Genomic DNA, 94891 nt, shown 5'->3' on the forward strand with positions numbered 1-94891 from the left:
GAGTTTTTGAATTGGTGAGTATGCTTCTTCGCACAACCAATACAAGAACTCAAGAACTCAGAAACTCACCAACTTAAAAACTTATACAAAAAAACCATCACTCACAAGGAGTGATGGTTGTTCTCTCAATTTTGTTCGTATTGATTACTGAGCCTGAGCTGCAGAGTCAACAGTTGCAGTTGCAGAGTCAACAGTTGCTGCGGCTGTAGAGTCAGCAGCTTCCATTGTAGAGTCTACCAAAGAGTCGGTAGAAGCTTCCAAAGAGTCAACAGCAGCTTCTGTCTGAGATGCTTTGTTACCACAAGATGCGAATGAGATAGCTGCTACAGCTACGAACATTAAAACTAATTTTTTCATTTCTTTGCTTTTTAAATCTGTAAAACAATCATTTGTTTATTAAAACATTGCAAAGGTAAGGTTTTTTTCCATACTCAATACTTTTTTTTATTCTTTTTTTTGGTTTTGAATTGTAACTTTTCTGTAATTACCTGATAATCACTTATTTGTAAATGTTAAAAATATGTTAAATATTTGCATTGTGCCGTCTTGTTTACAAAAATAGGGCATAAAAACGACAAATTGGATGCTCAAGTACAGCCATCTGAACTTTTTTCTTTAATTTTGCATACCATATTAAATAAGGTTAGATGATTGATACAAGTGCTTTTCAAGGTAAAACCGCTTCCTATTATACACTGGGTTGTAAACTGAATTTCTCCGAGACTTCTACTTTTGGCAAGATGCTCCAAGAGATGGGCGTGCGCACTGTTGACAGGGGTGAGCGTGCTGACATCTGCCTGATCAACACATGTTCGGTCACCGAAGTTGCTGACCATAAATGCAGGCAAGCCATTCGTCGGATGGTGCGAGAGAACCCTGGTGCGTTTATCATTGTCACCGGATGTTATGCCCAACTTGAGTCAGAAGCTGTGAGCAAGATACCAGGTGTTGACCTTGTTTTGGGTTCAAATGAGAAAGCCCACTTGGTACAATATCTCAATGATGCCTGGTTGCGCAAGAATGCACTGGCCGAGCAGGGGGATGAAGTGGCTGGTGGATTGCATGTATTCCAGTCGGTCAAGACAAAAGACATCAAGACCTTCCAACCCTCTTGTTCGAAAGGTAACCGCACGAGGTATTTCCTCAAAGTGCAAGATGGGTGCAACTATTTTTGCACCTATTGCACCATACCCTTTGCACGCGGCTTCTCCCGCAATCCATCCATTGCTTCTTTGGTCCAGCAGGCCGAGCAGGCTGCGGCAGAAGGAGGGAAGGAAATCGTGCTCACGGGTGTCAACATCGGCGAATATGGCGAAAGAACCGCTGAGACTTTTTTGGACCTTGTCAAAGCACTTGATCAGGTGGAAGGCATCCGCCGATTTCGTATTTCCAGCTTGGAGCCCGATTTGATGACCGATGAGTTGATTGATTATTGCGCGCAGTCCAGAGCCTTCATGCCTCATTTCCATATCCCCTTGCAGAGTGGCTCTGACGAAGTGCTCAGATTGATGCACCGCCATTACGACACCGCACTGTTTGCCGACAAGATACACCATATTAAAGAGGTGATGCCGCATGCCTTTATCGGTGTGGATGTTATGGTGGGTTGCCGAGGTGAAAAGCCCGAATACTTTGAAGAAAGCTACGGGTTCATCCGTTCTCTGGACATCACTCAGCTACACGTCTTCCCTTATTCCGAGCGTCCCGGCACCCGTGCGCTGTCCATTCCGTACGTCGTTTCAGATCGAGATAAAAAGTTACGTTCGAAGCGTCTTCTTCAGCTGTCAGATGAAAAGACGCATGCTTTTTATGCCAAGCATGTGGGGCAGGAGGCGGAGGTGTTGTTTGAAAAGACCAACCGCGGCCGGGCCATGCACGGTTTCACTCGTAACTATATTCGTGTGGAACTGCCCGCAGCATTGGCCAAAGAAGAATTTGATAACCAATTGATAACGGTCAAGTTGGGTGAATTCAATCATGACCGCTCTGCCTTAAAAGCAATGATATGAAAGTAGCAATTGTCATTTTGAATTGGAATGGAGCCAAGATGTTGTCAACCTACCTCCCTTCCGTCATCAATTATTCTCGCGATGAAGCCGAAATCTTTGTTGCAGACAATGCGTCGACCGATGGTTCCATGTCATGGTTGTCACAGCATTACCCCATGGTGAAGCAAATTGTCCTGGATCGTAATTGGGGTTTTGCCGATGGCTACAACAAGGCTTTGGGCCATATCGATGCCGAGTACTACATATTGCTCAATTCCGACATTGAAGTAACCCATCACTGGTTAACACCACTCATTGAGTTTATGGACGCTCATCCGCAGGTGGCAGCGTGTCAGCCCAAGCTGTTGTCGGTTTCCAATCATGACCAGTTTGAGTATGCGGGCGCGAGCGGAGGATTTATTGACAGATATGGCTATCCATTTTGCCGTGGCCGTATCTTTCAGACGGTAGAAAATGATGATGGCCAGTATGATGCTCCCTGCAAAATAGCATGGGCTACGGGTGCGTGTCTGATGATTCGTTCTCACGATTATTGGGAGGTCGGAGGGTTGGATGGCCGTTTCTTCGCCCATAGTGAGGAGATAGATTTGTGCTGGCGCTTGCGCTCACGCGGCCGTGATATCTATTGTATTCCCGACAGTAAGGTGTACCATGTGGGAGGAGGAACGCTGCCCAAGAATAATCCTATGAAGACGTTCTTGAATTTCAGGAACAATTTGACCATGCTTTATAAAAACCTGAATGACAAAGATTTGAAGCATGTTATGCGCATTCGGTGGTGGCTCGACTATCTTGCAGCCTTGCAAATGCTGTTGTTGGGACACCATTGGGGCGACTTCTGCGCCGTGTTCAAGGCCAGAAAAGCCTTCAAACATTGGCGCAATGAATTTGAATTTGACCGCCAAAAAATTCAAAACAGCAGGTTGGTGCAAGACGAAAAAATACTGAACTCTTATTCTATTCTTTGGAAATATTATGTCAAAGGAAAGAAAAAATACAGTAAAATCTAAGCGGAATTAAAGCAATTTTGTCTTAAATTTATCTTTTTTAGTATAAAATTTGCTACTTATTATATTTTTGCTTAATTTTGCTCGTAATAAGGATAATGTGTATTCATTTTGAAGCAATATTATAGTCTATTATTTTTAGCCCTCCTGTTGTGTAGCGCTTGTCAGCTAAAACTCAAGCCTTACAATCAAGAAGATCAGAAGATGCTGGTAGAAGTACAGCGCTATGATCGTCTGGAGAGCCGTTATCTCACGACGGGTGATTTCTCGGCGCTTCAACAAATGAATACCACCTATCCCATGGAAACTCGCACGTTGATAGAAGACGTGTTGGATTTAGGCGAAGTGAACGAACCGTACATCAATTCGAAATTCCTTAATTTCTACCAAGACTCTCTGTTGCAGGTCCTCATTTCTGACGCAGAAGCTGAATATGCTGACATGGATGACATCAACAAAGAGCTGAGCCGAGTATTCATGAAGTTGCAAAAGTTGCTGCCGGGGCTTGAAATCCCCACTGTCTATGCGCAAATTGGTGCGCTCAATCAGAGTGTGGTGGTGGGCGACAAGCTGATTGGTATTTCGTTGGATAAGTATTTGGGAGAAAACTATTCGGTATATAAGAAATATTATTCCGAGCAGCAACGACAGTCCATGACACGTGAATACATCGTGCCCGACTGTATTGTTTTCTATTTATTGAGCGTCTATCCCATGGAAGATCACGGCGTGAACACACAGGTGGAAAAAGATTTGCACATGGCTAAGATTATGTGGACGGCCAACAAAGTGCTGGGTAAGCGATTTTTCAAGAGCGACTATGTGAATGTTGTCGACAGATTCATGCGGAAACATAAGAGCATCTCGGTAGCTGCACTGCTAAAACTGGATGACTATTCCAAATTTGAGGTATAGGGTGATGTCTTGAATTTAAACTTATACCTAATTTTTCCTTATTAATTCATACATATTATCATACTTCTATGCCGTTTCAATAGCAATGAGTTTGGCGGTCAAAGTCATTGCTATTGAGGGGTAAACTCATTGAGTTTGGTGGTCAAAGTCATTGCTATTGAAAATCAATGTGTGCTTTCTTGGATTTCTTCCTTGTTTGGCATTCCGAAAAAAAAGATTTTTTTATTTTGCGCATTCTCACATTTAGTGTACCTTTGCATAAGACAGGCATCGCCTCGGCAACTCCAAACAAGCTTGGTTGCGCTCGGCTCGCGCTGTCTTTGCATAAAACAGGCATCGCCTCGGCAACTTCAAACCAGCTTGGTTGCGCTCGGCTCGCACTGTCTTTGTTAGAAATAAATAATACATGAAATGAACTTAAAAGTACGTTTGGCGGCAATGAATTTTCTTGAATTTGCCGTATGGGGTTCCTATCTTACTTGCATGGGAATCTATTTAACCAACATCGGAATGGCTTCCAACATCGGTGCATTTTTTGCCATGCAAGGTGTTGTATCAATCTTCATGCCTGCATTGATGGGCATCGTGGCAGACCGTTTGGTGCCTGCTCAACGCCTTTTAGGCTACTGTCACCTGCTGGCCGGCTTGTTTATGTTTGCGGCAGCCTACTATGGGATGAGCCAAGGAAGCAATGCTGAGTTTGGTATACTCTTCACTCTTTATTCATTCAGCGTGGCTTTTTACATGCCTACCTTGGCATTGAGCAATTCGGTAGCCTACAATGCCTTGACACAAGCGGGGATGGATACCATCAAGGACTTTCCACCCATTCGTACATTTGGAACCATTGGCTTTATCTGTTCCATGTGGTTTGTAGATATCTTTGGCTTTAAGAGCGACCAAAATCAGTTTGTGGTCAGCGGTGTTTTGAGCATTCTCTTGTTTCTTTACACCTTCACGTTGCCACATTGTCCTACGTCCAAGGGGCAGCATGCAACTGGTTTGGTTGAAGCCTTTGGTCTGAAGGCCTTCTCCTTGTTCAAACAAAAGCGCATGGCCATCTTCTTTATCTTCTCCATGCTGTTGGGTGTGAGTTTGCAGATAACCAATGGTTTTGCAACCCCTTTTATTGAAAGTTTCAAGACTTTGCCTGAATATGCGGGCACGTTTGGAGTGAAATATCCAGTGATACTTTATTCTTTGTCACAGGTCAGTGAAACCCTTTGCATTTTGATGATACCCTTCTTCATGAAGCGTTACGGCATCAAGAACGTGATGTTGATTGCCATGTTTGCATGGGTGCTGCGGTTTGCCTTGCTTGGATTGGGCAATCCGGGTGACCGCGTATGGATGTTTGTGCTGTCCATGATTATCTATGGCGTTGCCTTCGACTTCTTCAACATCAGCGGCTCGTTGTATGTGGACAAGGCTACCGAGCCGGCTCTTCGCTCCAGTGCGCAAGGTTTGTTCATGCTTATGACCAACGGTATCGGCGCAACGGTCGGCTCACTGGCTGCACAGGCTGTGGTTACTTCGAATACCATCAATGGCGTTACCAATTGGTCGGCCTGCTGGTATGCATTCGCCGGATATGCTTTGTTGGTGGGAGTGAGCTTTGCTCTGTTGTTTAAACCCAAGAAAAATATGGTGAAGGCATGAATAAGGTACGGCTGATTTTCAAGAGCGTAACAGAGATTGTGGGCACTACCGATGTGGGATTGCTCATCTTAGTGGATGAACAGCAACAGCGTCAGCTTACCATCCCATGTGACCGCAATATGCTGTATCAGTTTAGTCTTCGTGTGCAAAAGGTCCCAATCACGGACATGATGCTGCCAGAAGTGTTGTGGCAGGTCATCCGTTCGCAAACCACGCTGCACTTTGAGATTCTCATCAACGACTTAATTGAGGGGCAGTACAGGGCTGTGTTGTATAATATAGAAACGCTTGAACCAATCTTGATACGCATCAGTGACGCCATGTTGTTGGCCTATGTCAGCGACATTCCCGTATATATTGATGAGAAATTGATGAAAAAGCAGAGTGTGAAGTATGTTCACAATGCGCAGGGGATGTCCATTCCTGTAAACACTTTGACGGATGATATGTTGAATAAAGCATTGAACAAGGCCATTGAAGAGGAGCGTTATGAACTGGCATCCTTGTTAAGAGATGAGATGAAACGACGCAATTTGCTTGATGCTTGATGTTTGAATATGAAAGAAGCCAGATATTTTTACGTTCCTGATGCTGCCCATGTGACTGAATTGCCTCCGGAAGAGGCGCGGCATGCTGTCAGCGTTCTGCGACTGAAAGCCGGTGATGAAATATTCTTAATGGATGGAATGGGTACGTTCTACCAGGCAAACGTCACGCTCGCAGCTACCAAACATTGTATGTATGACATCGTGAAAACGCTGCCGCAGCAGAAAACATGGAAGGGGCATGTGCATTTGGCTATCGCACCAACCAAGATGATGGATAGGATGGAATGGATGTTAGAGAAGATGACTGAGGTTGGCTTTGATGAAATCACGTTCCTGAACTGCCGCTATTCAGAGCGCAAACAACTACGAATTGACCGCTTGGAAAAGATTGTTATCGCTGCAATGAAGCAGAGTAGAAAGGCTTGGAAGCCCGTAGTTAATCCCGTTATGCCCTTTCAAGACTTTGTCAATCAACAGCGAGAGGGTGGTCTGTACATTGCCCATTGTTACACGGAGATAGCCAGAAAGGATTTCCTTAACGAGATACAGCAAGCTGGTAATCAACAAGATATTACCATACTTGTAGGTCCTGAAGGTGATTTCTCGATCGACGAAGTGAATCAAGCCCTTGAAAAGGTGTTCTCGTCTGTGTCATTAGGGCAAAACAGATTGAGGACTGAAACCGCAGGTTTGGTATCAATCGTGATGTCACAAATGGTAAAACGCATCTTATAATCCATAGAGGAAAAGGTTGGAAACATGCGACCGACCAAGGTAAGGCATCTTCTTGACGGTCTGATGTTTCATTAATAGAAAGGTAAGATTCAACATGAAAGTATTCAAACTATATTGCATTTCCGCATGCTTGCTCATCATTGCTTTTTTGTCATCTTGTTCAGATGCTGAATATCGTCAAGCTATTCCAAAGTCAAGCACTGCTTTAGTCTCGTTTGACGTCAGCAAGATAAGTGGGGTAAACAGCGCCACATTACTGAAAGTACTGCTCCGAATGAAGAATTTGGATGAGAGTGGTATCGATTTGACGCACAAGATTTATCTTTTTGAATCGCCTGACGGGAATTTAGGAATCTGTGCGAAAGTGCAGGACAAAGGGAAGTTGGAGCAAATGTTCGTGAAGATGAACAGCAGGCCCGTGAAGTATCGTGAGGCCTATTTTGCACAAGTTAATGACTCTTGGATTGCTGGTTACAATGATCAGTCGCTCTTAATCATGGGTCCTTTGCCTGTTACTGCGCAGGAAGTCATGAAAGGCACGATGGCCAAATATCTGCAACAAGACGAGGAAAACAGCGTGATAGCTTCTCCTATGTTTGAAAAGTTGGAGGGTATTGACAGTCCTATGGCGATGGTGGCACAGGCGAAAGCCTTGCCTGAACAGCTTGTTGCACCGATGACGTTAGGCACTCCGAAGGGTATAGATGGGTCACAAGTGCTGATAGCAGCTGAAATGAGTATCGAAAAACGATGCCTGACCATCGAAGGCAGACCATTTTCTTTTAACCAACGTATCAATCAAGAGATTGAAGAGTCGTTCAAAGTATATCGTCCCATCACCGATGCTTACCTGCAATCCATGTCAAACGAGGCCTTGTTGGGCATGTTCGTGAACGTAGATGGGCAGAAGTTTTTGCCCATTTTGCAGCAGAACAAGGGCCTTCAAGTGTTGCTGACGGGTATCAATCAGGCGATAGACATGGACAACATCATCCGCAGTGTCAATGGTGACATGTGCATCATTGTTCCAAACTATTCCGATGGAGCCATTCAATTGTCGATGGCCGCGCATCTTGCGCATACAAAATGGCTGGCTGATGTTCCCTATTGGAAGCAGTCAGTGCCGCAAGGTGCTAAATTGACGGATGCCGGTAAGAATATCTACTCCTATTCAGATGGCAAAACCAACTTTTGTTTCGGGGTGAGTGAGGACAAGCAGTTCTTCAGCGGTAGCAGCAAACAAGAAGCGTTGGCTTCAATCGGTAGGGCGAAAACACCACTGCCCATTCAGCTGCAAACTCAAATCAAAGGGCAGAAAATGGTCATGGTGATTCATTTTAACGACGTGCGCAATGAAACGATGAAAGTGTTTGTTGATTTACTGAAACCCGTGTTTGGACCTGTCAACACCATGGTATATAAATTGAAATAAAAGGTGGAGAGTATCACATTGAACAAGGTTCTGCCGCATGTCTTTTCACATGTGCAAGGATTAGTGTCGGATGTTTGGAATGAAGAAATCACCTTCCACAAGGGACATTATTATCTGTTGGAAGCCAATTCTGGCAAAGGAAAGAGTACGTTTTGTAGTTATTTGATAGGGTATCGGCGTGATTTCGATGGAAAAATCTTGTTTGACGAGCAGAATATCAACGCACTCACAATCAAAGACTGGGCAGAAATACGCACCCGGCAGGTCAGTTATCTCTTTCAAGAGTTGCGCTTGTTTCCCGAATTAACCGCTCTTGAGAACGTTATGATTAAGAACAACATGACGCATTTCAAGACCAAAGCGCAAATTCTTGATTGGTTTGATGAATTGGACATCGCTGACAAGGTGAATGTCAGGATAGGACAGATGTCCTTTGGACAGCAACAACGAGTGGCACTAATACGCTCGCTCGTCCAACCTTTTGATTTCTTGTTGGCAGACGAACCCATCAGTCACCTCGATGAAGACAACTCCAACACCATGGCACAAGTTCTCTTGCGTGAGGCTACCCACCAAGGAGCAGGCGTCATTGTTACGAGTATCGGCAAACATCTGGCTTTAAAATATGATAAGGTTGTAAGATTATGACGCTTGTTTGGAAACTTCTTCGGCAACATGTGAGCATTCCTCAGTTTGTAGGTTTTTTCTTTGCAAACCTGTTTGGAATGATTGTCATTCTTTTAGGATATCAGTTTTATCGTGACGTCATGCCTGTGTTTAACAGCGATGACAGCTTCATGAAGGCCGATTATCTCACCATCAGTAAGAAAACAGGAACGACTTCCACCATCAGTGGTGAAGACAACACGTTCAATGGGGCAGAGATTGAAGAATTAAAGCAGCAGCCTTTTGTCAAAAAGTTGGGCGCATTCACCTCGGCCGAGTATAAGGTGAACGTAACGCTGTACGTGAAGGAAACTAAATTGCTTGATTCCGAATTCTTTTTCGAGAGCATTCCCGATTCGTTTGTCGATGTTCCGCTTGCCCAATGGCATTATCAGGAAGGCAGCAAGACGGTACCCATCATCCTACCCAGGTCATACATCACCATGTATAACTTCGGCTATGCGCGCAATCACTCATTACCGAGCATCTCTGAAGGCGTGGTGGGAATGCTGAATGTACGGATGGCCATTCATGGCAATGGTAAGGATGAAGTGTTTGAAGGAAAAGTCATTGGTTTCTCAAGTAAATTGAACTCCATCCTTGTTCCCATGTCATTCATGTCGTGGAGTAACCATCACTTTGCGCCAAATGCTACGAGTGCCCCCAACAGACTGATTGCTGACGTGTCGAGCACGCGCGATGATGCCATCGCAAAATACTTGGATAGCCATGCGTATGAGATAGAAGACAGTAATCTTGCCAACGAGAAGGCCATCTCGTTCTTATCGTTAGTCGTGTCAATCGTGATGGTTGTGGGCCTGTTTATATGCCTCTTGAGCTTTTATATCCTACTTTTAAGTATTTATCTTCTCGTGCAAAAAAATGCGTATAAACTTGAAAATCTCTTACTGATAGGCTATCGTCCGCTGCAGGTGTCGAAGCCATACATCTTTCTAACACTCATGCTGAATGTCGCAGTTTTGCTGATAGCCGTTCTGGCTGTGTATTGTATACGGGATTACTACATTGAAATACTGTATACCATGCTTCCAAGCATTGACAAAACCAGTATGCTTCCTACTTGTTTATTGGGGTTTGTTATCCTGGCGATTGTATCTTTCATCAATAGTTTGATTATCCATCGCAGAATCTCTGCTTTGTACAAAAAATAAAAAAAGGCAATGGTCTTCACAGATAATCGCCTTCAAATCTTCAATAGGTATTAGTCCTTTAAGGTAAAAAGATTGTTTTCAGGATAACACTTGCAAAGTTAATGTTTTTTTTGAATCCTCCAAACCTTTTTAGTTATTTTTTTTATAATAATAAAAATGTATCCTTAAAGGTGCAGATGTTTGCTGTTTTTCAAATCTGAATGTGGCATCGGTCAATCTCTGTGTTACATGCATTCTCCATCAAAAGCAATGAGTTTAGCCAACAATAGCATTGAGTTTGTCATCCAATAGCATTGAGTTTGCTCTCCAATAGCAATGACTTTGGCAACCAATAGCAATGAGTTTCCACTCCAACATGCATGCTCTTACGGTGCAAGTTTCATGTTGTCTTGGAAACGGCACAGGTTTGGTGTGTCACGATTGGATGAATGTTCGGGGATAACCTATTCTTTAATCTTGATAAATGCATTTGTCAGGATGGCTGTGAGTCCACCTGTTGTAATGCCGGAAGAAAAAATGTTTTTGATGGTTTCCGGCATGTGATCCAGTATACCAGGAACCATTTCTACGCTAAGTCCCAGGGCAAAACTGATGGCCATCACCAATACTGCCTTTCGGTTGATTTGGGTTGATGCGATGATTTTGATGCCTGCAGCTGCCACGGTTCCAAACATCAGCAGCGTTGCGCCACCAAGTACCGGAGCCGGAATTAAGGAAAACACCAATCCAACAACTGGGAACAGTCCTAAGACGACCAGCGCTCCGGCAATGTAGTAGCCCACATAGCGGCTGGCAATGCCTGTTAATTGAATCATTCCGTTGTTCTGTGCGAAGATTGAATTGGGGAAAGAGTTGAACACAGCGGCTAACATTGAGTTGAAACCATCGGCCAGAATGCCGCCCGATGCTCTTTTTTCAAATACTTCACCTTCGATGGGTTCTCCAGAAATCAGCGAGTTGGCCGTGATGTCTCCGTATGCTTCAATGGCCGTTATGAGGTAAACCAGTCCCAAAGCTATAAGGGCCGATATGTCAAAGCGGAATCCGTATTTGAATGGAACGGGAATGATAAAGCCTCCATAGCTTTGAATGGAATCCAAGTGAATCATGCCCATGAGATAGGCAGCGATGCACCCAATGAGGAGCCCTAACACGATTGAACTCATTCGAAGAAAGCGGTTGCTCGAACGATTGAAGATGATGATGCTAAACAGCACAAGCGCCGCCAACCCAAGGTTTACCATAGAACCAAACGATCCGTCAGCTTCGGCTGCAGCACCACCACCACATGAGTTGATTCCGGCTTTAACCAGCGACATGCCTATCAGCGTGACGACGACTCCGGAGACCAGTGGCGTGATGATTTTGCGTGTGTACTTCAATAGGCGGCTCACAAGCATTTCGACAACAGAGGCGAACATGCAGGCGGTAAATATATAGGATAAAGCCATTTCGGTGTTCATCTTGCCACCCACCATGCCAAGCATACCGGCTCCGATAATGGGGCCTATGAAGGAGAAGCTGGTGCCTTGGATGCACAAGAGTCCTGTACCAATGGGACCAATGCGGTGACATTGTATGAATGTGGCGACGCCAGAAACGAACAATGACATGGAAACCAAGAATCCTGTTGTTTCCAAATTAAAATTAAGCGCATTCGAAATAATCAGCGGTGGGGTGATGATGGCTACGAAGATGGCCAGCAAGTGCTGAAGTGCAGCAAAAATACTTTCTCGGAGAGCTGGGCGGTCGTGAAGGCCATAAATCAAGTCAGTCGACTTTGACCTTACTTGTTCTTGTTCTGTTGCGTTCATTTCTTTTGGTGCAATTAATAGGAATATGGTTACTTTTCTGTGGTTTTTAATTTGATTTGGCAATCGTCCAGCGATTCAATCATGGCCAACGATTCGCATCTCACGCCTTCTGCTTCTATCCCGTCACGTCCATGTTGGAAGGTTTTTTCAATGATAAAGCCCATCCCAACCAGTTCTGCACCGGCCTGCCGGCATAGGTCGATGATGCCTTTGGCGGCATTTCCATAGGCCAGGAAGTCGTCAATGAAAACCACTTTGTCGTTAGGTGTCAGATAATCCTTGCTGATAACGACGTTGTATTCACGCTGTTTGGTGAATGAGAAGACCGTGGTGGATAAGATGTTGTCCATCGTTGACGGTTTTTTCTTCTTGGCGAATACCACCGGAAGGTCCAGAAGTAACCCCATAACGATGGCAGGAGCAATGCCCGAGGCTTCGATGGTTAAGATTTTGTTGATTTCCGTTGAGGCGTAACGTTTGATGAATTCGATGGCGATGGCTTTCATAAGGTTGGGATCCATCTGGTGGTTGATAAATTTATCTACTTTCAATATGCCACCGGGATAGCATTTGCCGTCTTTCAGAATGCGGTCTATTAATGTTTTCATCTTTTGCATTATAAAAATAATGCATGCAAAGTTACTAAAAAAATGTAAAGCACAGAAAGATGACAAACTATTTTTTCTTGCCGCTTGTGTCGTGCTTCACTTGATGCTATCGCTTGGTAGTTCGGTGGCTGTTGATTGGTCTATTTGTTGTTTGCAGCCGTTGATCATGTTTTCAATTTGTGTCATACGGTATTTCAACCCAGGTTTGTATCCGTAATGTCGATAGTAGGAGCGTGCGCTTTCAAAATACTCAAGTGCATTTTCCCAATCCTTCTTGAACAGATAACAGAACCCAAGACAGTAGAAGGCATCGGCTTTTTCGTTGTCATGGCATACGTTCAGCATCTTTTCATAGCATGGGATGGCTGCTCCGTATTGTTTTAATTGAAAGTGACTTTCAGCGTTGGTATAATAATAGACTGATTGTTCGTGAGGTGCGAAGACGGTGATACTCGGCATAACTGAGTCCAGATACAGGCATGCCTGCTCGTATTTCCACTGATGATAGTAGCAAACGCCGATGTAAGCCTTATACCTTTGGTTGAGAAGGTATTCCTGGTCAAGTTTATGGAACAGTAAAAGAGCCTCATGATACTTCTCACTTTGAAAGTATTCTAGAGCCATGTTCAGTCGATCTTTGTCACTGATGGGGCGGTTGTGAATGGCATCTGCCGGGCTGTTTTGGCTTAACAGTAACGCGAGGGTGGCCAACCCTATCATCAGATAGTGCTTCGGCTTCATGCTATGTTCCTCATTTTGTGTAGAAATCAATAACGCGTTGGATGGATCGTTGGCACACAGGACAAAACTCTGGTGTATCGTTTGTGCGCATTCTACAGTCGTGTGACGCGCGGTAAATGCCTTTCAGCGAGTAGCCTGCGCCTTCTATCAGTCCCACAGAAGGTACATTTCCCATCATGTCTTGCCATTTGTCAGAAAACTTAACCTTGGTTGTTATGTTTTGTTCCCATGGTTCGATGTCAGGCGGATACATGGGGATTTCCTCGAAATCGTAGGCATATTCGTCGGCAAGTCCAGCAAAGCTGTGGCCAAACTCATGAACGACCACAGGTTTGAACGATGGATGATGGGTCATTGACAGGTTGTATGAATTGAGAATACCGCCGCCTCCGTACTGATGAGTGTTCACCAAGATGATGATATGTTCGTATGGAAGTCCTGCCAGCCAGTCGTGAACGGTCTTCAACCGCAATGTAGTAAGATAACGGTTGCTATAAAACGTGTCAAAATGCGAGTGCAGAGCAGTATTCTTCCACAAACCTTTAGAAGGCTCGCTTGTGCCGCTGTCAGCCGAAGGAGCTTTGACTGCTATGATGTTGAACCTGTTTCTCATAGTCTTAAAAGGCTCATGCGCAAACAACGCCTCGGTGGCTTCGGTGGCATCTTTCAGGAAGATGTCCATCTCGTCAGTGCGATATCCCTCTGCCAGAAAGGCGATGTGGATGCAGCGGGAGGTGTCTTTGGCTGTCTGTAATGTTTCAAATGGAGTACGGTTTCGTTCTCCGATGTGCTTGATCAAGATGTCATTTGGTGCGACTGTGTGTGTTAGTTGGGTCATCGTCTCACGCCTGTTGTCATTCAAGGTCACCGTAATGTCAACGGTGTCCTTGGGCATTGGAACGAGAAATACGTTCTCGAAGGCTCTGCTTGTGTGCTTGGCTTCATCGTAAGTGAGCCATTCTTGAAACAACGTAGAAAACGAATTGCGGTAGAGAGTGCGCTTCGTGCGGTGGTCGCGGACGGTTATTTGGCCGTTTCCTTCCATGGGTAATTCGGCCAACCGCTGTCTTTTTCCATACCATCGGGGCATGACATTCAATTGATCAACGGCGATGTGTTGCTGGTTCGCATTGCCCGAAAAAATATAATCAATGCGCAACGTGCTGTCCGAAAATACTTTGTTGAAGTCCTGCGCGTTCACGTTTGCTGACATGAATAGGCACAGAATACATGGGAGCGTATAGGTTAGGTAAGTCTTTATGTTCATCATTCAATGCTTAATAAATTCAATTTCTTTCATTAACTCTTGTATATAGTCGCGTTGCCAGTCGTTTATGTGCAGCTTATTGTCACCATACAGCAAGATGTCGATGTCCATTTGGATGCGATTGAGCGATCTTTCAGCCCTCGTATCACCACATATTTGTTCCATACTTTTCACCTTTTCGGTGAGATCTTCAAGGGATTCTTCCACCTTTGTGTATGCCAAACAGTTGTAAAATAGGTCTGATGCCATGCCAATGGCCTGAGTCCTCTTCGTTGTAGTGAACTTCATGTCAGGCCAAGTGTCAACCAACAGTCGCCTAACTTGTTTCATGTTGCGCTCTTGCTTGATGTTCGTTCCCAATGCTAAGATGACTCGTTTGCTGTCCATTTGTACAAAATTACTAATAATTATTAAACGTCTACCTCTCTATTCTGCTTTTTTTATGATTTTATGTAACTTTGTCAATAATTTCAATGTTCATGCATAAGATTGCGATTATATTTCTTTTTTCTATTTCGTCTATGGCATCATGGGCCCAGATGAGATGGAACCAGACCTATCAACTCTACATCAATCAATACAAAGATTTGGCTATTCGTGAGATGCTTCAATACCGAATTCCTGCGAGTATTACCCTGGCTCAAGCTGTTTTTGAAAGTGGAGCGGGACGAAGTAGGTTGGCTATGTTGGGCAATAACCATTTCGGAATCAAGTGTCACGATTGGACTGGTCGTACTATTGCTGAGGATGATGACGCTTTGGGTGAATGTTTTCGCGCATACGACCATCCCCTTCAAAGTTTTGAAGACCATAGTAAATTCCTTGTGAACAGCAGTCGTTACCGCAGGTTGTTTAGCCTTTCCATGGAAGATTACCGTGGTTGGGCGCATGGTTTGAAAGCTTGTGGCTATGCAACCAATCCTCGATACGCCCACAAACTCATCGAATTGATAGAGCTTTACAAACTTTATGTCTACGACAGTGCCACGTCATACGATCACGCCATGGTTAAATATTCCGGCAATCAAACTGTAGTTAACCAGGAAAAGCCTTTGCATCCCATTGCAATCTTCAACAAGAATTATTATATCCGGGCTCGTCGCGGTGACACTTTCAAGCTGATAGGCGAGGAGATAGGCGTGTCATACAAAAAAATTGCCAAGTACAACGAGCGTGATAAAGATGATACTTTGACCGAAGGCGAAATCATTTTCCTGAAGAAAAAGCGGAAAAGAGCACCAAAGGCTTTCAAGAATCGTCCACATGTTGTCAAGGATGGGGAGAGTCTGTATATCATTGCGCAGATTTATGGCATGCGACTGTCCAGTCTGTATAAGTTGAATGATTTTACTCCCGACCATACCATCCACGTCGGTGACGTAGTGAGAGTATATTAGGACAAGCCAGTTCGCACGGCTCTCAATAGAAAAACAAAAACCATTGAGCAAGTAGGTTGAACTTAGCTCAATGGTTTTATTTTTCTGGTTGCCTCGCTACAGTGGTTCAGGGAACTACTGAATGATGCGAGTCATGTTGAACTCTGCGATTTTTCCGTCAGGATTTACCTTGGCTTTAATGCGATAATGCATGGTTTGCTGCGTGTCATTCACTTTGTTGACTGCCTGGTCTGCCGAGAAATTCACGGTGTATTCGTATTGTTCGTCACCAATTTCTTTTTTATCAATCTTGTAATCATTGAGCAGATGCCATGACATGCTGGTTACCTCCTGGTTGTATAGTTTATGTAAGAAGGTAATGACATCATTTTTGTTAGCATCCACTTTGCCAAGGAAAGAACTGATGATAGGACTGACTGTGCTGGTCAAACCATTCTCGTCCTTTGCATCAATACTCTGGAAGAACTGTTTAAACAGCGAGCTTAACATAGCTCTTTCCTCTGGTTGAACCGTCTGTGCGTTAATTTTTTTGATGCCATCATTGGCGTCGTCTACATACGCACCGTTGGGATGGTCTTCCAAGTAAAACTGGTATGCGTCCACGCTGTTGGCCGATCTGGCAGCCACCCAGTCCAACGAGTCAATCTTGCGCATGGCTTCCGCACGGTGTTCAGAGTCGGGATGTTTGTCGAGATAATCCTCCAGAGCCGTCTTCGAATTGCTCACCCAGGCATCAGTCCATTCGCTATCCATTTGCTGGATGGCTGTCAAGCGAACGTGTATAGAGTCTCTGTGTGCCATGGGAGCGTCTTTAAAGCGATCAAGATAGTCTTGAAGCACGATGGGATCTTCGCTCTTGGCGGCAAACTCGTATGCCTCCAGCTCTTCTTTCATTTGTGCATTGTGATAGAAATAATAGCCTAATCCGCATGCAATGATGGCTATGATGAAAGCTACTATTATGGTGGTGTGTTTCTTCTTGGGACGTTGCATATCTCCGTTGGATGCGGGAGGCGTTGTGTCCACCGTGGCCGTGGGCTCTGCTTTCGGCTCTGTAGCCTGTTCATGAACCGGAGATGTATCATCTCGATAGTTCATATTGGCATGGTGGCAGTTTGGACATTCATGCAAATCATTAAAATAAACTTCGCCACATTGCGTGCAACGGGTCACTCTATCAGCAATTTCTACCCCGCAAGAGGGACAAACAGGTGCTCGGTCACTGATTTGGTGGCCGCACTCCGGACATCTTATTATCGCCATATCGTCAAAGTGTATTGTATGTTTGTTAATGTTTTGATGTAGACTTTCTTGTGTTCATGGCATTTCGTCGGAATCTGATTTCCCTGAGTCCGTGCCTTCCCATCATTCTGCTTTTATCAACGAAGGTGTTGATTCCGTTGATTCTACCTTTACCCGTGTATTGCCACATGGTAATGTCGCGCCCGTCTGCCAATACCGGTTCTCGGTCGGTATACTGCGCTATCATGATTTGATAACTGTCCAGTTGTCCCTGCAGGTTGTGGTCATAGAAGTTGGCACCCGTGTAGATGAGCGGTTTTTGTTGATAGGCATCTTCTACCATGCCCAGGAATTTGTGCAAAGAGTCACAGAAGGCTTCTGTCGACAAGCCGCTGCGAGTTTCTACGTCAATCATGGGAATGAGGTCTTGGTCGCCGGGTCGGCACTGTGTCATGAAGTTCTGCAATTGGAGCGTCAAGTTGGTTTTAGGTCTGAAGAAGTGGTAGGAACCTACTTTCAGGCCATAGCGATGCGCTAACTCGATGTTGGTTTGATAGGTAGGGTCAATCCTGTCACCGCCTTCAGTGGCCTTGAGGTAGACGTATGTGTTTTTGGTGTTTTCACCTACTGTTTCCCAGAACACTTCACCTTGGTAGTGGCTCAGGTCGATGCCATGTACATGCGAGCAAGTATCCTCGCATTGTACATCGAAAAATTGGGCATGGATGGCCAACATGCAGAATAGAGTAATCACACATGAAATGATTCTTTTCATGTCTGCAAATATACATAAAAACCAGAATTTATACGCCCTGTTGTCTGAAAAAAAACTTGACGGAACGTATCTTTGTGGGAAAATTGATCCTTTCGTTTTAAATAGGTGTTAAAAAACGTGGAAGAATCGGGCAGTACATGGTAGAATCGTGATGAGGAGAATTTGATTTCTGCCCGCTCATCCTTTTCATTCTATTTGCTTTCTTCTTTAAGAAGGTCTGCCAAAAAAGAATCCAGGTCCTTATCTAAGTCGTGCATCAAGTCGCCTCCTATAATCACGGTGTCATCGTCTGCAACATATAGTTCGGCTATATTCTCCAGGTCATCATTTTCTAAAACAAAGCTAAATGGCTTGAGAATATTCATCTGATCAACCGTTTCATGGAGATCTTTCAAGGTTTTGCGAAGAATGGCAGCGGCATGTTCGTAGAACTTCTCTTCCGTATTGCCTATCCATTCTTCAACGACGCAACGGGTAATCTCGTTTTCATCGTCATCGAAGGCTCGTAATTCACCACTGTCTTGATAGATTCGGATGTGAATATCCGTAACCAGTGATGGGTTTTCATCTGACGTGAACTTTTGTGCTATCTTGCGAATGGCATTCTCAGTCTGTTTGTACACTTGTTCGGTTGCGTTCATTAGTAGGTCCTTTCAATTATACCTTGCAAATATAATTCTTTTTGCGAACACGGCAAGCAAATTTAGAAATAATTTATCTTAATGTCCACGGCTCTCTCATTTATGATAGATTGTTGGTTTTGAAAGACAGAACATCACATATTTGCATAAACAACGATTTTAACGAATGAAACAACTTTTGATGACTATGTGTGGGATGATGGCTGAGTATTCGCCATCGTTATTCTAATGTGTTAATAAACCTTTTATTTGTTAAGTCAATTCATTTTATTTGACAAAACAAAATCGCAAAATAGAGAAAATAGGAGAATGCTTTAGATATTCAAAGCCTTGAAATCATCATCTTTTGCTCCATCCACACAGATTAAACTGGCAATCTGCATGCTTTTGTCGTCCAATATGTATGCTCTTGATTCTCAATCTGCATGCTTTTACACCCCAATTTACATCATATTATCGTCATTTTTGTACAAAAAGAATGTGTTTTCTCTCAAAACACTTCGCTTTTTCATGGTGTTTTAGGTTTGTAAATCGTATAACTACCTAACAATCAGTAAAATAACAAAATACTTCTATATTTCGCATATTTTCAGTACATGAGCTGGTTGGTGGATAAAACGCCAAGCATTTGTGTTAAAAAGTTGTTGTGGCGGAAGTCATTTCACCGAAGAACGTTACGTTTGGTATGAAACAAATGTAGAGCAACATGCTTAAATGAATGAGCCGAGTTGAGATGACATGCTGATTAATTTGTCATCACTTCACCTACTTTTTGTATGCAGGCTTTGCTTGTTTCGGCTTTTTTGTATAATTTTGCGTTTGATAAGATATAAAATTCAAACTATGTATAGAACGAATACATGTGGGGAGTTGAGACTTTCCGATGAAGGCAAGGAGGTAACCCTGTCTGGATGGGTGCAGCGTACGCGTAAGATGGGTGGAATGACATTTGTTGACGTGCGCGACCGATATGGTATTACCCAACTTGTTTTTAATGAGGCAACCGACGCTTCTTTGTGTGAGCAGGCCAATAAACTGGGGCGTGAATTCTGTGTTCAAGCAACGGGTAAGGTGAGTGAGCGACAGAGTAAAAACGACAAGATGCCGACCGGAGATATCGAAATTTTGGTCAGTCAGCTAAACGTACTGAGTGAAAGTTTGACGCCTCCATTCAAAATAGAAGACGAGACCGATGGGGGTGACGATTTACGAATGAAATATAGATACCTCGATTTGCGCCGACCTGCGGTAAGAAAGAATTTGGAATTGCGCCATCGGATGACGATTCTGATTCGCAATTTCCTCGACAACGAGCAATTCATTGAGGTAGAAACACCTATATTGATTGGTTCTACTCCGGAAGGTGCGCGCGACTTTGTGGTGCCTTCGCGTATGAATCCCGGACAGTTTTATGCATTGCCACAGAGCCCACAAACGCTCAAGCAGTTGTTGATGGTGAGTGGGTTTGACCGCTATTTTCAAATCGCTAAATGTTTCCGTGACGAAGACTTGCGTGCCGATCGTCAACCCGAGTTCACGCAAATTGACTGCGAGATGAGTTTCGTAGATCAGGATGATGTAATCGACTTGTTTGAAAATCTGTGCCGTCATCTTTTCAAAGAGATTCGTGGAGTGGAGTTGCCAGAGAAGTTGCAGCAAATGACTTGGCATGAAGCGATGAGACGTTTCGGTAGTGATAAGCCTGATTTGCGTTTCGGCATGGAGTTTGTTGAACTTTTGGATGCATTCAAAGGCAAGGCTGATTTTAGTGTGTTTAATGAAGCAAGCTACATTGGTGGCATTTGTGTGCCTGGATGTGCCAGCTATAGCCGTAAGCAATTGGACGAACTGAGCGACTTTGTTAAACGTCCGCAGATAGGTGCTAAGGGATTGGTATACATTAAGTATAATGCCGATGGAACGATTAAGAGTTCTGTTGATAAGTTCTACTCGAATCAACAGTTGTTGGAGGTAAAAGAACAAATGGGAGCCAAGGATGGCGATTTGGTTTTAATTTTAAGTGGAAACAATGCCAACAAGACGCGCGTGCAGTTGTGTACCCTTCGTTTGGAGATGGGCGAGCGACTGGGACTTCGTGACAAGAACAAGTTTGAGTGTTTGTGGATTGTTGATTTCCCCCTGTTCGAGTGGAGTGATGAGGAGCAGCGCCTCATGGCAACGCACCATCCGTTCACCATGCCAAATCCAGACGATATCCCCTTGCTTGATGAGTATCCTGAACGAGTTCGTGCCAAGGCATACGATTTTGTGTGCAACGGTATAGAAGTAGGAGGGGGGAGCCTGCGTATTCATGATGGCCAGTTGCAGCAAAAGATGTTTGAGATATTGGGCTTCACACCTGAAAAGGCAATGGCACAGTTTGGTTTCTTAATCAATGCGTTTAAATATGGAGCGCCCCCTCATGCTGGTTTAGCGTTCGGGCTTGATCGGTTTGTGAGTATCATGGCTGGCTTGGATAGCATTCGCGACTGCATTGCCTTCCCTAAGAACAACAACGGACGCGATGTGATGCTTGATGCTCCATCTGCAATTGACCAGAAGCAACTGGATGAACTAGCTATCAAGCTTGACATACATCAATAAAACGTCTTATGTGAATCAACCCACCCATAAATATGTTACTTTTTGGTGTTTAATAATTGTGTTTTTTAAATAAAATGGCTACCTTTGCTACGTTAATGAGATATTTTACCTCATTTGAGGTGCAAAGTATATTAAAATTTTATTGATTATGACAGAAAAGAAAGTAACGGCAGCAGTAGCTTCAAAGAAGGTTGCGGCTCCCAAGAAGACCACTACTACAAAGAGAGCTTCAGCAAAGAAAACAGCTCTTGTGGTAAATGCTGAAAGCGTTGGCTTCCGTGCTGGTGATGTTTATCAAGCATTGGCCGCAGCAGACAAAGCGTTGAGCGTTGCTGAAATAGCTAAGGCTGCAAAAATTGGAACAGAAGAAGTCTATCTGGGAATTGGATGGCTGTTCAAAGAAGGTAAAATTAAGGATTCAGAGAATCTGTTTACTTTGGCTTAATTGCAGCTCCTTGGTATCGGCTTTTGCCGATTATGAGGCTGCAATATCATACTTTCTTGTTAGACAAACAGGAAAAGTTAAATGGGCTCGAAAATAATTTGGGCTCATTTATTTTTTTTATCTTTCTATCGTTTTTTCTCTATTGGTTCATGATGAGATCCAATCCCTGTGTTTATTGATTTGCTTTTTTCTCTATTTTTTTAATTCTTCTGATGGCTTCTGGATGCTCTGGACATAGCTCTAATGCCTTTTGATAGTTGCGCAAAGCTGCTTCTTTCATTCCTTCTCTTTCACATTCTTTGCCCATCATGACATATTCAACGGCGAGCCGTTTCAGCAAATCTTCTTTTTCTTTTTGCTTGTCTCGTAAGCGTTGGTTTTCCTCCTTTAGCGTGTTGATGACGTTGAGCTTTCGCCTGATTAGGCGTTTTGCCGAAGGCTTTTCTATTTCATACCTGCTGTGAATGGCCTGAAAGAAATTGTCCAAGGCCGATTGCATGTCCCCCTGATCGAATGCAGACACGGCATCATGATATTGTTTTTCAGCCTTACTTTGTTGCAAGGCTTTATCGAGAGATTGCTGGTCATTGTATGTTTTTGCAAAACTTGTGATTGCCGGACTGATGAAAATGTTTTCTTTCTTGATGGGTGCTTCAAGGTTAATGCCTTCCAACGAACGGCAACGTGACAAGGCGACGTATGTTTGGCCACCTGCAAACACGCCTCCTGATAAGTCGATGTTGACTTGATTGAAGGTAAGTCCTTGACTTTTATGAATGGTGATGGCCCATGCCAACCGAATGGGGAACTGGCGGAAATTGCCAATTTCTTCCTCTTCAATCTTTTGCTCTTTCTCGTTATAGGTGTATCGAACGTTTGACCATATTTCTTGTTCTACATCCACATCTTCACCTTGTTCTGTCCTCACGTAAATTAAGCCGTCGTTCTCATCTCCAATGCCAATGATGGTTCCCAACGTACCATTTACCCATCGTTTCTCCCTATCATTCTTGACAAACAAAACTTGCGCACCTGTTTTGATTTCGAGTTTCATGGGTGTGGGCAGATTGTTTTCGGGGAACTCGCCTTCGATGATGCCATAGAAGACAGAGGGTTCGCCTGGTAATTGTTGAAGGTGTTGCTGGTTGATGTAGTCCACCGTGTCTCTGTGGGTAGATAGGGTAATTGCCAATGCATCACCAGCTTCATTGGTGTTGTTTCCTACTCTTTGGTTGAGAACGGACAAGTCGGCTTGCGTAGCATTGGACGTTCTGATATGGTCTAATATACTGATGAAGAGTGGGTCGCTTTGTCGGTAAACTTTCTGAAGTTCGATGCAAACAAGCTGCATCTCTCTGAAGACATGAGCATCAAAAAAGAATTTTGAAGGATAGAAAGGTTGCAGCAACGAACGTTCGTCCTCCTTCAATACCGGCTCTAATTGATACATGTCGCCAACGAGTAATAATTGTTTTCCTCCGAAAGGGACGCGCATGTTCTGGGCATAAACGCGCAATATCTTGTCGATGAAGTCGATGATGTCGGCTCTCACCATCGAGATTTCGTCGATGATGATGAGCTCTACTTCCTTGATAAGTTTGATTTTCTCGTTGTTATACTTGAGCGTCTTTCGAAGGTTACGCACGCTATACCTGTTGTCATTTGGTAATAGAGGATGGAATGGGAGCTTGAAAAAACTGTGCAAGGTGCTTCCTCCCACATTGATGGCAGCAATGCCTGTAGGGGCAAGAATGACATGTTTTTTCTTGGTTGTCTGTGAGATGTATCGAAGAAATGTTGACTTACCCGTTCCAGCTTTCCCCGTTAAAAATAATGAGCGATGAGTAAACTGAATAATCTGCAGTGCGTTTTGCAACTCCAGATTATTCAGATCAATGTGTTCGATGTCAGTTTCCTTTACCATACCCATTATAGATTATCCAAATGGATTACCTCTTCTGTAGGCGTATGGTTTTCATGAGATTTTACCGAGTTGTCTTTTTGTTTCTCTTTCTCGTCTTTGATGGGTTTGGAAACAGGGTTGCCAAATTCGTCAAGAATGATTTCTTCAGAGATGGAGTTCAGGCTATCTGTTGCAGTTGTGTCAACTCGCGCTTGTTGATAATAACTCGGACAGTTGTACATATCGCTGGTGATATCTTTGTCTTTAGGCTTACCAAACTTGCCATGATATTGTTTGAAGTTTGGATCATCCAGTACAGCTTGCAAGAAGTAGCCACATATAGGTAGGGCAGTCCTTGATCCTTGCCCCAAAGCACCAGTGCGGAAATGGATGCTGCGGTATTCTCCACCTACCCATGCGCCTACCACCAGTTTTGGACTTATGCACATAAACCATGCATCTGAGTGGTTGTTGGAAGTTCCTGTCTTTCCTCCCCATTCCGTATCACTGTGTTTTCCCACGTATCCCCATAGGCTTTGTGAAGTTCCGCCTGGCTCTTTTAGACCACCCAGCAATAGCTGTTGGACGAGGAACGCACTCTTGTATGGAATTACTTGTTCGGTCTTGTTGGGCGCGATGTAGACTTGCCTCCCATCACGGTCTACGATGCGGGTAACCAAGACGGGCTCGTGATGTTTGCCATCGTTGGCGACAGTGCAATAGGCATTTGCCATTTCCAAGAGGTTGACGTCGCATGATCCTAACGCTAGGGATGGTTCGTCTTGCAGTGGACTCTTGATTCCCATCTTCTCAGCCGTATCAATGATTCGTTTGATGCCCATCTCTTGTCCGAGTCTCACGGCGATAGAGTTGATGCTTCTCGCAAAGGCACTCTTCAAGGGGATGGAGTCTCCGGAAAAACGTCCATTGGCATTTCCTGGTGTCCACAAAACTTCTTCTTTCTTTTTCCTATCATATACTTTCATGGAGATGTATTCATCCCGGCGTTTGTCACAAGGTGTCAGGCCTTGGTTCATCGCCTCAGTATAAACAAAGAGCTTGAAGGTTGACCCCGGTTGGCGCATGGCTGTTACTTTATCATATTTCCATGAGTTGAAGTTGATGTCGCCTACCCAAGCCTTCACGGCTCCTGTTTGTGGCTCCATCGCAACCATGGAGCAGTGCATGAAGCGCACCATGTATCGTATGGAGTCCATGGTAGACATTTCTTTCTCTATAGTTCCTTCGTCATAATCGAACAATTTTACTTTGTGGGGCTTGTTCAAATAATAGGTGATGGAGTCTGGATTATTCTGATATTTGGCGGCAAGGTATTTATATACAGGCTGTCTTTGTGCAATTTGTTCGATGAATCCTGGGATAACCTTTCCGTTTTCATCAATCCATGGGTCATTTTTACCCCAGTGATTGTTGAAGTTGCGTTGAATTTGCTTCATTTGTTTACGTGCAGCCTCTTCAGCGTACTTCTGCATGCGGGTATCAATCGTGGTGTATATTTTCAGACCACTGCTGTACAGGTCATACCCATTCTCCTCGCACCAATCCTTCAAATAGTTGGCAACAGCTTCCCTAAAGTATAAAGCCTGACCGTCATAATTAGATTCTACGCTATAGCTAAGCTTGATGGGAATGACACTCAGACTGTCATATTGCTTTTTAGACAGGTCGCCCTTGGTCACCATGTTCTGCAAAACGACATTTCTACGTCTGAAACTATTCTTGGGATTGGCAATCGGGTTATAATGAGTTGTAGCTTTGAGCATGCCTACCAGCACAGCTCCTTGCTCAGTTGTGAGATTGGCAGGTGATGTGTTGAAATAGGTTTTACTGGCCGTTTTGACTCCATACGAGTTAGATCCGAAGTCGACCGTGTTGGCGTACATGGTAAGAATTTCATTTTTATCATACAGCATTTCAAGCTTCAAGGCAATGATCCATTCCTTGCTTTTCATGATAAGTATCTTGATACCTGGTATCTTACCAAGCAATCCAGTGGAATATTGCGTGCGTACACGGAACATATTCTTAGCCAACTGTTGCGTGATAGTTGATGCTCCACGGGCTTCATTGCCAACAATGGCATCTTTGGCCGCCCCAAAGAGTCCTTGAAAGTCAATGCCTATGTGTCTATAGAATCGCTCGTCTTCGGTGTCAATCAGTGCTTTCCAGAATTGTGGATTCACTTCTTCATACTTAACGGGTGTTCTGTTTTCATTAAAATATTTTCCTATGAGCTTCCCATCAGCACTGTAAATCTCCGAAGCCGAAGAGGTGTTAGGATTCTTAATTTGAGCGAAGCCTGGTGATTTGCCAAACAACCAAAGGAAATTAAGATCAACAGCTCCAAGATAGATAATGAGTGCAATCAACCCTGAGAGTAAAGCTATGCCGGTCTTGGCGTACCAAGGTTTTCCTTGGAACAGTTTTTTATACCATGGCCAAAAGCCACGTAGTTTGATCCACAACCAGCTGAAAAATCTTTTTATCTTGTGAAGCATAATAGAGATAATTAATTTGCAAAGATAGTTAATTACTTGATGTCTATCGTTGATCGTCTATATAATTTATGATTTCTTCAATGTTCGTAGGCGAGAACCATTTGATTTCATTGTCACGTTTGAACCAAGTGACTTGTTTTCTCATGTATTGTCTTGTGTTGGACTGTATCTTTAGGATAGCATCATCCAGCGAGATGTCACCGTCGAAATAGGCAAAAAGCTCTTTATAACCAACCGTGTTCAAGGAATTTAGACCTTTCTGTGGATATACCGCTTTGGCCTCTTCAATCATTCCTTGCTCCATCATTTTCAAGACACGATTGTTGATTCGCTCATACATTTTTTCTCTGGGGCGGTTGAGTCCAATCTTTACGATGTTGAAAGATCGTATCTTCTTTGTGTTTTTACGATAGGAAGTATAGGTATTCCCAGTCATGTGGCATATTTCAAGCGCATGAATCACGCGTCTGGGATTGTGTAAATCCACAATTTTGTAATGTTCTGGATCCAGAACTTTTAACTCTTCAACAAGAGCGTCCAATCCTTCTGTTTCCAATCTTCTTTTCATCAGTTTCCTTGTCGCCTCGTCAACCGTTGGTATGTCATCGATACCTTGGCATACAGCATCAATATACATCATGCTGCCGCCCGACAGTAAAGCCACTTGTTGATGCTTGAAATGCTGGTTTAAGAGTTGCAAAACATCTTCTTCATATTTGGCTGCACTATAATAATCTGTTAGATGCAACGTGCCAACGAAATAATGTTTTACTCGTTCTTGCTGCTCTTTGGTTGGGGCGGCTGTGCCAATAGGAATCTCGGCATATATCTGTCGAGAGTCGGCATTGATGATAGGCGATTGCAAATGTTCTGCTATTTGCAACGCTACCTCTGTTTTTCCCACTCCAGTAGGGCCTAAAAGCACAACAAGTGTGTTCATTTATCTGATGATACCTCGTTGAGAACTTTCTACAAAGTCGATGATGTATTGAATTTCTGGGGTAACTGTCAGATTCTTTCTGATTTCTTCTATTCCTTCTTTCAAAACACCTTTGCTATAAAGCAATCGGTAAGCTTGGTGTATCAGTTGGATTAATTCGTTGCTAAAACCTCTTCGTCTCAGGCCGATAATGTTGATGCCAGCATACTTAATGGGCTCTTTGCCCGCCATAACGTAGGGCGGAATGTCCTGTGAAGACCTACTGCCACCTTGAATCATCACATATCCACCGATGTGACAGAATTGATGACATAAAACCGTAGCACTGATGATGGCGTAGTCGTCCACCGTCACTTCACCGGCAAACTTGGTGGAATTGCCGATGATCACATTGCTGCCAATGATGCAATCGTGTGCAACGTGCATGTTTTCCATCAACAAGTTGTTGTTTCCTACCTTGGTCGTTCCTTTTGATGCCGTGCCCCTTGAAATGGTAACATTCTCACGAATGCTGTTTTTGTCGCCAATTTCGCAGATTGTCTCTTCGCCGGCGAATTTTAAATCCTGCGGCTTCGTGCTGATGCTGGCACCGGGAAAAAACTCGTTGTCATCACCTATGCGTGCTCCATAATTGATGGTGACGCTATTTTGTAGGATGTTATGGTTGCCCAGTACTGTATTTTTATCAAGATAGCAAAAAGGGCCAATGACATTATTGTCACCGAGTTGCGCTTCTGGATGTACAAAAGCTAATGGGCTTATTTGATTCATAGGGTAATGATAACTTTATGATGATGAAAAACATCGAATGATACTTCTGTTTATTTGTTTTTGATGATCTGTGCAGTAAACATTGCCTCAGATACCACTTGGTCGCCAACAAAGGAATAACTTTTCATGGTACTGATGCCATGTCGTACAGGTTGAATCATTTCCACGCGGAAGATAAGCGTGTCGCCCGGAACCACTTTCTGTCTGAATTTAACGTTGTCGATTTTCAGAAAGTACGTAGACCATCTTTCAGGTTCTTCTACTTGGTTTAATACCAACAATCCTCCACACTGTGCCATGGCTTCTACCTGCAATACTCCGGGCATGACTGGCTCTTGTGGAAAATGCCCTGTAAAGAAAGGTTCGTTGCTTGTAATGTTCTTTACTCCGACAATCGTGTTGGAGCCGATGGCTATAATCTTGTCTACCAGCTGCATGGGATAACGATGGGGGAGCAGTTCCCTGATTCTGATGTTATCCATGATGGGTGGTTCATTGGGGTCATAAATCGGTGCCTGTATTTCATGTTTGCGAATCTCTCTGCGCATCAGGCGAGCAAACTTGTTGTTGATGGTATGTCCTGGCCGTGTTGCAACAATTCGTCCTTTGATGGGTTTGCCTATCAAGGCCATGTCACCGATAATGTCCAGCAATTTGTGACGTGTGCACTCGTTTTCCCACATCAAGGGCTTATGCTGAATGTACCCAATCTTCGTTGCATCCATGCGTGGCACTTTCAGGATGTCTGCCAGTTGGTCCAGTTGGTCTTGTGACACTTCTCTTTCGTAGATTACGATGGCATTGTCCATGTCACCACCTTTGATGAGGTTTGCTTCGAGCAGAGGAAGGATGTCCCTGACGAAGACAAAAGTACGGGCTGGTGCGATTTCTTTCGCAAAATCATCGATGTTGTCCAGTGTCGCAAATTGGCTGTTGATGAATTTTGACTCGAATGAGCACATGGCCGTGATGCTGAACTGATCATCGGGAAGTATCGTGATACACGAACCTGTCTCGTCATCTTTGACTTCTATTTTCTTACGAATGATGTAAAAATCTTTTGGTGCATTTTGCTCTACGATACCAATTTCCTGGATTCTATTCACGTAGATGCCGGCAGAACCATCCAAAATAGGAAACTCTGGTCCATTTACTTGAATCATACAGTTGTCTATCCCCATTGCATACAGGGCAGAAAGTCCGTGCTCAACAGTAGACACGCGCACGTCGCCACGTGCCAGAACCGTGCCACGCTGCGTATCAACCACGTTTTCGGCAATGGCCTCAATGATGGGCTGACCTTCCAAGTCAATCCGTTGAATTTTATATCCAGTATTTTCAGGAGCAGGATTAAAGGTAACTGTCAAGTTCAAACCCGTGTGCAATCCTTTGCCACACAGGGAAAAACTACCTTTTAGTGTTCTCTGTTTGATTGTATCCATTCTATGATTTATTTATCGAGTGCAATAGTCTTATTTGATGTTCTTTTTCAATCGCTCCACCTCTTCTTTCAGGTTGTTGATTTCTTTATATAGTTCAGGAAGTTTCCGGAAGATGGCATGGGAGCGAAAATAGGGCCTCTCCTTCATGGGTGGCGTGCCAATGAGTTGCTGGTTGTCCTTGATACTACCCGGTACACCCGACTGTGCGCCAAGAAATACCTTGTCGCCAATGGTGATATGTCCGGCAATTCCTACTTGTCCACCAAACATGCACCATTGTCCAACCTTTGTCGATCCGGCCACTCCTACCTGTGCGCTCATTACGGTATGCTCACCAATGTCGGTATTGTGGGCAATTTGAACCAAATTATCAAGTTTCACACCTTTCCTTACATAGGTGCTGCCCATGGTCGAACGATCAACGCAAGTGTTGGCACCCACCTCTACATCATCTTCAATGGTCACAATACCAATTTGCGGTATCTTGTCGTAGCCTTCTTCAGATGGAGCGAATCCGAAACCATCGGCTCCAATGACGCAGCCCGCATGCAGGATGACACGGTTTCCTATCTTGCAATTGTGATAGACTGTTGCGTGTGGATAAATGATACATTCTGAACCTACTGAGGCGTTCTCCAAAACCACTGCATGTGGGAATATCTGCGTGTTGTTGCCTATCACGACATTCTCTCCGATGTAAGCAAATGGGCCAACGTATACATTCTCGCCTATCTTGGCCGTTTCGGAGATGGTGGCCATGGGGTGGATGCCAGTCTTTCGGGGCTTAGTCGACTCATATAATTGAAGTAGTTTGGCGACACTATCGTATGCGTTCTTCACGCGTATCAAGGTCGTCTGGACGGGGTTGTCCAATTCCAAATCCTCATCAATAAGAACAATCGATGATTGTGTATCGTATATATAATGTGTGTATTTTGGATTAGAAAGGAATGAAATCGCTCCACTGGTACCTTCTTCAATTTTTGCGAAAGTGTGAACAGTTGCTTCTTCATTGCCTTCAATCTTGCCTCCTATATATTGTGCTATTTGCTTGGCAGTAAATTCCATACTTTAGGTATCTCAATTGATTATTTTGCAAATATACCTATTTTTACTCAGACTTTTGACTGACAAATGTAATATTTGCGTTTTTTCACTGAAACATTTATTTCTTTCACGGTTCGTCTATCACAGTTGAAACCCCAATGGGGCAGGTGTAACCTCACTGTTTATCGATATCGGTGTTCAACGAGAGTCGGGTTAAAAAGGAGTTATTTATGATATGAAAGTTTATAACCTTTCTAATTCTTTTTCCATTTCTTGCTGAAGTTTCATGGCACTCTTTGCAGCGGCCGTGGCAAAGTCTTCTCCTTGGCCGGCATAGATAATGCCGCGTGAACTATTGACGAGCAACCCACAATCCTTCGTCATTCCATATTGGCAGACATCTTGCAGGCTTCCTCCCTGCGCACCCACGCCAGGCACCAGCAAAAAGTGATGAGGAGCCACCTTTCTGATTGCCTCAAACATGTTGCCTTGCGTTGCACCAACCACATACATCATGTTTTGATCGGTCCCCCACGATTGAGAAGTCTTGATGACTTTCTCAAAAAGTTTCTCACCGTTCTTGTCTTCCGTCAACTGAAAATCATGCGATCCTTTGTTGCTTGTCAGTGCCAATACAACGACCCACTTGTCTTCATATTCGAGAAAAGGTGTCACGCTGTCTTCTCCCATGTACGGAGCCACGGTCAATGCATCAACATCGTATTCTTCAAAGAAGGTCTTGGCATACATGGCTGATGTGTTCCCGATGTCACCTCGTTTGGCATCAGCAATGATGAAATGGTCGGGATAATGCGCTTTCAGGTAGCTGACGGTTTTCTCGAACGAGGTCAAGCCTTCAACACCTCTACACTCATAGAACGCTAAATTTGGCTTGTAGGCCACACAATAGGGTGCCGTAGCATCGATAATGGCCTTGTTGAATGCATAAATCGGGTCTTCTTCATGCAGCAAGTGTGGCGGTATCTTCTTGATGTCGGGGTCAAGTCCTACACATAGAAAAGACTTTTTGTCGAAAATCTGTTTTATAAGTTGTTGTCTGTTCATATACAATCTGTGAATATATAGGTGGTAAGTTTATTTTAACGTTTTTCCTTTTAGCGTTGCTGATTACAGCCATGCTTCACCCGGCGCATGGGGGATGAATTTCAATCACCATGCTTTTGCCATCCAATCTCCATGACTTTGATGTCCAATCTCCATGCTTTTGGTAACCAAACTCCATGCATTTGGAAACCATCCTTAGAACGTTTATTAATATTCTGTATGTCAATTAGTTACGAAAGCACATCATCTTGCGCATGGGAACGACCTTTTTGGGTGATTAGCTGTTTAAAAGTTGTTGTTGTATCTGTGAACTATCCTTGAACAAAAATGATGACTTTTTGTTTAAAGTTCCGACTCTTTGAGCTTTTCAGCATTCTCTGCTACGGTCAATGCGTCTATCATGTCTTGTATGTCACCATTCATGAAGCCTTGCAAATCGTGTGTGGTGTAGCCAATTCTGTGATCTGTCACGCGACCCTGAGGATAGTTGTAGGTCCTGATTTTGGCACTACGGTCGCCTGTAGAGACCAATGTCTTGCGTTTGCTGGCAATGTCATCGATATACTTCTGATGCTCTCTGTCGTAGATGAAGGTACGCAAGCGTGACAGCGCGCGTTCCTTGTTCTTAGGCTGATCTCGCGTCTCGGTACACTCTATGAGTATTTCCTCCACTTCGCCAGTGTTGGGATTCTTCCAGGGATAACGCAGACGAACGCCCGATTCTACCTTGTTGACGTTCTGACCACCGGCACCCGAGCTTCTGAACGTGTCCCATTTGATATCGCCTTCGTTGATGTTCACCTCAAATTGGTCGGCCTCTGGCAGCACGGCTACGGTAGCAGCCGAAGTGTGCATGCGCCCCTGTGTCTCTGTGGCAGGTACACGTTGAACGCGATGAACCCCGCTCTCGTATTTCAAAACTCCGTAAACACGGTCACCGGTTACGGCAAAGTCTATTTCTTTGAAACCGCCAACTGTCCCTTCATTTACAGCGGTGACACTCAGCGACCAGCCTTTTGAGTCGCAAAACTTCTTGTACATATTGAAGATATCACCCGCAAACAGTGCGGCTTCGTCGCCACCTGTCCCTGCACGAATCTCCATCTGCACGTTCTTTTCGTCTTCGGGGTCTTTGGGTACCAACGCCAATTTTATTTCTTCTTCCAACTGGGGTTGCAACGCTTCGTTTTCCTGCAATTCTTCACGAGCCATCTCTTTCATGTCGGCATCCGTTTCATTGGCAAGAATGTCCTTGGACTCTTTGATGACGTTGAGACAAGCAATGTAGCGCTTGCGCACATCCATGATGTCACCCAAGTCTTTATATTCTTTCGTCAGCTTGACGTACCGAGGCTGATCAGCAATGACGCTGGGGTCGGTAATCAGTGTTGCCACTTCCTCAAACCTTGCTTCTAATCCATCAAGTTTGTGGAGGATATTGTTATTCTCTGTCATATATGATTTTTAATATTCGAACTTTCCAAATTCTGATTGAATGGTCAATGCGCGTGTTCCCTCTTCAATATGGCCAATGATTTGTGCGTCAACATTGAAGTTTTTGCTGATACCGATAATTTCTTCTGCATGCTCGGGAGCCACATAGATTTCCATGCGATGCCCCATGTTGAACACTTTGTACATTTCTTTCCAGTCGGTGCCACTGCACTTTTGTATCACTTTGAACAAAGGAGGAACGGGGAACAAGTTGTCTTTTACCACTTTGCAATTGTCGCCAACAAAGTGAAGCACCTTGGTTTGTGCGCCTCCCGTGCAATGAACCATGCCATGAATGTGACTTCGGTGTGCATCCAACACCTTTTTAATAATAGGTGCATAGGTGCGAGTAGGAGAGAGAACCAAATGACCGGCATCAATTTCCACGCCTTCTATGTTGTCGGTAAGTTGATATTTACCGCTATACACCAACTCGTTGGGTACGGCATTATCGTAACTTTCTGGGAATTTTTCTGCCAAATATTTGGTAAAAACATCGTGGCGGGCACTGGTCAGACCGTTGCTTCCCATGCCACCATTGTATGTTTTCTCGTATGTAGCCTGTCCTGTACTACTCAATCCGACGATGACATCGCCCGGGCGGATGTTCGCATTGTTGATGACATCGCTGCGTTTCATGCGGCAGGTCACGGTTGAGTCGACGATGATGGTGCGCACCAGGTCACCTACATCAGCCGTTTCGCCTCCAGTGGGGTAGATGCCAATACCCATGTCGCGCATCTCTTGCAGCAATTCATCAGTGCCATTGATGATGGCGGAGATGACTTCACCGGGTATCAAGAGTTTATTACGCCCAATGGTACTCGATACTAAGATGTTATCTACCGCACCCACACACAGCAAGTCGTCGGTATTCATCACAATGGCATCCTGTGCAATGCCCTTCCATACACTGTGATCGCCCGTCTCTTTCCAGTACATATAGGCCAAAGACGATTTGGTTCCGGCACCGTCGGCGTGCATGATGTTGCAATAATCAGGGTCGCCTCCCAGTATGTCGGGAATGATTTTGCAGAAGGCTTGGGGGTAAATGCCCTTGTCGATGTTCTTGATGGCGTTGTGAACATCTTCCTTTGCGGCAGAAACACCGCGCATCATATATCTATCCATGTGTATCAATGTTTTTTAAGTTTGGTGAGTAAACCGTTGATGTGATGACGAACAGTTGCATGAACCACTTTGTTCTTCCTTTGGCTAATTATCTAAGCCAATCATTGCTTGAGAGAGTTTAGAAAAGAGCATCTAAGCTTCGTGCCAAAACTCCCATGAGACAAAAGCCTGCAACAGCAGCATTTCCAATCCATTTTTGACCGTTGCTCCCTGCTTGGCTCCCTGTTTCATGAAAAGCGTTTCATCTGGATTGTATATCAAGTCGTACAGCAAATGATGGCTGCCCATCGCTTCGTATGGCAACTGCGGACATACGTCAGCATGTGGATACATCCCAACGGGGGTACAATTGACGATGACATTGTATTCTTGGATGATTTCGGGAGTGATGTCATCATATCGCAATACATTTGGAAGGTTCTGCCGAGAAACATATTTTGTTTCAATTCCCAATGACCTTAGCCCCACGTCTATAGCCTTGGCGGCACCTCCGGTACCTAAGATTAGTGCTTTTTTGTGAAACGTCTCGAGCAGCGGTTCGATGCTTCGTGTAAACCCAATGACATCACTGTTGAAGCCCTTCAATATGGTTTTCTTACCCTTGTGCGTGACCTTGATAACGTTAACGGCACCAATAGATTTGGCTTCCGGACTGAGTTCGTCGAGATAGGGGATGACCTTTTCTTTGTAAGGCCTCGTGACATTTAATCCTTTAAGATCGGGGTTGGATGCCAACACTTCTTGAAGATTCTCTATATTGGGAATCTCAAAATTCACATAGCTGGCATTGATTCCTTCGTTTTGGAATTTCTCATTAAAATAACCTATCGAGAATGAATGCCCAAGAGGGTAGCCTATCAGTCCGTATTTGTCCATATTCATGTTGTTATTGCACGCAAATCCATTGGCGTAGTTCTTCTAAATCATTCTTTTTCTGCAAAATACATAGTGCAGACACCTAATGTCAATCTCTTGAACGTTGCGTTGGAAAAGCCCGCTTTCTGTAAAATCTCAACCATCTGTTCACCTTGTGGAAAGGCTTCGATGGTTGACGTAAGGTATTTGTAGGCGCTTTTATCCTTAGAAAGGAGTTTGCCATAAAAGGGTAGAAGCGTGTGCGAATATACCTTGAACAATTGTTTCATCGGGAACGACACAGGTTGTGTCAGCTCAACAATGCTCAGGTGTCCACCTGTTTTTAGTACCCTATAGATTTCTTTCATTCCGCTGTCCAAATCTTGAAAATTACGAATGCCAAAAGCAGCTGTTACGGCATCAAACGAATGGTCTGCAAAAGATAGGGCCAGACAGTCTTCTTTTTGAAAGGAAACGATATGGTCCAAATGCGCTGCAGCAACTTTTCGTTTGCCTATTTCCATCATGCCAACCGAGATATCAGCACCAATCAGTTGTTTGGGTTGCAGCATCTTGGCCGACAGAATGGCGAAATCACCGGTACCGGTGGCTATGTCCAGTATGTTTTGGGGGGCGAAAGGTTCCAGCTGCTTGATGGCTTTTTTGCGCCATCCCTTGTCTATGTTCCATGACAAGCGATGGTTCAACTCATCGTACGTGGGCGCAATGTGATCAAACATTCGCTCTACTTGCTGTTTCTTCTCGCCCTCCTGACTATACGGTTTTATCTTTTCTTGTCCGTACACGCTGTTGTATGAATTGACTTTTTTTATTTAAGCGATGCGAGATATTCACTGACATTCTTTTCAATGCGGGCAGCCAAATCATTATGGTCGGCCGCTTTCTTGAACTTTTCGCCAGTGATGTGTTCGTACAATTCAATGTATCGCTCGCTTACACTTTCAGCATATTCGTCCGTAATCTCTGGCATGGTCTGCCCAGGCTCATTCATGAAGTTGTGCTCGATGAGCCATTGACGTACGAACTCTTTTGACAGTTGTCTCTGCGGCTCACCTTTCGCCAGTTTCTCCTCATAGCCGTCGGCGTAGAAGTAACGACTGGAGTCTGGGGTATGAATTTCGTCAATGAGATAAATCTTGCCGTCTTTTTTACCAAACTCATACTTGGTGTCCACAAGAATCAGCCCTTGTTTGGCTGCAATTTCCTGTCCGCGAGCGAACAATTTGCGCGTGTAATCCTCGATGATGGCGTAATCTTCTGCCGGAACAATCCCCTGACTGATGATTTCTTCTTTTGAGATGTTGAGGTCATGTCCTTCGTCAGCCTTGGTTGTTGGTGTGACGATTGGCTCTGGGAAACGTTCGTTTTCCTTCATGCCATCGGGCAATTTAACGCCGCAAAGCTCTCTGGCTCCGGCCTTATATTCGCGCCAAGCGCTGCCTGTCAGAATGCTTCGGATGATCATTTCAACACGAAAGCCTTCACATTTTACACCTACCGTCACCATTGGGTCTGGTGTGGCAATCTTCCAGTTGGGGCAGATGTCTTTGGTAGAGTCAAGAAATTTGGCAGCTATCTGATTGAGAACCTGTCCTTTGAAAGGAATTCCCTTGGGTAGAATCACGTCGAATGCAGAGATTCTGTCAGTTGCAACCATCACGATTAAGTCATCATTGATGTTGTAAACATCACGTACTTTGCCATGGTAAACACTCTTTTGTCCATCGAAATGGAAATCAGTTTTTGTTAATGCTTTCATTGTTGTATGTTTAATCTTTAAACTCGAGTTTCTTTTCTTGGTTCCTGACATTGTCGTAAGCTTCATAGGCGTTCACGATTCTCGTGACCAATTTGTGGCGAACGATGTCCTTCTTTCCCAATTCAACCACAGAGATGCCTTCAACATCGCCTAATATTCTCAGTGCTTCTTTTAAACCACTCTTTTGTTCGTGCGGTAAATCTATCTGGGTCATATCGCCTGTGATAATCATTTTGGTGTTCCATCCCATGCGGGTAAGGAACATTCTGATTTGGGCTGGGGTGGTGTTTTGCGCTTCATCAAGGATGACGACAGCGTCACTTAAGGTTCTGCCGCGCATGAAAGCCAGGGGAGCAATCTGAATGATGTGTTTCTCCATCATGTCTTGCAGTTTCACGGCTGGAATCATGTCTTCAAGAGAATCGTATAAAGGTTGTAGGTATGGATCTATCTTGTCCTTCATATCTCCAGGCAAAAATCCAAGTTTCTCTCCGGCTTCCACGGCTGGGCGGGAGAGGATAATCTTCTTGGCAGCCTTTTCTTTCAGGGCTTTTACGGCTAAAGCAATGCTGAGATAGGTTTTTCCAGTGCCTGCCGGACCAACGGCAAACACCATGTCCGAAGTATTATATGCTTCGATGAGTTTTTGCTGATTCTCGCTTCGGCTCTTGATAGGGCGTCCTGATATACTATACACCACAACATCCTTGATGGCGTCGGCCTTTGTCTTGTGGTCATGAACGATGTCCAATATGTCTTCTTCCGTAATGGAGTTGTACTTTAAGACGTGCTTCTGCATCAGTTCGATATCCTCTTCAATCTTGGCCATCTCTTCCTCGTCGCCCAAGATGCGGATGACGTTTCCACGGGCAACTATTCGCAATTTGGGAAACAGCGACTTGAGCATCTGCAAATGATCATTGTTGACCCCATAGAATGTAACAGGGTCTATGTCTTCCAGAACGATATGCTTCTCAATCAATGTGATGTATAAGTTTAAATAATTGTTGCAAATGTACGAAAAAGATTAGACATTGAAGATGTGGTATTGGAGTTTTTTCATAAAAGTGAAAAAAAAGATTGGTACAGGGATTAACTGTTTTCTTTTTATTAACTTTGTCGCTCAGAAGCTGTATTGATGAAGATTTCAAAGAAGAGATACTTACAAGGTTTTGCCCTCTGCGTTGTGTTTTTGGGCATGGTGCGTTGCGTCTTTCCTGATGTTGCGGGCAATAGGACTGCAAAAGATATCTCTTCTCCGAATAATCATTTAGATTCGCTGACGCTGACAGACAAGACAAATAAGAATCATGCTGTTAAATCCGTTGCTGCGAACAACCCTGAAGCTCGTCCGAGTATGCGCTCAAAATTTTTCAATGCAGATGGGTCACTCGTTAAAAACCGAATTTATAGCGTTCAGAATTTTTCCAAATCGTTTCCTGATCAGAATGACGTTCAGCTCGTCGCCGCCAACAAGTTGGGGGTAAAGCCGGTGCTTGATCGTGCCGAAGCTGAAAGTAGGAAGGCGGAGTTGGTATACATTGGTGCGAATCCTTATTTCTATGTTGATCGCTTAAAAAGCAGTATTCCTTATTTGGTGCCACAGGCTGCCGTCTTACTTCAAGATATTGGGCGCAACTTCTTCGACAGTTTGCAAGTGAAAGGAATTCCCCTTCACAAAATTATTGTCACCAGTGTGATGCGTAGCCGAGAGGATATTGAGAGATTGAGAGGCCATAATGGTAATGCCAAGCCAAACAGTTGCCATCTTTATGGAACAACTTTCGACATTGGTTATAATCGTTATATTACCGTACAAGACCCAGATGGACCTGCCCGCCGACAGGTTCGTAACGATAGTTTGAAGTGGGTATTAAGTGAAGTGCTGAACGATTTGCGCAATCTTAACCGCTGCTATGTAAAATACGAAATACACCAAGGATGCTTTCACGTTACGACACGATAGGTCAGAAGCGGTACTCGTATTCAGGTAAGGTAACGGTAGCTTGGCCCATCAAGTCGAAATGATGATCCCTGACCATCCATCTTTGTTGTGATTTTGGTGCTCTTGGATTTAAGCACCTGGAGGTTTTGCGAAGAAGAAAACCTTCTTTTGTTCTATCAATGGTAAACCCAGAGGCTATTCGTGTGGACTTTCTGTTATATGAGTTGATTCGCCATAGTTCGAATCTATCTTCCAGTACCCATCCGGATTTATTCCCCTTGTCCAGGCAGATGAACATGTATTCACCGTCAGGACTGAGGTAGGAAGATAAAATTTTATCATATTTGTGTGGCGTAAAGTTGAGTTCTTCATTGATGTTGAGCACCACATCCAGACAAAAAAGCTTGTTTTTGCGAACGTAATACAGACTATGACGCTTGTTATCCGTATACTTCGCCACCACAGAGGCATCTTTCGATACATGTCTGGCTGCCTCGTTAACACGGTTAGCGATGGGCGTTTGAGCAGACAAAATCGTTGAGACGAATATGGATAAGAGTAATATTTTGAGGCTTCTTAATAGTATCATAATCAATTGCAAAGGTAAATTAAGAATCTTATACTCCCAAATAATTGATTTATTTTTACGTTGCTGTATATTACAGCCTCCTGGTAGTAAGTCTTACTATTTACGAGTAGTAACACTCAGAATAAATCCTTGCGTACTTTAATTGAACAACCGCCAGCTTTGCATCTTCAAAACTGGCGGTTAACTCATAACCATGAGAGGCTATTGCAGTCTGTTATTTTGTGCAAGAAGGCGTCCAAGGTTTCAGTTGTTTGAAGAAATCATTTCCCTTGTCGTCTACTAAGATGAAAGCAGGGAAGTCGACAACGTCAATTTTCCAAATGGCTTCCATGCCGAGTTCGGGATATTCCACGCACTCAATGCTCTTAATAGAATTCATCGACAGCACAGCAGCAGGGCCGCCAATGCTACCCAAATAGAAACCTCCGTGCTTTTGACACGCATCGGTCACCACTTGTGTGCGGTTGCCTTTGGCAATCATCACCATCGAACCGCCATGATCTTGGAACTCGTCTACATAAGGATCCATGCGGTTTGCGGTAGTAGGACCCATACTGCCACAAGGCATTCCCTCCGGAGTCTTCGCCGGACCAGCGTAGAGAATAGGGTGGTTCTTGAAGTATTCGGGCAACTCTTCGCCTGCATCAAGACGTGCTTTGAGCTTGGCATGTGCGATGTCGCGTGCCACGATGATAGTACCGTTGAGACTCACACGTGTAGATACGGGATATTGCGACAGCTCTTTGCAGATGTCTGCCATGGGTTGATCGAGGTTGATTTTCACCACATCGCCTTCACCAGCTTGACGTAATTCCTCTGGAATGAGCGAACCGGGATTTTCATCTAACTTCTCTATCCACAAACCCTCTTTGTTAATCTTGGCTTTGATGTTGCGGTCTGCCGAACAACTGACGCCCATTCCGATGGGACACGATGCTCCATGGCGTGGTAAGCGTACCACCCGAATATCGTGAGCCATGTATTTACCACCAAACTGAGCACCCAGTCCAATCTTGTGTGCTTCGTCTAAAAGTTCCTTCTCCAGTGCTACATCGCGGAAAGCACGTCCTGTTTCGTCTCCCGAGGTGGGCAGGTTGTCATAATAATGAGTAGACGCTAACTTCACGGTGAGCAGGTTTTTCTCTGCCGAGGTGCCTCCAATGACGAATGCAATGTGGTAAGGAGGACAAGCAGCTGTACCCAATGATTTCATTTTCTCTACCAAGAAAGGAACCAAGGTGCCAGGGTTTTGAATAATGGCTTTGGTCATTTGGTACAGATAGGTCTTGTTGGCAGAGCCGCCTCCCTTAGTAACAAACAAGAATTTGTATTCCATTCCCTCAGTTGCCTCTAAGTCTATCTGTGCAGGAAGGTTGCATCTGGTGTTCACCTCGTCGTACATATTGAGGGGTGCATTCTGTGAGTAGCGCAGGTTGTCTTGTGTGTAGGTGTTGTAAACGCCACGAGAGATGGCTTCTTCATCGCAAAAGCCCGTCCATACCTGTTGTCCCTTTTCACCGTGTACAATAGCGGTACCCGTGTCTTGGCAAAGTGGTAGTTTGCCTTTTGATGCAACTTCGGCATTGCGCAAGAAGGAGAGAGCCACATACTTGTCATTGTCTGACGCCTCAGGGTCGGTTAAAATCTTCGCTACTTGTTCGTTGTGTGCGCGACGCAACATGAAACTCACGTTGTGAAAGGCGTGTTGGGTGAGCATGGTGAGTGCTTCCGGAGTCACTTTCAGGACAGGTTTTCCCTCGAATTGACTAACCGATACGCCGTCTTTTGTTAATAAATAATACTCAGTTTCGTCATTGCCCATTTGAAACATGGGCGCATACTTAAATTCAGGAGTTTGTGCCATAATGTTTTTATTGTTGTTATAGTCTTGTTATTCTAAACGTATTTTATTGTTATTTGCGCCATCAATATCCAAATATCTCTTCGGTGGAAAGACGTTTGATGTTGCCGATTTTCTGTAGAGCCTCCATGTTCAAATTCTTCTCATCGCCCAGAATGACGTAACGATAGGGCTTGCGTGCCATGTTTTTTTGCTCGAAGTTAACAATATCTTGCATGGTGATGTTGGGCAAGGCTTGGTAGATTCTTTCGTTTTCATCATAATCAAGGCCTCTTTCTTTGGCATTTAAATAAGCTTGAAGAACACCACTGCGTGTGACGCGAAGGCTGGCCAGCTGCTTCGTCAAACCCTGTTTGGCAATGTCGAAGGCTGCTTTACTTTGTGGAATGGTGTCTAAGATGTTGTTGAACACCTTGATGCAATCCATCATTTTGTCATTTTGAGTGATGATGTAGGTTTGCGCGTACTCAGGATGTCCCTTCAGCGGACTGTTGTTGTAATATGCTGATGCGCTGTAAGCCAATCCTCTTGCTTCACGCAACTCTTGGAAGACAACGGTGTTCATGCCACCGCCAAAGTATTCGTTGAATAGAGTTCCTACCGCTGCCTGCTTGGCGTCAAAAGGTTTGTTCTCGTTGTGATACATCACCATGTAAATGTTTTTAGCATTGTAGGGAGCGATGTACACTTCGTTTTGCGGTGTGGTTTGTTCTTGATACTCTTTGTTTTTCAATGCAGGTTTTCTGCTTTTGGCAGGCTCATACAACTTGTCAAGGTAGGCAGACAGCTGTTGTGTGCTCGTTGGTCCGTAGTATAGCACGGTTTGCTCGTATTGTTTGAGCGACTGAAACAAATCAACCAAATGTTGTGGCTGTAAGGCTTTCAGTTCTTGTTCGCTTACGATATTGCGCACTTGGTTATAGGGTCCGAACATCGCATACCTTCTTAAGGCGTTGAAATTGCTTCGTTGATTGTTTTTGTCGTCTTGCCTTGCTTTCAACGTCAATGCGACATATTGTTCGTACGACTTTGCATCTGGCTTCGCATCGGTCATCAGTTCGTTGAGCAGTTTCACCGCTTTGGGCATGTTCTCATCCAATCCTGTCAACAAAATGGTGATGTTGCGCGAATCGGCTGTTATGTTGAAGCTGCACGCCAGCTTGTAAAACTCTCGTTTGATGTCCTCTGCCGACTTCTTAGAGGTACCCAGATAGTTGATGTAATCACACGCCACCGCATACTCTTTGTTAGCAGTTGTGCCGAAATCCCAATTGAACACCAAGTTAAAAAGTCCGTCATCGCTGTTGTGTTTGTACACAATAGGTAGCTTCATTTTAGTCTTAGTGAAGGTTAAGTCGCGCTTGAAATCAAGGAATTGCGGTTGTATGGGCGTAGTGTGTGCATTTTGTATGTCACGCAAAAATGCACTGCTCTCGTTACGGTTGCTGGGGATGGGGGTGATTTGTGGTTTATCTATCTTTTTTTGCGTCGTGTCTTCGCCTTGCTTCTTGTACACACAAACAAAGTTGTCTTTGAAGTGTTTGTTGGCAAATGCCATGATGTCTTGTTTCGAAATCTTTGCCAGTCTGTCCAAACGGTTGACCACATCTTCCCATTTCTGATTGTTAATGAAGGCGTCGGTCAGCATGGAAACCCTTGACCGGTTAGACTGTAGCGACTTGTAATAATCGCGTTTGGCGTTATTGATGATTGACGAGAGCAGGTCATCGGCGAACGCTCCCCGCTTTAGTTTGTCAACCTCAGCCAACAATAGTTGTTTGACGTCTTGCAAAGACTGTCCCTCCTTGGGCAATCCTTCCATGCAGAATGATGAATAATCGGCCAAGGCATTGACGAACGAACCGCTCCCTAAGAGCTTCATGCTTTGATTGAGGTCCAGGTCTAACAATCCCGCATGCCCGTTGCTCAATATTTTATCCACCAAGGTAAGTGTGTCATTTTGCAGTGATGCAGCACCGTCGAACTTCCAGGCCAACAATACATTCTCGGCTTCCTGGCCTACTACCGTGGTGTCTACACTCGCTTTGAGGTCGGGTTGTGGTGCAAAGGTAGGGTAGGATAGTGTTGGGTTCTTCTTCCATGAGCCGAAATACTTGTCTAAAGTAGCAATCACTTCATCTGGATTCATGTCGCCTGCCATGCAGATAGCCACATTGTTGGGCACATAGTAGCGTTTGAAATAGTTTTGGATGTTTACAATCGATGGATTTTTGAGGTGAGCCTGTGTGCCGATGGTGGTCTGTGTGCCATAGGGATGTGTAGGAAACAATTTGGCATTGAGTGCGTCCCACTGCTTTCTTCCGTCGTTCGAAAGCCCGATATTGAATTCTTCGTACACAGCTTCCAATTCGGTATGAAAGCCTCTTACCACCATGTTTTGAAACCTGTCGGCTTGTATTTTGGCCCAATTCTCTACTTCGTTGGCCGGAATATTCTCTACATAACAGGTGATGTCGTTGCTTGTAAAGGCGTTAGATCCTTCAGAACCGATGGCTGCCATCAGCTTGTCATATTCATTGGGAATGTTGTATTTGGCAGCCAACTGTGATATACTGTCAATTTCATGGTATGCCTGTTTGCGTTCGGCAGCATCGGTCAGCAAGCGATATTTCTCATATCGCTGCGTGATTTCTTGCAGATAAGCAGCTTCTTTCTCCGCATTGGTGGTGCCAAACCGTTTGGTTCCCTTAAACATCAAATGCTCCAAATAGTGCGCCAACCCCGTGGTTTCAGCAGGATCATTCCTACTTCCGGTCTTAACCGCAATGTAAGTTTGAATACGCGGCTTCTCTTTGTTCACACTCAGGTAAACTTTCAATCCGTTATCCAATGTGTAGATACGGGCTTTCATGGGGTCGCCCGTCACTGTTTGGTAATCGTATACTTTCGCATAAAGACTACTTTGAAACAGTATGAGCAGTAAGCTTGACAATATTAATCTTGTTCTCATTTTTATGATAGTTAATGACCTGTTAGTAATATCCAATTTTGTTAGGCTTTGGTTCAAACGGTTGAACCTGATTTTAGTTCTCGTATTCAACCTCTCTATCCAGTTTTTCAATGAAGTTATCAAATAAATTTTGTTCTACATCACCCATGGCAAACTCTTTCTCAGCATCTTTTCTGATTTCTGCTATCCATGCCCGACGTGCCTTGACGTAATCCGCACGAATGCGATCGGCATCCGCCAAGGTGATGGTGTCGAGTTGATAATAATTCTTAATGAGTTCGTATGTCCAAGCCCATTGATATTCTCGATAGTGTTCGTTGATGTCGGTGAATCTTTGTAGCACATCGTCTACTGTTTCCAGTTCGCCATTTTTGATGTCGTCTATCAATCGTTCTTCTTCCGAAACAGGTAGAAGCAGTCCAGCCAAGTCAGTCCATTTGCCCGTTCCAATCGTAGTATTGGGCGGTGTGAGTTCAGGGTCTTGCTTTAGAACACGTTTCAAAACCGCACCCATATAAATGTGCAGTGCGATGTCATAATATTTGATACCTTTTTTCAAAGAACTGGCATTGATGACATATTCATGATAATTGTAGGTTGAAACGTCATCACCAGAGGCCTCGCGCAGCTTTTCAAGAATCTTTTTTCCTTCCACAATTTCGCCAACAGAGAAGGGAGAAAGCCAATCGAAGTTTACGATACTCTTTTGTGAATGTTGCGGACGCATATCTCTTTTCGGCCACTTGTTGATGTCTCTGTACAGACCTACGGTCGTAATGTTCCTGCCTGGTGACAAGTACATGATGTCACCGTAGGCTACCAAGTAAGAGAACGGAAGGCTGCGCGTGTCGGGGTGATACATCAATTTGCCAAAACATACAGAGAATGTACCAATGTGTGCCGGCATCAGCAGATAGGCGCCACTGGCTGTTTTGCATCCACGTTGCAACACGCCATAGTGCATTGGTCCCATCTTATACGCATGGTTGCTGAAGTTGGTGGCAGAACCTGCATTGTAGAATGAGAACATTCCGCCAATTAACAGGCTGCTCTTGTGATGACTAGATGAGAAAGGACCGCAGAAAGCGGCACAAGCCTCACCGTTGGCCATATAGCTGTTGGCGAAGAATATACTGGAAGATGCCGTGAATCCATTTGTTATCTGGCAGGTCTCACCCACAAAGCAATCTTGCATCTTTACGCTATTGATGATGGAAGAGCCGTGCGAGATGATGGAGTTTTCGCAAATCACTCCCGTTCCTATGTATACGCTGGCGGCCTCTGAACTAAAAATCGTGCAGTCGCTCAGGCGTGACGCACCGTTTATTTCGCATTCATCAAAGACGATGGTGTTGGTGATTTCTTTCGTGTTGACGATTTTTACCCGATTGCCTATCCATCCTTGGTCTGACTCGTTTAGCGCAATGCATTCCTTGATGAGACGGAGAACGGCATCTTTCAGAGCCTTGTCTTGAAAGTGTTGAACCATGAAGGCGGCGAATTGACTGTTTAATTCCCTGAACAACACGATGTTGCCATCGCCCACTTCATTTAATACTGAAATGGTGTTGCCCTCACCATAAGTGGCTCCTTCAGTTGTTTCGAGCGTGCAAATGTTTGAAATAAAACAACTGTCGCCAATCGTATAATTATTAATGTAGTTGCCGACATTCTCTATCAAACTGTTGTCGCCAACGGTTACGTTTCTCAATGTGGCGTTGAAAATGCCAGAATGCTTGAAAAATCCCTTACTCACTTCCAACGTTTCTTCAAATGCACCTAAACGATTCTCGCCATAGAAAAGAACTCGACTCAAGTAGTTAGGCATGAATTCCTCGGAAACCAAGATGGAAGACCAGTCTTCTGCCCAGCAACCACGACTTTCTAAAGTTCGTATCTCTTCGCTTGTTAATTGCCTGAACTCTTTCATCTCTTCAATTAATCAGTTGCGTACAAAAAGTCGTTATACGGATATTTCTGCACATGCAACTGCCGCACGGCCTTGTACAACGTTTCCCTGAATTCGTCAATGTTTTGCTTTTGTTTTGCCGAAATGAAGACACAGTTTTCATTCAACTTAGCCATCCAGGTTCGTTTCAGTTCGTCCAGAGAAATGTTTTCCTGTGTAGAAGGAGTCAGGTCATCAGGTGCTTTCTCAACCCATTTGTATTGGTCTATCTTGTTGAAAACAATCATGGTCGGCTTATCTGCCGCATCCAATTCCTTCAGTGTGTTGTCAACCACCCTGATTTGTTCTTCAAAATCGGGATGCGAAATGTCTACGACATGCAACAGCAAATCGGCCTCGCGCACTTCGTCAAGGGTTGATTTGAACGAATCGACAAGGTCGGTGGGCAATTTCCGAATGAATCCCACCGTATCGGCCAGCAAAAAGGGAAGATTTTCAATCACTACCTTGCGTACCGTGGTGTCTAACGTGGCAAAAAGTTTGTTCTCAGCGAACACCTCACTCTTGGACAAAAGGTTCATCAAGGTAGACTTACCCACGTTGGTATAACCCACCAGGGCCACCCGAATCAGCCTTCCGCGGTTCTTGCGTTGTGTGGTTTTCTGCTTGTCAATCTCAATGAGCCGCTGCTTAAGTAGCGTGATGCGCTGTAAAATGATACGTCGGTCCATCTCAAGCTGCGTTTCTCCAGGACCACGCAGGCCAACAGAACCCTTTCCACCACCAGAACCAGAGCCGCCACCTTGCCGTTCCAAGTGGGTCCACAAGCGTTGCAGGCGAGGTAGCATGTATCTGTATTGCGCCAATTCAACCTGTGTCTTTGCATTGGCTGTCTGAGCCCGCATGGCAAAAATGTCGAGAATCAGGGAGGTTCGGTCTAAGATTTTGACCTGAAGCTCTTTCTCTATGTTTCTGATTTGTTTGGCAGAAAGCTCGTCATCGAAAATCACCATCCCCACAGGGCGGTCATTTTCTTTCTCGTTTTCTATATACTGCTTGATTTCTTCCAATTTGCCCTTACCTACATAACTCACCATGTTGGGGCCTCCCAGCTTCTGCGTGAATCTTTTGACAGTAACCGCGCCTGCGGTGTCTGCCAGAAATTCCAACTCGTCAAGGTATTCATTGGTCTTCTCCTCGTTTTGTTCCTGCGTGATGAGACCTACAAGTATGGCTGTTTCTGCTTTTGCTTCTGATATGACAAATTCTTTCATTCGGTATATAAATATGGTGATTGCAAAGTTACAATAAAGCGATAAAACGACAAAATAAAAACATCTTTTTTGTTGCAGAGGACAACCACTGGTATGTCAGCGCTTCAATCGTGTCCTGGTTTCTCCTATTTTTCGATGATAGTACGAATAACAAGGAGGGTGGCTGATTGAGAATTTTCTTGACAACGACCTCTCTTATCCTTGGCGTATTTACAAACTCCGTCTCTGATGTTTGTAAATACGCCAAGGAAATTGCAATGTCTGCAAGTACCAATAGTACAAGGTGTTAGTGATATTTCGTTGTGCTATGCGAATATTTTTCAGACTATTTTTCATCAAAAGCATTGCTTTTAGGCCATTATATGTATGCTTTTGCTGTTCAATAACATGCTTATTGACCGATAAAGTGATGCTTCTTGTCGAGTCAACTCAATGCTATTGCGTATAAAGGGTCGATTATTTTTCATCTATAACCGTATGTTTGCATCCAGCATGCCTATCGATTTTTTCTAGATTGAAAGTTTATAAGGGTCGTTTTTTGCCCACTTTTTTAATAAAAAATCTTACAAATTTGACGAGATGCGAGATGCTTTTTTTTTATTTGAACAAAATTATGAAAACTCAAAAAAGTGCGGATTTTGCGTTTTTAAATAGGAGGCCATTTGTTAACAAAACTATAAAAATGAATTGAAAACCTTTTTTTAAAGAAATGATGGCAGTCATTTCAATAAATTATGATAACTTTGTGTCATAAATAACCATTTTCATCATGAAAGCAAAAAAAATAGTATTAGCTTTATTTTTAAGTGCGCTGTCCTTTCAATCTGCGACAGCAAGTTCAGTAGCCGATTACAAGGTAGTTCCCATGCCGAGGGAGATTACCGCAACGGCTAAAAAGGATTTTACGTTGACCGCTGCCACTCCCATCGTTTATCCAGAGGGAAATGCAGACCTGAAGCGTAATGCCGAATTCCTGGCTCAGTATATTCGAGAGGTCACCGGCATTCAGGTGTTAACTACCACGAGTAAATCTAAAAATGCCATCACCCTGTCATTAAACAAGAAAATGAAGGAGGACGAAGGGTATGTCATCACTGTGACAAACAAAGGAATTTCGGTCGCAGGTAAGACACCCAATGGTATTTTCTATGGCATACAGACCCTGCGCAAGTCGTTGCCCACGGAGAAAACCGACAGCCAAATCACTTTTCCGGGCGTTGTGATTAAAGATGCGCCTCGCTTTGGTTATCGGGGAGGCATGTTAGATTGTGGCCGTCATTTCTTTACACTGGATTTCGTAAAAAAATACATAGATCTGTTGGCGCTTCATAACATGAATGTCTTCCACTGGCATCTGAGCGAAGACCAGGGTTGGCGTATTGAAATTAAAAAATACCCTAAGCTGACAGAAGTTGGATCAGTGCGTTCTGAGACTGTCATTGGGCATAATTCTGCTGTCTATGATGGCGTGCCTTATGGTGGTTTCTATACACAAGACCAAGCTCGTGAAATCGTTAAATATGCTGCGGACAGATATATTACGGTGATTCCCGAAATCGATATGCCTGGCCACATGCTTGCTGCGCTGGCATCTTATCCTGAACTGGGATGTACAGGTGGTCCTTATAAGGTGTCAACGTCATGGGGCATCTTCAATGATGTGCTGTGCTTGGGTAACGAAAAGACCTATCAGTTCTGTCAGGATGTGCTGGGTGAGCTTATCGATATCTTTCCCTCTAAGTTGATTAATATTGGTGGTGACGAATCTCCACGTGTGCGTTGGGAGAAATGTCCCAAGTGTCAGAAGGTTATGAAAGACCACAATTTGCCGGTGAATAAGCTGCAAGGATATTTCACCAACCGCATAGAAAAGTTTGTCAACAGCAAAGGTAGAAGCATCATCGGATGGGATGAAATCCTGGACGGTGACATCAATCAGAGCGCTACCGTCATGAGTTGGCGTGGAGTAGCTCCTGGTATCAAGGCTGCCAAGAGAGGTCATGATGTTGTGATGTCACCAACCACCTATGCTTATTTTGACTATTATCAGACAGATAAACGGGCTTCGGAACCGCTATTGATTGGAGGGAATCTCCCCATCGAAAAGACTTACAGCTTTGACCCCTTGCCAGACACCCTGTCGGTTGACGTGCGTAACCACATTATTGGCGTTCAAGCCAACCTGTGGACAGAGTACATCGCCTATCCTAATTTAGCAGAATATCAGTTGCTTCCACGCCTTGCTGCCATTTCGGAGATTCAATGGTCAGATAAGAAGAAAGATTTTCCGGAGTTTAAAGAGCGTCTTACAAGGTTCGTTAGATTCTATGACCTCTATGACTATGTATATGCAAAGCACCTTTGGAAGAAATAATCATTAATAAATTAATTGAAGATGAGAGTCATAATAGAAGAAAATTACGAGTCGCTGTCACGTTGGGCAGCCGAACATGTCATTGAGCGTATTAACAAGTTTAACCCAACACCTGATCATCCTTTCGTGTTAGGTTTGCCTACAGGTTCGTCTCCGGAGGGCATGTATGCTCGCTTGGTTAAGGCTTGTCAAGAGGGTAGGGTGTCATTTAAAAACGTGTTGACCTTCAATATGGATGAGTATGTGGGTTTGCCTGAATCGCATCCCCAAAGCTATCATTCGTTCATGGCGCGCAATTTGTTTGACCATATCGACTGTCCCAAAGAAAACATCCATATTCTTAACGGCAACGCAGAGGATTTGGAGGCTGAATGCAAGGCATACGAAGAGAAGATTAAAGCTGTGGGGGGCATTGACTTGTTTATTGGTGGCATTGGCCCAGATGGTCATATTGCTTTCAATGAGCCATGCTCGTCTTTGACTTCCCGCACGCGAATCAAAACACTGACCAGCGACACTATTATCGCCAACAGTCGATTCTTCGAAAATGATGTTAACAAAGTTCCGAAACATGCATTGACGGTTGGTGTAGGAACCGTGATGGATGCTAAAGAGGTAATGATACTCTGCAATGGGCATCACAAGGCTCGAGCTTTACAAGCTGTGGTAGAAGGACCGGTTACCCACTATTGGACAATCAGTGTGCTTCAGCAACATCCGCATGGAATCATCGTTTGTGATGAACCTGCGACCGACGATCTGAAAGTTGGAACGTATCGTTATTTTAAAGATATTGAAAAAGATAATATTTAATAACCCAAGGGGCGAGTAGTGTTTAAAAACTATTAGCCCTTTTTAATATATGTAAAAATATGAATCTAAATCTAAGTTCAGAAATTGTATTAACTAAAATTCCGGTTGAAATATACCGACCTAAAACGGCTATAGACCGTTCGGAGTTAACACGTTACGAAAAGATACCCACGAACATCTTTGCAAAAGAAGAGGAAGGTGTGAAGCATGTGGCAGAAAACATAGCTGCTATTATTAAGAATAAGCAAAAAGAAGGCAAGTTCTGTGTACTTGGTTTGGGTACAGGTTTGTCGCTCACGCCTATTTTCAAAGAGCTGATTAGGATGTACGAAGCTAAACAGTTGAGCTTTCACAATGTCGTTGTCTTCAATGCATACGAATATTTCCCGCTCACATCCAAATCGCAAAATAGTAGTATCAGTCAGTTGTGTACACGCTTCTTAGACCACGTAGACATTGACAAGAAAAACATATTCACCTTAGATGGTAGCATTTCGCAAGACGATGTGCAGAATCATTGTCGTTTATATGAGGAGCGTATCAACACATTTGGAGGTATTGACGTGATGCTGATTGGTATTGGCCGTAGTGGAAACATCGCTTGCAACGTGCCAGGCTCTACTGTTACCAGCAATTCGCGCATTATCTTAGTAGACAATGTACTACGACAAGAAATGACTTTGAGCTTTGGAACGAACGAACAAGTACCTCCTTGCTCTATCACCATGGGTGTAGCAACCCTGTTGAAAGCAAAGAAAATATTTCTTGCAGCTTGGAGTGAAGAGAAGGCTGAGGTTATTCAAAAGACCGTTGAGGGCGTAATTACCGATGCTCTTCCTGCCTCATTCTTGCAAACTCACAACAACGTAGAGGTGGTTATCGACCTGCCTGCCGCATCTCGTCTGACACGTATCGTGCACCCTTGGCTTGTAAAATCGTGCCAGTGGACCGATAAATTGGTGCGCTCAGCATTGGTATGGTTATGCCAGCTCACCGGAAAACCTATCTTAAAGTTGACGAATAAAGATTACAACGACCACGGTTTGAGCGAGTTGTTGGCACTTTATGGTTCGGCATACAATGCCAACATTAAGATTTTTAACGACTTACAGCATACCATTACGGGCTGGCCAGGTGGCAAACCGAATGCTGATGACACATACCGTCCGGAGCGTGCGAAACCATTTCCTAAGCGAGTAATTGTTTTTTCCCCACATCCCGACGATGATGTAATCTCCATGGGTGGTACCTTACGCCGACTTGTCCAGCAGGGACACGACCTTCATGTGGCTTACGAAACCAGTGGAAACATTGCTGTAGGCGATGAAGAGGTAACGCGCTTCATGCACTTCATCAATGGATTTAATCAGATATTCGATGGCGAAAAGGATAAGGTGATTAAACAAAAGTATAGTGAAATCAAGAAATTCTTGGCAAATAAGAAGGATGGCGACATCGACACATTAGATGTACGAACTATTAAAGGGTTGATTCGGCGAGGCGAAGCACGCACGGCTTGTACATACAATGGCGTGCCATTAGACCATGTTCACTTCCTTGACTTGCCTTTCTACGAGTCGGGTAAGATTGAAAAACTGCCGATGACAGAAAAGGATGTCAAGATTGTACGCCAACTCTTGCAAGAGGTTAAGCCGCATCAAATATATGTAGCTGGCGACTTGGCTGACCCACATGGTACTCATAAGAAATGTACTGATGCAGTGTTGGCTGCTCTTGAACTTGAAAAAGAAGATGGAGCAGAATGGTTGAAAGATTGTAGAGTGTGGATGTATCGTGGTGCTTGGGCTGAATGGGAAATTGAAAACATTGAGATGTGTGTACCCATGAGTCCAGAAGAGCTGCGTGCTAAGCGCAACAGTATCTTGAAACACCAGAGTCAGATGGAGAGTGCACCATTCCTTGGCAACGACGAACGTTTGTTCTGGCAGCGCTCTGAAGACCGCAATCATGCCACCGCAGCGCTTTACGACAGTCTCGGATTGGCATGCTACGAAGCCATGGAGGCATTCGTAGAGTACAAAGTATAGGTATGATTTTTCGTCTGTTTGGATGCAAGCAAATATCTTTTCCGGTAGAAAAGGTATTTGCGAAGCATGAAAGACAGGTGTTCAGAATGAATGATTTACCCCAGTTAGAGGTAGGCTTTAAAAACAATTGAGCTGTTTCAACTCGTTTGTTGCCATCCCTTTAACTGGGGTAACGCATGCTTATACTGGCAGAACGAATGGTCAGATCATGGTGTCGTTTGGAGGAAGGGTAATCTCACCTGCTATCGATTGTTTCATCATTTGGCAGATAGTGGCATAGTCATCATATTGAGCTTGCAAAAACATCAGCTTGGCAATGGCTGCTTCAACAGTACTGTCGTAACCGCTGACGACACCAGCATTTTGTAATTGATACCCATTGTCATAACGCGACATCTCCACATTGCCAAATACGCACTGGCTAACATTGACGACAACGACGCCCCTTTCCGCAGCTTGACTAAGCAGTTGCGTGAGCCATGGCGACTGAGGCGCATTTCCGCTTCCGTAACTACGCATTACAATACCCCTCAAGTTGGGTACTTCAAGAATTTGTTGCACAATATCTTCCTGTAAACCGGGAAACAGTGACAAAGCCATTACATGAGGATCCAAATGTGTATGGGGAACCATAGGTTTGTTGAAGTTGGGCTTCAAAATAAGATGTTCATGATAGGTGAAGTTCACGCCCGCATCACAGAGGTGTGGAAAGTTGAAAGAATCGAAGGCATTGAATCCATCTGCATTCTGTTTCGTACTGCGATTGCCCCGCAACAGACGGCCATTGAAATAAATACACACCTCTGGAACAATGGCCGTTCCGTCTTCGTGATGAGCCGAAGCCAGTTCGATACTTGATATGAGATTTTCCTTTCCGTCTGTTCGCAACACCCCAATCGGCAACTGACTACCTGTCAGCACAACGGGCTTTGTGAGGTTTTCCAACATGAACGATAGGGCAGAGGCGGTATAGGCCATGGTATCGGTTCCGTGCAGGATGACGAATCCATCATACTGTTCATAGCGTTCGCTGATGATGGTCACCAACTTTGCCCACATGGTGGGTGTCATGTCACTCGAATCAATGGGGGGAGTGAACTGATAGACGTCAATATCTGTCTGAATCAATTCAAACTCCGGCACATTCTCAACCAAATGATGAAAGTCGAGAGGCTCCAAAGCGCCAGTCTTGATGTTCTGCCCCATGCCGATGGTGCCACCGGTGTAGATTAGTAAAACCTTGTTTGTTCTTTTCATAGTAGATTTGTTTTAGACTCTGTCTTAGCGTTGCTCAAGCAGTACCACGTTCTCAACATGCGGCGTGTGAGGGAACATATCGACTGGCTGAACGGCCACTACCCTGTACTGCACGTCCAACATTTGCAGGTCGCGCGCCTGGGTCGCAGGATTACAGCTAACGTATACAATACGTTGAGGAGCTGCTCCGAGAATGGTTCGAACCACATCTGGGTGCATGCCGGCGCGTGGAGGGTCGGTGATGATGACATCAGGACGGCCATGTTCGACAATGAATTCCTCGGTAAGAATGTCCTTCATATCGCCTGCGTAGAACAGGGTGTTGTGTATGTTGTTGGCTACCGAATTGACTTTCGCATCCTTGATGGCATCTTCTACGTATTCGATACCGATGACTTCCCGGGCATCTCTTGCCACGAAGTTGGCAATGGTGCCCGTTCCCGTGTATAGGTCGTAAACCAACTCTTTACCGGTAAGCTGGGCAAACTCGCGCGCCACGCTGTATAGATGGTAAGCTTGGTTGGTATTAGTTTGGTAGAAACTCTTGGCTGCCACTTTGAACTTTAGGTCGCCCATGGTCTCCGTGATATGATCTTTTCCCTTGAACACCACAACAGTTTGGTCACCAAAGGTATCGTTACACTTTTGGTTATCCACGTATAGTAGGGAAGTTATCTGTGGAAACGAGTCGGCCACATGCTGCAAAAGTCCATGGGCGCGCTGCTCGTCACCTTCTTCCTGGAACTTAAACTGAACCAGTACCATCCACTCACCCGTGTTCGCACTGCGTATCATGATGTCGCGCAGGAGTCCCGTTTGTGCTCTCAGGTCAAAGAAGCTGATGTCGTGGTCGATGGCATAGTCGCGAATGCAGTTTCTGATTTGATTGCAGAGGTCATCCATGAGCCAGCATTTCTCAATGGGATAGATTTTATCAAAGGCTCCTGTGATGTGAAAACCAATGGCATTCATGTGGGCATATTTCACCCCACTGGTCACCTCTTCCCAGGTTAGCCATCGTTTGTTAGAGCAACCAAACTCCAGTTTGTTGCGGTATTCATACGTCTTTTCCGACCCCATGATAGGTCTGAATTCAGGTAATTCTATCTTACCGATTCGCTCCAGTTGGTCGTGTACTTGCTTTTGTTTAGCCTTAAGTTGTTCTTCATAGGGCAGCATTTGCCACTTACATCCACCACAAATTCCAAAATGCTGGCACTTTGGTGTTTGTCGCACACCACTGTATTTGATGAAACGTACCACCTCTGCTTCACAATAGTGGTGCTTCTTTTTGCGCACCTGCAAGTCAACCACGTCTCCAGGAACAGTAAAAGGCACAAATACGACCATGTCGTCTATGCGTGCCAACGACTTTCCTTCGGCGGCAACGTCCGTTATCAGGATGTTTTCTAATAAGGGTAAAGGCTTCTTTTTTCTTGACATCTTGCTTGTTTTGGTTGGTAAAATTAAGCTAAAATCTGTAATTGTCCAAACAATTCGACAATATTTTCTTCAAGAACAATTGAACTGTCTAACCATCTCATAATACATGTTCTTATCAAGCCTGTCATCCACATCTTTTCAATAGCATGTAGATTGGCGTGTAAAGTCAATGAGTTTGACCTTGAAAAGCATTGACTTTGGAAGTCAAACTCAATGCTATTGGCAGGCATGAAAAATATAAAAACGGCAAGATGTCATGCATCTTGCTGCTTGGTGTTAATAACTCTCTGTGGTTAAGTTATATATAAAAAATTGAAAAAGTTAAAGTGCAACGTTATTCTTTTGTACTTATTTCTATACTGAAAGCTTTTAATTGTCGTCTTTTGGAAATATTCTGATAAAAAAAGTGAACAAACTTTTGCGCATATTCTCCTCAACAATGTTGGCTTTGATTGAGTGAAGGCTAGTTTAAAATGTATTGAAAGTTACCTGACGGTTAGGCTAATCTTAGTTGATACATGCGAGCTATATGATAGCTTGATAGTTCCCATCATGATAACTTAAGCAAAACGAGTGAAATTAATTTAGCATATAAATCATTCTGTACAAAGATTTGTTGGTGATGAAGTTTACATCTTACAGACTGACTTATATGCTAAATTAATTTGATAAACGGTAATATCCTAATTTACATCATCCGCAGCAGAATAGAACAATGAGCTGAGCTGTGAAGATTCGGAGGAACATGCTTAACGGATAAACAGTGGAATAACCCGTTGATGGTGCGTCATGCGAACAAACTTGATTGGCGTATGCCAGCGCAGGTGGATCAGTATAAGTACCTGCTATCATGCCCATAATGGTGAAATAGTTGAATTTATACTTCAAACGGGCAATGGTACCGACAATGAGAATGGGTATGACGGTGATCAGAATGCCTGTATAAACGTACTTCAATCCGTCACCTTGAATAACTGTGTTAACAAATCCATCTCCGGCTTTAATACCCACGCTGGCTAAAAAAAGAACCAAACCAATCTCACGCAGCATCATATTGGCGGATGTTGTGGTGTAGGTCACCAACTTCATTCTATAGCCATAGCGTCCAATCAGGATGGCAATGATCAATGGACCGCCGGCAAGTCCCAATTTCAAGGGGACAGGCATGCCAGGAATGGCAATTGGGAAACTACCAAAGAGGATTCCTATGAAAATACCAATGAAGATGGTTGCGATGTTAGGTGCATTGAGACGCCGCATGGAGTTGCCCATCATGCGTTCTACGCGATTGACGTTTTCTTCATGACCTACCATCATGATGCGGTCGCCTATGTGTAAGTGTAGGTCGTGAGTAGCGAATAAGTCGATGCCCTGACGTGTGATTCTTGTGATGTTAACACCGTAAATGCTGGAGAAATGCATCTTGCCAAGTACCTTTCCGTTCATCGACGGACTTGTGATGACTACTCGTTTAGAAATCATAGGTTGTCTCTTTTCTTCTTCAACCCAAGGCAACTCTGCAGCATGTCCAAAGCTCTTGATGACTTCAGCGTCTGACTCAGCACAAACGATGAGCATCTCATCGCCTTTTTGTACCACGGTTTCACCATTAGGTATCTGTATGATGTCATTGCGTTTCAGCCTTGAACAGACGAATTCTCGATTCAGAAATTCAGATATCTCTTGTAATGATCGTCCTTCAATGTATGAGTTGTCTACGCTAAGACGAATTTGGCATGGCTTGGCATGTGGATTGTCATCTTCTGCTTGTATCAGTTTGTCCTCTTCTTCATTCAAGTTTATTTTGCAAATGAAGCGTATGGCGATGGTAGCAGCGATGATACCCAACACGCCAAGGGGGTAAGCGCAGGCATACCCACTGGCTATTTGTGGCACGTCACCATTTGTAAAAACGGAGGTGAGTGCCTCGTTAGCAGCTCCCAAGCCTGGAGTATTGGTTACAGCACCATAAAGTGTTCCTACCATCATGGGCAGATTGGTTACTTCCGAGGTGTCGAAAAAGATGAAATAACAGGCAAACATCACGGCGATGTTGAGCAAGACAGCCGTTGTAGTAAGCATATTGAGGGTGATACCACCCCGCTTGAAACTTTCAAAAAAGCCAGGCCCAACTTGTAATCCGATACAGAAAACGAATAGAATCAGACCAAAATCCTGAATGAATGTCAGCAGACTGACAGGTGCGGTGAATCCAATGTGACCCGCAACAATACCAGCAAAGAGCACGAAGGTAACGCCCAAAGAGATGCCACCTATCTTAACTTTTCCCAATAATACGCCAACAGCAATGACACTTGCGTATAGTAAAACAATGTGCGCAACTGACTCGTTATTGGTAAACAATGCAATTATCCAGTCCATTTTTGTTGTTTAATAATTAATAACTGCGAGCGATAATGACACGATGTTTAGCGGGTTTACCTGAAACCATGTCTACACCGGGTGTCTGTTCAAAGTCAAATGGGACACAGCGAATGGTTGCTTGTGTTTCTTCTTTAATCTTGGCTTCTGTTTCTTCGGTGCCATCCCAGTGACAAAGGAAGAATCCGCCATCTTTTATCTTCTCTTTAAACTCTTCATAGTTATCGCATTCATAAATATGAGCGTCACGATAGTCTTTGGCTTTCTTAAGAATGTTTGCTTGAATGTCGTCAAGCAGCTTGTGGATGTAATCGGTCAACCCTTCAACAGGAATGGTTTCTTTCTCCAAAGTGTCGCGACGCATCACTTCAATCGTGTTGTTTTCAAGATCTCTGCCACCCATAACCAGGCGCACAGGAACACCTTTTAACTCGTAATCTGCAAACTTGAATCCAGGACGTTTGTTGTTGCTGTCATCGTATTTCACGGTGATGCCGAGCTTTTTCAAGTCATCCATAAACGGATTCAGCTTATCTGCAATGGCCTTGAGCTGCTCCTCATTTTTAGCAATAGGAATGATGACAACCTGAATAGGTGCGAGCTTTGGAGGCAACACCAAGCCATTGTCATCTGAGTGGGTCATGATCAAGGCGCCAATCAGTCGTGTAGATACGCCCCAACTTGTCGCCCATACATACTCTGGTTTGTTCTCCTTATTCAAATAGGTGACATCAAATGATTTGGCAAAGTTCTGCCCCAGGAAATGACTGGTTCCGCTCTGTAATGCCTTTCCGTCTTGCATCATGGCCTCAATGGTATATGTATCCAGAGCACCTGCAAAGCGTTCGGTCTCGCTTTTTACGCCTTGCACCACAGGAACGGCCATCCATTGTTCTGCAAATTCGGCATATACCTTGAGCATTTTCTGTGCTTCTTCTTCAGCTTCCTCACGCGTTGCGTGGGCAGTGTGGCCCTCCTGCCATAAAAATTCTGATGTTCTTAGGAATGGACGTGTACGCATTTCCCAGCGCATGACGTTGCACCATTGGTTGCACATCAATGGCAGGTCGCGCCAAGACTGTATCCAGTTCTTGTACGTATTCCATATAATGGTTTCTGAAGTGGGGCGGATGATCAGCTCTTCTTCCAGTTTTGCAGCGGGATCTACTTCCACACTGTCGCCTGTTTCTGATGATTTAAGTCGATAGTGTGTAACAACCGCGCATTCTTTCGCAAACCCTTTCACGTGTTCAGCCTCGCGACTCAGGAATGATTTGGGTATTAAAAGAGGGAAATACGCATTTTGTGCACCTGTTTCCTTAAACATCTTGTCCAACTGTTGCTGCATTTTTTCCCAGATGGCGTAACCGTATGGCTTGATGACCATACAACCACGCACTGCCGATTGTTCAGCCAAATCGGCCTTAACAACCAAATCATTATACCACTGACTATAGTTTTCAGACCTTTTGGTCAAATCTTTTAATTCTTTTGCCATGTTATCTTGATGAATAGTTATTTACTTCTACAATAGGGAAATTCATATTACATTTTAGTGATATCCCTTTTGACCATAAGTTTGTATTGCTTAAATTTGTCGCAAAATTACAAAAAATTGTTGACTTGGGCATGATAATGCAATAAAAAGAATTATCTTTGCAATTATAAATATAAACACAAAACTGAGTGATTATGAAGAAAATGAAATTTATGACATTGGCTCTTTGCCTTCTAACCGTCTTTAGTTGTTCCACAAAACAGGGAACTGGAGCCTTGGCAGGTGCAGGCGGTGGTGCTGTTTTGGGAGCCATTATTGGCAAGATAGCAGGTAACGCTGGTGTTGGAGCTGCCATCGGTGGCGCAGTAGGTGCAGGTGCAGGCGCCATGATTGGCCGTCACATGGATAAAGTAGCGCAAGAAACAGCAGCACAAGTAGAGAATGCTAAGGTAGAAGAAGTGAAAGACAAAAACGGCCTTGATGCCGTAAAGGTAACCTTTGATAGTGGTATCTTGTTCGCCAGCAGTAAGGCTAATTTGAGTCAAACCAGCAAGAATGAGTTGGCAAAGTTCTCTACCGTTTTGAAGAAAAACAAAGATTGTCATATTGATGTCTATGGACATACCGACTCGACAGGCAACGACGGCATCAACATTCCATTGAGCAACGACCGTGCACAGAGCGTAGTGAACTACCTCAAGAGTTGTGGCGTTCCGTCCAGCCAGTTCCAGAATGTGGTTGGACAGGGCAGTACACAGCCCGTGGCTGACAATCGTACCAAGGCAGGACGTCAGCAAAACCGCCGCGTTGAGGTGTTCCTCTATGCCAGTCCGGCTATGGTTGAAGCTGCAAACGCTGGAACTCTAAACTAATAGAACATTAGGTAAATATCATAAGGGGTGCTACAAGGTACCCCTTTTTCGTTGAAACATGAAGAAAATCGTATCATTTTTCCGTTGGGCTATTGTCCTCTTTTTGGCAACATCAATCCTCACTGTTGTCGCCTACCGGTTCATACCCGTCTACATAACCCCTTTGATGGTGATTCGATGCTTCGAGAAAGGAGAGCTCAAGATGCATCACCATTGGGTGCCAATGGACAATATTTCACGACACATGCCTGTTGCCGTGATGGCCAGTGAGGACCAACGGTTCTTGTTGCACCATGGTTTTGATTACAGTGCCATTGAAAAAGCTGCGGTTCATAATATCAAAAACAAAACGGGAAAGAAGCGCGGAGCAAGCACGATTACACAACAAACGGCGAAAAACGTTTTTCTTTGGCCTGGTCGTTCGTGGGTCAGAAAAGGCTTTGAAGTTTACTTCACCGCACTCATCGAGTTGATATGGAGCAAACAACGCATCATGGAGGTGTACTTAAATTCCATCGAAATGGGGGACATGATTTATGGAGTGGATGCCGTAGCACGCTATCATTTCGATAAAACAGCCAGTGATCTGTCGCGATCAGAATGTGCACTCATCGCCGCGACACTGCCAAATCCCATTCGATTTAGCAGCAAAGCCCCCAGTGGGTATGTCCGGTTAAGACAAAGAAAGATAGAGCATGAGATGAAATTCATTCCATCATTCCCAAAAGAAGGAGAGGATATTGATCCAAACACCACTAAAGGAGGCATCTACCACAAGAAAAGATGAAAGATTTATTGTCGCAATTAAACCAAGAACAGCGCTCGGCTGTTACTTATAACGACGGTCCACAACTGGTCATCGCAGGTGCTGGATCGGGCAAAACGCGTGTGTTGACTTACAAAATAGCTTATTTGGTTCAACAAGGTATGCAGCCCTGGTCTATCTTGGCTTTGACGTTTACCAACAAAGCGGCTAACGAGATGAAGCAGCGCATCGCACAGTTGATTGGGCAAGAGACAGCCAGATACATCCAAATGGGGACTTTTCACTCCATTTTTTCTCGCATTTTACGCATCGAGGCCGATGCTATTGGCTACACTTCGGGCTTTACCATCTATGACGAAAGTGATTCCCGGTCGCTGCTCAAGACCATCATCAAGGAAATGGGGCTCGACGACAAGGTGTACAGGCCAGCCGGCGTACATGCCATTATCAGCAAAGCCAAAAACCAACTCATCATGCCTCGTGATTATTCCAGTAGGTCAGAATTCATGAATCGCGACCGAAACAGTCGCATGCCCGAGCTTCATTCTGTTTACGAGGCTTATGTGCAGCGATGCCGTAAGGCTAATGCCATGGACTTTGACGACTTGCTTGTTCTGACCCACCAGTTGCTGAAAGAGCATGAAGACATTCGACAAAAATATTGCGAGCGCTTTCAGTATGTGCTGGTTGATGAATATCAGGACACCAATTACGCACAGCAATGCATCGTGTGGCTGCTGACTAAAGAACATCGTCACATCTGCGTGGTGGGCGATGATGCGCAAAGTATCTACGGATTTCGTGGAGCCAACATCGATAACATCTTGGATTTCCAACAGATATACGAAGGTTCACGCCTCTTCAAGCTTCAGCAAAACTACCGATCTACACAGAGAATCGTGCAGGCAGCCAACAGTTTGATTAAGCACAACGAACGGCAAATACCCAAAGACGTGTTCAGTGAGAACGATGAAGGTGAGAAGATTATCTTTAAACCCGTTTATTCAGATAAGGAAGAGGCATTTGTGGTTTGCAAGGATATCAAACGAATTGTCAGGCAAGAGAATGCACCCTACAGCGACTTTGCCATCTTGTACCGAACCAACGCACAAAGCCGAAGTTTCGAGGAGGAGATGCGAAAACAAAACATTCCATACCGAATCTATGGCGGTTTGAGCTTTTATCAGCGCAAGGAGATTAAAGACATCATCGCTTATTTTCGTTTGGTCGTCAATCCTGATGATGAAGAGGCTTTCAAGCGCATCATCAATTACCCAACCAGGGGCATCGGGAATGTGACAATCCAAAAGATAGCCGACTCGGCTCGCAGCCATGCAGTGAGTTTCTGGCAGGTCATATCCAATCCTGCACAATATCTCCAGGGGGTGAATCAAGGAACACTTGGCAAGATCAATCGATTTAAAGAACTCATAGAGGGATATATCTTAAAAGCCTCTAACACAGACGTATATCAGTTGGGCAATGAGATTATGAAGACAAGTGGATTCATTGCCGACATCTATTCCAACAGCGATCCAGAAGGACTGGCCCGACAAGAGAATGTAGAAGAGTTGTTGGCGGGTATGCAAGATTTCTGTGAAAGCAAGAAAGAAGAGGGTAGAGAAAACGAAATTTATCTCACCGACTATCTTCAAGAGGTTGCATTGCTCACTGATTTAGACAGCGATGATGGCGAGGGAAGTCGGGTGTCACTGATGACTGTGCATGCCGCCAAGGGACTGGAGTTTCCCACCGTCTTTATTGTTGGACTGGAGGAAAACATTTTTCCAAGTCCACTGTCGATGGGCTCGATGCGTGAGATGGAGGAAGAACGCCGTTTGCTCTATGTGGCCATCACCCGAGCAGAGAAGCATTGTATCATGACGAGTGCCAAAAACAGGTGGCGATTTGGAAAGATGGAGTTTGATACGCCAAGTAGATTTATCAAAGATATTGACTCACGTTTTATACACATCGAGTCCGAATCCGAAGTGGAAGCGTCCGATGATTCATTCCAAACACCTTACAGTGCGAACTCCTTCTCGGGCGATGTTTATCGTCGATATAGCGAGCGCATGCAGAACTCCCGGCCTGTGGCCAGCCAATTCCAGGCCGACCCTAAGCCGAAAATCACCGCTCCGCAGCGTCCCGAGCAAACGGTTGACCCGTTCTCATCCTCCTTTAAGCGCCAACTCCAGCAGGCAGGTGGAAACTTTAAGCGGGTAACTGATGCCATGACCAGCGGAGGACGGGCAGCGGCAGCCTCTTCCTCCAGTCCTGATGCCTCAGGCTTGCAAGAGGGCTGCACCATTGAGCACCAGCGTTTCGGAATTGGCACCGTACTCCGATTGGAGGGCAAGGGCGAGAATCGAAAGGCCACCGTGGCCTTCAGAAATGCGGGAACCAAGCAGTTGTTATTGAAGTTCGCCCGATTCAAGGTGCTGTCATAGCAAGGGAAGGATAGCGTATGCAGATTGCATTTTGTTGAGTTATTTCAGTATTTTAAATTCTCATTCTAGAAAAATATTCGCCATCACGCGGCTGTTTTTGAGTCGTTTTTAGCGCCTGTCAACCTAAAAGCATTGCTTTTGGTCTTCTAGAAGGTACAGTTTGGCATGTTAAAGCAATCTCTTTTCTATTGAAAGTCATTGCTTTTCGAGTGTAAAAGCATTGATGTTCACAACCTTCATCAGGCATAGGAATGCCTAAGTCGCTGATACATAGTATACTGCAAAATTCGCGTATATGCGTGCCATCATGCGTCTGATTGCAAATACGCGAGTATTTGAGAGGGTAGTCAATCTTTTTCAATATTTTCATCCTACCTGTCGAGAATAAGATAAACAGCTTGTGGGGAAATCATCATTACGTCCTTAACATTCAACTCTGTGAGGTCCATGGGTGGGGTGTTTTCTACAAAGACGTTTCTTTCTTTATATAATTTTGATAAGTTGCGATTACTGATTGTAGAAATTTAATTTATTAAGAGGATGAAAGTCCTCTACACCTTACCAAATAAAAGAATAACTTCCATGTTCACTTTTCATCTGTGTAGGATAACCAGTAGAGTTTAATTTCCACGAGTAGTTTTCTACATTTCCTTCGTCATCCACACACTTGACAGGTAGATTTTTAATAGCTTTACCAAGCAGACCTGCATAGTACGCATACTTCATTTCATCCATATCAATACCCAACGTTGTATCAAAAAGCATAATACAACCTTTGTTCACAATAGGAGTGGTTACTTTGTTAGATGTATAGAATATGGTACTTAGGTTTTTATGACTATTATCTTCATTCGAAACTACTAATGTTTCAACGATATTGCCTTCGTGATATTTCATGGTAGTCGTCTCAAATCCTTCGGATCGTACCATCTTAATTAATTGCCCGTCATTGTTATACGTAAAACTCCATGTGTCTTCATCTGGTTGATCACCTCTATGGTGTTGTGTTTCTGTACAATACTGCACAAAGCCTTTCTTATTGAGGAACAAATTGCAGACCAGTTTTTCATCACTTCTTATTATAGTCATAATTACATCAGGACCTTTTTCTATTGAACGCGTAGATTCTTCTCTATTCAAAAGTAACATTTTCGTCTGAAGATTTCATAGCATAAACACGTCCTTTTGCATCTGTCAGAATTTGTATACCATCAAGTCCTTTAGGTAGTCCACCTGTAAACACGCTTAAAGGATTGATACTTGATGCTGGGACTCCTCCTTGTGATTCATTACCATCTTTACTACATGATGAAAACGTCATCGCTGCACTCAAGGCTATTGTAGCAAAGAACATCGTTATTAAATTCTTTTCCATTATTTTTAATTTTAGATTTATATGAAATATGATAGGCTCAGTCCGCAGAAAGATGTTGGAGAAAGACAAATAAAAAGCGTGGACTGATAACTTCGCCTATGTTCTTGAGGTATCGCCAAACACCATTGCCACTTAAACGAGTAAAAGCCCACGCCGTTTGACGTGAGCATTAACTTTTACTCTCGTAGCTCTTTTAATTTTGGCGAATTCCAAGAACAAGAATGCAAGCTAATGCTTTTTATTTATATGTCTGCTATCAGTTTTATTCGTTCATAGGCACAATACTTTTTGTTAATCGATTGCAATTATACAATTTTTTATTGAAATGCAATGCTTTTGTTTTTATCTATAGTTCAAAACTAATACATATTCTTGATACAAAGCTGTGATAGTATAACCTCTTGAGGCACGCCCTGCACAATACCATTTCCGACATCAACAAGAGTAAGGAGGTGACGGACAAGGTTACGGGAGAGACCAAGACCATCAAAGTAAGGGACGGACATGCTATCCAGATGGCAAATGCCAAGATTGAGGAAATCAGGCAGGGCTTTGTTGATTGGCTCGGGCGCACACCCGATATCTTCAAACAGCAACTCTCCGACAGGTACAACCACCTTTTCAACTGTTTTGTGCGACCCAACTTTGACGGTACGCACCAGACGTTTCCCGACCTTGACCTCAGACGATTGGGCATTGCCGACCTTTACAAGAGTCAGAAGGATGCCGTGTGGATGCTCTAAACCAACGGTGGCGGCATCTGCGATCACGAGGTGGGAGCGGGCAAGACGCTTATCATGTGTACTTCCCATCGTTCAAAAAAAAGAAGGTCATGTTTATCATCCTTTAGATGTATTTTTCTTGTAGGTTTATGCCTTTTTTTATACCTTTACCACATTAAACGAAAAACAACTTAAACCTAATCATATTAAAAATGACAGAAAAACAACAAATCGTAGAGTGCGTCCCTAATTTTAGCGAGGGTCGCAACATGCATGTAATCAAGCAAATTACAGATGAGATTGAGCGCGTGAAGGGTGTTAAACTTTTAGATGTAGACCCGGGTGAGGCTACCAATAGAACGGTGGTGACGTTTGTCGGTTCGCCCGATAATGTATTAGAAGCTGCATTCCAAGCCGTGAAAAAGGCAGCCCAGCTCATTGATATGCGCAATCACCATGGAGCGCATCCACGAATGGGTGCCACAGATGTTTGTCCACTCATCCCAGTGGCTGGCATTACATTGGAAGAATGTGCAAAACTCGCACAGCAGTTGGCAGAGCGAATCGCCAACGAACTCAACGTACCTTGTTATTGTTACGAGGCTGCAGCACGGACGCCAGAGCGTAAGAACTTGGCTGTTTGTCGTGCAGGAGAATACGAGGCACTGCCAGAGAAGATGAATGACCCTGCCAAGGCACCCGACTTTGGGGCTCGCCCCTTTGACGAAGGTGTGGCACGCACAGGATGTACTGCCGTAGGCGCACGTGACTTTCTGATTGCTACCAACTTCAACCTCAATACAACCTCTACACGTCGCGCCAATGCCATTGCCTTTGACGTGCGTGAGAAGGGACGTCCACGCCGTGAGGGCAACTCTCCTGTGGGTAAGCCCATGAAGGATGAGCAGGGCAAAACCATCATGATACCGGGTACCTTGAAAGGAACAAAGGCGATAGGGTGGTATATTGACGAATACGCCATTGCGCAAGTGTCTATGAATATCACGGATATCAACGCCACTCCATTGCACGTTGCCTTTGATGAGGTTTGCCGTTGTGCGCAGAACCGAGGCATCCGTGTCACGGGAACAGAGATAGTAGGACTGGTTCCAAAGCGAACATTGATAGATGCAGGCAAGTACTTCTTGCGGAAACAGAACCGCTCTACTGGTATTCCAGAAGAGGATATCTTGACCATCGCTATTAAGTCGTTGGGATTAGACGACCTCAAACCATTCAATCCTCGTGAGAAGGTCATTGAATACCTGTTGGAGGACGATAACAAGAAAGCCAAACTGATAGACCTTACCGTGAAGGAGTTTGCCGACGAGACTTCGCGCGAGTCTCCCGCTCCCGGTGGTGGAACCATCTCCGCTTATATGGGTGCATTAGGTGCTACCTTAGGAACGATGGTTGCCAACCTGTCAAGTCACAAGGCAGGATGGGATGATCGCTGGGAAGAGTTCAGCAACTGGGCAGACAAAGGACAGGAAATCAAGGTAGAGCTGATGCACCTTGTCGACGAGGATACTGAGGCTTTCAACCGCATCATGGCTGCCTTTGGCTTGCCCAAGAAGACGGACGAAGACAAAGCAGCCCGTTCTGCAGCAATTCAGGAAGCTACTCTTTATGCCACACAGGTACCTCTGCACACTATGAAGGCTGCCTATAAAGTGTTTGAACTCTGTAAGGCGATGGCACAAGAAGGCAACCCCAACAGCGTTTCGGATGCTGGTGTGGGCGTGTTGGCTGCCCGTGCTGCCGTTTTAGGAGCAGGACTCAATGTCAAGATTAACGCCTCTGGACTGAAAAATCGCGAGGTAGCCGACCAGTTGGTGGGCGAGGCTAACCAACTCATTGACAAGGCAAACCAAGCCGAAGTAGAGATTATGAAAATAGTAGAAAGTAAATTATAAGACCTTAAAGATAAAGAAAATGACGCACGAAGAATTCATGGCGGACATTCGGGCAGGTATTCCTAACACCTTACCCGATCCACAACCGTATGACCATACGGTGCACCATGCACCTAAGAGAAAAGACATTCTTACACCAGAAGAAAAGAAGTTGGCATTGCGCAACGCACTGCGTTACTTCCCAAAGAAGTTTCATGCCACATTGGCACCTGAGTTTTTGGACGAGTTGAAGACTTATGGACGTATCTATATGTATCGCTTCCGTCCTACGTATGATATGCACGCTCGTCACATTGACGAATATCCACACAAATGCAAGCAGGCTGCCGCTATCATGATGATGATACAAAACAACTTGGATAGGGCAGTAGCGCAACATCCACACGAACTGATTACCTACGGAGGCAACGGTGCCGTGTTCCAAAACTGGGCGCAGTATCGACTTGTGATGAAGTATCTCAGCGAGATGACAGACGAGCAGACATTGGTGATGTACTCTGGTCATCCGCTTGGTTTGTTCCCTTCGCATAAGGATGCACCACGGGTGGTGGTGACGAACGGTATGGTGATTCCCAATTACTCTAAGCAGGACGATTGGGAGAGAGACAATGCACTCGGTGTGAGTCAGTACGGACAGATGACCGCAGGCTCGTATATGTATATTGGTCCACAGGGAATTGTGCATGGCACTACCATTACTGTGCTCAATGCAGCACGCAAGGTAGGTGGCGACAACATGAAACTGTTTGTCACGGCAGGTCTTGGTGGCATGTCGGGCGCACAGCCAAAGGCTGGTAACATCGCTGGCGTGGTGAGTGTGACTGCTGAAATCAACCCCTTGGCTGCTAACAAACGTTACGAACAAGGATGGGTAGATGAGCTACACGACAATCTTGACGAACTGATACCTGCTATCCGAAAAGCTGTCGAAGAGAAGCGTGTGGTGTCCATGGCTTATGTGGGTAACATCGTTGACCTGTGGGAACGCCTTGCCGAAGAGAACATCCGTGTAGACTTGGGTAGCGACCAAACATCTTTGCACAACCCTTGGGCAGGTGGTTATTATCCAGTAGGCATGAGCTTGGAGGAGTCTAATCGCATGATGGCGGAAGCTCCTGAGCAGTTCAAGGAAAAGGTTCGGGCGTCATTGCGCCGACAGGTAGACGCTATCAACAAGCTCACCGCAAAGGGAATGTACTTCTTCGATTACGGCAATGCCTTCCTCTTGGAGGCAAGTCGTGCAGGTGCTGACATCCTTCGTGAGGACGGTAAGTTCCGCTACCCTTCGTATGTGCAGGATATCATGGGACCGATGTTCTTCGATTATGGTTTCGGTCCATTCCGTTGGGTATGCTCATCGTGCGACCCGAAGGATTTGGAGGTAACCGACCGCTTGGCAACTGAGGTGCTGGAAGAAATGAGGAAAACTGCCACCAAAGATATTATCGGTCAGTTGGATGACAACATCCACTGGATTAAGGAAGCTGGCAAGAATCATTTGGTTGTAGGCTCTCAGGCGCGCATCCTCTATGCTGACAGTGTGGGCAGAACCAAGATAGCGTTGGCATTCAACGAAGCAGTGCGCAAAGGCGAAATCAGTCAGCCCGTTGTCCTTGGTCGTGATCATCACGATGTCTCTGGTACGGACTCTCCTTTCCGTGAAACCAGTAATATCTACGACGGTTCGCAATTCTGTGCCGACATGGCAATACAAAATGTCATCGGCGATGCTTTCCGTGGTGCCACATGGGTGTCTATTCACAACGGTGGCGGCGTAGGCTGGGGCGAAGTCATCAATGGAGGCTTTGGTATGGTGGTCGATGGCAGCGATGATGCAAATCGCCACATCCGTGAGATGCTTCTGTGGGATGTCAACAACGGTATCGCACGCCGTAGCTGGGCTCGCAACAAGGGTTCTATCGATGCCATTAAGCGTGAAATGGAACGCACTCCCGGCTTGAAGGTAACCTTACCCAACTTCGTGGATGATAGCGAAATAGAGAAACTTAACTTCTAAATCAACGTCAAGTCGCAATGCTTCACGCTAAACACTTCTTTGAGCGAGAGGCGTTGCGACTTGGCACATTAACAATCACACTATGATACACAAAATTAGCGCAGCACACCTCACGATTGAGGAGGTGGGAGCGATTTTAGAAAACCATGCTACTTTAGAATTATCTGATGACGCACGTCAACGAATTGTGCGCTGTCGCAAATATTTAGACAAGAAAATTGCCGAGTCGGACGTTCCTATCTATGGCGTTACCACAGGCTTCGGTTCATTGTGCAACGTGTCGGTAGACAAAGACAGGCTGGCTCAGTTGCAAGTAAACCTCATCATGTCGCACGCTTGCGGCGTGGGCAGCAGGGTGCCAAATGACATTGTAAAGATTATGCTCTTCCTCAAAGCGCAGTCTTTGAGTTATGGCTATTCTGGCTGTCAGGTAGAGACGGTTGAGCGATTGATCGACTTCTTCAACAATGATATTTATCCCGTGGTCTATACGCAAGGTTCACTGGGCGCATCGGGCGATCTTGTTCCGTTGGCTCACCTTTGCTTGCCACTGTTAGGAATGGGCGAGGTAGAGTATAAAGGTGAACGAATGAGCGGCAAGGCGCTATTGCAAAAGATGAACTGGGAACCCATACAGTTGGCTTCCAAAGAAGGACTTGCCATGCTCAACGGTACGCAGAACATGAATGCTTATGCCGTTTGGGCAGTGTTGCAGAGCGAGCGTCTCTGTGATTGGGCAGACAAGATTGGCGTAATGTCATTGGAAGCCTACGACGGACGTATCGAACCGTTCACGCATGCCGTGCATGCTGTACGTCCACACAAGGGACAGATAGACACCGCTACACATATTCGGGAGCTGTTAGAGGGCAGCGAACTCATCAAGCAACCTAAGGTGAACGTGCAAGATCCCTATTCGTTCCGTTGCATGCCACAGGTGCATGGCGCATCGAAAGACACGTTGGCTTATGTGCGATCGGTCATTGAAATAGAGTTGAATGCGGCAACCGACAACCCAACTGTTTGTCCTGACGACGATTTGGTGATCTCTGCAGGCAACTTCCATGGCGAACCTATCGCCCAACCTATGGACTTTTTGGCAATTGCACTGTGTGAATTGAGCAACATCTCCGAGCGACGAATCTATAAGTTGATTTCGGGTACGCGCAATCTGCCCAGCTTCTTGGTGGCAAAGCCCGGTCTTAACAGTGGGTTCATGATACCCCAATATGCCGCTGCTTCTATTGTCAGTCAAAGCAAGATGTACTGCACGCCAGCCTCGGTCGACAGCATTCCGTCGTCGCAGGGGCAGGAAGACCATGTAAGTATGGGTGCCAATGCAGCCACAAAGTTGTATCAGGTAGTGCTCAACACTGAGCGAGTGTTAGCTATCGAGCTGTTCAATGCCGCCCAAGCCCTCGAGTTCCGTCGCCCATTGAAGTCGTCGCCAGCCATTGAGGCTATCTATGCGGCTTATCGCAAGGTGGTACCATTCATCGCAAACGATGAGTTTATGTCGCCACACATTGCGCAATCGGTAGAATTTTTAAGGAAATAAATCATCAATCCCACTCTCTTCGGACAGGAGGAGTGGGATTTTCATTTTGTTACATGATATGAAACTTTTAGTAACCAACATTGCTTTTCTGGCAGGCATCCAACCCACAGACAAGCTACGACTGGAGGGTAAGGAGATGGCGCGGCTCGAAACGATAGCAAATGCCTTTCTCTATGTCGTGGACGGGCGCATCCATTCGTATGGTGCCATGAGCGATTTAGCGAAATGCAGCCTTCCTTCTGATGTACAGCAGATAGATGCCAAAGGCGGAAGTGTGCTGCCCTCGTGGTGCGATTCGCACACCCACATTGTCTTTGCAGGGAGTCGTGAGCAGGAGTTTGTGGACAAGATACGTGGCTTGAGCTATGCCGAAATCGCCAAAAGGGGCGGTGGCATCCTCAATTCTGCCGACAAGTTGCACGATATGTCCGAAGACGAACTGTACCAACATGCGATGCGTCGTGTAGACGAAGTCATCCGAAAAGGAACGGGGTGCATAGAAATCAAGAGTGGATACGGTTTGAACACCGCTGACGAACTAAAGATGTTACGCGTCATCAAGCGCATCAAAGAGACGACATCGCTTAAAGTCGTTGCCACTTTCTTGGGTGCACATGCCGTTTCGCGCGAATATGCAGGCAGACAAAGTGAATATGTCAACTTGGTGATCCGTGAGATGATTCCTGCTGTAGCCAAAGAAAACTTGGCAGAATATATTGATGTGTTCTGCGATACGGGGTTCTTTACGCCCGAAGAGACCGCACGTATTCTTGAAGCAGGAGCAAAATATGGCATGCGAGGCAAGATACATGCCGACGAGTTGGCGTCCTCTGGTGGGGTAGAGGTAGGAGTTAGACACAATGCCCTATCGGTAGACCATCTCGAGAGTATGACCGCAGAAACGATAGAGACACTACGTGGCAGCGAAACCATGCCAACCGCCCTTCCCGGTACATCGTTCTTCCTGAATATGCCGTTTGCGTTGGGGCGCAAAGTCATTGATGAGGGGTTGCCTCTGGCGGTGGCAAGCGACTACAATCCGGGGTCAACACCATCTGGAGACATGAAGTTTGTCATTTCCTTGGCGTGCATCAAGATGCGTCTCTTACCAGCAGAAGCCATCAATGCAGGTACCATGAACAGTGCGTATGCCATGGGATTGAGCAAGGATTACGGTTCTATCACGAAGGGAAAGGTTGCGAATTTTTACATCACGAAGCCCATCCCGTCGGTTGACTTTATTCCTTATGCTTACACCACGCCAATTGTGGACAGAATATTTTTGCGGGGCGAGGAGTATATTCCACAAACAGAGTTGTAGAAAACAGGCAGATGTTCTGGATTCAAACCAGTTCGTTTGTTTTCTTCTCCGTTCCCCTTTCTTTAATCGAGTAGGTTGGGAAACGAAAGTTTTCTAACCAACTTTCGGCATGACATGCCCGTCATACCGAAAAAACGCTCAACCTTATTGTTGTTGAGCGTTTTTGTGTAGGGTCGTGTTATTTTCGCATCTGAGGATCTCTCTCTTTTAAGAACCCATGTCGGTAGGCATACAATAGCGCTTCAAGATCTTTGACTTGCTGCTTAATCTCTTTTCCTTTGTCCGTGTCAGAAACCAGCATACGGTGGCTGCTCATTTCCACAATCTGTGTGGTGCTTACGATGTCGGTACCCTGTAAGATAGCATCGTTGGTGCTGGTGAAAGGTTCGTGCTGAACAAGCTGCAGGCCACGGCTGTGATAAACCAGCGTATAGCCAGCGATACCCGTTTCCTTGTGATAGGCTTGTGAGAATCCTCCGTCGATGACAATCAACTTACCATTCGCCTTGATGGGGTTTTCTCCCTTCGTAACATGCACTGGGACATGCCCGTTGATGATGTGTCTGTTCTCGCCCGTCACGCCAAAAGCATCTAAAATGCGGTCGGCTGTTGTTTCTTGGTCACGCAATTTAAAGTAGTTGCCCTTCTCTTCATGGTGCGTCTCTTTGTCGGCGATGAAGTATCGTTCGAAGGTAGACATCTTTGATTTGTTAAACAAAGGACTGTCCGGTCCGCACCACAGGTAAGTAAAGTAGTCGATGGCGTATTCCCGTTCTTCTTTACATGTGTCATTCTGGAATGCCGCACGAATCATCATACCCGTGTTGTGCATCAGTTCTTTACCAGCGTATTTCTTACCTGGATATATTTCTACCTCCTTCAAAGAACCATCTTCGTTCAATGGAATGGAAGCATGGAAGAGCAGGTTGCCATTGTAGACACCATACATACAGCCATGTTGCAGCAAGAGTTTGATGTGCTTGTGCAGCTTTTCACTCACCATGAAAGAATGGTTCAGTCGGTTCATTAAGTCTTGTTCCTCGGGAGTCAACTCATTAGGATGCTTCGGATCGACGGTAGGAAAGTTGTTTCCATGCAGCGGATATTCTTTTCCATCCAGCAGAATGGTTCCTTTTTCATAATCAATATTGTTGAACAGTGCACGGTTTTGCATCTTCCATTCCGGATGTTTCTCAAACAGTTTGCCCTCTTCCTTGAATTGAATGATGGCAATGGCCTTGTGCATCAGCGCTGTGAGGCGGAGCGTCTTCTCGTCCATCTCTTTCGATCCGCTCATGACGCGCGGGTAAAACTCCTCACAAGGATCGTCCCCATACGTCTCAAGGGCAAAGGTTGCCAAGGGCACCAGGTTGATACCGTAGCCTTCTTCCAGTGTAACGAGGTTGGCATACCGTAGTGAAAGACGGATGACGCTGCAGATACAAGCATTGTTTCCGGCGCTGGCTCCCATCCAGATAATGTCGTGGTTTCCCCATTGAATGTCCCAATTGTGATACTTTTCCATGAAGTCCAGGATGATGTGTGCACCAGGTCCTCGGTCGTAGATGTCGCCAAGGATGTGCAGTTGGTCGATGACCAGTCGCTGGATGACATTGGCCAAGGCGATAATGAAATCGTCAGCCCTGCCAGTAGAGATGATGGTTTCGATAATGACTTTATAATAAGCAATCTTGTCATCCTCCTGTGAATCTTCGTGCAGCAGCTCTTGTATGATGTAACTAAACTCCTTTGGCAGCGCCTTACGAACCTTGGAGCGCGTATATTTGCTCGAAACATCCCTGCATACCTTCACCAATTGATAGAGCGTAATGTGGTACCAGTCGTGGATATCCTTTTCTGTAGCTTTCACCAGTTCGAGTTTTTGCTCGGGATAATAGATAAGTGTGCACAGCTCGCATTTCTCGCTTTCACGAAGTGAGTTGCCGAAAAGCTCGTTCACCTTGCGCTTGATGTTGCCTGACGCGTTCTTCAATACATGTTGAAAAGCTTCGTCTTCTCCATGAATGTCTGCCATGAAATGCTCAGTTCCCTTTGGCAGATGGAGAATGGCTTGCAGGTTGATAATCTCTGTACTTGCATCAGCTATGGTTGGAAACGATAATGATAACAAATCTAAGTATCGCAAATCTTGTTCAATTTCCTCATGTTTCATATTCATCATCTGTTTTTATCTTTCGTTCATTATATATTGCTTGTTGTGTTGATGGCCTCTCTTATTCTTTGAGTTTGTTTGTCATTCAGTAGGTCTAACGGCATGAAGCCTTCTGTAAGCTGGTAATCTTCACTCAAAACCTGCATGATACGAGCCGCAAATTGTTCTTCGTTCAGTTGCTCCAGCATGTCGTTGAGTACGTCTTCATCGTATTCCAAATTGTTCAGCGTATCGTTCAGTTCCTTCAACGTCTGCTTCTTGATGTTGCGACGGTGATATTGATAACGCAGATAAAGAAGGGCATGGCAAACCTTTTTTTCAGGACTGTCGTCATTGGGAAAGATGTTTAATTTCTCTTGGATGCGTTGGTGTGTCAGCCGGTCGTGTGCATCGAGGGTTTCTTGATACAGCTTCATCGTTTCATGAGCCATCGCTTCTGGCGAAATCATGGAAGTAGTCACGGCATTGGGTATGACGTGAATTTGCTCATTCCATTTCCTCTTTTCCATTTCCTGCTTTTCAATTCCTCCCCAAACGATGAGAGCAGAAGCCCGTTGGGTTGCTTGTTTCTGAGCAGATGTCTGCAATGTTTGGGTGGGAGTCGGGTGCTTGGGGAAATGCCACGGAGCCAGTTGCCCTAAGGGCGACAAGACTGTTGGAATTAATAATCTGTGGCATTGTTCCAATTTCTTATGAGCCGTAGCATCCCAAGCCCCAAAAACATGCACGATATCGGGGAACTCATGGGACAGCTCTATCTCGTCGTATCTTTGAAGATACTGTTGAAGCATCGACAGATGAGCTTGATAGTCGGGACTGCCCGCTGTCTTCCTGGCCATGTATAGTTCTACTCTCATCACTATAGTTTATGGCTGGTGAAATCGTTTTTGTCTGCTCTGACGTATCTCAAATGATAAGATAGATTTCTCCACATCATGCTGATTTCAAAAGGTATGACTTTCCAAAGTGCGATGTCGCCCAAGAAATATGTAAGCGTTCTCTTGGCGAATCGTACACGCAGGATGACTGTAAGGAGCAAAGAAACCCCGGCTGTCACGAGTAGCGTATAATTCATGAGTACACCACCATATACCATCATGGCCAAGATGAATAGGTAGGAAGTATGCAAGAGTATCGTATCCAGATTGAACAGCATGCGCATGGGCGTTGACCGGTTGAGGTATTTGCGTGTTTCTTGATAGAAAAGATGCTTGTTGAGCCATTTCTTTTGCAGTGGTTCGTCTTCTATGATCCAGGCATCTCGCTCCATCATGAGTGCGGATGAGCCTTTTTCCGCATATTTGTTGATGATGAAATCGTATTCACCGCGTAGCAGGTGAAGGTTGCCCCGATAGCCTTCTCCTTGTAGAAACATACTTTTTCGAAACGCCAAATTGGCAGAGTTGGTGCGATAGGCAGTAGCGTTCTCCGCGTTCCTCATAAGGTATAGTTCTGTATACAGCTGCTCAAGTCGGCGGAAGTCAGCCGTTTCAGCCGTATAGTTGCTATACCCCAGCACCAGTTTGTTGTTCTCATTGCAAGCCTTCGACATGCATTGCAACCAGTAAGGAGATGCGGGTGTACAACCGGCATCGGTCATGATGATCCATTCATACTTTGCCGCCTTTACTCCAAGGGTGACAGCCAACTTCTTTTTACTCATGTAGCGTGAGGATGAAGGGATGAACGTTGCGTAAAGATGCGAATCGTTTTCATACCGCTTCAATACGTCTTCCGTCTCGCTGTCACCTTGCTCGGCTACGACAACGACCTGAAAATCGTTGTCAAACTCTTGTGAAAGAAATGAAGATAGGTGCATCTCCAGCTCCTTGGCTTGGTCGTGTACGGTAAGCAGTATGGTGATGGGAACTGATGTTTTCGCAGGGATTGAGCAAGCTTTTGATGGTTCTCTGGCAGAGTTCTCTTCTTGAAAGCTGTTCAAAGCAGCAGATTCTTTCTCCTCGAAGTCAGAGGATTGAAGCCTCTTCACGATTTTCCTGAACCGGTAGAAGGGAGAACAAAAAGGAGCAATCACTGCAAGCAGCAGGGTGATAGAGCTGAGTATGATGGTCAACTGGTCAAAAAACATAGACACGAATGATTCTACAATATTATAAATCCTCTGTTAAATAACCTTCGGGTAGTTTCCTACAATTGTATTGGCTGGCCATCACTTCGCCGTAAGCGCCGGCAGACCGGATGGCCAACAGGTCGCCGCGATGACATTGGTTCAATTCAATGGCTTTGGCAAACACGTCACTCGACTCGCATATTGGCCCCACCACGTCATAGATTTCATAAGCGTCATTGCTGGAAAGATTCTCTATCTGGTGCCGCGATTGATACAGAGCGGGTCTGATGAGGTCAGTCATACCAGCGTCAACGATACAAAACTTCTTGCGTACGCCTTGTTTGACATACAGCACTTTGGTGATTAAACTTCCACATTGTGCGACGACAGAGCGTCCAAGTTCGAAGTGTAAAGTTTGATGTGGGTACAACTTCAAGTGCTGGGCGTATGTCTGAAAATATGCTTTGAAATCAGGAACGGGTTGCTGGTCAGGATGTTCGTAGTTCACACCCAATCCTCCGCCAACGTTAATGCTTTCAACATGAACATGATGTTGATGCAGTTTTTCCTGCAATTCATTGATTCGATCGCACAAAGAAACGAAGTCACGCATGTCAAGAATTTGTGAACCGATATGAAAATGTAGGCCGGTAAACATCACATTCTTCATCCGCAAACACGCCTCAAGGGCCGTTTCCATCTCACACAGGGCAATACCAAACTTGTTTTCGGCCAGTCCTGTCGTGATGTTCGCATGGGTATGAGCTTCCACGTCAGGGTTGATTCGCAAGGCAATGCGTGCAATTTTACCTTTCTTCTCAGCAATCTCGTTGATAACTTCAAGCTCGGCAATGCTCTCAACGTTGAAGCAAAGAATCTCTTGGTCAATGCCCAAAGCGATTTCCCAGTCACTTTTGCCAACACCAGCATAAACTATCTTGTTGGGTGAGAAGCCTGCATCAATGGCAGCCTGAATCTCTCCACCACTCACGCAGTCGGCCTCTAATCCAGCCTGACTGATGATGTTGAGTAGCTTTGCGTTGGCATTTGCCTTGATGGCATAGTGAACTTGGAAACGTTCATACTGCTCAATTTCAGTCTTGATGGCCTGAATCGTTTCTTTCAGCAAAGCCGTGTCATAGTAATAGAACGGCGTTTGCTTGGTGCTAAGTTTGTCTAATGAAACCAACTGATGCATACCTTCCCGTTAATTACCGTTCGTACAGGTTGTTTCAAACAGCAGGTCACTCAAACTTTGCAATGCTCGCTTCTTGTCAGCATCCCTTACCAAGAAAGAAATGTTATAATTGCTGCCACCATAGGAAATCATGCGAACCGGAATATCCTTCATGGCATCCAAGGCAAGTGTTTCGAATCCAACATTGCTCCAGTCTAAATCACCAACGACGCAGATGATGCACATGTCGGTATCAACGGTCACAGTACCGTATTTTTTCAATTCATCAACGATTTCATCCAGATGCGTCGCGTTGTCAATGCTCATGGACAAGCCCACCTCGCTGGTAGCAATCATATCAATGGGTGTTTGATAGCTTTCAAAAATCTCAAACACTTTTCTCAGGAATCCAGTCGCAAGCAACATCCTGGACGATTTGATTTTGATGGCAACGATGTTGTCTTTGGCCGCAACTGCTTTGATTTTTCCACGAACTATCACGTTGTCAATGAGGGTGCCGTATGCATCGGGCTCCATCGTATTCTTCAACCGGACGGGAATGCCTGCGTATTTGGCAGGCTGGATACAAGTAGGGTGGAGGATTTTGGCTCCAAAGTAGGCCAGCTCGGCAGCTTCTTCAAAGTTGAGTTGATGCACGGCATCGGTCTTGTCAACAATGCGTGGGTCGTTGTTGTGCATGCCGTCGATATCGGTCCAGATGACAATTTCTTCAGCGTTGAGTGCAGCTCCAATCAAAGAAGCCGTGTAGTCGGAACCGCCACGCAGTAGGTTGTCTACCTCTCCATAAGCATTTCGGCAGATAAAACCTTGGGTGATATAAATCTGATAGCCCTCATTGTCAGCCATGATGGCGGAGAGTTTTTCCTTGATGTAGGGTGGGTCTGGTTCTGCATTCTTGTCTGTTCTCATAAAATCCAAAGCCGAGAGAAGAACTGCATGAACACCCTGTTCCTGCAAATAGTTTACCACCATGTTGGTGCTCATGATTTCGCCTTGTGCTACAATGCACTTCTCTTCGAACGATGTAAAAAGATCTTTGGTAAACGAGCGAAGATATTCGAATTCGCTTGCCAGGAACTGGCGGGTTTTTGCCTTGTATTCATCCGTCGCATACAACTCTTCTACGTGCTGCATGTATTTCTCTTCCAATGTGTTGATTACCTCATTGGCACCTTCCGGATTCTTCTTGTAGAGATAATCGGCTATCTCTATCAGCGTATTGGTAGTGCCGGCCATGGCCGACAGGACAACAAATGTCTGCTCGCCTGACCGTGTTACGAGTGAAGCTACATTCTTCATTCGTTCTGGAGAACCTACAGAGGTTCCCCCAAATTTCATCACCTTCATCATGATTATATTTACTTTGCTTCGTATAAGAATTGTCTATCACTCAACCGATGGACATGATTGCGAGTCGCTCTCGGCTTCTTCTTGCAAGTCTATTTTGTTGTATTCGTTCGTAATGTCTTTGATGCGCCCATCTTTGCAACGATACACAATACCAGGGAATTTGTCTAACATGGGGATGTTGTGTGTGGACATCACCACAGCAGTTCCCGTTTGGGTAATGTCTTTCAGTAGCTTCACGATGTGACTTGCCGTTTCGGGATCCAAATTACCGGTAGGCTCGTCGGCGATGATAATCTTCGGCTTGTTCAACAAAGCTCTCGCAATGGCTATACGTTGCTGCTCACCGCCAGAGAGTTCGTAAGGCATCTTGTGCTTCTTCTCAATCATACCCACATCATTGAGTACTTCATCAATTCGCTGGTTGATCTCGTTCTTGTCTTTCCATCCAGTGGCTTTCAAGACGAAATACAAGTTTTTGTAAACATCCCGGTCATGAAGAAGCTGGAAATCTTGAAAGATAATCCCCATTTCTTTTCTCAACGCAGGCACTTCGTTGCGTTTTACCTTTGTGATATCTCTATCAAGGATTTCGGCTTTTGTATCTGAATCGCCTTCGATATCCAATTCGCAATACATGGTTTTAAGCAGCGAACTCTTGCCAGAACCTACCTTCCCGATGATATAGATAAACTCTCCTTCGTCTACTTTGAAGTCAACGTCCTGTAAGATGTGATTGTCTGCTTGAAATATTTGAACTTTTTGATAATCTACTAACATATCTGATTTTTCCTTTTGATGATTTTGTTTAATGCCTGTTGGGGTATGCCACAGCCAAGAATGGTTGTCCTACAATTGAGGTCGTTGTTGGTCTTCTTACTTTTAAACGAAACATTTTATACGCTTGAAGTATGATGCAAATTTAGGCAATTTTTCCGAATTATGCACCTCTCGGGGTGGAAAAGAGTTGGTTGGCGTACATGGCTCTATTATTTAACCATGTTGCTTTTCGTTTTTTGTTATTTAATCGAACGGGTGGTTCACCTGTGAAATGTCTTCTGTCGCAACGTCTTTTTAACACAAATGCTGGACGTTTTTTCAACCAACTTGTTCGAGTGTTGTAAATAAGCGCATTATGGTAGAGTTTTGTTATCTGTTTGACTGTTAGTATCTTATGCGATTTTTAGTCCCAAAGTGAAATCAAAAAGCAATGTGTTTGGGGCATAAAACGCTCTATTTTGTGTAAAAAAGACCTTTTATAGGATTGAGATTGGGCGGCTAAAGCATGCAAATTGGACGGTAAAAGCATGCTAATTGCTGATTAATTCCATGTGAATAGGGTACAACATGATGCGTTTAAGGGTTTGAATACCTAAAATAACTCCCAATTTTGTCTATTTTTCAATTTTATTTTGTCAAAGAAAACGAATCGGTTTAACAAATGAAAGGTTTGTTAACGAACAAAGTGGGTGTCGTTGATTGTCCTCCAGCATTATTTTCAAATCGTGTCGAAAATGGCAGTTCCATTCGTGTTCATTCAAAAGAGCATGCTGTTTTTTTTACACCGAACAACCTTGTTTAAATGAAAGAGCCGTGAGTTGACGTATCATCTTACGGAGTTTAAAACCTGTTAAGGTGTTGGATATTTCATAAAACAATCTGTAGAGTATTACTGATTTTCCGAGATTTATTGTAATTTAGCAGCAATGATGACATATATTCAAATATGTGTTGGTTGAATAAATTCGACCAACAGGGGTATAAAGTATCGTCTCATTCAAAAATTGAGCCTTCGACATCTTTAAATTGTCCCATGAGTCAACCAAAATTACATGAGTAACAACTATAAAAAACATAGAATATGAAAAAAATTGTTTTATTGACAGCTGCTGTCTGTTTAACATCTGTAGCATTCGGGCAGAATGCAAGTTCTTTTCCCATAGATGAATACGAGTGCATCTACGAGTATCAAGTAAAAAACACCAAAGGTTCTATTGATGCGACCTCTACCATGCTTCAAATCGGCAGAAACACAGCAAAGTTTTCTGATTATACTACCTTTCAAGCAGACTCAGCCATAGCTTGCAAAGCTCCCGAAGCGGACATCCAGAAGTTCAAGGCACAAGAAATGAGAAACGACATGCTCTTCGACCAGTCTGTTTCCCAAAATGAACCTAAAGGTAAGTTGACTGTTTATAGCGTCATCACACCAAATTACTACAGTTATACCGAGAGCGCCACACCCATCAATTGGAACCTTTCAGAGGAAACTAACACTGTCTGTGGATACACTTGTCAAAAGGCAGTGGGAGAATATGGTGGCAGAACATGGACGGTTTGGTATTCTTCTGAGATACCTCTGTCCTTTGGACCTTGGAAACTTTGCGGTCTGCCTGGATTGGTATTGGCGGCTAACGATGCAGACAACATACATCAGTTCAAGGCAATCACGTTCCGTAAATCCAACACTCCGATGAGTTTGAAGCCATACGCCAATCCCATCATTATTTCAAGAGAGCAATTTATTAAAGCGAAGAACAAGTTTGAGATAAATCCGATGGGCAACATCCCTGCGGAAGCCATCAGCGAGATGATTGTTCTGAAATCTGAGGAAGGCGGACATCGTACCTTGATCAATGGTATGTTGCTGAGAGTTCGACCAAATGGATATGTTCCGCTCGAATTGAAGTAAACAGTGCACATTGATGAATAGGAGAATTTTCTCGATTTTAATGCTGTTAACTTGCCTCTGTAGCTCCTCTTTTTCCCAAAGTGTAGTTACAGGAATAGTGCGTGATACCACTGGTTTGGCTTTGGAAGGAGTCATCGTAAAGGCTACTGCTGACAAAGCAACTTTAGCCTTTGCACGAACATCAGAAAAGGGAACTTATCAGTTAACGCTGAAGACAGATGCCAAACAGCTCATCATTACAGCCGAAACCATTGGATATGAGAAGGCCAAGAGAGAAATCAAGAATATCTCACAGAAGTGCGACTTCATCCTGAAAGAGAAAACAACTGCATTGAAAGAAGTCGTGGTAAAAGCTCCTGCCATCTACCAACGAGGTGACACCCTGTCTTACAACTTAGCCTCGTATATAGGAAAGAATGACTACACTTTGAAAGATGCCTTGAAGAAGCTCCCAGGCATTGAAGTAGAGGACAAAGGTTCCATCAAATATCTGGGCAAGGAGATTTCTAATTTTTACATTGATAACATGGATTTGTTGGGTGGACGATATAACATAGCAACCACTAATATTCCTGCTTCGTTTGTAAACTCCGTGCAAGTGTTGAGCAACCATCAAGCTGTGAAAGCCAAAAAGGATGTCTTTTCCGACAACGTGGCGATTAATGTAAAAATGAGCAACAAGGCAAAGTTCAAACCAGTTGGCTCTTATGGTGCGTCGCTTGGTGTAGGTAAGCATACTTTGTATGAAGTGAATGGTGCAGGAATGCTCTTCATGTCAAACTTCCAAATGTTGGCTTCACTAAAGGCTGGCAACATCAATCAGTTTGCTTTGACAGACGGAACGAATCACTTTGCCAAGCAAGAGACATCATCTACCGTATCTAATTTATTGGGGAATCTTTCTGCTTCCACACCTCCTATTGACGTTGACAGATATGCTTCGCCAACAGACAGGTTGGTGTCGTTCAACCTATTGAAAAAGATTCATAAGGATGTTACCTTAAAAGGGAATATAGGATATAGTTATGCCAAAAGCAAGTATGACTATAGTTTGACGAGAAATTATGCGGATGCAGATCATCATATCATGATCGCCCAAGCGTATTCACCTCTATTAACCGTACATCGTCCGAGCATTCTGTTGGAATATAAAGACAATTCGGATAAGACTTATCGCAGCAACACGTTGTCTGGCACCGGTTCTTTTCTAACATCTGAGTTGCCAACTAAAGAGAATGAATCTTTCTTTAACCAGAAACAGAAGATGCGAACGTTTGATTTGAACAACAAGTTCTCTACCTTGTGGAATCACAAGGACTTGCGTTGGTCGGTTACATCTGTATTGTCATATCAAGGTTCGCCTATGGGAAAGATAACGCTTGACAAGGAAACTGCTGGTGGTGTGGTGCAAACTGCCAATGGACAAACGTTCAGAACAGAGAACACCATCTCTGTATCGAAGAAGCATCTCAATTCTCGCATCTATTTACCATTGTTGTTGAACTACTATATTAATAAGGTGCAGACGAACTTGCAGCCGACAGATGAAGGCAACGACGTGAGTATGCAACACTTTAGAATGGCATTGGCACCACAATATGAATATTCGCATCCGCAATACAGATATGTCTTTCGATTGGAAATGCCGATGCGCTTAGACTATATAGCGCATAGAGACCACAAGTCGGCATCATCGTCTGGCTCTTGGTATTATTCCATTTGCCCAAGCGTGTATGGCAACTATAAGGTAAGCTCCCTTTCTGTGCTGCGTACCAATCTGTTCTATGCCCGTAACTTTGGCGACATTTTGGACTTCTTAATAGCACCTGTCAGAATCAATGACACCTCGCTGAAAATTGGTTCTGGTATATTGGCAGACAACAAAAGTTTGAATGCCTCGTTACATTACGACTATAAGATACCACTGAAAATGTGGTTCCTCAATGTAGACCTTCTTTATAATCAGGAAAAGAACAACTTGCTTTTGAGCCAAAATGCAAGCTCAACGCTCGTCACCATGTCGAAAATATATGCCTCAAATACAGGAAGAAGTTTGATGGAGCAAATCGGTATCACCAAATTTATAGAGCCTATCAAGAGCAAAATTTCATTAAATGGTGTTTATCAATGGAAGCGACAAACGACTTTGCAGAATGATGTTCAGCAGAAATACACCTGGAAGAGTTGGATTTTAGCTCCAAAACTAACTTCACAACCATTTAAGTATGTAGAGTTAAATTATCATGGCATGTTTGCCAAGACTTATCTTTCTACAGAGTATCAGAGCAACAGCTATCTGAGCCAACAGCACAAGGTGTCTTTGAAAATCATGCCTCTCGATGGCTTCACATTCGACACCTCTGCTGACATTGTCAAGAATGAATTGACGAAAGATGTAACAAAGGTAATGAGCTTGTTGGATATGGGATTATCCTATCGAAAGAAAGCTGTCAAGGTTTCCCTTGACATCAGAAACATTCTGAACCAACAACAATATGGATATACCATCTACAACTCTGTCAATACATTTACCTATAACTATCAATTGAGAGGAAGAGAGTGTGTTTGTTCCGTGAAATTAACCATGTAAATCTTACTCTATCGGCACATACTCCTAGCTAAAATCGCCTAACTAGGTTGAGAGATATGGCATGGATCTCGCTTTTTTATTCGTCATCCTGGTCAGATGTTCGCAAAATAATGCTGGTTGCCCCGATGGTAAACAGCGATCCTTCATGGATGATTCTGCGTTCGCGGTTGCCAAGTAGTTGGTTGTCTACAAACGTACCGGTATAACTTGGGCCGTCGCTGAGCTCGTATTTCAGCTTACCATGCTTGTCTTTGGACACCGTGATGTTGCAATGCGTTAAGTCAACGCTTGGGTCGGTCGTTTCAATAGGGCACTCTATGTCGTTGCCTTTGACGTAGCGTCCAATGTGATTGACACCGAGCTGAAGGGGAAGAACTTGTTTGTAGTGGAAAACGTTCTCAATGACAACAATAGCTCCATAGGCTTGTTGATGAGCGTTTTCATCGATTTTCATGTCCTTTTGTCTTTCTTTCAGTTTGGATAAACCTATCTTTATCCTGAATTGCTTGTTGCATTCAGGACATTGGAAAACTAAAGATTGACCGTTAGAATATTTTGTTTCGTCAAACGTGATGTAATTATCACATTTGGGACAGCGAACTCTTTTCAATGTAACAGCTTATTAATGAGAGGAAATGGAGGATAGTTTCAAAACCCAACCATCTGCAAATTCCTTTTGGTTTTGAAGGTTGTTCAAGGCATTGTATGCAGCCCGTTCGGTTTCGTACTGTCCGTAGATTACTCTTGTGCTTTTATTCTTCGTGTAAACTTTTGCCTGAGCATAGCCTGCTTGATGTAACTTTGCTACAAATGCGTTTGCATTTCTGACCGTAACCCTACTGGCCAAAACAATAACGTAGGCGGTTGTTTTCTCTTCTACCTCTTTCTTAATAGGTTCAGCCGCTTTCGTTTCTTTTAAAATGGGCTTTGCTTCTGTTCTCTCGGGCGCATCGTTTGGTACGTCTACAGAGCCCGTGATGATGTCTTTGGGCATGATATGATACAACAAACTGGTATCAATGTTGCCAAACAATTTGGCATTATTTCCCTGATGGTTTAGTGTTGCCGGAAACAAGAAGAACGCCACAGCCACCAAACAAGCTGCAACCAGGTTTCTGATGAAGCTGACTTTAACTCGGATAGTTTTGCCCGAATCATCATCAGTGTCAGGTAGCTTCACTTCTGCGGGCATGAGCTGCTCTTCTGATGGCTTTGAAGTGTCTGCATGATCAGCCTTATTGAGCTGTGATTCAGCTTGTTCAATAAAGCTTGTTTGAGTAGCTTGTTGAGTAGAAGTGACGCTTGAAATAGGGGCTATATCCAATGAACTCAGTCCATATAGGGTGGGTGTTAAGATACCAGCCTCACATGGTACAAATGTAAATATCCCTTCACTATTATTATAATGTAGTGTGCCAATGTCTGACAAGTTGAATTGTCCCTCGTTTGAGAGGTGTTCTTTAATCTCAATGACCTCACGCTCTATTCTCCGAAGAGCCTCGGGATAACTGATGTCGTATACGTCTACATACGACTGTGCCAATAATGAATCGTTGATAGTAAGTTGTGGATTGAACCCAATGGTGCGGAGTGGGGGATAGTACAGCTGATCCTGCTCTTCATAGTGAGCATGAACGGGATGAGCCATAAACCCACCAAAATTTGGAATGATGACACAGTCATTGTCCAAAAGCAGCGTTTCGATATGTTTTTCCAATTCAATCACGTTTGCAAATTTATTGTTTTTTTACGAATAGAGCAACTAAAAACGTGAAAATTGCAACGGTAACAAATAAAAGCAACAAAAACTTTGCAGTTCTGTTGAATTGTGGTACCTTTGCTTTATAGAATACGTTCAGAAGAGTCAATAATGAAGTACACAGAATCAAAAATAAAAGGAGTATGGATCATCGAACCAAAAGTGTTTGAGGATGAGCGAGGCTATTTTTTTGAAGCATGGAAGCAGGCTGATTTTCAGAAACAGATTGGACGGGTTGATTTTATTCAAGACAATGAATCTAAATCCTGCTTTGGTGTCTTGCGTGGCTTGCATTATCAGAAAGGTGAGTACTCTCAAGCTAAATTGGTAAGGGTTATCAAAGGCCGTGTGCTTGATGTGGCTGTTGATCTTCGTAAGTCGTCACCAACTTTCAGCCAGTACGTCAGCGTAGAGTTGAGCGAGGATAACAAGCGTCAATTGTTTATTCCCCGCGGTTTTGCTCATGGTTTTTTGGTTTTGAGTGACGAGGCCATCTTTACTTATAAAGTGGATAATCCCTATGCGCCAGCACAAGAGGCTGGAATACGCTGGGATGATGAAACGATAAATATTAACTGGCCCATAGACAAAAATAAGATAGTGACCAGTGAAAAAGATTTAAGAGCCTGCTCATTGGCTGATGCCGAACTTTTTGATTGATTCAGCATTAGGATTTGATACAAAAACATCTTGATTTAACGATGAAAACATCTATCTCCACAACTGTTATTCTACTTGTCCTCATGTTCTTTGCTGCCGGTTGTGCAAATAAGAGTAAGCAGGACGAGAGAGCATTAGCGCAAGAGGATGTGAAGGCCAAACAACTCCTGCAAGGCATCTGGTTGAATGAAGACGAAGAAGATGTTGTTTTCAAAGTTCAAAATGATACGATTTATTATCCTGACTCAACCAGCATCCCTGTCTACTTCAAGATAGTTCAAGACTCACTGATTTTACAAAGCTCGTCGGCCGTCAAATATTCTATCGTACGCCAGACGGAGCATCTTTTTGAATTCAAAAACCAGTATGGTGACGTGGTTCGTTTGGTCAAGAGTGACAATCCGGAGAATGAATTTGCCTTTATGCGCAAACAACCTGTGGCGTTAAACCAAAATAGTTTAATCAAACGCGATACCGTCATCAATGTCGATAAACAGCGTTACCACCTTTATGTTCAGGTAAATCCTACGACGTATAAAATCATCAAGAATACTTATACCGACGAAGGTGTTGAGGTGGGCAACGTTTATTACGATAACATTGTACACATCAGCGTTTACAATGGTGCCAGCAAATTATTCTCACGGGATTTCAAAAAATCAGACTTTCAAAAATTCATCCCACAACAATTTTATGCACAATGTATTCTTTCTGACATTGTGTTTGATCATCTCTCCTCAGAAAGGGTTACTTTCAAGGCATATCTGCCAATACCCGACTCTACAACAAGTTATGTAATCAAAGTGAATATCACGTACGAGGGAAAACATGAATTGAGCGTTTAGATGCCTGGTGCTCTCATTTGCTCTTCATTAAACCTGGTTTAATTCTTTCAAATCATTATTCATCATGTGAAGATTGATTTGAACCTATGCCTCAATTATAACTACTAACCGTAATTCTGCTCAACTACTTGAAAGGTACCTGTAAATCAAGGTGGGGCAACAATAGATTTGGGCAAGAAAAACAAGCGGCCTTGGGTTTAGTATTTGTCTTGATGCCGCTGTATGAGAACGAAACCAATGACACCCAAAACGATGAACAATAAAGCCGTTAGCAATATACCGTTCATCCTGTTCCAGCCAGTAATGTGACTAAGTACGAGGAGGAATACGCCTATGTATACGCAGTAGAGTGCCATCGAGGTAGATAACTTCTTTCTCATCAGTGATCTGTATTTGACGACAAAAGTACGAAAATTATTTGGCAGACTTGCAGAAAATCAGTACCTTTGCATCGCAATTTGCAAAATTATAATTAATCATCAATTTTTAAAGTAGTATGAATCAATACGAAACCGTTTTCATTTTGACTCCCGTTTTGTCTGATGAACAGATGAAGGAAACGGTCGCTAAATTCAAGAAGCTGCTCACCGACAATGGTGCTGAGATTCTGAATGAAGAGGCCTGGGGCATGAAGAAACTGGCTTACCAAATTCAGAAGAAGAACTCCGGCTTCTATTGCCTGTTTGAGTTCAAGGGTGAGCCCACATTGGTAGAAACGCTCGAAACCGGCTTCCGCCGCGACGAGAAAGTAATTCGTTATATGACTGTTAAGCTCGACAAGTATGCTGCAGAGTATGCTTTGAAGAGAAAGCAGAAGTATGCAAACAAGAAGGAGGCATAATCATGGCAGAGCAGAATAAATCAGAAATTCGTTATTTGACTCCACCTTCAGTGGACATCAAGAAGAAGAAGTATTGCCGTTTCAAGAAGAGCGGTATCAAATACATTGACTACAAGGATCCTGAGTTCCTCAAGAAATTCTTGAATGAGCAAGGTAAGATTCTTCCACGTCGTATTACCGGAACATCTTTGAAGTATCAGCGTCGTGTGGCACAGGCTGTAAAGCGCGCCCGCCAGATTGCACTGCTTCCTTACGTAACCGATTTGATGAAATAAATAAGGAGGAGGAAACAGAATGGAGATTATACTGAAAGAAGATATCATCGGTCTTGGATACAAGAACGATATCGTGAACGTGAAGAAAGGTTACGGACGTAACTATTTGATTCCGACCGGCAAGGCCGTCATCGCATCAGAATCGGCAAAGAAGGTTCTTGCAGAGGATATGAGACAGCAGGCTCACAAGCTGGCTGCTTTGAAGGCTGAGGCTGAGAAGAAGGCTGCCGCATTGGAAAATGTAGCTTTGGAAATAATGGCTAAGGTTTCTGCTTCTGGCGTTACCTACGGTTCGGTTACCGCTGCTACCGTGGCTGAAGAGTTGGCAAAGAAAGGCTTCGACATCGACCGCAAGATAGTCACCATGCGTGATATCAAGAAGGTAGGTGACTATGAGGCTATCATTCACTTCCACAAGGAAGTAGAAGTGAAGGTTCCTGTGAAAGTGGTAGCTGAAAACGCGCCAAAGGAAGAGCCAGCCGCTGAAACGAAGAAGGTTGCAAAACCTGCTGAAGAGGCAACAAATGGAGAAACTCTTGTTGCAGAAACTGAAGTAACAGAAGAGTCAGAAGCCCCAGCAGCTGAAAACGCTGAAGAGGCTGCTGAATAGCATGGTGTGAGGTGCGCTTTTGCGCATTTCGCGTCAAGGTTCAGAAAATTTTTTAGATATATAATTACACTGTAAAGCAAATCTATATGTATTCCCGATTGGTCGCATAGCTGACCAATCGGGATTTTTGTTTTGACTATCATGTGTGTTGTCTGTAACTATCAAGAAGCAGATGACTTCTCTTTGACATCGAATATAGAGAAACTTTTCAAGATTTGTCCATTTTTGAATTTCAAAACCAGGAAGAAAAGAGATAGTTCTATATTGTCAAGGAAGAGAGTGTGCAGGTAGGCCTATTTATACGAATGAACCAATTGTGCAATTTCTTTATTTTCTTTTGGCATCCATCAGAAAAAGATTACCTTTGTATTGATAAACATTGACTTTTATGACTTATAGTATCGAAAAGGTTACCACACTCATAGGTGCGCGGCGTTATGGAACGAAAAATGCACAGATAGGCTTCATCTTGACAGACAGCCGATCGCTTTGTTTTCCCGAAGAAACTTTATTTTTTGCTTTGGTGACCGATCGTAACAATGGTCATCATTATATTCCGGAACTCTATCAGCGTGGTGTTCGCAACTTTGTGGTTTCGGCTGTGCCAGTTGGTTACGACAAACTTTATCCCGAAGCCAACTTTCTCAAAGTGGTTGACACGCGCAAGGCTCTGCAAAGGCTTGCGGAACGGCATCGTGATGAGTTTGACATTCCCATCGTCGGCATCACGGGTTCTAATGGAAAAACAATGGTGAAAGAGTGGTTGTATCAGCTTCTTTCACCGCAATTTTATGTCACTCGTTCGCCTCGCAGCTACAATTCACAGATTGGTGTACCTCTGTCGGTTTGGTTGATGAACGAACAAACACAGGTTGGCGTGTTTGAAGCGGGAATCAGTAAGCCAGGGGAGATGAGTGCTTTGCGTGACATCATACAACCCACCATTGCCGTGTTGACCAACCTTGGCGACGCGCATCAAGAGAATTTCGGACTCATCGAGGATAAATGTCGTGAAAAACTAATCCTCTTCCACGATGCTGAAACCCTAATTTATCCTGCTGACGATGAAATTATCAGCAAGGTCATCACTGAATACGACTATCCTGGTGAACGACTTTATTGGTCGATGAAGGACAAAGAGGCACCGTTCTTTGTGAAATTTGTCGAGAAGAAAGAAACCATGACGACCGTCACCTATGTATATAAAGGTAAGGAAGACTGGTATTCGCTACCGTTCATCGATGAGGCTTCTGTGGTCAATTCTATTGTCTGTGCCATCGTGTCATTACACTTGGGGGTAACACCAGACGTGCTGGATCAACGCATGCAGCAACTGGAACCTGTTGCCATGCGCCTTGAGGTGAAAGAGGGACAGCATGGGTGTACGCTCATCAACGACTCGTACAACTCGGACATCAATTCATTGGACATCGCGCTTGATTTCATGAACCGTCGTCCTGACCATCAAGGACGTAGCCGAACGTTGGTTCTTAGCGACATCGATCAGAGCGGACGAGAGGCTTCTGAACTGTACAGAGAGGTTTCCAACTTAGCCGTTAAGCGTGGCGTGACCAAGTTGATTGGCATCGGACAGCAGCTGACCGAGCAGCAAGATGCCATCAAGGTGAAACAGAAGTATTTCTTTCCAACGGTAGAAGCCTTCATCAAGAGTGTCGTGTTCCACGCGCTGCGCGATGAGGTAATCCTGCTGAAGGGTGCCCGCAGGTTTGGATTTGACAGGCTTAGCGAGTTGCTTGTGCGTAAAGTGCACGAGACAATCCTTGAGGTTAACCTCAATGCGGTGGTCGACAACCTGAATCATTATCGCTCGTTCTTGAAGCAGTCTACGAAGTTGGTCTGCATGATCAAAGCAGATGCTTACGGTGCGGGTGCCGTAGAGATTGCCAAGACGCTGCAAGACCATTGTGTGGATTATCTGGCTGTGGCGGTTGCCGATGAGGGTGTGACACTCAGAAAGAATGGCATCACGGCCAATATCATGGTGATGAACCCCGAAATGAGCTCGTTTAAAACGCTTTTCGATTACGACTTGGAACCCGAAGTGTACTCTTTCCGCTTACTGGAAGCACTCGTCAAGGCTGCCGAGAAAGAGGGTATCACCGACTATCCTGTACATATCAAGCTTGATACGGGCATGCATCGGCTTGGATTTGATCCCAGTAATGACATGCAGCGGTTGATAGAACGTTTGAAACATCAAGACGCCATCATTCCTCGTTCGGTGTTTTCACATTTCGTAGGGTCGGATAGCGATGACTTTGACAACTTCTCCGCACGACAGTTTACATTGTTTGATAAGGCAAGTAAACAGTTGCAAGCCGCCTTTCAACACAAGATTTTGCGTCACATGGACAACTCTGCCGGTATTGAACATTTCCCCGAGCGGCAGCTGGACATGTGCAGGCTGGGCTTAGGACTGTATGGCATCGACCCTCGAAACAACCAAGTAATCAATCACGTCAGTACCTTAAAAACCACAATCCTGCAAATGCGCATGGTCAAAGCTGGCGATACGGTAGGTTATAGCCGAAAGGGAAAGATAGAACACGACAGCATGATTGCTGCCATTCCCATCGGTTATGCCGACGGATTGAACCGACGTTTGGGTAATCGGCATGGCTATTGTTTGGTCAATGGGCAACGTGCTTACTATGTGGGTAACATTTGTATGGACGTGGCCATGATTGACGTGACGGGAATCGATTGCAAGGAGGGCGACCAAGTGGAGATTTTTGGCAATCGTCTGCCTGTGACCGTGCTCTCAGACACGCTCGAAACCATCCCTTACGAGGTGCTTACGGGGGTGAGCAACAGGGTAAAGCGGGTGTATTATCAAGATTGATGAATAAGTTGTGAATGAGTTGAAGTCAAGGATGGCTTCAACTTTTTTGCTATAAGATAAGAGAAATGAAGCCATGAACACGCTGTGTTTAAAGTTCTTCGTTTCTCTTGTCTTGTTTGTTAAGTCGATTGTCGTGGCTGTGTCAACGGCACCCGTCATGTATGGATGGCCACACGTTCTCAATTCTTCGGCGATGGTTTCTCCGTGGCCGAATAGTTGATACGCAGGGCGTTAGCCTTTCTTAGTGCCAGCTTCACCTCGTTTAATGTGCTCATTCGCACATGTCTGTCGGCTTTAATGGATACCGTCATCTGCTGCAAGTCTTCGGGTGACATGTTATGACGCTCCTCGGTGATGTAGTCCACAAGGTCATCCGGTGTTACAAACTTGTCATTCAATTGTATGCGTACATTTTTTTCATTGGCTGTTCCGCCGTTAGAGAGGGGAACGCCGATGTAGACATACGACACGGCCGACTTCTTGGTAAGCCGCGTCAATTCTGTTCCTTGCGGCACGCGATACTTCACCTTGAGTGCCACCTTACGCATGTGTGTCACGATCATGAAAAAAAACAGCACCGTGAAAATCAAGTCGGGTAGGGATGCCGTGTTCAGGTTCGGCACGAAATGTTGTCGTTTTCTGAAGTTGATCATCGGGTGGCTCCTTCCTCGCTCGTCTGGTATGTCTCTGCAATCCGTTGCGGACACTGTTGCGTGATGACGTTCCGTTGGGTCTCGTTGCATGCTTCGAGTGCTCGTCCGTATCGTTGTCGGGCCAGGCGGTCGCGCACGTTTTTATACGCAGCCATCAGCTCGTTTTGCAGGTTGAAGTAGGTTTCGTATGCCGACTCGGGCGATGCGCTTACCGATATGAGATGCTCTTTGCCCACTCTTGTTATGAATTCCTCCGTCCTGATGCGCAATTCGTTCATGTTGACGGGCTGTCCGTTGAGCAGTAACGCATTGTCTTCCGTTATTTTCAGCTCCATCAGTTTGCCCTTGTCCACCAGGCTCTCTTGCTCAACCTTTTCCTGCTGTGCTGGTGGCAACTGCCTGCGCAGTCCTTTATCCACGTCCATGGAGGTGGTTACCAGAAAGAATATCAGCAGCATGAACGAGATGTCGGCCGTTGAGGTGGTGTTCAGTTCCGGGATGTGATGTCTTTTTTTCCTAATCAGCATGTTCTCTTTTTTGTTTGCGATAATATCTCGTCATGCCGAAGGCCACGGCCACGGCAGCCGCTGCCAACAGGAGGATGGAGGTGTTGATGAACTGGTCGGCCATGCGAAGTAGCATGCCGTCCGTGAAACTCTTTCCGTTGGTCGTCAGCGGTTGTGTTGAACCTAATGCGAATGTCAGCGCGAAGACCGTCAGCGTTGCACCCGCCACGCAGCGGCTGATTAACGACGTGGGTATGCCATTGCTTACCTTTGACTCGCTGCGCCGGCGTTTCATTTCACGCGCGATAGACCATATACCGGTGCCTATGGCAGCGGCCAACAGCACATACATGAAGAGGAGTAGGACGGTAGTGAACAAAGGTTCGTTGAAGTCGGGATTTTCATCGTACGGCTGATTATAGCCAACCAGATAGTAGAGGGCGAACAGGCTAGCCGTCAGAGCCGACAAAGCGTACAGCACCCACCTGGAGAGCTGTTCCGTTGAACGATGCCGTATGTCGAAGTGCTTCATTTCGATAGTTTATGCTTCATCAGCGCGTCAAGCAGAGTGATGGCCGACTCCTCCATCTGCGCCGTGATATGGTCTGTCTTTGACAGGATGTAATTGTAGAACACTTGCAGGATGAGGGCCACGATGATACCGAAAATCGTGGTGATGAGCGCCACCTTCATTCCCGCGGCCACGATGGTGGGACTGATGTCGCCGGCCGTCTGTATCTGGTCGAACGTCATGATCATGCCAATGACCGTTCCTAAGAAACCCAACGAGGGAGCCATGGCGATGAACAGAGTGATCCACGAGCAGCCTTTCTCCAGGTTGTTGGCCTGTACAGATCCGTAGGACGCCACCGAATGTTCTATGTTCTCAATCGGTTCGTCCACCCGGCTCAAGCCCTCGTAGCACAGCGAGGCCACGGGGCCGCGTGTCGCCTGGCACTGTTGCTTGGCTCCTTCCAAATCCTTGCTCTCAATCTTTGAAGTCACGTCGGCCATGAATCGCTTGGCGTCTATCTCCGACAAGCTGAGGTAAATGATGCGCTCGATGCAGAACGCCAAGCCCAAGATGAGCACTAAGGCCACCAACGACATGAAGCCGGCGTTGCCTTCAATGAACTTGGTTTTCAAAAACTGGTGCACGCCACTGTTCTCTGTAGCCATGCCCATGCTGTCGGCTGCGGCTTCAAGGTCTTCGTTCATCGCAGTCTGAATGTCACTGTCGTTCTGCGCAACCGAAACGGAATCGGCATTGCTAGGTTGTTGAGCTGAAAGAGCCACAGTATGAGCAAAGATGAAAATTGAGGCTATGAAGAGCTTGGTAAACAATATTTTCATTTTCAAGTGATTATTCTTAGGTGCAGACGGTAAGGTCTGTTTACCTTAATTATATAATGAGGTCAAAGGTAAGTATTTTGACTAATAACGCCAAGTGATGCTCTCATAAATATCTTTAAACGCCTTCAATTCGAGCAAAAGTACAAGAACGGAATAGCGCAATTTTAGTAGAATCTGATAAAAAGACAGGCTGAAGGGGCGCGTGTATCTCCGCATTCAAAAGTAGGAATGTTTTATTTTGAGAGTGAAGAGTTGTCAGTACGGGATAAATTAGATTTTAAAATCTGTTGATTAGAGGTTGACATTTGTAAGCGTCTTATTATTAGTCTCTTACAAAGAAATTTAATCTGATGGTTGATGAACGTTTGCTTTAGCCTTCAATGTCTATGACTTTGGCCGTCAAACCCAATGACTTTAGCCGTCAAACCCAATGACTTTGGTCTTCAAACTCAATGACTTTGCGTTTTTCC

Annotated in this window: 77 protein-coding genes and 1 pseudogene; 32 read left to right on the forward strand and 46 right to left on the reverse strand. The window is 44.5% G+C overall.

The genetic code is table 11. The annotated features are described in order from the left end of the window. Window positions 1-144: 144 nt before the first annotated feature. Complete coding sequence (locus HMPREF1254_RS08420; protein ID WP_023058245.1) at window positions 145-357, reverse strand: PG1828 family lipoprotein; 213 nt, start codon at window positions 355-357, stop codon at window positions 145-147. 290 nt (window positions 358-647) lie between these two features. Here HMPREF1254_RS08420 and mtaB point away from each other — a divergent pair, with 290 nt between their 5' ends. The 9 genes from mtaB (at window position 648) to HMPREF1254_RS08470 (ending at window position 10143) form a co-directional block, all read left to right on the forward strand. Beyond that, on the forward strand, window positions 648-2009 hold the full coding sequence (gene mtaB / locus HMPREF1254_RS08425; RefSeq protein WP_023058289.1) for a tRNA (N(6)-L-threonylcarbamoyladenosine(37)-C(2))-methylthiotransferase MtaB: 1362 nt from the start codon (window positions 648-650) through the stop codon (window positions 2007-2009). Next, window positions 2006-3019 (forward strand): glycosyltransferase family 2 protein, encoded by a 1014-nt coding sequence (locus HMPREF1254_RS08430; RefSeq protein ID WP_023058285.1) that lies wholly within the window; start codon window positions 2006-2008, stop codon window positions 3017-3019. The genes mtaB and HMPREF1254_RS08430 overlap by 4 nt, the downstream gene beginning before the upstream one ends. A 108-nt stretch (window positions 3020-3127) precedes the next feature. Next, the gene (locus tag HMPREF1254_RS08435) at window positions 3128-3931 is read left to right on the forward strand and encodes a gliding motility protein GldB-related protein (RefSeq protein WP_023058316.1); all 804 of its coding nucleotides are present in this window, start codon (window positions 3128-3130) and stop codon (window positions 3929-3931) included. A gap of 411 nt (window positions 3932-4342) precedes the next feature. Continuing rightward, window positions 4343-5590 carry an MFS transporter gene (locus HMPREF1254_RS08445; RefSeq protein ID WP_023058298.1) on the forward strand — a complete coding sequence of 416 codons (1248 nt, stop codon included), beginning with the start codon at window positions 4343-4345 and terminating at the stop codon, window positions 5588-5590. Beyond that, window positions 5587-6138: a bifunctional nuclease domain-containing protein gene (locus HMPREF1254_RS08450; RefSeq protein WP_023058279.1), complete on the forward strand. Its 552-nt coding sequence runs from the start codon at window positions 5587-5589 to the stop codon at window positions 6136-6138. Before HMPREF1254_RS08445 ends, HMPREF1254_RS08450 begins: the two co-directional genes overlap by 4 nt. 9 nt (window positions 6139-6147) lie before the next feature. Beyond that, entirely contained in the window at window positions 6148-6873 is a 726-nt protein-coding gene (locus HMPREF1254_RS08455) for a 16S rRNA (uracil(1498)-N(3))-methyltransferase (protein ID WP_023058313.1), read from the forward strand. A 94-nt stretch (window positions 6874-6967) separates the two neighbouring features. Further along, the gene (locus tag HMPREF1254_RS08460; protein WP_036879617.1) at window positions 6968-8305 is read left to right on the forward strand and encodes a DUF4836 family protein; all 1338 of its coding nucleotides are present in this window, start codon (window positions 6968-6970) and stop codon (window positions 8303-8305) included. A gap of 3 nt (window positions 8306-8308) precedes the next feature. Beyond that, window positions 8309-8953, forward strand: a complete 645-nt coding sequence (locus tag HMPREF1254_RS08465) for an ATP-binding cassette domain-containing protein (protein ID WP_023058266.1) — start codon at window positions 8309-8311, stop codon at window positions 8951-8953. Continuing rightward, window positions 8950-10143: a hypothetical protein gene (locus tag HMPREF1254_RS08470; protein ID WP_023058264.1), complete on the forward strand. Its 1194-nt coding sequence runs from the start codon at window positions 8950-8952 to the stop codon at window positions 10141-10143. Before HMPREF1254_RS08465 ends, HMPREF1254_RS08470 begins: the two co-directional genes overlap by 4 nt. Before the next feature lie 443 nt (window positions 10144-10586). Here HMPREF1254_RS08470 and HMPREF1254_RS08475 read toward each other — a convergent pair whose 3' ends face one another. The 5 genes from HMPREF1254_RS08475 to HMPREF1254_RS08495 all read right to left on the reverse strand — a co-directional run bounded on the left by HMPREF1254_RS08475 (window position 10587) and on the right by HMPREF1254_RS08495 (window position 14960). Further along, window positions 10587-11957: a nucleobase:cation symporter-2 family protein gene (locus tag HMPREF1254_RS08475; RefSeq protein WP_036879615.1), complete on the reverse strand. Its 1371-nt coding sequence runs from the start codon at window positions 11955-11957 to the stop codon at window positions 10587-10589. A gap of 29 nt (window positions 11958-11986) precedes the next feature. Then, on the reverse strand, window positions 11987-12565 hold the full coding sequence (gene xpt / locus HMPREF1254_RS08480; protein WP_036873840.1) for a xanthine phosphoribosyltransferase: 579 nt from the start codon (window positions 12563-12565) through the stop codon (window positions 11987-11989). Window positions 12566-12661: 96 nt separating this feature from the next. Continuing rightward, a complete protein-coding gene (locus HMPREF1254_RS08485) occupies window positions 12662-13306 on the reverse strand; it encodes a tetratricopeptide repeat protein (protein ID WP_051331311.1) in 645 nt (214 codons plus the stop codon). A gap of 10 nt (window positions 13307-13316) precedes the next feature. After that, complete coding sequence (locus HMPREF1254_RS08490) at window positions 13317-14519, reverse strand: M64 family metallopeptidase (RefSeq protein WP_036879612.1); 1203 nt, start codon at window positions 14517-14519, stop codon at window positions 13317-13319. Window positions 14520-14576: 57 nt separating this feature from the next. Continuing rightward, window positions 14577-14960, reverse strand: coding sequence for a 2-amino-4-hydroxy-6-hydroxymethyldihydropteridine diphosphokinase (locus HMPREF1254_RS08495; protein WP_023058312.1), 384 nt, complete (start codon window positions 14958-14960; stop codon window positions 14577-14579). 92 nt (window positions 14961-15052) lie between these two features. Between HMPREF1254_RS08495 and HMPREF1254_RS08500 the strand changes: the two genes are divergently transcribed. Then, the gene (locus tag HMPREF1254_RS08500) at window positions 15053-15970 is read left to right on the forward strand and encodes a glucosaminidase domain-containing protein (RefSeq protein ID WP_036879621.1); all 918 of its coding nucleotides are present in this window, start codon (window positions 15053-15055) and stop codon (window positions 15968-15970) included. Window positions 15971-16084: 114 nt separating this feature from the next. Here the strand turns inward: HMPREF1254_RS08500 and HMPREF1254_RS08505 are convergent, their stop codons facing one another. The 3 genes from HMPREF1254_RS08505 to HMPREF1254_RS08515 all read right to left on the reverse strand — a co-directional run bounded on the left by HMPREF1254_RS08505 (window position 16085) and on the right by HMPREF1254_RS08515 (window position 18628). Further along, on the reverse strand, window positions 16085-17233 hold the full coding sequence (locus tag HMPREF1254_RS08505) for a zinc ribbon domain-containing protein (RefSeq protein WP_036879609.1): 1149 nt from the start codon (window positions 17231-17233) through the stop codon (window positions 16085-16087). A gap of 25 nt (window positions 17234-17258) precedes the next feature. After that, window positions 17259-17987, reverse strand: a complete 729-nt coding sequence (locus HMPREF1254_RS08510) for a glycoside hydrolase family 25 protein (protein WP_036879607.1) — start codon at window positions 17985-17987, stop codon at window positions 17259-17261. 191 nt (window positions 17988-18178) lie between these two features. Beyond that, window positions 18179-18628, reverse strand: coding sequence for a hypothetical protein (locus HMPREF1254_RS08515; protein WP_023058253.1), 450 nt, complete (start codon window positions 18626-18628; stop codon window positions 18179-18181). A gap of 843 nt (window positions 18629-19471) precedes the next feature. Here HMPREF1254_RS08515 and aspS point away from each other — a divergent pair. Together aspS and HMPREF1254_RS08525 are read left to right on the forward strand one after the other, a co-directional pair. Then, a complete protein-coding gene (gene aspS / locus HMPREF1254_RS08520; RefSeq protein ID WP_036879604.1) occupies window positions 19472-21232 on the forward strand; it encodes an aspartate--tRNA ligase in 1761 nt (586 codons plus the stop codon). Between the two features lie 148 nt (window positions 21233-21380). Beyond that, a complete protein-coding gene (locus HMPREF1254_RS08525) occupies window positions 21381-21677 on the forward strand; it encodes a winged helix-turn-helix domain-containing protein (protein WP_023058307.1) in 297 nt (98 codons plus the stop codon). A 172-nt stretch (window positions 21678-21849) separates the two neighbouring features. On the opposite strand, the gene HMPREF1254_RS08530 is transcribed toward HMPREF1254_RS08525, so the two are convergent. The 13 genes from HMPREF1254_RS08530 to HMPREF1254_RS08590 form a co-directional block, all read right to left on the reverse strand. Further along, a complete protein-coding gene (locus tag HMPREF1254_RS08530; protein WP_155945451.1) occupies window positions 21850-23607 on the reverse strand; it encodes a DEAD/DEAH box helicase in 1758 nt (585 codons plus the stop codon). After that, window positions 23607-26099, reverse strand: a complete 2493-nt coding sequence (locus tag HMPREF1254_RS08535; RefSeq protein ID WP_023058243.1) for a transglycosylase domain-containing protein — start codon at window positions 26097-26099, stop codon at window positions 23607-23609. The genes HMPREF1254_RS08530 and HMPREF1254_RS08535 overlap by 1 nt, the downstream gene beginning before the upstream one ends. Window positions 26100-26142: 43 nt before the next feature. Then, window positions 26143-27039 (reverse strand): tRNA (adenosine(37)-N6)-dimethylallyltransferase MiaA, encoded by an 897-nt coding sequence (miaA, locus tag HMPREF1254_RS08540; RefSeq protein WP_023058300.1) that lies wholly within the window; start codon window positions 27037-27039, stop codon window positions 26143-26145. After that, window positions 27040-27810, reverse strand: a complete 771-nt coding sequence (gene lpxA, locus HMPREF1254_RS08545) for an acyl-ACP--UDP-N-acetylglucosamine O-acyltransferase (protein WP_023058294.1) — start codon at window positions 27808-27810, stop codon at window positions 27040-27042. Window positions 27811-27860: 50 nt separating this feature from the next. Continuing rightward, window positions 27861-29252, reverse strand: coding sequence for a bifunctional UDP-3-O-[3-hydroxymyristoyl] N-acetylglucosamine deacetylase/3-hydroxyacyl-ACP dehydratase (locus HMPREF1254_RS08550; RefSeq protein WP_023058283.1), 1392 nt, complete (start codon window positions 29250-29252; stop codon window positions 27861-27863). Window positions 29253-29282: 30 nt separating this feature from the next. Next, window positions 29283-30320, reverse strand: a complete 1038-nt coding sequence (lpxD, locus tag HMPREF1254_RS08555) for a UDP-3-O-(3-hydroxymyristoyl)glucosamine N-acyltransferase (protein WP_023058287.1) — start codon at window positions 30318-30320, stop codon at window positions 29283-29285. Between the two features lie 222 nt (window positions 30321-30542). Next, window positions 30543-31364: an orotidine-5'-phosphate decarboxylase gene (gene pyrF, locus HMPREF1254_RS08560; RefSeq protein ID WP_023058269.1), complete on the reverse strand. Its 822-nt coding sequence runs from the start codon at window positions 31362-31364 to the stop codon at window positions 30543-30545. Between the two features lie 342 nt (window positions 31365-31706). Continuing rightward, window positions 31707-32819: a peptide chain release factor 1 gene (gene prfA / locus HMPREF1254_RS08565; protein WP_023058263.1), complete on the reverse strand. Its 1113-nt coding sequence runs from the start codon at window positions 32817-32819 to the stop codon at window positions 31707-31709. Window positions 32820-32828: 9 nt separating this feature from the next. Beyond that, window positions 32829-33989, reverse strand: coding sequence for an AIR synthase-related protein (locus HMPREF1254_RS08570; protein ID WP_023058268.1), 1161 nt, complete (start codon window positions 33987-33989; stop codon window positions 32829-32831). A 132-nt stretch (window positions 33990-34121) separates the two neighbouring features. After that, complete coding sequence (locus HMPREF1254_RS08575) at window positions 34122-34865, reverse strand: shikimate dehydrogenase family protein (RefSeq protein WP_023058291.1); 744 nt, start codon at window positions 34863-34865, stop codon at window positions 34122-34124. A gap of 47 nt (window positions 34866-34912) precedes the next feature. Then, window positions 34913-35650 carry a bifunctional demethylmenaquinone methyltransferase/2-methoxy-6-polyprenyl-1,4-benzoquinol methylase UbiE gene (ubiE, locus tag HMPREF1254_RS08580; RefSeq protein ID WP_023058275.1) on the reverse strand — a complete coding sequence of 246 codons (738 nt, stop codon included), beginning with the start codon at window positions 35648-35650 and terminating at the stop codon, window positions 34913-34915. Between the two features lie 23 nt (window positions 35651-35673). Then, window positions 35674-36624 (reverse strand): phosphoribosylaminoimidazolesuccinocarboxamide synthase, encoded by a 951-nt coding sequence (locus HMPREF1254_RS08585; protein WP_023058260.1) that lies wholly within the window; start codon window positions 36622-36624, stop codon window positions 35674-35676. A 10-nt stretch (window positions 36625-36634) separates the two neighbouring features. After that, window positions 36635-37606 (reverse strand): PhoH family protein, encoded by a 972-nt coding sequence (locus tag HMPREF1254_RS08590; protein ID WP_004348893.1) that lies wholly within the window; start codon window positions 37604-37606, stop codon window positions 36635-36637. A 156-nt stretch (window positions 37607-37762) separates the two neighbouring features. Between HMPREF1254_RS08590 and HMPREF1254_RS08595 the strand changes: the two genes are divergently transcribed. Continuing rightward, complete coding sequence (locus HMPREF1254_RS08595; RefSeq protein WP_023058274.1) at window positions 37763-38590, forward strand: DUF5715 family protein; 828 nt, start codon at window positions 37763-37765, stop codon at window positions 38588-38590. A gap of 1 nt (window position 38591) precedes the next feature. On the opposite strand, the gene HMPREF1254_RS08600 is transcribed toward HMPREF1254_RS08595, so the two are convergent. From HMPREF1254_RS08600 to hflX, 5 genes are all read right to left on the reverse strand, one after another. Then, complete coding sequence (locus tag HMPREF1254_RS08600) at window positions 38592-39158, reverse strand: hypothetical protein (RefSeq protein WP_023058281.1); 567 nt, start codon at window positions 39156-39158, stop codon at window positions 38592-38594. A gap of 214 nt (window positions 39159-39372) precedes the next feature. Next, a complete protein-coding gene (locus HMPREF1254_RS08605) occupies window positions 39373-41022 on the reverse strand; it encodes a fumarate hydratase (protein ID WP_023058314.1) in 1650 nt (549 codons plus the stop codon). A gap of 61 nt (window positions 41023-41083) precedes the next feature. Continuing rightward, complete coding sequence (locus tag HMPREF1254_RS08610; protein ID WP_036879600.1) at window positions 41084-43990, reverse strand: insulinase family protein; 2907 nt, start codon at window positions 43988-43990, stop codon at window positions 41084-41086. A gap of 73 nt (window positions 43991-44063) precedes the next feature. Then, a complete protein-coding gene (locus HMPREF1254_RS08615; protein WP_023058271.1) occupies window positions 44064-45920 on the reverse strand; it encodes a DUF4954 family protein in 1857 nt (618 codons plus the stop codon). Between the two features lie 8 nt (window positions 45921-45928). Then, on the reverse strand, window positions 45929-47173 hold the full coding sequence (hflX, locus tag HMPREF1254_RS08620; RefSeq protein WP_023058272.1) for a GTPase HflX: 1245 nt from the start codon (window positions 47171-47173) through the stop codon (window positions 45929-45931). A 769-nt stretch (window positions 47174-47942) separates the two neighbouring features. On the opposite strand from hflX, the gene HMPREF1254_RS08625 reads away from it, so the two are divergent. Genes HMPREF1254_RS08625 through HMPREF1254_RS08635 form a run of 3 tightly spaced genes read left to right on the forward strand, consistent with a single transcriptional unit; the run spans window position 47943 to window position 52408 of the window. Further along, complete coding sequence (locus HMPREF1254_RS08625) at window positions 47943-49547, forward strand: beta-N-acetylhexosaminidase (protein ID WP_023058239.1); 1605 nt, start codon at window positions 47943-47945, stop codon at window positions 49545-49547. Window positions 49548-49568: 21 nt separating this feature from the next. Beyond that, complete coding sequence (nagB, locus tag HMPREF1254_RS08630) at window positions 49569-50360, forward strand: glucosamine-6-phosphate deaminase (protein WP_023058248.1); 792 nt, start codon at window positions 49569-49571, stop codon at window positions 50358-50360. A gap of 59 nt (window positions 50361-50419) precedes the next feature. Beyond that, a complete protein-coding gene (locus HMPREF1254_RS08635) occupies window positions 50420-52408 on the forward strand; it encodes a glucosamine-6-phosphate deaminase (RefSeq protein ID WP_023058240.1) in 1989 nt (662 codons plus the stop codon). A 201-nt stretch (window positions 52409-52609) separates the two neighbouring features. Here the strand turns inward: HMPREF1254_RS08635 and HMPREF1254_RS08640 are convergent, their stop codons facing one another. From HMPREF1254_RS08640 to proS, 4 genes are all read right to left on the reverse strand, one after another. After that, the gene (locus HMPREF1254_RS08640; RefSeq protein ID WP_023058288.1) at window positions 52610-53665 is read right to left on the reverse strand and encodes an asparaginase; all 1056 of its coding nucleotides are present in this window, start codon (window positions 53663-53665) and stop codon (window positions 52610-52612) included. A gap of 24 nt (window positions 53666-53689) precedes the next feature. Continuing rightward, a complete protein-coding gene (rlmD, locus tag HMPREF1254_RS08645; protein ID WP_023058252.1) occupies window positions 53690-55108 on the reverse strand; it encodes a 23S rRNA (uracil(1939)-C(5))-methyltransferase RlmD in 1419 nt (472 codons plus the stop codon). Window positions 55109-55801: 693 nt separating this feature from the next. Continuing rightward, complete coding sequence (locus HMPREF1254_RS08650; protein ID WP_023058270.1) at window positions 55802-57490, reverse strand: putative transporter; 1689 nt, start codon at window positions 57488-57490, stop codon at window positions 55802-55804. Window positions 57491-57506: 16 nt separating this feature from the next. Continuing rightward, window positions 57507-58988 (reverse strand): proline--tRNA ligase, encoded by a 1482-nt coding sequence (gene proS / locus HMPREF1254_RS08655; RefSeq protein ID WP_023058293.1) that lies wholly within the window; start codon window positions 58986-58988, stop codon window positions 57507-57509. Window positions 58989-59182: 194 nt separating this feature from the next. Here proS and HMPREF1254_RS08660 point away from each other — a divergent pair, with 194 nt between their 5' ends. Genes HMPREF1254_RS08660 through HMPREF1254_RS08670 form a run of 3 tightly spaced genes read left to right on the forward strand, consistent with a single transcriptional unit; the run spans window position 59183 to window position 63076 of the window. Further along, a complete protein-coding gene (locus tag HMPREF1254_RS08660) occupies window positions 59183-59860 on the forward strand; it encodes an OmpA family protein (RefSeq protein WP_036879591.1) in 678 nt (225 codons plus the stop codon). Between the two features lie 58 nt (window positions 59861-59918). Next, window positions 59919-60647: a monofunctional biosynthetic peptidoglycan transglycosylase gene (mtgA, locus tag HMPREF1254_RS08665; protein ID WP_023058299.1), complete on the forward strand. Its 729-nt coding sequence runs from the start codon at window positions 59919-59921 to the stop codon at window positions 60645-60647. Continuing rightward, window positions 60644-63076, forward strand: coding sequence for an ATP-dependent helicase (locus tag HMPREF1254_RS08670; RefSeq protein WP_023058292.1), 2433 nt, complete (start codon window positions 60644-60646; stop codon window positions 63074-63076). Before mtgA ends, HMPREF1254_RS08670 begins: the two co-directional genes overlap by 4 nt. Window positions 63077-63634: 558 nt before the next feature. On the opposite strand, the gene HMPREF1254_RS08675 is transcribed toward HMPREF1254_RS08670, so the two are convergent. Together HMPREF1254_RS08675 and HMPREF1254_RS12360 are read right to left on the reverse strand one after the other, a co-directional pair. After that, on the reverse strand, window positions 63635-64216 hold the full coding sequence (locus HMPREF1254_RS08675; protein WP_231385839.1) for a DUF4595 domain-containing protein: 582 nt from the start codon (window positions 64214-64216) through the stop codon (window positions 63635-63637). Then, entirely contained in the window at window positions 64209-64451 is a 243-nt protein-coding gene (locus HMPREF1254_RS12360; protein WP_231385840.1) for a hypothetical protein, read from the reverse strand. The genes HMPREF1254_RS08675 and HMPREF1254_RS12360 overlap by 8 nt, the downstream gene beginning before the upstream one ends. A 395-nt stretch (window positions 64452-64846) precedes the next feature. Between HMPREF1254_RS12360 and HMPREF1254_RS08680 the strand changes: the two are divergent. The 5 genes and pseudogenes from HMPREF1254_RS08680 to hutI all read left to right on the forward strand — a co-directional run. Next, window positions 64847-65278, forward strand: a pseudogene (locus HMPREF1254_RS08680) (hypothetical protein); the annotation flags it as partial. A 107-nt stretch (window positions 65279-65385) separates the two neighbouring features. After that, on the forward strand, window positions 65386-67089 hold the full coding sequence (gene ftcD / locus HMPREF1254_RS08685) for a glutamate formimidoyltransferase (protein ID WP_023058256.1): 1704 nt from the start codon (window positions 65386-65388) through the stop codon (window positions 67087-67089). A gap of 19 nt (window positions 67090-67108) precedes the next feature. Then, window positions 67109-69106, forward strand: coding sequence for a urocanate hydratase (locus tag HMPREF1254_RS08690; RefSeq protein WP_023058246.1), 1998 nt, complete (start codon window positions 67109-67111; stop codon window positions 69104-69106). Between the two features lie 82 nt (window positions 69107-69188). Next, window positions 69189-70664 carry a histidine ammonia-lyase gene (hutH, locus tag HMPREF1254_RS08695; protein WP_023058278.1) on the forward strand — a complete coding sequence of 492 codons (1476 nt, stop codon included), beginning with the start codon at window positions 69189-69191 and terminating at the stop codon, window positions 70662-70664. A gap of 58 nt (window positions 70665-70722) precedes the next feature. After that, a complete protein-coding gene (gene hutI / locus HMPREF1254_RS08700) occupies window positions 70723-71985 on the forward strand; it encodes an imidazolonepropionase (RefSeq protein ID WP_023058258.1) in 1263 nt (420 codons plus the stop codon). A 178-nt stretch (window positions 71986-72163) separates the two neighbouring features. On the opposite strand, the gene HMPREF1254_RS08705 is transcribed toward hutI, so the two are convergent. Genes HMPREF1254_RS08705 through HMPREF1254_RS08730 form a run of 6 tightly spaced genes read right to left on the reverse strand, consistent with a single transcriptional unit; the run spans window position 72164 to window position 79554 of the window. After that, window positions 72164-74158, reverse strand: coding sequence for a fructose-bisphosphatase class III (locus HMPREF1254_RS08705; RefSeq protein WP_023058301.1), 1995 nt, complete (start codon window positions 74156-74158; stop codon window positions 72164-72166). A 29-nt stretch (window positions 74159-74187) separates the two neighbouring features. After that, entirely contained in the window at window positions 74188-75015 is an 828-nt protein-coding gene (locus HMPREF1254_RS08710; RefSeq protein WP_036879583.1) for a glycosyltransferase, read from the reverse strand. Between the two features lie 2 nt (window positions 75016-75017). Next, window positions 75018-76232, reverse strand: a complete 1215-nt coding sequence (locus tag HMPREF1254_RS08715) for a glycosyltransferase (protein WP_231385841.1) — start codon at window positions 76230-76232, stop codon at window positions 75018-75020. 37 nt (window positions 76233-76269) lie between these two features. Next, window positions 76270-77427, reverse strand: a complete 1158-nt coding sequence (lysA, locus tag HMPREF1254_RS08720) for a diaminopimelate decarboxylase (RefSeq protein ID WP_023058305.1) — start codon at window positions 77425-77427, stop codon at window positions 76270-76272. 9 nt (window positions 77428-77436) lie between these two features. Then, window positions 77437-78774, reverse strand: coding sequence for an aspartate kinase (locus tag HMPREF1254_RS08725; RefSeq protein ID WP_036873830.1), 1338 nt, complete (start codon window positions 78772-78774; stop codon window positions 77437-77439). 39 nt (window positions 78775-78813) lie between these two features. Further along, window positions 78814-79554, reverse strand: a complete 741-nt coding sequence (locus tag HMPREF1254_RS08730; RefSeq protein ID WP_023058315.1) for a cell division ATP-binding protein FtsE — start codon at window positions 79552-79554, stop codon at window positions 78814-78816. A 1081-nt stretch (window positions 79555-80635) separates the two neighbouring features. Between HMPREF1254_RS08730 and HMPREF1254_RS08735 the strand changes: the two genes are divergently transcribed. Next, on the forward strand, window positions 80636-81466 hold the full coding sequence (locus HMPREF1254_RS08735) for a GLPGLI family protein (protein WP_023058259.1): 831 nt from the start codon (window positions 80636-80638) through the stop codon (window positions 81464-81466). Window positions 81467-81479: 13 nt separating this feature from the next. Then, window positions 81480-84056, forward strand: coding sequence for a carboxypeptidase-like regulatory domain-containing protein (locus HMPREF1254_RS08740; protein ID WP_231385842.1), 2577 nt, complete (start codon window positions 81480-81482; stop codon window positions 84054-84056). Between the two features lie 76 nt (window positions 84057-84132). Here HMPREF1254_RS08740 and HMPREF1254_RS08745 read toward each other — a convergent pair whose 3' ends face one another. Then, complete coding sequence (locus HMPREF1254_RS08745) at window positions 84133-84666, reverse strand: FHA domain-containing protein (RefSeq protein ID WP_036873713.1); 534 nt, start codon at window positions 84664-84666, stop codon at window positions 84133-84135. 12 nt (window positions 84667-84678) lie between these two features. Next, the gene (locus HMPREF1254_RS08750) at window positions 84679-85782 is read right to left on the reverse strand and encodes an SPOR domain-containing protein (RefSeq protein WP_023058303.1); all 1104 of its coding nucleotides are present in this window, start codon (window positions 85780-85782) and stop codon (window positions 84679-84681) included. Window positions 85783-85926: 144 nt separating this feature from the next. Between HMPREF1254_RS08750 and rfbC the strand changes: the two genes are divergently transcribed. Beyond that, a complete protein-coding gene (gene rfbC / locus HMPREF1254_RS08755) occupies window positions 85927-86475 on the forward strand; it encodes a dTDP-4-dehydrorhamnose 3,5-epimerase (RefSeq protein ID WP_023058277.1) in 549 nt (182 codons plus the stop codon). A gap of 41 nt (window positions 86476-86516) precedes the next feature. Continuing rightward, entirely contained in the window at window positions 86517-87320 is an 804-nt protein-coding gene (locus tag HMPREF1254_RS08760) for a DUF4738 domain-containing protein (RefSeq protein ID WP_023058306.1), read from the forward strand. A gap of 197 nt (window positions 87321-87517) precedes the next feature. Here HMPREF1254_RS08760 and HMPREF1254_RS08765 read toward each other — a convergent pair whose 3' ends face one another. Continuing rightward, window positions 87518-87700 carry a hypothetical protein gene (locus HMPREF1254_RS08765; protein ID WP_023058244.1) on the reverse strand — a complete coding sequence of 61 codons (183 nt, stop codon included), beginning with the start codon at window positions 87698-87700 and terminating at the stop codon, window positions 87518-87520. 116 nt (window positions 87701-87816) lie between these two features. On the opposite strand from HMPREF1254_RS08765, the gene rpsF reads away from it, so the two are divergent. From rpsF to HMPREF1254_RS08785, 4 genes are all read left to right on the forward strand, one after another. Continuing rightward, the gene (rpsF, locus tag HMPREF1254_RS08770; protein ID WP_023058249.1) at window positions 87817-88161 is read left to right on the forward strand and encodes a 30S ribosomal protein S6; all 345 of its coding nucleotides are present in this window, start codon (window positions 87817-87819) and stop codon (window positions 88159-88161) included. Window positions 88162-88163: 2 nt separating this feature from the next. Next, the gene (gene rpsR, locus HMPREF1254_RS08775) at window positions 88164-88436 is read left to right on the forward strand and encodes a 30S ribosomal protein S18 (protein WP_023058295.1); all 273 of its coding nucleotides are present in this window, start codon (window positions 88164-88166) and stop codon (window positions 88434-88436) included. Between the two features lie 19 nt (window positions 88437-88455). After that, on the forward strand, window positions 88456-89046 hold the full coding sequence (rplI, locus tag HMPREF1254_RS08780; protein WP_023058257.1) for a 50S ribosomal protein L9: 591 nt from the start codon (window positions 88456-88458) through the stop codon (window positions 89044-89046). Between the two features lie 388 nt (window positions 89047-89434). After that, window positions 89435-91909, forward strand: coding sequence for a bifunctional UDP-N-acetylmuramoyl-tripeptide:D-alanyl-D-alanine ligase/alanine racemase (locus tag HMPREF1254_RS08785; protein WP_023058284.1), 2475 nt, complete (start codon window positions 89435-89437; stop codon window positions 91907-91909). Window positions 91910-92088: 179 nt separating this feature from the next. Here the strand turns inward: HMPREF1254_RS08785 and HMPREF1254_RS08790 are convergent, their stop codons facing one another. From HMPREF1254_RS08790 to HMPREF1254_RS08805, 4 genes are read right to left on the reverse strand one after another with little or no spacing between them, the layout of a single operon-like run. Further along, window positions 92089-92562, reverse strand: coding sequence for an ExbD/TolR family protein (locus HMPREF1254_RS08790; RefSeq protein WP_023058267.1), 474 nt, complete (start codon window positions 92560-92562; stop codon window positions 92089-92091). Further along, a complete protein-coding gene (locus HMPREF1254_RS08795) occupies window positions 92559-93089 on the reverse strand; it encodes an ExbD/TolR family protein (protein WP_023058242.1) in 531 nt (176 codons plus the stop codon). Before HMPREF1254_RS08795 ends, HMPREF1254_RS08790 begins: the two co-directional genes overlap by 4 nt. Beyond that, complete coding sequence (locus HMPREF1254_RS08800; protein WP_023058261.1) at window positions 93079-93600, reverse strand: hypothetical protein; 522 nt, start codon at window positions 93598-93600, stop codon at window positions 93079-93081. Before HMPREF1254_RS08800 ends, HMPREF1254_RS08795 begins: the two co-directional genes overlap by 11 nt. Then, entirely contained in the window at window positions 93597-94421 is an 825-nt protein-coding gene (locus HMPREF1254_RS08805) for a MotA/TolQ/ExbB proton channel family protein (RefSeq protein WP_023058276.1), read from the reverse strand. Before HMPREF1254_RS08805 ends, HMPREF1254_RS08800 begins: the two co-directional genes overlap by 4 nt. Between the last annotated feature and the right edge of the window lie 470 nt (window positions 94422-94891).

Source organism: Prevotella sp. BV3P1, assembly GCF_000479005.1.
Taxonomy (GTDB): domain Bacteria; phylum Bacteroidota; class Bacteroidia; order Bacteroidales; family Bacteroidaceae; genus Prevotella.

What these genes read in the sequence shown, in the direction of transcription:
- HMPREF1254_RS08575 (WP_023058291.1), bottom strand. Translation starts at nt 34,865, where the DNA reads ATGGACAAATACGGACTGATAGGCTACCCTCTTGGGCATTCATTCTCG.
- proS (WP_023058293.1), bottom strand. Translation starts at nt 58,988, where the DNA reads ATGGCAAAAGAATTAAAAGATTTGACCAAAAGGTCTGAAAACTATAGT.
- xpt (WP_036873840.1), bottom strand. Translation starts at nt 12,565, where the DNA reads ATGAAAACATTAATAGACCGCATTCTGAAAGACGGCAAATGCTATCCC.
- HMPREF1254_RS08805 (WP_023058276.1), bottom strand. Translation starts at nt 94,421, where the DNA reads ATGAAAATATTGTTTACCAAGCTCTTCATAGCCTCAATTTTCATCTTT.
- HMPREF1254_RS08600 (WP_023058281.1), bottom strand. Translation starts at nt 39,158, where the DNA reads ATGATACTATTAAGAAGCCTCAAAATATTACTCTTATCCATATTCGTC.
- HMPREF1254_RS08705 (WP_023058301.1), bottom strand. Translation starts at nt 74,158, where the DNA reads ATGAAACATGAGGAAATTGAACAAGATTTGCGATACTTAGATTTGTTA.
- HMPREF1254_RS08475 (WP_036879615.1), bottom strand. Translation starts at nt 11,957, where the DNA reads ATGAACGCAACAGAACAAGAACAAGTAAGGTCAAAGTCGACTGACTTG.
- HMPREF1254_RS08585 (WP_023058260.1), bottom strand. Translation starts at nt 36,624, where the DNA reads ATGAAAGCATTAACAAAAACTGATTTCCATTTCGATGGACAAAAGAGT.
- prfA (WP_023058263.1), bottom strand. Translation starts at nt 32,819, where the DNA reads ATGACAGAGAATAACAATATCCTCCACAAACTTGATGGATTAGAAGCA.
- ftcD (WP_023058256.1), top strand. Translation starts at nt 65,386, where the DNA reads ATGACAGAAAAACAACAAATCGTAGAGTGCGTCCCTAATTTTAGCGAG.
- rpsF (WP_023058249.1), top strand. Translation starts at nt 87,817, where the DNA reads ATGAATCAATACGAAACCGTTTTCATTTTGACTCCCGTTTTGTCTGAT.
- HMPREF1254_RS08790 (WP_023058267.1), bottom strand. Translation starts at nt 92,562, where the DNA reads ATGATCAACTTCAGAAAACGACAACATTTCGTGCCGAACCTGAACACG.
- HMPREF1254_RS08725 (WP_036873830.1), bottom strand. Translation starts at nt 78,774, where the DNA reads ATGAAGGTGATGAAATTTGGGGGAACCTCTGTAGGTTCTCCAGAACGA.
- HMPREF1254_RS08570 (WP_023058268.1), bottom strand. Translation starts at nt 33,989, where the DNA reads ATGGATAGATATATGATGCGCGGTGTTTCTGCCGCAAAGGAAGATGTT.
- HMPREF1254_RS08445 (WP_023058298.1), top strand. Translation starts at nt 4,343, where the DNA reads ATGAACTTAAAAGTACGTTTGGCGGCAATGAATTTTCTTGAATTTGCC.
- HMPREF1254_RS08595 (WP_023058274.1), top strand. Translation starts at nt 37,763, where the DNA reads ATGAAGATTTCAAAGAAGAGATACTTACAAGGTTTTGCCCTCTGCGTT.
- hutI (WP_023058258.1), top strand. Translation starts at nt 70,723, where the DNA reads ATGAAACTTTTAGTAACCAACATTGCTTTTCTGGCAGGCATCCAACCC.
- HMPREF1254_RS08515 (WP_023058253.1), bottom strand. Translation starts at nt 18,628, where the DNA reads ATGAACGCAACCGAACAAGTGTACAAACAGACTGAGAATGCCATTCGC.
- rfbC (WP_023058277.1), top strand. Translation starts at nt 85,927, where the DNA reads ATGAAGTACACAGAATCAAAAATAAAAGGAGTATGGATCATCGAACCA.
- HMPREF1254_RS08510 (WP_036879607.1), bottom strand. Translation starts at nt 17,987, where the DNA reads ATGAAAAGAATCATTTCATGTGTGATTACTCTATTCTGCATGTTGGCC.
- HMPREF1254_RS08765 (WP_023058244.1), bottom strand. Translation starts at nt 87,700, where the DNA reads ATGAGAAAGAAGTTATCTACCTCGATGGCACTCTACTGCGTATACATA.
- HMPREF1254_RS08660 (WP_036879591.1), top strand. Translation starts at nt 59,183, where the DNA reads ATGAAGAAAATGAAATTTATGACATTGGCTCTTTGCCTTCTAACCGTC.
- HMPREF1254_RS08430 (WP_023058285.1), top strand. Translation starts at nt 2,006, where the DNA reads ATGAAAGTAGCAATTGTCATTTTGAATTGGAATGGAGCCAAGATGTTG.
- HMPREF1254_RS08615 (WP_023058271.1), bottom strand. Translation starts at nt 45,920, where the DNA reads ATGAAAGAGTTCAGGCAATTAACAAGCGAAGAGATACGAACTTTAGAA.
- rlmD (WP_023058252.1), bottom strand. Translation starts at nt 55,108, where the DNA reads ATGTCAAGAAAAAAGAAGCCTTTACCCTTATTAGAAAACATCCTGATA.
- HMPREF1254_RS08625 (WP_023058239.1), top strand. Translation starts at nt 47,943, where the DNA reads ATGAAAGCAAAAAAAATAGTATTAGCTTTATTTTTAAGTGCGCTGTCC.
- HMPREF1254_RS08490 (WP_036879612.1), bottom strand. Translation starts at nt 14,519, where the DNA reads ATGTCAGCAAACGTGAACGCGCAGGACTTCAACAAAGTATTTTCGGAC.
- HMPREF1254_RS08460 (WP_036879617.1), top strand. Translation starts at nt 6,968, where the DNA reads ATGAAAGTATTCAAACTATATTGCATTTCCGCATGCTTGCTCATCATT.
- HMPREF1254_RS08420 (WP_023058245.1), bottom strand. Translation starts at nt 357, where the DNA reads ATGAAAAAATTAGTTTTAATGTTCGTAGCTGTAGCAGCTATCTCATTC.
- HMPREF1254_RS08505 (WP_036879609.1), bottom strand. Translation starts at nt 17,233, where the DNA reads ATGGCGATAATAAGATGTCCGGAGTGCGGCCACCAAATCAGTGACCGA.
- hutH (WP_023058278.1), top strand. Translation starts at nt 69,189, where the DNA reads ATGATACACAAAATTAGCGCAGCACACCTCACGATTGAGGAGGTGGGA.
- HMPREF1254_RS08760 (WP_023058306.1), top strand. Translation starts at nt 86,517, where the DNA reads ATGAAAACATCTATCTCCACAACTGTTATTCTACTTGTCCTCATGTTC.
- hflX (WP_023058272.1), bottom strand. Translation starts at nt 47,173, where the DNA reads ATGAAAGAATTTGTCATATCAGAAGCAAAAGCAGAAACAGCCATACTT.
- HMPREF1254_RS08550 (WP_023058283.1), bottom strand. Translation starts at nt 29,252, where the DNA reads ATGGATACAATCAAACAGAGAACACTAAAAGGTAGTTTTTCCCTGTGT.
- HMPREF1254_RS08485 (WP_051331311.1), bottom strand. Translation starts at nt 13,306, where the DNA reads ATGAAGCCGAAGCACTATCTGATGATAGGGTTGGCCACCCTCGCGTTA.
- rplI (WP_023058257.1), top strand. Translation starts at nt 88,456, where the DNA reads ATGGAGATTATACTGAAAGAAGATATCATCGGTCTTGGATACAAGAAC.
- mtaB (WP_023058289.1), top strand. Translation starts at nt 648, where the DNA reads ATGATTGATACAAGTGCTTTTCAAGGTAAAACCGCTTCCTATTATACA.
- HMPREF1254_RS08500 (WP_036879621.1), top strand. Translation starts at nt 15,053, where the DNA reads ATGCATAAGATTGCGATTATATTTCTTTTTTCTATTTCGTCTATGGCA.
- HMPREF1254_RS08795 (WP_023058242.1), bottom strand. Translation starts at nt 93,089, where the DNA reads ATGCTGATTAGGAAAAAAAGACATCACATCCCGGAACTGAACACCACC.
- rpsR (WP_023058295.1), top strand. Translation starts at nt 88,164, where the DNA reads ATGGCAGAGCAGAATAAATCAGAAATTCGTTATTTGACTCCACCTTCA.
- HMPREF1254_RS08735 (WP_023058259.1), top strand. Translation starts at nt 80,636, where the DNA reads ATGAAAAAAATTGTTTTATTGACAGCTGCTGTCTGTTTAACATCTGTA.
- lysA (WP_023058305.1), bottom strand. Translation starts at nt 77,427, where the DNA reads ATGCATCAGTTGGTTTCATTAGACAAACTTAGCACCAAGCAAACGCCG.
- pyrF (WP_023058269.1), bottom strand. Translation starts at nt 31,364, where the DNA reads ATGAACAGACAACAACTTATAAAACAGATTTTCGACAAAAAGTCTTTT.
- miaA (WP_023058300.1), bottom strand. Translation starts at nt 27,039, where the DNA reads ATGAACACACTTGTTGTGCTTTTAGGCCCTACTGGAGTGGGAAAAACA.
- HMPREF1254_RS08535 (WP_023058243.1), bottom strand. Translation starts at nt 26,099, where the DNA reads ATGCTTCACAAGATAAAAAGATTTTTCAGCTGGTTGTGGATCAAACTA.
- HMPREF1254_RS08525 (WP_023058307.1), top strand. Translation starts at nt 21,381, where the DNA reads ATGACAGAAAAGAAAGTAACGGCAGCAGTAGCTTCAAAGAAGGTTGCG.
- HMPREF1254_RS12360 (WP_231385840.1), bottom strand. Translation starts at nt 64,451, where the DNA reads ATGGAAAAGAATTTAATAACGATGTTCTTTGCTACAATAGCCTTGAGT.
- HMPREF1254_RS08450 (WP_023058279.1), top strand. Translation starts at nt 5,587, where the DNA reads ATGAATAAGGTACGGCTGATTTTCAAGAGCGTAACAGAGATTGTGGGC.
- HMPREF1254_RS08710 (WP_036879583.1), bottom strand. Translation starts at nt 75,015, where the DNA reads ATGAGAGTAGAACTATACATGGCCAGGAAGACAGCGGGCAGTCCCGAC.
- HMPREF1254_RS08650 (WP_023058270.1), bottom strand. Translation starts at nt 57,490, where the DNA reads ATGGACTGGATAATTGCATTGTTTACCAATAACGAGTCAGTTGCGCAC.
- HMPREF1254_RS08640 (WP_023058288.1), bottom strand. Translation starts at nt 53,665, where the DNA reads ATGAAAAGAACAAACAAGGTTTTACTAATCTACACCGGTGGCACCATC.
- HMPREF1254_RS08470 (WP_023058264.1), top strand. Translation starts at nt 8,950, where the DNA reads ATGACGCTTGTTTGGAAACTTCTTCGGCAACATGTGAGCATTCCTCAG.
- lpxD (WP_023058287.1), bottom strand. Translation starts at nt 30,320, where the DNA reads ATGGAATTTACTGCCAAGCAAATAGCACAATATATAGGAGGCAAGATT.
- HMPREF1254_RS08740 (WP_231385842.1), top strand. Translation starts at nt 81,480, where the DNA reads ATGAATAGGAGAATTTTCTCGATTTTAATGCTGTTAACTTGCCTCTGT.
- HMPREF1254_RS08495 (WP_023058312.1), bottom strand. Translation starts at nt 14,960, where the DNA reads ATGGACAGCAAACGAGTCATCTTAGCATTGGGAACGAACATCAAGCAA.
- HMPREF1254_RS08730 (WP_023058315.1), bottom strand. Translation starts at nt 79,554, where the DNA reads ATGTTAGTAGATTATCAAAAAGTTCAAATATTTCAAGCAGACAATCAC.
- HMPREF1254_RS08690 (WP_023058246.1), top strand. Translation starts at nt 67,109, where the DNA reads ATGACGCACGAAGAATTCATGGCGGACATTCGGGCAGGTATTCCTAAC.
- mtgA (WP_023058299.1), top strand. Translation starts at nt 59,919, where the DNA reads ATGAAGAAAATCGTATCATTTTTCCGTTGGGCTATTGTCCTCTTTTTG.
- aspS (WP_036879604.1), top strand. Translation starts at nt 19,472, where the DNA reads ATGTATAGAACGAATACATGTGGGGAGTTGAGACTTTCCGATGAAGGC.
- HMPREF1254_RS08785 (WP_023058284.1), top strand. Translation starts at nt 89,435, where the DNA reads ATGACTTATAGTATCGAAAAGGTTACCACACTCATAGGTGCGCGGCGT.
- lpxA (WP_023058294.1), bottom strand. Translation starts at nt 27,810, where the DNA reads ATGAATCAAATAAGCCCATTAGCTTTTGTACATCCAGAAGCGCAACTC.
- HMPREF1254_RS08605 (WP_023058314.1), bottom strand. Translation starts at nt 41,022, where the DNA reads ATGGCACAAACTCCTGAATTTAAGTATGCGCCCATGTTTCAAATGGGC.
- HMPREF1254_RS08455 (WP_023058313.1), top strand. Translation starts at nt 6,148, where the DNA reads ATGAAAGAAGCCAGATATTTTTACGTTCCTGATGCTGCCCATGTGACT.
- HMPREF1254_RS08635 (WP_023058240.1), top strand. Translation starts at nt 50,420, where the DNA reads ATGAATCTAAATCTAAGTTCAGAAATTGTATTAACTAAAATTCCGGTT.
- HMPREF1254_RS08530 (WP_155945451.1), bottom strand. Translation starts at nt 23,607, where the DNA reads ATGGGTATGGTAAAGGAAACTGACATCGAACACATTGATCTGAATAAT.
- HMPREF1254_RS08800 (WP_023058261.1), bottom strand. Translation starts at nt 93,600, where the DNA reads ATGAAGCACTTCGACATACGGCATCGTTCAACGGAACAGCTCTCCAGG.
- HMPREF1254_RS08670 (WP_023058292.1), top strand. Translation starts at nt 60,644, where the DNA reads ATGAAAGATTTATTGTCGCAATTAAACCAAGAACAGCGCTCGGCTGTT.
- nagB (WP_023058248.1), top strand. Translation starts at nt 49,569, where the DNA reads ATGAGAGTCATAATAGAAGAAAATTACGAGTCGCTGTCACGTTGGGCA.
- HMPREF1254_RS08610 (WP_036879600.1), bottom strand. Translation starts at nt 43,990, where the DNA reads ATGAGAACAAGATTAATATTGTCAAGCTTACTGCTCATACTGTTTCAA.